Genomic DNA, 112,515 nt, shown 5'->3' with positions numbered 1-112,515 from the left:
TGGCCATTACCGAAACCTGGGACAACGGCAAGCCGATCCGCGAAACCCTCAATGCCGACATTCCGCTGGCGGTCGACCACTTCCGCTACTTCGCTGGCTGCATCCGCGCCCAGGAAGGCGGCGCCGCGGAAATCAACGAAGGCACCGTGGCCTACCACATCCATGAGCCACTGGGCGTGGTCGGGCAGATCATCCCGTGGAACTTCCCGATCCTGATGGCCGCCTGGAAGCTCGCCCCGGCACTGGCCGCCGGCAACTGCGTGGTGCTCAAGCCGGCCGAACAGACCCCGCTGGGCATCACCGTGCTGCTGGAAGTGATCGGTGACCTGCTGCCAAAAGGCGTGCTCAACGTGGTGCAAGGCTTTGGCCGCGAAGCCGGTGAAGCACTGGCCACCAGCAAGCGCATCGCCAAGATCGCCTTCACCGGCTCGACCCCGGTCGGCTCGCACATCATGAAATGTGCCGCCGAGAACATCATCCCGTCCACCGTCGAACTGGGCGGCAAGTCGCCGAACGTGTATTTCGAAGACATCATGCAAGCCGAGCCAAGCTTCATCGAGAAGGCGGCCGAAGGCATGGTGCTGGCGTTCTTCAACCAGGGCGAGGTATGCACCTGCCCGTCACGGGCACTGGTACAGGAGTCGATCTACCCGCAGTTCATGGAAGTGGTGATGAAGAAGGTGCTGCAGATCAAGCGCGGCGACCCGCTGGACACCGACACCATGGTCGGCGCCCAGGCCTCGCAACAGCAGTTCGAGAAGATCCTGTCGTACCTCGACATCGCCCAGAAGGAAGGCGCCGAGTTGCTGACCGGCGGCAAGGTCGAGAAACTGGAAGGCTCGCTGGCCACCGGTTACTACATCCAGCCGACCCTGCTCAAGGGCAACAACAAGATGCGCGTGTTCCAGGAAGAAATCTTCGGCCCGGTGGTCAGCGTCACCACCTTCAAGGACGAAGCCGAAGCCCTGGCGATCGCCAACGACACCGAGTTCGGCCTGGGTGCCGGCGTGTGGACCCGCGACATCAACCGTGCCTACCGCATGGGCCGTGGGATCAAGGCTGGCCGCGTGTGGACCAACTGCTACCACCTGTACCCGGCGCATGCCGCGTTCGGTGGCTACAAGAAGTCGGGGGTCGGGCGTGAGACCCACAAGATGATGCTCGACCACTATCAGCAGACCAAGAACCTGCTGGTGAGCTACGACATCAATCCGTTGGGCTTCTTCTAAACCGGCGCATTTGGGGCTGCTGCGCAGCCCATCGCGACACAAGGCCGCTCCTACAGAAACCGCGTCCTCTTGTAGGAGCGGCCTTGTGTCGCGATGGGCCGCAAAGCGGCCCTAAAGCCTCTGGCTCGCTTCCTGCAGTACCCATCACCATCGGCCCGGAACCCGTCCGGCCACCAAGAAAAACAACAGGTGAATCTATGCCAAGCGATCATTCCGCCGGCTCGCCGGCAGGCTCTTCCGTCGACTTCGAAAAAGTCGGCTCGGACTATTTCCAGCAACGTGAACTGAAAAAAGGCGCCGCCGGCTGGGTCCTGCTGGTCGGCCTGGGCGTGGCCTACGTCATCTCCGGCGACTATGCCGGCTGGAACTTCGGCCTGGCCCAGGGCGGCTGGGGCGGCATGTTCCTCGCCACCCTGCTGATGGCCACCATGTACCTGTGCATGTGCTTCTCGCTGGCCGAACTGTCGTCGATGATTCCCACCGCAGGCGGCGGCTACGGCTTTGCCCGCAGTGCCTTCGGCCCCTGGGGCGGCTTCCTCACCGGGACGGCGATCCTCATCGAGTACGCCATCGCCCCCGCCGCCATCGCGGTGTTCATCGGCGCCTACTGCCAGTCACTGTTCGGCATCGGCGGCTGGATGATCTACCTGGCGTTCTACATCGTGTTCATCGGCATCCACATCTTTGGCGTGGGTGAGGCGTTGAAGCTGATGTTCATCATCACCGCCATCGCCGCCATCGCCCTGGCCGTGTTCCTGGTGAGCATGGTGCCCCATTTTGATGCAGCCAACCTGTTCGACATCGCCAAAACGGACGCCGTGGGCGCCAGCAGCTTCCTGCCGTTCGGCTATGTCGGCGTGTGGGCGGCCATCCCCTATGCCATCTGGTTCTTCCTCGCCGTAGAGGGCGTGCCGCTGGCTGCCGAAGAAACCAAGAACCCCAAGCGTGACCTGCCACGCGGCCTGATCGGCGCCATGCTGGTGCTGCTGGCCTTCGCCCTGCTGATCCTGGTGGTCGGCCCCGGCGGCGCAGGCTCCGAAGCACTGAAAGCGTCCGGCAACCCGCTGGTAGAAGCCTTGTCCAAAGCCTACGGCGGCAGCACCTGGATGGGCGGCTTCGTAAACCTGGTCGGCCTGGCCGGGCTGATCGCCAGCTTCTTCTCGATCATCTACGCCTACTCCCGGCAGATCTTCGCCCTGTCCCGCGCCGGCTACCTGCCGCGCAAACTGTCGGAAACCAACAAGAGCAAGGCCCCGGTACTGGCCTTGATCATCCCCGGGATCATCGGCTTTGCCCTGTCGCTGACCGGCCAGGGTGACCTGCTGATCCTGGTGGCGGTGTTCGGCGCTACCCTGTCGTACGTGCTGATGATGGCCGCGCACATCACCCTGCGCATCCGCCGGCCGAAGATGGAGCGCCCATACCGCACCCCCGGTGGCATCTTCACCTCGGGCCTGGCACTGGTACTGGCCTGCATCGCCGTGGTCGCCGGTTTCCTGGTCGACCCACGGGTGGTGATTGGCGCCGCAGTGATCTATGCGGTATTAATTGCCTACTTTGCTTTCTACAGCCGCCACCACCTGGTCGCGGGTACACCGGAAGAGGAATTCGCCGCGATCCAGAAGGCCGAAGAGGCCTTGCACTGATCGCCGCCACCCGCCGCGGGGCAACCCGCGGCTCTGGAGAGTCTGTATGGCAAGTTTCGTACACACGGTCGGCCACCTGGTCTACCGCTTCGACAGCCTCAAGGAAGTGATGGCCAAGGCCAGCCCCGCCCGCTCGGGGGACTACCTGGCGGGCGTCGCGGCCAGCAACGACGGCGAACGGGTCGCCGCGCAGATGGCCCTGGCCAATATCCCGCTGACCCATTTCCTCAACGAAGCGCTGATCCCTTACGAAGATGATGAGGTAACACGCCTGATCATCGACACCCACGATGCCCAAGCCTTTGCCCCGGTCAGCCACCTGACCGTGGGTGGCCTGCGCGACTGGCTGCTGAGCGAAGAGGCCAACGAGGACAGCCTGCGCAACCTGGCACCCGGGCTGACGCCGGAAATGGCCGCCGCGGTGTCGAAGATCATGCGCGTGCAGGACCTGGTGCTGGTGGCACAGAAGATCCGCGTGGTCACCCGGTTCCGTGGCACCATGGGCCTGCGCGGGCGCCTGTCGACCCGGCTGCAGCCCAACCACCCCACCGACGAGCCGGCCGGCATCGCCGCCAGCATTCTCGACGGCCTGCTGTACGGTAACGGCGACGCCATGATCGGCATCAACCCGGCCACCGACAGCATCGCCTCGATCTGCGCCCTGCTGGAAATGCTCGACGCCATCATCCAGCGCTACGACATCCCCACCCAGGCCTGCGTGCTGACCCACGTCACCACCTCGATCGAGGCGATCAACCGTGGCGTGCCACTGGACCTGGTGTTCCAGTCCATCGCCGGCACCGAGGCGGCCAACGCCGGGTTCGGCATCAACCTGAACGTGCTGCAGGAAGGCTACGAAGCGGGCCTTTCGCTGAAACGCGGCACCCTCGGGCAGAACCTGATGTACTTCGAAACCGGCCAGGGCAGCGCGCTGTCGGCCAACGCCCACCACGGCGTCGACCAGCAGACCTGTGAAACCCGCGCCTATGCCGTGGCCCGCCACTTCAAGCCGTTCCTGGTCAACACCGTGGTCGGCTTCATCGGCCCGGAGTACCTGTACAACGGCAAGCAGATCATCCGCGCCGGCCTCGAAGACCACTTCTGCGGCAAGCTGCTGGGAGTGCCGATGGGTTGCGACATCTGCTACACCAACCACGCCGAAGCCGACCAGGACGACATGGACACCCTGCTGACCCTGCTGGGCGTGGCCGGGATCAACTTCATCATGGGCATCCCCGGCTCCGACGACATCATGCTCAACTACCAGACCACCTCGTTCCACGACGCGCTGTACGCGCGCCAGACCCTGGGCCTGAAGCCCGGGCCGGAGTTCGAGGCATGGCTGGCCCGCACCGGCATCTTCACCCAGGCCGATGGCCGGGTGCGCTTTGGTGACAACCTGCCGCCGGCCTTCCGCCAGGCCTTGGCACAGCTTGCATAGGGATGACCATGGACCACCGCACGCCTACCCCCGACAACCCTTGGCTGGCCCTGCGCAACCTGACCCCGGCGCGCATAGCCCTGGGCCGCACCGGCACCAGCCTGCCGACCGGTGCGCAGCTGGACTTCCAGTTTGCCCACGCCCAGGCCCGCGATGCCGTGCACCTGGCCTTCGACCATGCCGGCCTGGCTACCCAGCTGAGTGACCGCGGGCGCGAAAGCCTGGTGCTGCACAGCGCCGCCAGCGACCGTAACCAGTACCTGCAACGCCCGGACCTGGGGCGACGGCTGAACGAAGATTCGGTTGCCGCGCTGCGCCAGCACGCCCAGGCCAACCCCGGCGGGGTCGACCTGGCCATCGTCGTCGCTGACGGCCTGTCGGCACTGGCCGTGCACCGCCACACCCTGCCGTTCCTGGCGCGCTTCGAGGAACAGGCCGCCGCCGACGGCTGGACCAGCGCCCCGGTGGTGCTGGTGCAGCAGGGCCGCGTGGCAGTGGCCGACGAGGTTGGTGAGCTGCTGGGCGCACGGATGACGGTGATGCTGATCGGCGAACGCCCGGGGCTCAGCTCGCCCGACAGCCTTGGCTTGTACTTCACCTATGCACCGAAGGTCGGCCTGACCGATGCCTACCGCAACTGCATTTCCAACATCCGCCTGGAGGGCCTGAGTTATGGCATGGCGGCGCACCGCTTGCTGTACTTGATGCGCGAAGCCTGCCGGCGCCAGCTTTCCGGGGTGAATCTGAAGGACGAAGCCGAGGTCCATAGCCTGGAGAGTGAACACAGCACCGGCCAGAAAGGTAACTTCCTGCTCGGCAAAGGGTAAAAAACATGTCACGGAAGGCGGATTGCACTTGCACCGCGCATTGGGCAGCATGCCCTTGAAGGCTGATGGCAATCCGCTGTTTCCCCTAATGGACTCTGAGGGCCGCACATGCGCATCATCAAGGCAACCCTGGAACACCTCGACCTGCTCACGCCGATGTTCGTCAAATACCGTGAGTTCTATGGGCAGCTACCCTACCCTGACAGCTCGCGCAGTTTCCTGGAAAAGCGCCTGAAGCGGGATGAGTCGGTGATCTACCTGGCGCTACCCGATGATGACGACGGCAAACTGCTGGGATTCTGCCAGCTGTACCCAAGCTACTCATCGCTGTCGTTGAAGCGGGTATGGATTCTCAACGATATCTATGTGGCCGAGGACTCGCGGCGCATGCTGGTGGCCGACCACCTGATGCGCGAGGCGAAGAAAATGGCCAAGGAAACCAACGCCGTGCGCATGCGGGTGTCGACCAGTGCGGACAATGAGGTAGCGCACAAGACTTACGAATCCATCGGGTTTCGTGAGGATAACGAGTTCAAGAGCTATATCCTGCCGATCAGCCAGGATTGACTGTGCTGGCCTCTTCGCGGGTAAACCCGCTCCCACAGGCATAGCGGCGCATCTGAAGTCGGTGCTGTACCTGTGGGAGCGGGTTTACCCGCGAAGAGGCCGGTACAGGAATACCCCCCTGTCGTAACCCCCCGCTACAAACTCCCCGGGCATGTTCCTGACTTAGCCGTATAATGGCCCACCTGTCATGTGTGAAAATTTACCCATCCCCAGGTAACCGAGCCTACGCCCAAGAACACAGGTGCTGTACATGGATTTCAACCCGCTGGACCTTATCCTGCATCTCGATGCCTACCTCGATCTGCTGGTCACCAACTACGGTCCCTGGATCTACGCCATCCTCTTCACCGTGATCTTCTGTGAAACCGGGCTGGTGGTCATGCCCTTCCTGCCCGGTGATTCGCTGCTGTTCATTGCCGGCGCCGTAGCCGCCGGTGGCGGCATGGACCCGTTGCTGCTGGCCGGCCTGCTGATGGCCGCCGCGATCCTCGGCGACAGCACCAACTACGTGATTGGCCGCACGGCCGGCGAGCGGTTGTTCAACAACCCCAACTCGAAGATCTTCCGTCGCGACTACCTGCAGCGTACCCACGACTTCTATGAACGCCACGGCGGCAAGACCGTGACCATGGCGCGCTTCCTGCCCATCCTGCGCACCTTTGCACCGTTCGTCGCCGGCATCGCCCACATGCACTACCCGCGCTTCCTCGGTTTCAGCGTCGCCGGTTCGCTGCTGTGGGTAGGCGGCCTGGTGACCCTGGGCTACTTCTTCGGCAACGTGCCATTCATCAAGCAGCACCTGTCGCTGATGGTGGTGGGCATCATCATCCTGTCGCTGGTGCCGATGATCCTCGGCCTGCTGCGTGGCCGCCTGGGCCGCACGGCCAAGGCCCACTGAAACCTGCCGATGTGGTCGTTCAGCGCCTGGCGGCGCAAGCGCACCCTGGCGCGCTACCCCATCACCCCCCAGCAATGGCAGGCCGTGCGCGAGCGCCTGCCGATGCTGGATGGCATCACGGACGAAGAAGATCGCTGGCTGCGTGAAGCCTGCATCCTGTTCCTGCTCGACAAGCACCTCACCTGCCTGCCCGGCGTCGAACCGGATGACGAGCAGCGCCTGTTGCTGGCGGCCCAGGCGCAGTTGCCGCTGCTGCACCTGGGCGAGCTGAACTGGTACCAGGGTTTCCACGAAATCATCCTCTACCCCGACGACTTCAAGAGCCCCCAGCGCCACCGCGATGCCAGTGGCGTTGAGCACGTGTGGGACGGCGAGCACAGCGGCGAGGCCTGGCAGCAGGGCCCGATCATCCTCGCCTGGAACGGCGTGCTGGCAAGCGGTGGCTGGGAGGCCTACAACCTGGTCATCCATGAACTGGCGCACAAGCTCGACATGCTCAATGGCGATGCCAACGGCCTGCCGCCGCTGCACAGCGGCATGCCCGTGGATGAATGGGCAACTGCCATGCAACAGGCCTATGACGACCTCAACCGCCAGCTGGACGCCAACCCCGACGCCGAAACCGCCATCGACCCGTATGCCGCGGAGAACCCCGCGGAGTTCTTTGCCGTCACCAGCGAGTACTTCTTTAGTGCTCCCGACCTGCTGCAACAGGCTTATCCACAGGTCTACCGCCAGTTGTCGCTGTTCTACCGCCAGGACCCACTGGCGCGCCTGTGCCGGCTGCAGGCCGAACACCCGGAATACCGCGAAAGCCACGCCTGACGGGGCCGCACATCAGGCCAGGCGTGGCATGCCCATGCAGAATGTGCCTATAATCGCCGCCACTTTTTTGGTCAAACACGGGGGCACTGCCCAATGAGCTACAGCAAGATTCCGGCGGGCAAAGACCTGCCGAACGACATCTACGTCGCCATCGAGATCCCGGCCAACCACGCGCCGATCAAATACGAGATCGACAAGGACAGCGATACCCTGTTCGTCGACCGTTTCATGGCTACCCCGATGTTCTACCCAGCCAACTACGGCTTCATCCCGAACACCCTGGCCGATGACGGTGATCCGCTGGACGTGCTGGTCGTTACCCCTTACCCGGTAGCCCCAGGTTCGGTTATCCGCGCCCGTCCGGTCGGCGTGCTGAACATGACCGACGACGGCGGCGGCGACGCCAAGGTCATCGCTGTTCCTCACGACAAGCTGTCGCAGCTGTACGTCGATGTGAAGGAATACACCGACCTGCCAGCCCTGCTGATCCAGCAGATCGAGCACTTCTTTGCCAACTACAAAGATCTCGAGAAGGGCAAGTGGGTCAAGATCGAAGGCTGGGAAGGCGCTGACGCCGCCCGTGCCGCGATCACCAAATCGGTTGCCGCCTACAAGGGCTGATGCCGGTTGCATGAAGAACCCCGCCTCGGCGGGGTTTTTTTTGCCTGATGGATGGCTGGCCTTCGCCACCCGTTGTGAAGACGGCCTGTGGGTTGGCGGCCTGTGGGAGCGGCCTTGCGTCGCGATGGGGCGCGAAGCGGCCCCCCAATACATCCCGCACGATTTACCTGAAAAACCGCGTTGCCTGATTTGCGGCCGCTGCGCGCCCGATCGCGACGCAAGGCCGCTCCCACAGACCGCACACAGACCATCCCCACAGAAATCGCGCCGCTGCTCGATGCGGTAATAAATCCTACACAGTCCTACTCCAACGCCCTACAAACAGGCGCTTTTCACACAAGCCCCATCAACATCCGGTTCATATCCTTGCTGGCACCCCGCCGCTACACTCGCCGCCATGAACACATCCGGCGACCGACTCAAAGCCCTCCTCCACGAATGTGGCCTGACCTCTTCCGATTTCGCCGCCCAGCGCAGCGTCACCCCCCAGCACGTCAACAACTGGCTCAAGCGCGGCGTGCCTTTGGCCCGGCTGGACGAAATGGCCGACCTGTTCTGCGTGCATCGTCGCTGGTTGCGCACGGGCGAAGGCCCCAAACACCACAACCCGATCCTGCGCAGCTGCCCGCCAGGGCCGGCGCCTGCCAACCCGCGCACGCCGCTGTCGGCGCAAGGCGGCCGGGCACTGAAGGTGCCCTTTTACGAACTGCACAACGGCCTGCTGTCACCCGTGGCGGGCAAGCACCTGTGCCTGCCCGCAAAAGCCCTGAAAGAGTTGGGAGTGCATGCCGACAACGCCATCTGCCTGGCGATGCCCGCCAGCAACATGACACCGCTGATTCCGCTGCAGGCCACCCTGGCCATCGACCTGGGCATGACCCAGGTGTTCGAGGGCGAAACCTATGCCCTGCTGCACAACGGCGTGCTCAGGGTGAACAACCTCAGCCTCGGCCAGCACGGCACCCTGTACCTGCACAGCCATGATCGGCGCAACTATGCGGTCGAACGCTACACCACCGCCCAGCGCCAGACACAAGGGCTGGAGATTCTGGGCTGGGTGTTCCACTGGTCGCATTTCCGCCAGCAACGGCCCGACTGAAACAACCTGTGCCATTTTTTGCTGGGCATCCTGCGCGCGCCCTTGTATGCTACGCCGCACATTCAGCCCCCGACCGGCGCGAGCCGCGGTCCAGAGGGCTCGGCGATATCCCACACGGGCATCTGCCATCTCTTTCAGGCCCTTGATGGCCACACAGTTAAGGCGATTGCGGCTTACCATAAATTAGTCGGAAGCGTCCCCGAGAAGCCGGCCACAAGCCGGCTTTTTAATGCCTGCCATTCTCATCCTCTGAAACCTTCTCCAGCCTCTCCATCGCCGGGGAATCGCCGCTGCGTGAGCGAAAAAAATCTCATTCGCCATTTATCTGACACTACACTAACGCTCATCCGAAAATCGTCGGATAAATGACGTTTCGCGTGGAGCTTTCACCCTCCTGATCTAGGCTCAAGCCATATGGGAGGAGGTGTAGTCCATGCGCAAATTATTGATTGGCTCGTCGATCCTGGCTTGTCTCGTGGTGTTGGGCGGCTGGTTGAGTCGACCGCAGCCGGTGCCGGTCAGGCTGCTGGAAGTTGAGCGGGGGCCGGTGGAGACGGTGGTGGCCAACACGCGCGCGGGTACGCTGAAGTCCTGTCGACGCTCGCACCTGTCCTTCAATGTCGGCGGCCAGGTTGCCGAGTTGCTGGTCAGCGAGGGCCAGCGGGTCCAGCCGGGTCAGGTGCTCATGCGCCTGCGGCAGGACGAGCAACAGGCCAGGCTGCAGGAAGCCGAGGCGCGGCTGGAGGCCCAGCGCAACACCCGCGAACAGCGCTGCCAGCAAGCTCTGCTGGACCGGCGCGACCTTGATCGCCTCGGCCAGTTGGCCGACCGCAAGTTGATTGCCGCCGACCGCCTCGATCAGGCGGCGACCAAGGCCAACCTGGCGAAGCTGATGTGCAGTGCCAGTGCCGTGCTGATCCGCGAGGCCGACGCCAGCCTGCAGCTGCAGCGTTCACTGCTGGAACAGACAACCCTGCGTGCACCATTCGCCGGCATCGTTGCGGAAATCAACGGCGAACTCGGCGAGTTCGTCACCCCTTCGCCGCCAGGTATTCCCACGCCGCCGGCAGTCGACCTGATCGACGACAGCTGCCTGTTTGTAGAGGCACCGATCGATGAGGTGGACGCTGCCCGGGTTCACCCGGGAACCGCCGTACGGATCAGCCTGGATGCCTTCCGTGGTCAGCATTTCACCGGCCGCGTCAGCCGCATCGCGCCCTATGTGCGCGAACTGGAGAAGCAGGCGCGCACCGTCGATGTCGAGGTGCGCTTCGACCAGCCGCCGGCAGACCTGGCCCTGCTCACCGGCTATAGCGCCGATGTCGAGATCCTCCTGGAGCAGCACGCGGGCGCCTTGCGCATCCCCACCGAGACCCTGCTGGAGGGGCAGCGCGTGCTGCGATATGACCCGAGCGCCCGGGTGTTGCGCGAGGTGCAGGTGCAAACCGGGCTGAGCAACTGGCGCTGGACAGAGGTGCTTGCAGGACTGGACGAGGACGCACGCATAGTCGCCAGCCACGAGCAGGAAGGGCTCAAGGATACCGTGGCGGTGATCCCGGTGGATGCCGCGGAGACCGAGAAATGATCCGCCTGCGCGGCGGCAGCCGCAGCTTCCAGTTGGGCGAGCAGCAGGTGATGGGGCTGGATGGCCTGGACCTGGACATCGCCGCCGGTGACTACATGGCGGTGATGGGCCCGTCGGGCTCGGGCAAGTCGACCTTGCTGAACATCCTCGGCCTGCTCGACGCGCCGAGCGCCGGCGAATACTGGCTGCAGGGCGAGGCCACGGCGGCGCTGAGCGAGGCGCGCCGCGCCCAGTTGCGCAGCCGGCTGATAGGTTTCGTGTTCCAGTCCTACCACCTGATCGCACGGCTGACGGTGCTGGAAAACATCGAGCTGCCGATGGTCCTCGCCGGCATTGGTGCGGCACAACGGCGCAAGCGCAGCAGCCAATTGGTGGCACGCCTGGGGCTGGGCGAGCGCATTGCCCACCGCCCGGCCGAGCTGTCCGGTGGCCAGCGCCAGCGCGTGGCGATCGCCCGGGCGATGGTCATGCAACCGGCGCTGCTGTTGGCCGACGAACCCACCGGCAATCTCGATAGCCAGGCCGGCGCAGAGGTCTTCAGCCTGCTGGAGGAGCTCAACGGCGAGGGTCTGACCCTGATAGTGGTGACCCACGATGCCAGCCTGGGCGCCCGTGCACAGCGCCAGCTGCACATGCGTGACGGGCGGATCCACAGTATTGCGCCGCAGTGGGCGCTGGCCTGATGCGCGCTGCCGATGCCCTGGGCTTCTGGCTAGGTGCCTTGCGTGGGCATCGCTCGCGCAGCCTGATGCTACTGCTGGCCATCGCTATCGGGGTGGTCGCGGTCAACCTGCTCACCGGTCTTGGCGCGGGGGCGCGGGCCTTCGTCCTGAACGAGTTCTCGCTGCTCGGGCGCGACATCCTCATCGTTTTCCCGGGGCGCAAGGAAACCACCGGGCGAATGCCGCCGCTCACCGGGCTGACGCCACACGAGTTGACCTTGCAGGATGTCCAGGCCATCACCCGGTTGCCGGGCATCCGCCGGGTCGCGCCGCAGCAGGCCGGGCAGATGGAGGTGATAGTCGGCAACCGCAATCGTGAAGTGCTGACGCTGGGCACCACCCGGGACTTCTTCGCCATTCGCCAACTGGCGGTCGTCCAGGGCCAACCCCTGCCGACGCTGGACCCTGAACAGGCCGAGGCCGTCTGCGTGATCGGCGGCAAACTCCGGCGCGAGCTGTTCGGGGCTCGCCCGGCCTTGGGTGAATGGTTGCGCGCTGGCGACCGGCGCTTCCGGGTGGTCGGCATTCTCGGTGAGCGGGGCGAATCGCTGGGGATGGATTTCGCCGAGATGTTGATCATCCCGGTGGCCAGCGCCCAGGCCTTGTTCAATAGCGAGGGGTTGTCGCGGGTGTTTGTCGAGGTGCATGGTCCGAGCTTTCTCGACCGTAGCAAGCAGCTGATACTCGCCGCGCTCAAGGAGCGCCACGAGGGTGAGGAGGACGTCACCCTGGTCAGCCAGGACAGCCTGCTCAGCGCCTTCGACCAGATACTCGCGGTGCTGACCCTGGCGGTGGCCGGCATTGCCGCGATCAGCCTGCTGGTGGCAGGCATCCTGATCATGAACGTGACCTGGATTGCAGTAAGCCAGCGCAGCGCCGAGATCGGCCTGCTCAAAGCCATAGGCGTGACGGCGGCACAGCTGCGCCTGCTGTTCCTCGGTGAGGCGGCGCTGCTGGCCCTGACAGGGGCACTGGCAGGGCTGCTGCTGGCCGAAACCTTGCTCTGGCTGGGGCGCCTGGCGTTCCATCTGCCGCTCTATGCCCCCTGGTGGGCGCGGGCTGGCGCAGTGCTGCTGGCACTCGGCACGGCGCTGTTGTTCGCCTGGCTGCCGGCCGCTCGGGCCTCGGCGCTGGAGCCGGTGGCGGCGCTACGCCCGCCGGGGGCGCACTGATGCGCTGGCAAGATGGTTTCCGGCTGACCAGCTCGGCGCTGACCTGCCGCCCGCTGCGCAGCCTGCTGACCCTGCTCGGGGTAGCGATCGGCATAGCCGCCGTGGCGCTGCTCACGGCCATAGGCGAAGGCGTGCGCGGCTATGTGCTGGAGAACTTCTCGCAGTTTGGTACGCGGATCATCACCGTACGCCCGGGCAAGACCCAGACCAGCGGCCTCGGCGGCCTGCTTGGCAACGTGCGCCCACTAACCATCAGTGACACCGACGCCCTGCGGCGCTTGCCGCATGTCGAGGCGGCGGTGCCGATCATTCAGGGCAGCGGGAATATCCAGTTCGGTCAACTGAGCCGGCGCAGCGACATTCTCGGTGGCGGCCATCAGATGGCGCAGGCCTGGCGCATGCAACTGAGCCTGGGCGAGTTCCTGCCCCCGGCCCGTGACGGCCGTTCGCCGCCCTATGTGGTGCTCGGCCATCAGCTGCGTACCGAGCTGTTTGGGGCGCGCAACCCGCTGGGTGAGCTGATCCGCGTCGGCGGCGTGCGTTTCCGGGTGATCGGCGTGATGGCGGAGAAAGGCCAGTTGCTCGGTTTCAACCTCGACGATATCGCCTACATCCCGGTGGACTGGGCGGAAAGCCTGTTCAACCGCACCGGGGTGGTCAAAGCCCATGTGGTGTTTGGCGCAGGTACCACTTCCCGGGCATTGAGCCGGCAGATTCGCGAGGTGCTCGGCGAACGACACGGTGCGGAGGACTTCAGCCTGACCACCCAGGACGACATGCTGCGCAGCTTCAACCGCGTTCTCGGCACCCTGAGCCTGGCCATTGGTGCCTTGGGGGGCATTTCGCTGCTGGTCGGCGCCGTCGGCATTCTCACCATCATGACGACCACTGTGGGCGAGCGCACGGCGGAAATCGGCCTGTTGCGGGCGATTGGCGCCAGTCCGCGGCAGGTACTTGGGTTGTTTCTCGCTGAAGCGACGCTGCTGTCCCTGGCCGGTGGCCTGCTTGGCCTGCTGTTGATGGGCATGCTGCTGGGGCTACTGCACCTGGCCATGCCGAGCCTGCCCTTGGCGCTGCAACCGCTGTTTCTGCTGCTGGCGCTGCTGCTGGCGGCGGTGCTCGGCATTCTTGCCGGCCTGGCCCCGGCCGTGCGGGCGGCCCGCTTGCATCCGGTGGCGGCGCTGCGCATCGAGTAGCGGCCAGGCCAAAGAGCCGCTTGATAGGGCTGCTTTGCAGCCCTTCGCGGGCACGCCCGCTCCCACAGAATACATAACCCAAAGATTTCGCAGAGCCTTGTGGGAGCGGGTTTACCCGCGAACACCGGCAAAGCCGGTGCCATACACCGCGTCGCATTCTTCGCGGGTGAACCCGCTCCCACAGAGTACGCGGCGCGCTTACTGAATTTGACCCACCGCAAGCTGACAGAAAAGTAATCTGAAGCTCAGCCAGCTGACAGCGCAGGTCCGCTAGCGTTAGGGAAGATTGTGGGGCTTCTCGCCCCACGGGCTGGGGCGTTCAACCGCCTGAATACCAGCAACTTTTCGACTGACTGGACGCAACGGCATGCAAAGCAAAACCACCAGACGCTCCTTCGTCAAAGGCCTGGCCGCTACCGGACTGCTTGGCGGGCTGGGCATGTGGCGCGCGCCGGTCTGGGCCGTGACCAGCCCCGGCCAACCGAATGTGCTGAGCGGCACCGACTTCGACCTCTACATCGGTGAGCTGCCGGTCAACATTACCGGCACTGCACGTACAGCGATGGCCATCAACGGCTCCATTCCCGGGCCCATCCTGCGCTGGCGCGAAGGCGATACCGTCACGCTGCGTGTGCGCAACCGCTTGCAGCAGGACACCTCCATCCACTGGCACGGCATCATCCTGCCGGCGAACATGGACGGCGTGCCGGGCCTGAGCTTCCATGGCATCGCCCCAGACGGCATGTATGAGTACAAGTTCAAGGTCCAGCAGAACGGCACCTACTGGTACCACAGCCACTCCGGTTTCCAGGAGCAGGTCGGGGTGTATGGTGCCCTGGTCATCGACGCGAAAGAACCTGAGCCGTTCACCTATGACCGGGACTATGTGGTCATGCTCAGCGACTGGACGGATGAAGACCCTGCACGGGTGCTGTCCAAGCTCAAGAAGCAGTCTGACTACTACAACTACCACAAGCGCACGGTGGGCGATTTCGTCAACGATGTGAGCGAAATGGGCTGGTCCGCCGCGGTAGCCGACCGCAAGATGTGGGCCGAGATGAAAATGAGCCCCACCGATCTCGCTGACGTGAGCGGTTACACCTACACCTACCTGATGAACGGCCAGGCCCCGGACGGTAACTGGACGGGCGTGTTCAAGCCGGGCGAGAAAATCCGCCTGCGCTTCATCAATGGCTCGGCCATGACGTATTTCGATGTGCGAATTCCCGGCCTGAAGATGACGGTTGTCGCGGCGGATGGGCAGCATGTCAAACCCGTCGCGGTCGACGAGTTCCGCATCGCCGTTGCCGAAACCTACGATGTCATCGTCGAGCCCGAAAGCGAGCAGGCTTACACCATCTTCGCTCAATCCATGGACCGTACCGGGTATTCCAGGGGCACCCTGGCTGTTCGCGAAGGCTTGCAAGCCGCTGTTCCAGCTGTCGATCCACGGCCGATCATTTCCATGAGCGATATGGGCATGGATCACGGCGACATGGCTGGCATGGATCACGGCAGCATGGCAGGCATGGACCACGGCAACATGGCTGGCATGGACCATGGCTACATGGCTGGTACCAGCGCGCCCATGCAGAGCCACCCAGACTCCGAGAGCAACAACCCGCTGGTCGACATGCAGACCATGACCCCGACACCAAAACTGGGCGATCCGGGCATCGGGCTGCGTGACAACGGCCGCCGCGTGCTGACCTATGCGGACCTGCGCAGCACCTTCCCGGACCCGGACGGCCGCGCGCCTGGTCGCACAATCGAGCTGCACCTTACCGGCCACATGGAAAAGTTCGCCTGGTCCTTCGACGGCATCAAGTTTTCCGATGCCGAGCCACTGCGCCTCAAGTATGGCGAGCGCCTGCGCATCACCCTGGTCAACGACACCATGATGACCCACCCCATCCACCTGCATGGCATGTGGAGCGACCTGGAGGATGAGAACGGCAACTTCATGGTGCGCAAACACACGATCGACATGCCGCCTGGCTCAAAACGAAGCTATCGCGTCACGGCAGATGCCCTGGGGCGTTGGGCCTATCACTGTCACCTGCTGTTCCACATGGAAATGGGCATGTTCCGCGAAGTCCGTGTGGACGAATGAACTGGAGATCCGAGATGAGCAAACCAATGAAACGAAGCGTGTTTTTCCTCTCTGCTGCAATGGCCGGCCTGTTTGCCGTTTATGCCCCGTCGTCGTGGTCCGGCGACAACAATCAGCAGCCTGCCGATGCCGCAAAAGCCAAGGGTGCCCAAGGCATGGACCATGGTTCGATGAAGGGCATGGATCATGGCGCCATGAAGGGCATGGACCACGGTTCGATGAAGGGTATGGACCATGGCTCGATGCAAGGCATGGACCACGGCAAGATGATGGAATCCCATGGCAGCGACAAAGCCAAGGCAGAAAAAGATGCTCAATAGCCTGGCACATCCATCGCTGCTGGCATTGACCGTTTCGCTCGGCGTGCTGGGCGCTGCGCCCAGCTTCGCCGCTGAAGAAATGGACCATTCGATGATGGACCACGGCAAGATGGATCATGGCAGCATGCCGGGCATGGACCACGGCGCCATGGATCATGGAGCCATGAACCATGAAGCGATGGACCATTCGAAAATGAACCACGGCTCGGCGAATACGCCGACGACCAGCCGTACCCCGATCCCGGTGCTGACCGATGCCGACCGCCAGGCAGCCTTCCCCCCATTGGGCGGGCATCAGATGCACGACAGTGCGGTCAACAGCTTTTTCCTGCTGGATCAACTCGAGTACCAGGACGCCGATGAAGGCAGCACGCTGGCCTGGGATGCTTCTGGCTGGGTAGGCGGCGATATCAACCGGCTGTGGATCCGCTCCGAAGGTGAACGTACCAACGGTGTCACCGAGGATGCCGAATTGCAGCTGCTGTACGGCCGCTCGATCAGCCCATGGTGGGATGTGGTTGCCGGGGTGCGCCAGGACTTCAAGCCTGAATCCCCCCAGACCTGGGCGGCGTTCGGTATCCAGGGCATGGCGCTTTACGACTTCGAAGCCGAAGCCACCGCGTTCATTGGCGAGAACGGCCAGACTGCCGCGCGCCTGGAAGGCGACTACGACATTCTGCTGACCAATCGCCTGATCCTGCAGCCGACCGCTGAAGCCAATTTCTATGGCAAGAACGACCCTGTGCGCGGCGTGGGTTCCGGCCTGGCAAATACCGAAGTCGGGCTGCGCCTGCGCTATGAAATTGTCCGCCAGTTCGCCCCCTACATCGGCATCACCTGGAACCGCTCCTACGGCAAAACCGCCGATTTCATCCGCGACGAGGGTGGTGATGTGGATGAAGCGCGTTTCGTGGCCGGTATCCGCATGTGGTTTTGAGAACCAGACATGAAAAGAACAATAACAACGCTTGTTGCAGCAGGCGCGGTGGCCAGCGTGGCCGTGCTGGGTGCTGCGTACTCCGGCCTGGTCAACGTCGGGGCCGATGATCCCCATTTCCCCGCCGTGCATGCCTTTCTGGCCATGGCACGGGACCGCTCGATCGCAGTACGGGCCAGGGACATCCAGGTGCCGGACCTGAAAGATGAAACGCTGATTGGTACCGGCGCCGGTAACTACAATGCCATGTGCATCGGTTGTCACCTTGCCCCTGGCGTCGAGAAGACCGAGCTCAGCCAGGCTCTGTATCCATCGCCCCCCAACCTGACCAAAAGCGGGATTGGTGGCGACCCCGCTGCGGCGTTCTGGATCATCAAGCACGGCATCAAGGCCTCTGGCATGCCGGCCTGGGGCAAGAGCATGGGCGATGAATACATCTGGGGCATCGTCGCCTTCCTGGACCAGTTACCCCAGTTGAACGCCGAGCAATACAAAACGATGGTCGCGGCCAGTGGCGGCCACCAGCATGGTGGTGGCGAAAGTGAAATGCACAACCATGAAGGCCAGCACCGCGGCAACGTGCCTGACCACCATGGTGAGCAGGCCTCGGGCGCAGGCCAGCATGATGAGGGGCATTCAAAGGCCCATACTCATCGCGATGGCAAGCAGCACATGCATAAAGACTGAAGGCAGCTTCGCACTGCCCTCAGTTGTCACGCAGGGTATGCAGCACGCGATCCGCCAATGCCAGGCAACTGGTCAACCCCGGTGACTCGATACCAAACAGGTTCACCAGCCCCGGCACACCATGCTCGGCGGGCGTACTGATGACAAAGTCCGCCGCCGGGTCCTGAGGGCCGCTGATTTTCGGGCGGATGCCGCTGTAGGCCGGTTGCAGGCTGGCGTCGGGCAGGTCGGGCCAATAGCGCCGTACGGCGGCATAGAAGCTGTCGCCGCGCCGGGGGTCTACCGGGTAGTCGATATGTTCCACCCACTCCACATCCGGGCCGAAGCGCGCCTGGCCGCCCAGGTCGAGGGTCATGTGCACGCCCAGGCCGGCGTGTTCCGGTGCGGGGTACACTAGGTGCCGAAATGGCGCACGACCGCTCAGGCTGAAATAGCTGCCTTTGCATAGATAGGCCTGGGGCACATGGGCCGGGTCGAGGCCGGTGATGTGCCCAGCGACTTCAACTGCCGATAACCCGGCGCAGTTGACCAGCCGCTGGCAGGTCAGGCTCATCGGCTCGGCACCGCCCATGTTCAGGCTGAAACCGGCCTCGATCACCCGCGCGGCAAGCAGTGGGGTATGCAGTACCAAGGTGGCGCCCGCAGCCTCGGCGTCACCCAGCAGGGCGAGCATCAAACCGTGGGAGTCGATGATGCCGGTGGACGGCGACCACAGCGCGGCGACACATGACAGCGCCGGCTCCAACTCACGCGCCTGGTCGGCGTCGAGCCATTGCAGGTCATCGACACCATTGCGCCGGCCCTGCTCCAGCAGGCGCTGCAAGCCTTCGACCTGGGCCGCATCGGTGGCGACGATCAGTTTGCCGAGGCGTTGGTATTCAACGCCCCGACTGTCGCAATAGGCATACAGGCGTTGCTTGCCCTCGACACACAGCTGCGCCTTGAGGCTGCCATCGGGGTAATACAGGCCGGCGTGGATCACCTCGGAGTTGCGCGAGCTGACCCCGACGCCAATGCCCTCGCCCGCCTCCACCACCAGCACTTCATGGCCAGCCTGCGCCAAGGCGCGCGCCACCGCCAGGCCGACCACACCGGCCCCGACCACCACACACTCGATATCAACGCTCACCTGCACCTCGCTTGTCGAAAGGCTTGACTGGCCTGTATTACCCCAGGCGCCACTCTAATCAAGCGGGCCAGCAGGTGTATACCGACAGGTTTGCAGCGCCTGTCAGACCGAGCGCCGCGCGGGCGGCGCTCGGTCTCATAGGCGCTGAAATTGCCAAGGCGAACCCCTTGCGGCCTTCACACAACCTGAAGGCAAACACTCACTGCTTCATACCCAACTCAGCATCATCCATCAGCGCCTTGGCCATCGCACTCAGGTAGTGCGCAGCCCAGATCATCATCGGCTTCTCATCCATCAGGCCGGTGATGGTCAGTTCGCGGACATAGCCCATCAACTCCGAAGACTGCTCGCGGGCATCGCGGCAGGGGATGCCGGGCTCGATGCGGAACAGTGGGTGGGTGCCATGTTCGCCTTGGTAGAACGTGGTCTTGCCGACAGTGAATTGGGTGTCTTCTGTGGTCATTTTTGAATCCCCTGAAAATTCTCGACTGCCTGGACGGGCCCTTTCGCGGGTGAACCCGCTCCCACAGGTACTGTGCAAGTCTTGAAGACTGTGGTGATCCTGTGGGAGCGGGTTTACCCGCGAAAGGGCCCGCCCAGACAACACATCACTCAAGCCTCAGTGCAAAGTCCTGGGCCCAGCGGGCATCTGCACCTGAATCAATGCCGACTCCAGCAAAGCCCGCAGCGTCTCCAGTTCATGCATCGACGTCATCATCAAAACCGACGCCGGCGACTTGGGCTGCAGCAGCATGGCCTGATGCACAACGGTCGCAGCGCACAGCGCATAGTCCGTGGCCTGGATCAGGGTGTCTTCAAGGGAATGAATATCGTGGGGTGGATCAGGAACAATCTTAAGCATGGTGACACTCTCTATAGGTTGGCTAGAGCTGCCACTCATTACTTGCAGTGTGATGGGTGGCAGCCACGTACGGGTCTGCAAGACCGGCAGAGAGCAAAATCCGGCAGGTTCGAAAACCTCCCGTACGCAGCCACCATTAAGCGCGCGCAATGGCATGCCATTGGCATCGGTGATCGGCATTTTGCTCTGGACAGGCTTGCAGGCCCGGTCGCTGATTTGGCAACGACTGGGCCACACTAGGCCGCCAGGAGCACCACCGCAATGGCTCAAGGGCGCTAGGAAGCTATTTCAGAAATGGCCTACGCGCAACGGGAAAAATCTGATTATCAGAAGTCATACCGCGCCCCAACCATCATGCTCCGCGACGGCCCGTAGAAGTTGAACGTCGAGGTCGACCCCACCCGCGACAGGTAGTCCCGGTCGAACAGGTTGTTGATGTTGAAGGTGGCCGTCAGCTTCGAGGTAACCGGATAAGACAGCATTGCATCCACAGTCGCATAGCCTGGCGCGTCGATGCGCACACCGCCGTTCTCGGAATAGAAGTTGCTCATCGCCGAAATACCGCCACCAATGGCCAGGCCGTTCAGCGGCCCTTGGCTGATGGTGTACTTGCTCCACAGCGATGCCTGGTTGCGCGGCATGATGAAGAAGGTGGTTTCGGCATCGCCCTTGAGGGTTTCGGTTTCCATCCAGGTGTAGCCGGCCAGCACCTCCCAGTTCGGCGTCAGCTTGCCGCTCACTTCCACTTCGGCGCCTTTCACACGGGTCTTGCCGGATGCAACAGAGTCAGTGGTAGCCACACCGTCGGCGTCATACACGGTGGTCGCGCGGTTCTTGTCCGTCAGGCGGAACACCGAGAAGCGAGTATTCAGGTCGCCGCCGAAGTAGCTGCTCTTGAGACCGAACTCGTACTGCTCGCCCTCACGCGGCTTGAGCACCCGGCCATTGCTGTCGGTGTCGGACTGCGGCTTGAAAACCTGCGAATAGCTGGCGTACAGCGCATGGTTCTCGGTCAGGTCGTAGACCAGGCCGCCATACGGGGTGAAGTGGCCATCCACGCGCTTGCTGTCGTTGGTGGTGGCGCCGCTGCTGAGGGTAGTGGTGTAGAAATCACCGCGGTACCAGCTGAAGCGGCCCCCGGCGATCAGCGCCAGACGCTCGACCGGGCGGAAGGTGACCTTGGAGTACAGGCCGTATTCCTCTTCCTGCATACCGGTCTCGGTGCTGTAGTTGGGCGATGGCTTGGCGAACTGCTTGGGCGAGTATGTATTGACGTTGATGGCGCCCAGGTTGGTTGTGCCGTTGAGGTACTCGGTGTCGTAATTCTTGTAGTCGCTGCCGACCACGAATTCGCTGACCTGGCCGAAGGTTTCGAACGGCTGGCTGTAGCTGGCGTCCAGCGAGTAGGTGTCCTGGGTGAAATCGCGGGCGCTGGCGCGCTCGGAGTTTGCGCCAGTGGTGGCGTTGGTCGCGGTGAAGGCGTACAGGTAATTGGTGTCGCGATGCGAGCCACGGGCTGCGACACGGCCATAGCCGCCGTTGTCGAAGCGGTGGGTCAGCTCGGCGACCAGGTCGGTGGTCTTGCCGTCGAAGTAATTCCAGTCAGCCCCCAGGAACTTCGAATGGCTGAAGTCGGGTACTTCGCCGGACAGCGTTGCCGGATAGCCATTGTGCGGGGTGATGTTCTTCACTTCATGAATCAGGCCGAACGACAGGGTGGTGGCGTCGTCCAGGTCGACGTCCAGCGCACCGTAGTAGCTGTTGCTGGTGTTGGCGTTGTAGTCGACCTCGCCATTGGTGTCGTCACGCGAGGCGATGAAGCGCCCGCGCACCCGGCCGGCATCATCCAGCGGCCCGCTCAGGTCGATTTCTTCGTGGTTGGTGTCCCAGGTGCCATAGCTGCCTTCGACATGCCCCTGGAACTCGGCGGTCGGGCGCTTGCGCACCATGTTGACGATGCCGCCCAGTTCGCTGGTGCTGCTGAACAGCCCGGCCGGGCCACGCATGATCTCGACACGGTCGAATGCCGCCAGTGACGGTACTGTACCGAAGATGCTGGCCATGGGCGCCGGCAGGCCGTCGATATTGAACTCGCTGTACTCGTAGCCACGGGCGTAGATCGACGAACGGCCACTGTCGTTGGTCAGGGTGCGCAGGCCGGCGGTGTACTTGGCCAGGTCATCGAGGTGCACGAACTGGCGGTCCTTGACGTAGTCCTGGGTGTAGACGGTGATCGATTGCGGGATGTCCTTGAGCGCTGCGGGGGTCTTGGTGCCCACGGTGGCGGCATCCACGCTGTAGCCGCCAGTTTCTTCCGACGGCAGCATGTCATACAGGCGGTTGCCTTCGATGGTCAATGCCGGCAGGTCAAGCGCGCTGTCCTCGGCAGACGCCTGGGTCGCTACCGTCTCGGCCAGTGCCGACAACGAAAACGGCGCCAACAGCCCCAGCACCAGCCAGCCCCGAACCCGTCGCGAGTCCCCCAAACTTTTGAAACTGCTCATGACACACCCTTTCCCCAAATGGTAGTAATTCGCAAACGAAACAAGTTGCTTTTTGCGAACGATACCGAAGGGGAATCGGGGGTGCAGCAGGATTAACCTTCTTAACACATCCAGGCGTTGCCCTCGCCCTGCCGGCAATGGGATGATTCGTAACTGATACGAATTCTCATTCAAGGCTCGCTGTGCCCACCTCACTTCTCCTCACCGAAGACGACCCACGCCTGCGCCAGGACCTGGAACGCCATTTCCTCAACCGGGGTTTCCGGGTGCACGCATGCGCCACCGGCGCCCAGGCCCTGAATGCCATACAGCAATCACAGTTCGAGCTGGTGCTGCTGGATATCATGCTGCCAGGCATCGACGGCCTCAGCCTGCTCGACGAGTTGCGCCAGCAGCAGGCGGTGCCGGTCATGCTGATGTCGGCGTTGGGGGCCGAGCAGGATCGCATCAGTGGCTTTACCCGGGGCGCGGACGATTACCTGCCCAAGCCCTTCAGCCTGGCCGAGCTGGACGCCCGGGTCGATGCATTGCTGCGGCGTGTGGCGTTCGATCGTGGTAAGGCGCTGCGTGCCGACGTCGGCGAGGTGATGCTCGACCAGGACCGCCAGGACGTTATCCACAACGGCAAAGCTGCCGGCCTCACCGCGTCCGAATTCCGCTTGCTGGCCACCCTGCGGGCCCACCCCGCCGAAGCCTTGAGCAAACCATTTCTCTACCAGACCGTGCTGCACCGGGCCTACACCCGCCTGGATCGCGGCCTGGATGTGCATGTGTGCAACCTGCGCCGCAAGCTGGCCGACATCGATGCCAAGCACCTGCAGATCCAGGCCGTACGCGGCCAGGGGTACATCCTGGTCGACACGGAACAAGCCTGATGCGCCGTCATCCCTTGCTATGGAAACTGGCCGTACTGCAGGTTGGCTTCTGCCTGTTGCTGACCTGGCTGATCTGGACCTGGGGCCTGTCGGTGGAGCGCAGTACCTACTTCCTGTCCCAAGCCGACCAGGACTACCTGGCGCGCTTTGCACAGCAAGCCGAACAGGCCTGGGAGCAAGGCGGCGCGGAGGGTGCCGAGGCCTGGCGCAGGCAACTGGAACAGGCCGAGGGCACTTGGGTGGCGCTGGTCGGGCCGCACCTGCAGAGCCTTGGCAGCACCCCACTGAGCGCTGAGGAAGCTAGCCACCTGACCTTCATGCGCAAGCTCGACTGGCCGATGAGCCGGCGCCTGCAGGATGAACTGCCCTACGTCAGCATCGAGTTCCCGCAACACCCCGAGCACGGTCGCCTGGTAATGCAACTGCCCGAACACCTGTTGCCTACCGGCCTGACCCCATGGACCCATGTAATCACCCATGGCGTTGCCCCCACGCTACTCGCCCTGCTGCTGGTTCTGGCGCTGTACCGCCACCTTGTGGTGCCACTGAACCGCCTGCGCGACCGCGCCGACGCCCTGCGTGCCGACGACCTCGACAGCCCGGCCCTGCCCCTGCAGGAGCGGCGCGATGAGCTTGGCGAACTGGCGCAGGCCTTCGAGCACATGGCCGGGCGCCTGCGCCAGAGCCTGGAGCAGCAGCGCCTGTTGCTGCGCACGCTGTCTCACGAACTGCGCACGCCGCTGGCGCGGCTGCGCATCGCCCATGACAGCGGCTTGCCGCCGGCCCAGTTGCGCGAGCGCCTGGACCGCGAGGTCGCCGACATGCAGAAGCTTCTGGAGGACACGCTGGACCTCGCCTGGATGGACACCGAACAGCCCAGCTTGCCGACCGAACCGGTGTTGATGGTTTCGGTGTGGGAAGCCTTGTGCCAGGACATCTGCTTCGAAAGCGGCTGGGACCGCGCCCGCCTGCCCTGCTCGCTCGGCCCCGACTGCGTGGTGCAAGCCCACCTGGACAGCCTGGCCCAAGCCCTGGAAAACCTGATGCGCAATGCCATCCGCCACTCGCCGGCCGAGGGCCGGGTCAGCCTGGATGGCTGGTTGGAGGGCGACTGCTGGCACCTGCGCCTGAGTGACCAGGGGCCCGGGGTGCCGCACGCCGAGCTCGAACGCATCTTCAAGCCCTACCAGCGGCTGGCCGACAGCGGCGCGGGCTTCGGCCTGGGCCTGGCCATCGCCCGCCGCGCCATCGAACTGCAAGGCGGTCGCTTGTGGGCCAGCAACGGTCACCCAGGCCTGTGCCTGCACATGACTTTGCCGATGGCCCGGGACTGTTTAGAAAGTTAATGCGCTTTACGCTCAATCAGGACTGATTATCATCTTGGCGTTTCTGCCTTGCGCTCCTTGCAAAGCCCTGATGAGACACCTGATGAGCAAGATGACCCTGACGCTGGCTTTGGCACTGGCCCTTGCGGCCCCTGCTGCCCTGGCGCAGCCCGAGCATCAACAGAGGATGGATACCTCGCTGCTGCAGCGCCAGGACCTGGCCTACCGCTTCAGCCAGCTCGACCTGGACTCGGCCGATGGCCAGCGTCATTACCGCTTGTGGATCGGCAAACCAGACCGCCCGGCGCCAGCGGCAGGTTACCCGGTGCTGTGGATGCTCGATGGCAACGCCGCGCTGGGGGCGCTGGACAGCCTGCTGCTGGGCAAGCTTGCCGCCGGCCAGGCGCCATTGCTGGTGGCCGTGGGGTACCAGACCGATCAGCGGATCGAGCGGGTCGGGCGTACCTATGATTACACCCCGGCATTACCTGGGCCGGCTGCGCAACTGGACCCGTTGACCGGGCAACCGAGCGGTGGCGTGGACGAGTTCCTCGATCTGCTGAGCGAGCGCATGCGGCCGCTGGTGGCGGGTGTGGCACCGATCGACCTGCAGCGGCAGACGTTGTGGGGGCATTCCTACGGTGGGTTGGCCGTGCTGCATGCGCTGTTCACCCGGCCTGGGGCTTTCAGCGACTATGTGGCGGCCAGCCCTTCGCTGTGGTGGCATGACGGTGCGATCGTGCGTGAGGCGCAGGGGCTTGACCAGCGCTTGGGTAGCAGCCGGCCTCGATTGTTGCTGATGCGCGGGAGTGAGGAGCCGGCTAACCCGCGCATGCCGGTGCAAGGGGATGTAGAACGGGCGGCGCGGGAGCTGGTGGCAGACCTGGCCAAGGTGCCGGGGTTGCAGGCACGGTTCGAGCGGATTGACGGGCTGGGGCATGGGCCGATGTTACCGGCTTCGCTGAAGCGGGTAATTGAAGGGATGTCCCGATAACCTGCACTGGCCTCTTCGCGGGTAAACCCGCTCCCACAGAGCCCCCACAGGCTTCACCTTCAGTTGCAACCTGCGCCATCACAGGCTTCATCTTTTCCTGGCAACCTGTGCCCCATAGGTTCACTCGATCCCTGTGGGAGCGGGTTTACCCGCGAAGAGGCCGGCACAGGCAGCCCCCCGGTCAGCCCTTCACACACACCACCTGCCGCAAGGTGTGCACCACCTCCACCAATTCCTGCTGCGCGCGCATCACCGCATCGATGTCCTTGTAGGCCATGGGGATCTCGTCGATCACCTCCTTGTCCTTGCGGCATTCCACATGCGCCGTGGCCCGCCGCTGGTCTTCCACGGTGAAGCGGCTCTTGGCCTTGGTCCGGCTCATCACCCGGCCGGCACCATGGCTGCAGGAACAGAAAGATTCCTCGTTGCCCAGCCCTCGCACGATGAAGCTCTTGGCCCCCATCGAGCCGGGAATGATGCCCAACTGCCCTTTCTGCGCCGACACCGCCCCCTTGCGCGTCACCAGCACCTCTCGGCCAAAATGCTGCTCGCGCTGCACATAGTTGTGGTGGCAGTTCACCGCTTCCAGGCTGGCCTCGAACGGTTTGCCCAGCGCCTTGCGAGCCGCACCGACCACCGCCAGCATCATCAGCTCGCGGTTCTGCCTGGCGTAGTCCTGCGCCCACTCCACCGCTTCGACGTAGTCGGCGAAATGGCGGCTGCCTTCCTCGAAATACGCCAGGTCCTTGTCCGGCAGGTTGGCCAGGTGCTGGCGCATGTCGGCCTGGGCCAGTTCGATGAACAGGTTGCCGATGGCATTGCCCACGCCCCGGGAGCCGCTGTGCAGCATGAACCAGACGCGGTCGGCCTCGTCCAGGCACACCTCGATGAAGTGGTTGCCGCCGCCCAGCGTCCCCAGGTGATGGCGGTTATTGGTCATCTCCAGCCGCGGGTACTTGTCGGTGATGGCCTTGAAGCGCCCGGCCAGCTGCCCCCAGGCCTTGTCCGCCTTGGCTGGCACATCGGCCCAGGCGCCCTGGTCACGTTTGCCGAAGGTCTTGCCATGCGGCACGGCGTGCTCGATGGCATTGCGCAGGCCATGCAGGTTGTCCGGCAGGTCGCGGGCGTGCAGCGACGTGCGCGCGGCGATCATGCCGCAGCCGATATCCACACCCACCGCGGCGGGGATGATCGCGCCAACCGTGGGTATCACACTGCCGATGGTCGAGCCCTTGCCAAGGTGCACGTCCGGCATCACTGCCAGGTGCTTGAAGATGAACGGCATCCTGGCCGTGTTGAGCAGTTGCTTGCGGGCGTCGTCTTCCACCGGTACGCCGTCGGTCCACAACTTGACCGGCTTGCCGCCGGCGACCTGGAGAATGTCCATGGGGTTGTTCCTCGAATGCATAGCCGAATGATACCGCCAAAGGTCGTAGAGCCGTGGGTTGCCAGCGAGGTGGCAATGTGCTGTATGCTTGGCGGGTCTTCAGGGCGGGGTGAAAGTCCCCACCGGCGGTAAATCGAAAGATGAGCCCGCGAGCGCCCCGGCCATGCCGGGGGTCAGCAGATCTGGTGAGACTCCAGAGCCGACGGTCATAGTCCGGATGAAAGAAGGCGTCAGGCAGGGGCCATCCGGGCGCCCCTGCGCGCGCATTTTGTTCGCCCCGAGACGTTCATCGATCATTCACGAGGAGCGTTTCATGTCCACCAGGCACCACCCGCAATTCCCCAATGTCAGCGCCGCCATCGCCGCCTTCCAGGCCGGGCGCCCTGTGCTGCTGCTCGACGACGACGACCGCGAGGACGAAGCGGACATCATCGCCGCCGCCGAGAACATCTCGCTGCAGACCATGGCCATGATGATTCGCGATTGCAGCGGCATCGTCTGCCTGTGCCTGGACGAGGCCACCGTCGACGAACTGCAACTGGCACCCATGGTGCAGAACAACCAGGCCCGCCATGGCACCGGCTTCACCGTCACCATCGAAGCGGCGGAAGGCATCACCACCGGGGTGTCCGCCCAGGACCGCATCACCACCATTGGCGCGGCACTGCGCTCCACCGCGGACCAGCGCCATATCGTCAGCCCGGGGCATGTGTTCCCGCTGCGCGCCCGCAATGGCGGGGTGCTGACCCGCCGTGGCCACACCGAAGGCTCGGTGGATCTGGCACGCCTGGCCGGGTTGCGCCCGGCGGCAGTGCTGTGCGAACTGATGAACCCCGATGGCACGATGGCCCGTGGCGAACAGGTGGCGGTGTATGCGCGGCAATACAATCTGCCGGTGCTGACCATCGAGGAACTGGCGCGGTACCGTGAGGCCATGCTGGAGCTGGAAGCAGAGCCAGCCTGATCCACCGCACGGGGCCGCTTTGCGGCCCATTCGCGGGTAAACCCGCTCCCACAGGGACCGCGCAGACTCGGGACCGGTGCAGTACCTGTGGGAGCGGGTTTACCCGCGAAGAGGCCGGCAAGTCCAACCTCAGGTTGCCGGAAGTTTGCTCCCCCCGCCCCGCTCTGCTAGTGTCGCGCCGTTCTGAATGCCACCGAGACAGTCGCCATGGCCCGCAAAAAAGCCTCCCTCGATTTCGAGCAATCCCTCGCAGACCTGCAAGCACTGGTCGAGCGCCTGGAGAACGGCGAGTTGTCGCTGGAAGAGTCGCTGGCCGCCTTCGAGCAAGGCATCGCCCTGACCCGCGATTGCCAGGGCGCCCTGGCCCAGGCCGAACAGAAGGTGCAGATCCTGCTGGAACGCGATGGCGAACTGGCAGCACAGCCCTTCGACGCGGAGCCGGAAGCATGATCGGCACCTACCAGGCCAGCTGCCAGGCGCGGGTCGACGCCGCCCTCGAACCGTTGTTCGTCGCCCCGACCAAGGAACTCGAACGCCTTTACGCCGCCATGCGCTACAGCGTGATGAACGGTGGCAAACGAGTTCGTCCGCTGCTGGCCTACGCGGCCTGCGAAGCCTTGGGCGCCCCGGCCGAACAGGCCAACGGCGCAGCCTGTGCGGTGGAACTGATCCACGCGTACTCGCTGGTGCATGACGACCTGCCGGCCATGGATGACGACGACCTGCGCCGCGGCCAGCCGACCACCCACAAAGCCTTCGATGAAGCCTGCGCGATCCTCGCCGGCGACGGTTTGCAGAGCCTGGCCTTCAGCGCCCTGCTCGACCCGCGCCTGAGCCCGCAGGCCGACAGCATTCGCCTGGCCATGGTCCAGGCCCTGGCCAAGGCTGCCGGCCCGGCAGGCATGGTCGGTGGCCAGGCCATCGACCTGGGCTCGGTTGGCCTGAAGCTGGACCAGCAGGCCCTGGAGTTCATGCACCGGCACAAGACCGGTGCGCTGATCGAAGCCAGCGTGCGCCTCGGCGCCCTGGCCAGCGCCCGCGCCGAACAGGCGCAACTGGATGCCCTGCAGACCTACGCACAGGCCATCGGCCTGGCGTTCCAGGTGCAGGACGACATCCTCGACGTGGAAAGCGATACCGCCACCCTGGGCAAACGCCAGGGGGCCGATATCGCCCGTGACAAACCGACCTACCCGGCGCTGCTGGGCCTGGAAGCGGCCAAGGCCTATGCGATCGAACTGCGCGACCAGGCGCTGGTCGCACTGAGTGAGTTCGACGACAAGGCCGAGCCGCTGCGAGCGCTGGCACGTTACATCGTCGAACGCCGCAATTAAGCAACGACACCAATCCCCTGTAGGAGCGGGTTTACCCGCGAATGCGATGTTGAGTCTACCGCCGCATTCGCGGGTGAACCCGCTCCCACAGGGGCCGCGTAACCCGTGGTTGAATGGGCAGTATTTCCTACAATGGGGTAAACTGCCGCGTCTTCACACACCTATAACGACTCGCCTGATGCCCACGACGTTTCAAGAGATCCCCCGCGAACGCCCGGTCACGCCGTTGCTCGACCGCGCTGACACGCCTGCCGGCCTGCGCCGGCTGGCCGAAGCCGACCTGGAGACCCTGGCCGACGAACTGCGCCAGGAACTGCTCTACACCGTGGGTCAGACCGGTGGGCATTTTGGTGCCGGCCTGGGTGTCATCGAGCTGACCATCGCCCTGCACTACGTCTTCGACACCCCCGACGACCGGCTGGTGTGGGACGTGGGCCACCAGGCCTACCCGCACAAGATCCTCACCGGGCGCCGTAACCGCATGCTCAGCCTGCGCCAGAAGGACGGCATCGCCGCCTTCCCGCGCCGCAGCGAGAGCGAGTACGACACCTTCGGCGTCGGCCACTCCAGCACCTCGATCAGCGCCGCACTGGGCATGGCCATTGCCGCCCGCCTGCAGAACAGCAACCGCAAGTCGATCGCGGTGATCGGGGACGGCGCGCTGACCGCCGGCATGGCCTTCGAGGCGTTGAACCACGCCCAGGAAGTCAACGCCGACATGCTGGTGATCCTCAACGACAACGACATGTCGATTTCGCGCAATGTCGGCGGCCTGTCCAACTACCTGGCCAAGATCCTCTCCAGCCGCACCTACGCGAGCATGCGCGAAGGCAGCAAGAAAGTGCTGTCGCGCCTGCCGGGCGCCTGGGAAATCGCCCGCCGCACCGAGGAGTACGCCAAAGGCATGCTGGTGCCGGGCACGCTGTTCGAAGAACTGGGCTGGAACTACATCGGCCCGATCGACGGCCACGACCTGCCGACCATGATCGCCACACTGCGCAACATGCGTGACCTCAAGGGCCCGCAGTTCCTGCACGTGGTGACCAAGAAGGGCAAGGGCTTCGCCCCGGCCGAGATCGACCCGATCGGCTACCACGCCATCACCAAGCTGGAGCCGGCCGACAAACCCGCCGCACCGAAGAAAGCCAGCGGCCCGAAATACTCGGCGGTGTTCGGCCAGTGGCTGTGCGACATGGCTGCCGCCGACAACCGCCTGGTGGGCATTACCCCGGCGATGAAGGAAGGCTCCGACCTGGTCGACTTCAGCGAGCGCTACCCGGAGCGTTACTTCGACGTGGCGATCGCCGAGCAGCATGCCGTGACCCTGGCGGCCGGCATGGCCTGCGAGGGCAGCAAGCCGGTGGTGGCGATCTACTCTACCTTCCTGCAGCGCGCCTACGACCAGCTGATCCACGACGTGGCGGTACAGAACCTCGACGTGCTGTTCGCCATCGACCGCGCCGGCCTGGTCGGCGAAGACGGCCCGACCCATGCGGGCAGCTACGACCTGTCGTACCTGCGCTGCATCCCGGGCATGCTGGTGATGACCCCAAGCGACGAGAACGAGCTGCGCAAGATGCTCAGCACCGGCCACCTGTACAACGGCCCGGCGGCTGTGCGCTACCCGCGTGGCACCGGCCCGAACGCGCCGATCAGTGGTGACCTGGAACCGCTGGAAATCGGCAAGGGCGTGGTCCGTCGCCAGGGCGAGAAAGTCGCCTTGCTGGTGTTCGGCGTGCAACTGGCCGAGGCCATGCAGGTGGCTGAGCAGATCAACGCTACCGTGGTCGACATGCGCTTCGTCAAACCGCTGGACGAGGCACTGGTGCTGGAACTGGCCGCAAACCATGAGCTGCTGGTGACCATCGAAGAAAACGCCATCATGGGCGGTGCCGGTGCGGCTGTGGGTGAGTTCCTGGCCAGCCAGGCGATCGTGAAACCGCTGCTGCACCTGGGGTTGCCGGACATCTATGTCGAGCATGCCAAGCCTGCGCAGATGCTGGCTGAGTGTGGGCTTGATGCGGCCGGGATCGGGGCTTCGGTGAAGGCCCGCATGGCCAGGCTCGGGCTTTGATTTTTTGGGGCCGCTTTGCGGCCCATCGCGACACAAGGCCGCTCCTACAGGCACCGCGCAGTTCTTTGTAGGAGCGGCCTTGCGTCGCGATCGAGGGCGCAGCCCTCGCAAAAGCTCACTTGGGCGTTGGCGCGTTAGCCTCGAGCAGCGCACACAAGCGCGCCGTAGCTTCGATCATCTGCCCACTAGGCCGCTCCAGGCCTTTGTCTGGCACCACCAGTAAACGATCATCGGCAACCGCGCGCAGTTGCGGCCAGGCCTTCCAACTCTCCAGCTGCGCCCCATCACCCGCCAGAATGACCTGCGGGTTGCGCAGCAGCACAGACTCCACATTTACCTGCGGCGCCGGCTGGGTGAGATCGGCGAAGACATTACGCGCGCCGCAAACGGCCAGGGCATCGCTGACCACCTGCCGGCCACCGAGCGTATACAGCGGTCGGTCCCAGACCTGGTAGAACACCTGCAGGGGCTCGTCCCGTCGATACTGCTGGCGCAGCTGCCGCAGCCGGTCACGCAGGGCCTGGGCATACCGATGGCCCTGTTCGGCACGGCCGATACGTTCGGCGATGGCTTCGATCTGCTCGATCAGCTGGTCGATGTCATGGGGTTCTGCGCTGTACGTTGCGATACCTAGGCGCTTGAGCTGGCCACGTTGGGCCGGCGACACGCTGCCCGGCCACAGCAGCAACAGGTCGGGGCGAAGGCTGAGCAAGCGTTCGAGGTCCAGTTGCCCCTGGCGCCCCACCGAGGGCAGCTCGCGCAGCGCCGCCGGCCGTTCGCCACCGTCGAGCACACCGACCAGCAGGTCATCGGCCTGCAGTTCGAGCATGATCTCGCTCATCGACGGGGCCAGGCTGACCACCCGCAGGGGTTCGGCGGCCAGTGCGGAGCAGGCGAACAGTGCCAGCAGGCCCGGCAGCAGGCGCATCAGCCGAGCTGGCGTGGAATGCGATAGAGGTACAGCACCACTGCGGTGGACAACGCCAGCAGGATCTGCGGCACCGCCTCGAGGCCGACCAGCACCGACAAGGCGGCGACCCAGGCCGGGAAGCAGGCATACAGCATGGCCAGGCGCCGCACCCGCGCCAGCTCGATCCAGGCGGCAGGCTCTTCGCCAGTGCCGAGCACCTTGGACGTAGCGATGAGGGCGCGCTTGTAGGCACCGAAGCGCGGCAGGCTGAGGAACATGGTCGCCGCGCCGGCAATGAACAGTGGCATGGCCAGCACCGAGGCCAGCGCATCACCGCCACCGAAGGCCCAGGCCATCACTGGCAGCGGCACCAGGCCCACCGCCAGGTACTGCCACCAGGCCAGCGCCAGGCGCCGCTTGACCTCGGCGCGGGTCACGCCTGAGGCACCTCGCCCTGGTGCTCGTTACCCAGCATGTGGCCCAGCTTGCCGGCCTTGGTTGCCAGGTAGTAGCGGTTGTGCGGATTGTGCCCGGTGTGCAGTGGTACGCGCTCGGCGACGACGATGTTCATGTCGGTCAGGGCTTTGACCTTGCGCGGGTTGTTGGTCATCAGGCGCAGCGACTTCACGCCCAGGTGCTCCAGCATCGGCAGGCACATGGCGTAGTCGCGCTGGTCGGCGGCAAAGCCCAGGCGCTCGTTGGCCTCGACGGTATCGGCGCCACCATCTTGCAGCTCGTAGGCGCGAATCTTGTTCAGCAGGCCGATGCCACGGCCTTCCTGACGCAGGTACAGCAGCACGCCACGGCCTTCACGGGCGATGGCCTGCAGCGCGGCTTCCAGCTGCGAGCCGCAGTCGCAGCGCTGGCTGAACAGGGCATCGCCGGTCAGGCACTCGGAGTGCAGGCGCCCCAGCACCGGCTGGCCGTCCGCGATGTCACCCAGGCTGAGCACCACGTGCTCACGGCCAGTGGCTTCGTCGAGGAAGCCATGCATGGTGAAGGTCGCGAAGGGAGTCGGGAGTTTAGAGGCGGCAACAAAGACGACGGGCACGTTGTGCTCCTGGAATAAGTTGAAAATTTCTCGTGGGCCGATTGTATCAGCAGGTTGGGGGATGTGGGCTGGCTGAATACCGTGGCTTAAGATCGAAAAGTTCGATGCTTATTAGGCCATCGATCAACCCTGCCCCCTACGCGGGCTTCTGTGGGAGCGGGTTTACCCGCGAAGAAGGTAACGCGGTGCCTGGCACCGGCTTCGCCGGTGTTCGCGGGTAAACCCGCTCCCACAGGGACCGCACAGGCCTTGGTGCTCTGCGCCTCAATGCGGTTTGCTATTCGGGCTGAACGGATACGGCTGTTGCCAGTGCTCGAAGATCGGCTTCAGCTCGCCACTGCGCACCAGCTCGGCCATGCGCTTGTCGAACAGGTCGCGCAGGGCGTTGGCCTGGTCGTTGCGGGCAAAGGCCAGGTACAGCGGCAGCTCGGCCACATGGGTGCGGCGGAAGCGCTCGGGTTGGGAGGTCTGGCCGAGCACGTAGTCGATCTCGGTCAGCGCATCGATGTAGTAGTCCACGCGGTCATGCTCGAGCATCGGCAAAATACCTTCGCGGCGCTGGACTTCGCGAAAGTCATGCACATTGGGCAGGTAGCTGCCGAAGTCGTAGCCTCGCACCCAGGCCAGGCGGTAATGGCCTATGGTCTGCTGGGTAGGCACAGGCTTGCTGACCAGCCCCAGGGCGTAGATGTGGTCCATGTCGAAGTGCCAGCGCGGGTAAAGATTGTCGTCGTTCTCGTCCTTGTACGAGCCTACCCAGGCGTCAGCCTCGCCACGCTTGACCAGCCCGATCGCACGGCTGTAAGGCGCGCTCTGGGTCACCACCTTGACCCCCGCCGGCTCGAATACCTTGCGCAGCACGTCCCAGGCCACCCCGGTACCGTCGGCGTTGGTGTAGTCGAGCCACTCTTCGCTGACCAGGTGGATCTGCTTCGGCACACTTTCGGCAGCCGCCGCCCACGGGGCAAGGCTCAGCAGCATTGCCAGCAGCACCGTCCTCATGGCCATTCACACGCTCCCTGTATCAGGCAACCGCCCACACCAGAACCTGCATCCCCAGCCAGGCAAACACGCCGGCCAGGATATCGTCGAGCATGATCCCGACACCCCCATGCACATGGCGGTCGACCCAGCGGATCGGCCACGGCTTGAGGATGTCGAAGAAGCGGAACATCAGGAACCCCGCCAGCAGCCACTGCCAGCCTTCCGGCACCAGCCAGAGGGTTATCCACATGCCGACGATCTCGTCCCAGACAATACCTTCATGGTCGTGCACGCGCAGGTCATTGGCGACCTTGCCGCAGAGCCAGAAGCCGAACAGCATGCTCACGCCCAGCAACAGCCAGTAGCCCCAGTCCGGCAGCATCTGCCACAGCGGGATGAACGGTATGGCCACCAGCGAGCCCCAGGTGCCCGGCGCCTTGGGCAAGGTGCCGGAACCGAAACCGAAGGCGATGAAGTGCCACGGGTTGCGCCAGACCGAAGGCGGAACGAACTCCGCAGGCACCTGGTGGGGGTGGTCGGTCACGGTGTCTCCCTAAAGTGTTGATAGCCGCGTTGCCGCGGGGTGATGTCCTGGCCCTGCTGGTCGCGCAGACTGACACCCTGCCCTTCGAGCACTCGCCCGATGACATGGAACGCAGCCAGGCGTTGTGCCTGCAGGGATGAAAGCTCGGCTGGCGGCAAGGTGAACGCCAGCACATAGTCGTCGCCACCGGTCAGCGCCGCCTGCACGGCGGCCTCGGCACCGAGGAACCCCTGCAGAGCGGCTGACACCGGTACCTGCTCCAGGTTCACCTCGAGCGCCACACGGGAGGCCTTGGCGATATGCCCGCAGTCGGCCAGCAAGCCGTCGGAAATATCCAGCGCCGAGGTGGCACGCCCGCGCAGCAGTCGGCCCAGGGCGAACTGTGGCGATGGCGACCAGTAATGGTCGAGCAACGGTTGCGCCAGCGCGGTATCAGCCTGGCGCTGACCCAGCACCAGCGGCAAGGCCCCTGCCGCGTTGCCCAACTCGCCACCAACGCACAGCAGGTCGCCCGGGCGAGCGCCGTCCCGGCGCAACGCCTGCCCCGCCGGAACCCGGCCGAACACGGTCATGGTGATACTCAGGGGGCCACGGGTGGTATCGCCACCGATCAGGCTCAGCTGGCAGTGGCCGGCCATGCGGTTGAGGCCGCTGGCATAGGCCTGCAGCCAGTCGGCGCTGACCTCGGGCAAGGTCAGGGCGAGGGTAAAACCGATGGGGGTGGCGCCCATGGCAGCCAGGTCGCTGGCCGCCACGGCCAGCGAGCGCTGGCCGAGCAACCAGGGGTCGCACACCGCCGGAAAATGCACCCCGGCAACCAGGGTGTCGGTAGACACCGCCAGTTGCTCGCCGGCGGGAAGGCTCAGCAGGGCGCAGTCGTCACCGATGCCCAGGGCCACGCCTTCACCGCCTTGCGCACAGGGCGCGGCGGCGAAGTAATGGCTGATCAGCTCGAACTCACCCATGGTCCGCAAGCGCCAGGATCAGCGCTTGTTCGCCTTGACTTCTGCTTCGCGCAGGGCCGGGGCGAGCTTGTCCAGCACGCCGTTGACGAACTTGTGGCCGTCGGTGGCGCCGAAGACCTTGGCCAGTTCCACGCCTTCGTTGATCACTACGCGGTACGGCACGTCAACGCGCTTGATCAGTTCCCAGGTGGACAGGCGCAGCACGGCCAGCTCGACCGGGTCGAGCTCTTCCAGTGCGATGGTCATGCACGGCACCAACGCTTTGTCGATTTCGCCCTTGATTGCCGGGACCCCATGCAGGATCTCGCGGAAATAGGCACCGTCGACATCGGTGAAATCGTTATCGACCCGGAACTGCGCTTCGATCTCGTTAAGCGAATGCTGCGCCATGTGCCACTGGTACAGTGCCTGGGTCGCGAGCTTGCGGGCTTCGCGGCGCTTGGCGCTCTTCGATGGCTTGCCGGCATCCGCAGGTTTTGGATCGCGCGGGTTGAAACGATCGCTTTCGTCGCTAATCACTTGGCCTCCAACTGCGCCAGCAGGCTGACCATTTCCAGAGCGGACAGGGCAGCTTCAGCACCTTTGTTGCCGGCCTTGGTGCCGGAACGCTCGATGGCCTGTTCGATGGAGTCGACGGTCAGTACGCCGAAGGCCACCGGAACACCGAACTCCATGGACACCTGGGCCAGGCCCTTGGTGCATTCGCCCGCCACGTATTCGAAGTGCGGGGTACCACCACGGATCACGGCGCCCAGGGCGATGATCGCGTCGTAGGCGCCTTGCTGGGCGACCTTCTGTGCCACCAGCGGGATTTCGAATGCACCCGGGGCACGGATGATGGTGATGTCGCTTTCGCTGACACCGTGGCGTACCAGGGCGTCAACGGCACCGCTTACCAGGCTTTCGACGACGAAGCTGTTGAAGCGGCCAACCACCAAAGCATAGCGACCTTTGGGGGCGATGAAGGTACCTTCGATGGTCTTCAGGGTCATTCCGATATTCTCATCTTCAAGAGCGAGGCCGCATGCTGGCGGCCTCGACAGGGGTATGGACTCGAGCTGGAGGGCGTCACTGCCGCCTCAAGTCACTCGGAGGGCACGTATTCTACAACTTCCAGATCGAATCCGGATATCGCGTTGAACTTCATCGGCGAACTCATCAGGCGCATCTTGCGCACACCGAGGTCACGCAGGATCTGCGAACCGGCACCCACGGTGCTGTAGGTGGTCGGTGCCTTGGCGGGTGCATCGCCCGCGCTTTCGCGGATGTGCGCCAGCAGCACGTCGCCGTCCAGCGGGTGGCCCAGCAGCAATACCACGCCGCTGCCGGCCTCGGCCACGGCGGCCATGGCGGCGCGCAGGCTCCAGCGGCCCGGTTGCTTGACCAGCAGCAGGTCGCGCAGCGGGTCCATGTTGTGCACGCGCACCAGGGTCGGCTCTTCGGCGCAGATCTTGCCCAGGGTCAGGGCCATGTGCACGTCGCCTTCCACCGCGTCGCGGTAGGTGACCAGGTTGAACTCGCCCAGCTCGCTCTCCACCGGTTGCTCGGAGACGCGCTGCACGGTGCGCTCGTGGATCATGCGGTAGTGGATCAGGTCGGCGATGGTGCCGATCTTCAGGCCGTGCTCGGCGGCGAACACTTCCAGTTCGGCGCGGCGCGACATGGTGCCGTCGTCGTTCATCACTTCGCAGATCACGCCGCTCGGCTCGAAACCGGCCATGCGCGCCAGGTCGCACGCGGCCTCGGTGTGGCCGGCACGGGCCAGGGTACCGCCAGGCTGGGCCATCAGCGGGAAGATGTGGCCAGGGCTGACGATGTCTTCGGCCTTGGCGTCCTTGGCAGCGGCCGCCTGCACGGTGCGTGCACGGTCAGCGGCGGAGATGCCGGTGGTGACACCTTCGGCGGCTTCGATCGACACGGTGAACTTGGTGCCGAAGCCCGAGCCGTTGCGCGGCGCCATCAGCGGCAGCTTCAGCGTTTCGCAACGCTCGCGGGTCATCGGCATGCAGATCAGGCCACGGGCGTGCTTGGCCATGAAGTTGATGTGCTCGGGCAGGCAGCACTCGGCTGCCATGATGATGTCGCCCTCGTTTTCGCGGTCTTCGTCATCCATGAGGATGACCATTTTGCCCTGGCGGATGTCTTCGACCAGTTCTTCGATGCTGTTGAGCGCCACGCGGCACCCCCTTCTCAATCAGGATTTCAAGAAGCCGTTGGCGGCCAGGAAGCTTTCGGTAATGCCACTGCCCTTGCTCGGTTCGGCGGCCTTGTCACCCAGCAGCAGACGCTCCAGGTAACGGGCCAGCAGGTCGACCTCAAGGTTTACCCGACGCCCTGCACGGTAGTCGGCCATGATGGTTTCGGACAGGGTGTGCGGGACAATGGTCAGCTCGAACTCGGCGCCATTGACCTCGTTGACCGTCAGGCTGGTGCCGTCGACGGTGATCGAACCCTTGTGGGCGATGTACTTGGCCAGTTCCTTCGGTGCACGCACGCGGAACTGGATGGCGCGGGCGTTATCGCTGCGCGAGATGATTTCGCCGACCCCGTCGACGTGGCCGCTGACCAGGTGCCCGCCCAGCCGGGTGGTGGGGGTCAGGGCTTTTTCCAGGTTGACCTTGCTGCCGCTCTTGAGGTCGATGAAGGCGGTGCGCTTGAGGGTTTCGACGCTGACGTCGGCCCAGAAGCCGTCACCCGGCAGTTCGACGGCGGTCAGGCACACGCCGTTGACGGCGATGCTGTCGCCGAGCTTGACGTCACCCAGGTCGAGCTTGCCGGTTTCGACGTAGACGCGCACGTCGCCACCCTTGGGGGTCAGGCTGCGGATGGTGCCGATGGATTCGATGATGCCGGTGAACATGGGGTCTTCCTCAAAAACGGTTTGCGCGGGGCAAGCCTGGCATTATACGCCGGGCGCCGGCAGGGGGATGGCCGTGACCCGCCAGTCATCGCCCACTGCGCGCATTTCGGTAATTTTCAGCCGCGGCGCTTCGCTCATCTTGTCCAGTGGCCAGTCCAGCAGCGGGCGGGCCTGGGAACCGAGGAAAGTGCCGGCGACGAACAACTGATACTCGTCGATCAGGCCTTGCCGGGCGAAGGCGCCGACCAGGCCGGCACCGGCTTCCAGCAGGATTTCGTTGACGCCACGGGTTGCCAGGGCCTGCAGCAGCGCCGGCAGGCCTACCTGGCCATTGTCTCCCGGCAGGCTGAGCAGTTCGTGGCCGGCAGCGGCATAGCGCGGGTCATCTGCGACAGCGGTCACCACCAGTGCCGGACCAGCCTGGAAGAACGGTGCATCCAGCGGCAGGCGCAGGCGGCCATCGACCAGCACGCGCAGCGGTGTGCGGCTGAGTGCCAGGGCGGTGGTTTCGGCATCCAGGCCCAGCTCGGCGCCGCGCACGGTCATCCGCGCGTTATCGGCCAACACGCTGGCGGCGCTGGTCAGCACCACGCTGGAGCGGGCGCGCAGGCGCTGCACCGCCGAGCGGGCGGCCGGGCCGGTGATCCACTGGCTTTCGCCACTGGCCATGGCGGTGCGGCCATCCAGGCTCATGGCCAGCTTGGCGCGAACGAACGGCAGGCCGTGCTCCATGCGTTTGAGGAAACCGGGGTTGAGTGCGCGGGCCTCGGCCTCGAGCACGCCGCTGGCCACTTCGATACCGGCCTCGGCCAGGCGCCGCAGGCCCTGCCCCGCCACTTGCGGGTTGGGGTCCTGCATGGCGGCTACCACCCGTGCTACCCCGGCCTTGACCAGCGCTTCGGCGCACGGCGGCGTGCGGCCATGGTGGCTGCACGGCTCGAGGGTGACATAGGCACAGGCGCCACGGGCACGCTCACCGGCCTGGCGCAGGGCATGCACTTCGGCATGCGGCTCGCCGGCGCGCACATGCCAACCTTCGCCAACCACCTCGCCATCGCGCACGATCACGCAGCCTACGCGCGGGTTCGGGTGGGTGGTGTACAGGCCCTTGCGCGCCAACTCCAGCGCGCGGGCCATGTAGTGGGCGTCGAGGATGGCAGCTTGGCTGGGCATGGTCACTCTTTAGCCGGCTCGCGAGCCAGGCGGTCGATTTCTTCGCGGAACTCGTCGAGGTCCTGGAAGCGGCGGTAAACCGAGGCAAAACGGATATAGGCCACTTCGTCGAGCTTGCGCAGCTCGGCCATGACCATCTCACCCACCACCAGCGATTTGACTTCACGCTCGCCGGTGGCACGCAGGCGGCTCTTGATATGCGCCAGCGCAGCTTCCAGGCGCTCGACGCTGACCGGGCGCTTTTCCAGAGCCCGCTGCATGCCAGCGCGCAGTTTTTCTTCGTCGAAGGGTTGGCGCGTGCCGTCCTGCTTGATCAGCCGGGGCAGCACCAGCTCGGCGGTTTCGAAGGTAGTGAAGCGCTCGCCGCAGGCGACGCATTCACGGCGGCGGCGCACCTGCTCGCCCTCGGCGACGAGGCGAGAGTCGATGACCTTGGTGTCGTTGGCACCGCAAAAGGGACAGTGCATGGTGGCAGGCAACAAAAAAAGGGAGGGCCATGGTAGCGCATCCCACTGGCAAGACAAGCCAAAGGGGTTAACATCCATGGGAAATCTGCCCGTGAAGGACTACCCCATGCACTACCGAGCGCTCGTCGTGCTGTGCTGCGCCGCCCTGCTCGCCGCCTGCGGCAGCGACAGGCCGAAGCCCGACACCCCTCCGGCACCCACGCCAGCCCGCACGGCCAAGCCGGCCGCAGTGCTGGGCCCGCTGCCGGCCTACCAGCGCGAGCTGAGCGGCACCTTGCTGGCAATCCCGGCCGGTGCCGACGTGGAGCTGGCCTTGCTGGTCATCGACGAACGCGACCGCCCACAACGCCTGCTGGCCAGCAGCAACCTGACTGGCACCGGCCAGGCCCTGCCCTACCAACTGCGCTTCAACCCCGAGGCCTTCCCCGCCGGTGCCCGGGTCGAGCTGCGCGGCCGCGCCAGCAGCTCTGGCCAGCTGATCCTGCACCTGCCGCCGGTGCGCATTACCCAGGCCCAGACCCAGGCCATCGGCCCGCTGCGTTTCGAGAAGGCGCCGTAAGTGGCGCCAGTCTCCCTACACCAGCCCCTGCAACAGGCCCTCAGCGGCCTGATCGGCGAAGCGCGTCTTGTGGTCAGCGAACTGCCCGGCTGCGACCTCAAACTGTGGCTGATCGACGACCAGAACATGGACCGCGCCTTCAGCAGCGAAGAGACCCGGCGCATTCTTGAAGAACCGCCCTACTGGAGCTTCTGCTGGGCCAGCGGCCTGGCCATGGCCCGTTACCTGGCCGAGCACCCGGAATGGGTAGCCGGCAAGCGCGTGCTGGACTTTGGCGCCGGCTCCGGTATCGCCGGTATTGCCGCCGCCCGCGCCGGTGCGCTGGAAGTGGTGGCCTGCGACCTCGACCCGCTGGCACTCGATGCCTGCCGCGCGAATGCCGCGCTGAACGGGGTGGAACTGGGTTACAGCAGCGATTTCTTCGCCGAAGACGACCGCTTCGATCTGATCCTGGTTGCCGACGTGCTGTACGACCGCGCCAACCTGCCGCTGCTGGATGCCTTCCTCGGCCGCGGCCGCCAGGCGCTGGTGGCCGACTCGCGGGTACGCGACTTCAGCCACCCGCTGTACCAGCAGCTGGGCGTGCTGGAAGCGCTGACCCTGCCGGACCTGGCCGAACCGCACGAATTCCGCCGGGTCAGCCTGTACCACGCCAGCCGCGACACCTTATAGTGGTGTTATCCACGAGTTTGCGAGAGTCGCGATGACCCAAGACACGCCTTACATTTTCGACGCTACCGATGCCACCTTCCAGCAACTGGTTATCGAGAACTCCTTCCACAAACCGGTGCTGGTGGACTTCTGGGCCGAGTGGTGCGCACCGTGCAAGGCACTGATGCCACTGCTGGCGAAGATCGCCGAGGGTTACCAGGGCGAGCTGCTGCTGGCCAAGATCAACTGTGATGTGGAGCAACAGGTGGTTGCCCAGTTCGGCATCCGCAGCCTGCCGACCGTGGTGCTGTTCAAGGACGGCCAGCCGGTGGACGGCTTTGCCGGTGCACAGCCAGAATCGGCGATCCGCGCCATGCTCGAACCACATGTGCAACTGCCCGCCGCACCCAGCGCATCGCCGCTGGAGCAGGCCAAGGGGCTGTTTGCCGAAAGCCGTTTTGCCGAGGCCGAAGCACTGTTGCAGGCACTGCTGGGTGAGGACAACAGCAATGCCGAGGCGCTGATCCTGTATGCCCGTTGCCTGGCCGAGCGCGGGGAGCTGGGTGAAGCCCAGGTGGTGCTGGATGCGGTCAAGACCGACGAGCACAAGGCCGCGCTGGCCGGCGCCAAGGCCCAGCTGACCTTCCTGCGCCAGGCTGCCAACCTGCCGGAAGTGGCCGACCTGAAAAGCCGCCTGGCACAGAACCCTCAGGATGACGAGGCGGCCTATCAGTTGAGCATCCAGCAACTGGCGCGCCAGCAGTATGAAGCGGCGCTGGAAGGGTTGCTGAAGCTGTTCCAGCGTAACCGTGGCTATGAGAACGGGCTGCCGCAGAAGGCGTTGCTGCAGGTGTTCGAGCTGCTGGGCGGTGATCACCCGCTGGTCGGCGTGTATCGTCGCAAGTTGTCGGCGGCGATGTTCTGACCTGTACCGGCCCTATCGCCGGCAAGCCAGCTCCCACCTCGACCGCATTGGTTTCAAGCCATGTGCAGTCCCTGTGGGAGCTGGCTTGCCGGCGATAGGGCCAGCACAGGCAACTTCACCCCACCCAGTGATACACCGGCGCGTCCACGCCACTTTCCACCTTAACTTCACTGCTATGCCGCAAGCGCACCAGCAGCCGTTTACCCGCCGCCGTACTCCCCGCCAGCCCTTCCAGCCGATCCAGCAATTCCGGCCCGCTCATCTGCCCTGCCAGGCGCAACACCTCACGTGCCGCAGTCCATTGCCCGTCATCCTGACGAGTTGTCGCCACGATTTCCGTTGCTGCATTCTGCGGCACCGCGGGCAATTCGATCTGCCGCCCCAGTTGCGCCCACTCTTCAGGCGCCAGCTCGATGGTCAGATCCACAGGCCAGTCACCAATCTGTCCACGAATTCTCATGCTGCATTCCCTGAACCCAAGTCAATGCCACCATCCTACCCCAACATGAAACCTGCGCCACGCAGGCTGGCAGCACGCCGAAAAGTTGTTATAACATAACCCAATCTTCCCGCCCGCTCCGGAGTCGTCCATGCGTCGCCTGTTGCTCGCCCTGCCCTTCGCCCTGCTGCCCCTGGCCGTGGCCCATGCCCACGATGATGACCATGATCACGACCACGCCCACGGCACCCTCGGCGCCCACGAGCATGGCGTGGCCAAGCTCAACGCCGTGCTCGATGGCAACACCCTGGAGCTGGAGCTGGACAGCCCGGCAATGAACCTGGTCGGCTTCGAACACGCCGCCAACAGCGACGCCGACAAGGCCAAGGTCGCGGCGGTGCGCCAGCAGCTGGAGCAGCCACTGAAGCTGTTCGGCCTGCCCGCTGCCGCTGGCTGCAAGGAAGACCAGCAGGAACTCGAAAGCCCGCTGTTCGGTGATGCCCCGAAAGCCGACGACGATGGGGACGAGCACGAGCACCAGCACCAGCACCAGCACCAGCACCAGCACCAGCACCAGCACAGCGACATCGGCGCCCATTACCAACTGACCTGCGCCAACCCCGACAAACTGACGCAGTTGGACCTCGCTCCGCTGTTCAAGGCCTTCCCGGCCACCCAGAAGATCAACGTTCAACTGATCGGCCCCAATGGCCAGAAAGGCGTGGAAACCACACCGGCCAAGGCCGCGGTCGCGTTCTGAATGCGCCAGCCGTTGATCGAACTGCATGACCTGGTGTTCGCCTGGCCCGGCCAGCCGGCGCTGCTGGATATTCCGGCATTCCGCCTGGAGGCTGGCGAGGCCCTGTTTCTCAAGGGCCCCAGCGGCAGTGGCAAGACCACATTGCTGGGCCTGCTGGGCGGGGTGAACGTACCGGGCCAGGGCCGCATCCAGTTGCTCGGCCAGGACCTCGGCCGCCTGGGCCAAGGCGCCCGTGACCGCTTCCGGGTCGACCACACCGGTTATATCTTCCAGCAGTTCAACCTGCTGCCGTTCCTCTCGGTACGCGAAAACGTCGAGCTGCCCTGCCGCTTCTCGCGCAGCCGCAAGGCCCGCGCCGAGCAGCGCCATGGCAGTGTCGACCAGGCAGCCAGCACCTTGCTGGCCCACCTGGGCCTGGACGACCCCGCCCTGCTCGCCCGCCGCGCCGACAGCCTGTCGATCGGCCAGCAGCAACGGGTCGCTGCCGCCCGCGCACTGATCGGCCAACCCGAACTGGTGATCGCCGACGAACCGACCTCGGCGCTGGATGCCGACACCCGCGAAGCGTTCATCCGCCTGTTGTTCGATGAATGCCGCGCCGCCGGTGCCAGCCTGCTGTTCGTCAGCCACGACCAGAGCCTGGCGCCGCTGTTCGACCGCCACCTGTCGCTGGCCGAACTCAACCGTGCCGCCAAGCCCCGGGAGGCCTGATGTACCTGCTCCGCCTTGCCCTGGCCAGCCTGGCCAACCGCCGCTTCACCGCATTCCTCACCGCCTTCGCCATCGCCCTGTCGGTGTGCCTGCTGCTGGCCGTGGAACGGGTCCGTACCGAGGCCCGGGCCAGCTTCGCCAGCACCATCAGCGGTACCGACCTGATTGTCGGCGCCCGCTCCGGCTCGGTGAACCTGCTGCTGTACTCGGTGTTCCGCATCGGCAACGCCACCAACAACATCCGTTGGGACAGTTATGAGCACTACGCCAAGGACCCGCGGGTGAAATGGGCCATCCCCATCTCGCTGGGCGACTCGCACCGTGGTTATCGAGTGATGGGCACTACCGGCGACTACTTCAGCCATTACCAGTACGGCCGCCGCCAGCACCTGGAATTGAGCCAGGGCCGCGCGTTTGCCGATGATCCGTTCGAGGTGGTGCTGGGTGCCGAAGTGGCCGAGGCATTGCACTACAAACTGGGCGACAAGCTGGTGCTTGCCCACGGCGTGGCCGCAATCAGCCTGGTCAAGCACGACGACAAGCCATTCACCGTGGTCGGTGTGCTCAAGCGCACCGGTACGCCGGTCGACCGCACGCTGCATATCAGCCTGGGCGGCATGGAAGCCATCCACATCGACTGGCACAACGGTGTGCCGGCCCGTGGCGCCGGGCGTATCAGCGCCGAGCAGGCACGGACCATGGACCTGCAGCCTGCCGCCATCACTGCGTTCATGCTCGGCCTGAACAGCAAGATCGCGACATTCAGCCTGCAGCGGGAGATCAATGAATACCGCAGCGAGCCGTTGCTGGCGATCCTGCCCGGGGTAGCCCTGCAGGAGCTGTGGAGCCTGATGGGCACCGCGGAGCAGGCGTTGTTCGTGGTGTCGCTGTTCGTGGTGCTGACCGGCCTGATCGGCATGCTTACGGCGATTCTCACAAGCCTCAACGAACGCCGCAGGGAGATGGCGATATTGCGCTCGGTTGGCGCCAGGCCGTGGCATATCGCAGGGCTGCTGGTGCTGGAGGCACTGTCGCTGGCGGCGGTCGGGATCGCTGTCGGGCTTGGCTTGCTGTATGCGGGAATCGCCCTGGCACAGGGGTATGTGCAAGCCAACTATGGTTTGTATTTGCCGCTGGCCATGCCGAGCGCTCATGAATGGACGTTGCTGGCTATCATCCTGGGAGCTGCGCTGTTGATGGGCAGCGTGCCGGCGTGGCGGGCCTATCGGCAGTCGTTGGCCGATGGCTTGTCCATTCACCTCTGAGGGCGTGCAATGATCCAATACCTCACTGCCTTCTTCGCGGGTGAACCCGCTCCCACAAGGTCCACCACAAGCTTCAAAGCCTGTGCAGGACCTGTGGGAGCGGGTTCACCCGCGAAGAGGCCAGTACAGGCAGTACAACTACTCCTGGTCATGCTGCTTTCACTGGCATCGCCCACCTGGGCCTCGGAACCCCGCGAACTTGACTGGCCCGCCCTCATCCCCGAAGGCGCCCCGGTCATCCCGCCCCAACTCGCGCCGCTGCACGACATGTCGCAGCTCAGCAATGCCCTGTCCGCCGAGTCCGCCCCACCGGCGCGCCAGCAGGCACCCGACGCCCCGGTGGTAAAAAGCCTCGACGGCCAGCAGATCAAACTGCCCGGCTACATCGTGCCGCTGGAGGTGAGCGAAGAAGGCCGCACCACCGAATTCCTGCTGGTCCCCTATTACGGCGCGTGCATCCACGTGCCACCACCACCCTCGAACCAGATCGTGCACATTTTCAGCGAAATGGGCGTGCGCGTAGAAGACCTCTACCAGCCCTACTGGATCGAGGGAAAGCTGCAGGTTAGAGCCTCCAGCAGCGAACTGGCCGATGCCGGCTACCAGATGGAAGCCGAGAAAATATACGCTTATGAGCTGAGATGAGAACTGTTTCGAATTCGTGACGACGCTTCTTTGAGCTGGGTCAAACTTTCTGTTTAACGGCATCCGTACCATTGGACTACTCGATTACTCACGTCCTCTGGGAGCTTCCATGAACAAGTCCTTGCTCAGCGCCGCCCTCGCGGCCCTGGCGCTCGCTGCCCCTGTCGCCCACGCCCACCAGGCAGGCGATATCATCGTCCGCGCAGGTGCCATTACCACAGCTCCCAACGAAAGCAGCGGCGACCTGAAATTCGACGGCAACAAAGTCTCGGGCACCAAGGCGACTCTGGACAGCGACACCCAACTGGGCCTGACCTTCGCCTATATGCTCACCGACCACATCGGCCTCGAGCTGCTGGCTGCCACCCCGTTCAAGCACACCGTCGGCGTCAAAGGCCTGGGCGGCGGCCTGGACGGCAAGCTCGCCGACATCAAGCAGCTGCCACCGACCCTGTCGTTGCAGTACTACCCGATGGAACCGACTTCCAAGTTCCAGCCGTATGCCGGCGTCGGCATCAACTACACCCTGTTCTTCGACGAAGACCTCAGTAGTGCACGCAAGCAGCAGGGCTTCAGCAACCTGAAGCTGCAAGACTCGGTCGGCATCGCCGGTCAGCTGGGCATGGACTACATGATCACCGACAACTTGCTGGTCAACGCATCGGTCTGGTACGTCGACATCGACACCAAGGCCAGCGTCAACGGCCCGAGCGCACTGGGCTACAGCAAGACCAAGGTCGACGTCGATGTCGACCCGTGGGTGTACATGGTCGGCCTTGGCTACAAGTTCTGACCTGAACACTGCAGGGCGGCTTCGGCCGCCCTAGCGCGTTGCAGCCATAGCCAGTACCCCAGCGCCACCGCGCTGATGCCCATCCCAAGCCCACACACCGCTGCCCAACCCCAATGGGCATACACCCAGCTCGCCAGCACTGCCCCCACTCCACTGCCAAGCGAATAGCAGCACATGTAGGCGCCGATCAACCGGCTGGCCATTGCACCACGCCCGGCCAGCAGCAGGCTCTGGTTGGTGACATGCACCGCCTGCACGGCAAAGTCCAGCATCAGCACACCCAACCCGAAGACCATCAGTGAATGCCCGACGAAGGCCGTGGGCAGCCATGACAGCACCAGCAGAACCAGCGCCAGACCGGTGGTGCGCTCCCCCAGCCCCTGGTCGGCCAGGCGACCGGCGCGCGCTGCCGCCAATGTGCCGGCAACACCCGCCAGGCCGAACAGACCGACCTCGGTATGGCTCAGCGCCAGTGGCTCGGCACTCAGAGGCATGACCATGGCACTCCAGAGCACGCTGAACGCAGCGAAGATCAACACGCCGAACAGCCCGCGCTGACGCAGCAGCCGGTCGTGCCGGTACAGCCTGAACTGGGCAACGATCAGCGCCCGGTAGCCAGACCGCAGCGACACCGGTTGCCCCGCGGGCAGGCTGCGCCACAGCACCAGGGCCAGCAGCATCAACAGCCCTGCGGCAATCAGGTACACGCTGCGCCAGCCAGCCAGGTCGGCAAGCCCGCCCGAGACCAGCCGTGCCAGCAGAATGCCCAGCACTATGCCGCTGGTGACGGTGCCCACGGCCTGCCCTTGCTGGCCGGGGGCGGCAAGGCTCGCTGCATGCGCCACCATCACCTGCACCATGACCGCCATCAGCCCGGTGATGGCCAGGGCCAGCAGCAATAGCGCCCAGTTGGGTGCCATGCCTACCCCAACCAGCGCCAGGGCCGAGAACAGCAACTGCCCGAGCAACAGGCGCTTGCGGTCGATCAGGTCACCCAGCGGCACGATCAGCAACAACCCCAGTGCATAGCCCGCCTGGGTCGCGCCTACTACCCAACCGATCTGCTGCTGCGCCACGCCCAGGTCAGCGGCCATCGACTCGAGCAGAGGCTGGGCGAAATACACAGTCGCCACGGCCATGGCGCTGGTGATGGCCAGCAGCAGGGTTATCCAGCGTGTCAGTGTCAGTGCAGGGTTCATCGGGCTGGCCTCGTCAATCTGGTTTCGAATTGAAACCACATGCTGGCTATTTAGCAAATGTGGTTTTAATCTGCAACCAGATGATCAAGAAAGGCCCTGTCCATGCTCGATGAAAACAATACGCAATGCCCCGTCGCCAGGGCCCTGGAGGTGCTGGGAGACCGTTGGGCGCTGATGATCCTGCGCGACGCCTTCGATGGCCTGCGGCGCTTCAGTGAATTCCAGAAGAACCTGGGGCTGGCGAAGAACATCCTCGCCTCACGGCTGAAGTGGCTGGTGGAGAGCGGGCTGCTGACGCTGCAGCCGGCGTCGGATGGCAGTGCCTACAAGGAGTATGTGCTGACCGAGAAAGGGCGATCGGTATTCCCGGTGGTGGTTGGCTTGAGGCAGTGGGGGGAGCGATTTCTGTTCGAGGCGGGTGAGGTGCGTTCGGAGTTGGTGGATGGTGATACGGGGCAGGCGCTGGAAACGCTGCAAGTGCGGGCCCGGGACGGGCGGGTGCTGGCGGCAGGGGATTGCCTGCGAAAAGTGGTGCGGCATGAGTGATTCTGGGGCTGCTGCGCAGCCCATCGCGACACAAGGCCGCTCCTACAGCGACCGCGCAACCTCGGCCTGGCGCGATCGCTGTAGGAGCGGCCTTGTGTCGCGATAGGGGCGCAAAGCGCCCCCAAGCAATTCAGCCCTTGCCCAGAAGCCGCGACAAGCCCTCGACCATCGGCGTCGCCTGCGGAAACTCGAACCGCGCCAACAAGCGCTGGTTATCCGCCCGCGAATGGCGAATGTCACCCGAACGTGCCGCCACATAGCTGACCGCCGGCAAGCTACCCACCACCTTCTCAAGCGCTGCCAGCAACTGGTTGAGCGATGTGGCCTGGTTGAGACCGATATTCACCGCCCCCTCCTCGACCTGCGGCTGCTCCAGCGCCTGCACCATCACCTGCACCAGGTCGCCCACGTAGAGAAAGTCCCGGGTCTGCTCGCCATCACCGAACACCGTAATCGGCAAACCCTTCACAGCGCGCTCGGAGAAAATGCTGATCACCCCGGAATACGGCGAGGACGGGTCCTGGCGCGGCCCGAAGATATTGAAGAAGCGGAACACCACCGGCTCCAGGCCATGCTGACGACGGTAGAAGTCCAGGTACTGCTCACTGGCCAGCTTGTCCACGGCATACGGGGTCAGCGGCGCCTTGGGGGTGTCTTCGGCAATCGACTCACCTTCACCATTGTTGCCATACACCGCCGCACTGGAGGCGAACAACACCCGGCGCAGTCCATGCACGCGCATGGCTTCGCACACGTTGAGGGTGCCGATGAAATTGCTCTGGTGGGTCCGCACCGGGTCCTCGACCGAGGCCTGTACCGAGGCCACCGCTGCCAGGTGCACCACGGCACTGCAGCCAGCCGCAACCTGCGTGACCAGACCGGCATCGGCAACATCGCCTTCAACCAGTTCCAGGCGTGGGTGGCCGACCTGCAGGTTGCCCCGCTGGCCTGTGGAAAAGTCGTCGAGAATGCGTACGGCGTAGCCTTTGTCCAACAACGCATCGCACAGGTGGGAGCCAATGAAGCCGGCACCGCCGGTGATCAGGATGGGGGCGTCAGCCATGGCGGTAGAACCGGTCCAGTAGAGGCGGCAGGCCGGCGCGCCAGGCGCGCGGCTTGATGCCGAAGGTATGAAGGATTTTCTTGCAGGCCAGTACCGCGTGCTGCGGCTCTTCGCTGGCATCCGGCCGTGCGGCATGGGCCTGCGGCGTCGGTGCCTGCACGGCCAGCTGGCGGTACTGGCCTGCTTCGGTAAGGATCGCCTGGCCCAGCGCCAGCGGCGTGGTCGCCTCGTTGCCGGCGTAATGGTAGGTGCCCCACAGCGGCGCACTGCAATCGAGTTGCTTGAGCACCGAAAGGATCACCCGGGCGGCGTCGTCGACCGGCGTCGGGTTGCCACGCCGGTCATCGGCCAGCAGCAGTTCCTGTGGTTGCTCGGCGCGGGTCAGGAAGCGCCCCAGCGCCCCGTCGATGCTTTCGTCGAGCAGCCAACCAAAGCGCAACAGCACGTGCTGCGGGCAAGCCGCGCGCACGCTCTGCTCGATGCGCCACAGGGCCTGGCCACGCAGGCCCAGCGGTACCGGCTCGTCCTTTTCGCTGTAGGCCGTGGCCCGCGAACCATCGAACACGCGGTAGCTGGAAGGCTGCACCAAGGTGATCTGGTGGTGCTGGCACAGCTCCGCCAACCGCTCCACAGCCCGCTCCTGCTGGGCCAGGCGCTGCTCACTGACCGACTCGGCCTGGAACCAGTCGAAGTAATAGGCCAGGTTGACCAGGGCATCGGGACGATGATCGTCGAGCAGCTGGGTGAGGCTGGCCGGCGTCCAGCCGTTCTCGGGCGGACGCGGCGCCAGGAATGCGATGTCCTCCTCGGCCCCAAGACGAATCAGCGCTTGCCCGAGGGCATTGCCACCACCCAACAGCATTAGGCGCATACGCATAGAGTCAGCAGATCCGGAGAGGTTGGTTGAAGGAAAGGGGCCATTTTGCGGTTTCCTGCCCGGGAAGTCCAACACCGGACCCGTTCGATGCCACAGGCGGTATTGATTCCAAAGTTCCACAGTTCAATACCACCATAGGCAGAAATCTCCTACGACATACCAGGAACGAGCTGACTTCCATGCCGCAGCACAACCGCATTGAATAGTTGACTCCCCCACTTGCCAGCCGGGGAGCTTCACAAAAACAAGTACAGGGAACGTTCAATGCCTCGTTCGGAAGTTGCATACCTGGATTTCAGCCCGGAGCAAAGCAAGGCCATAACCTTTGCAAGCCAGACCATTGCTGACTTGGGTGGCCCGGAGACCAAAGGAGTAGCACTTCAGGCTCGTGTATTCGCCGATCAACTCGAGCAAGCCTTGAGTGAGGAACAGCGTGCACTGTTACAACGCTTCAGTGAAGGCCAGCTATCTGCCTTGATGTACAGGCAGATGCCTTGTGCCAACGAGCCAATACCAGAGTACCTGCCCGACATTTCCGCCCTGGCGCAAAACCCTCGCTGCCAATACCTTGCCTCCCGCAATCAACTGCTGCTGGAGCTCGTGCGCTACCGCAGTTTCGCCTTCGATATAGACAACGATGGTAAACAGGTTCGCCTGGTCGGCAACTTCAAGGGCGGTGGCCGCATCCCGCGGCTCGACGAAAATCCCTGCCTGGAAGTTGAAACCAGCTCGCATGCGGGCTTGCGCTTGGGGCCGCACACTGAAGCGCCCTACAACTGCTCGACAATTTCCACCAATGCCAACTCCCCTGCTCCCTCTGCACTGATTCTGACTGCACGCTGGAACCCCGCCAATGAACCTACGAATGTCTTCCCGCTCCGGGAAATCATCGAACGCCTGGGTAGTCTGGACACACTTGCGCTGACTTCAACGTCCTTCGACTTTACCCGCAGTGACTGCTTCGCTCACGGACAAGGCAATGCAGGCAAAGCAGTTTCAATGCTGCAATTCGAGCCCAATGGTGGTTTCTCTGTTCGTTACAACAGCTATCGCTTCAGCCTGAATGAACGCGCCTGCAGCGCAGCGGCGCGCGCTTTCGACGCCTTTCAGAAAGCACTGGATAACGCTCGACCACTAGCGTTTGTCCTGCAGCCTGACAGCGCACTGTTGATCAACAACAGCCGAGCCTTGCACGGCCGCGACATGGTCCAGGACAACCGGCGGCTGCTCATCCGTCAATTCGGATACTCCCCCTTCGCAGTACCGTTGGTGCTCGCTGAAGACCCACTGCTCGTGCGTGGCTGATCACAGGAAAACACCCCATGATCGAATTCGACGTAACGCTTGTTCTGACACTCGCACTGGTGGCACTGATGGCCGGCTTTTTCGATGCCATCGCCGGTGGTGGTGGCCTGATCACACTGCCGGTGTTGTTCATTGCCGGTATCGAACCCTTGGCGGCAATTGCCACCAACAAGTTCCAGGCGGCTTCGGCTACGGTTTCGGCTACGTGCGCCTTTGCCCGCAAAGGCATGATCGACTGGAGACGAGGCAGTCCAATGGCTGTCATGTCATTTATCGGAGGGGCGTTGGGTGCCTTGTCGATAACTTACGTGCCCAAAAGCGTTCTGCAGGCGTGCGTCCCACCACTGCTGATTCTGATAGCCGCCTACTTTGCCTTCAGCCCAAAGCCGAATGAACAAGCGCGCAAGGCAAAGGTATCGACCAGCCTGTTCTGCGTGGCGGTTGCACCGATCATTGGCTTTTATGACGGTATCTTCGGCCCTGGTGTCGGCTCGTTCTTCATGCTGGCCTGCGTGATCCTCTTGGGCCAGCACTTGATACAAGCCGTGTGCACCAGCAAGCTTTTGAACGCTGCCTGTAACCTGGGCGCATTGTCCGTCTTTTCACTCAGCGGGGCGATCATCTGGCCACTGGCGCTGGCGATGGCGTTCGCGGCTTTTGTGGGGGCTCAATTGGGCGCACGCTGCGCAGTGCACTTTGGCCCACGGCTGATCAAGCCATTGCTGGTCTGTGTTTGCTGCATCATGGCAATCAAGTTGCTGCTCGACCCAGGCAACCCTGTTGGCGAGTGGTTACATCAACTTGTTCTCTGAAAAAAGCATCACTCTATTTCGAACAGACTGTTACGCAACGGCCCCACGCTGAGGCGCTCACGCACATCGTCATCTATGCGGGGATCATCCGGCTGGTACAGTTTTACCTGCCGGTAGACATTTATGCGATTGATCTCCTCTCCCAGGTAGTCCCACACAACCCGAGTGCAGGCCGGGTTGCGCCGGTCGCCGCTGGATACGCCGGCCTTCAGGCCGTTGAGGCGGGTAATGCGGCTTTTGAAACTGGGGATGAGGATAGTCTGGCTCATCTCGTTGAACGTCAGCGACTCGTAATCGACCAGGAACATCCGGTCCTGCAACTGGAACGCCGCTCCCAGATAGCGACAACGCACCTCGGCATGGGGGTTGGTGGCGCTGGAACGCTCCTGGCGTTCCTGGCGTTCGAAAAGGAACTGCCCGCGCTCCTCCCACAGGTGAACCAATGACACCAGGACCGTGCCCGGAACCGACATGCAGTTGGAATATTCCAGGTAGTAACCGCAATAGCGCGACAGGTTCCCCGCATGGGCGTGCAACGGACGGAACAGATCACTGATCGGGTCGCCAGGCTGCTCGGCCGGGGTCGACACGCGAGCACCGATCAGGCGGCTGAACTGCTCGGGTGGCAAATGCAATTCGTAATCTTCGACCCCGAAGAAATCGCCGATGCGCTTGAGGTTGTAGGCCGTCGGGCGGCTCTGCCCGCTCAGGTACTTGTTGAACTGCGCGCGGTTGATCGACAGCTGGCGGCAAACTTCGGAGATAGAGCGGTAGTGGCTGCAGGCCAGTTTGAGGTTGGTAGCGAAATGATCGCTCATGACTCGGGACTCAGGTGACGCGAATGGCGCAATTGTAGCATCAAGTTGCACCAAATCAGAGCAACCCGCGAAATTGTAACCGCTCTTGTCATAGCCAACCATGCGCCCCACGAATAGCGGTGCGCCTGCCGTCCGCTGATCTTTCCACACGAACAATAAGAATCGAGGTCATTTTCCAATGCTCGAAGTACTCAACGATTTCCTCTCGGGGAAACTTCTCATTGTGCTGATCGTAGGGCTGGGTAGCTACTTCACCATCCGTTCCCGGTTCGTCCAGTTCCGCCATTTTGGCCACATGTTCGGTGTGTTCAAAGAATCGCTGCGTGGCCAGGCAGGCCAGCTGAGCTCCTTCCAGGCCCTGATGCTGAGCCTGGCCGGCCGCGTGGGCGCCGGTAACATCGCCGGTGTCGGCATTGCCGTGACACTGGGTGGACCAGGCGCTGTGTTCTGGATGTGGGTTACCGCACTGGTGGGCATGTCCAGCAGCTTCTTCGAATGCACCCTGGCCCAGGTCTACAAGCGCGCCGATGGCGACGGCCTGTACCGTGGTGGCCCGGCCTACTACATCCAGCACGGCCTCAAGCTGAAAAGCATGGCCATCGTGTTCTCGATCCTGCTGCTGGTCACCTACGGCTTCGCCTTCATCGGCCTGCAGTCGTACACCGTGACCCACTCGCTGCAGAACGCCTTTGCCTTCGACCCCAAGCACACCGGCATCGTCCTCGCCGTGCTGCTGGCCATCACCTTCATTGGCGGCATCAAGCGCATCGCCGCGGTGTCCGACCTGCTGGTACCGGTCAAGACCCTGGCCTACATCGGCGTGACCCTGTACGTGATCGGTACCCAGATCGAGCACGTGCCAGCCATGCTGGAAACCATCTTCAAGAGCGCCTTCGGCCTCGACCCGGCATTCGGCGGCCTGCTCGGCAGCGCCATCGTCATGGGCGTGAAGCGTGGTGTGTTCGCCAACGAAGCGGGCCTGGGCAGTGCGCCGAACGTCGCCGCCGTGGCCGCCGTGAAACACCCTGGTGCCCAGGGCGTCGTCCAGGCCTTCAGCGTGTTCCTCGACACCTTCGTGATCTGCACCTGCACCGCGTTGCTGATCCTGTTGTCGGGCTTCTACACCCCGGGCTTCGAAGGTGACGGCATCGTCCTGACCCAGAACTCGCTGGCCGCCGTGGTCGGTGACTGGGGCCGCGTGTTCGTCAGCGTGGCGCTGTCGCTGTTCGTCTTCACCTGCATCCTCTACAACTACTACCTGGGCGAGAACAGCCTGCAGTTCCTCAGCCGCAACCGCGTGGTACTGATGGTGTTCCGTGGCCTGGTGCTGGCGCTGGTGGTATGGGGTTCGATGCAAGACCTGTCGACCGTGTTCGCCTTCGCCGACATCACCATGACCTGCCTGGCCTTCGTCAACCTGGTGGCCCTGGCCCTGCTGTTCAAGGTCGGCCTGCGGGTGATGCGCGACTACGACGACCAGCGCAAGGCGGGCGTCGACCAGCCAGTGTTCGACTCGGCCAAGTTCACCGACCTGGACCTGGACCGCAATGCCTGGCCTGCCAATCCGCAGGCGGAAACAGCCACTGACAAAGCAGTCGGCCAAGCTCAGACGCAGCGCTGATATCCTCTCCTGCCCAGCCGCCCCGTCCGCGGGCGGCTTTTCTTTCTCCGCTCATCGCTACGGATGCTTTCCATGCGTGCAGTAAAGAATCTTCTCGTTCTCTATACCGGTGGCACCATCGGCATGCTCGAAACACCGGAAGGCCTGGCGCCGGCTGGTGGTTTCGAAGCGCGGATGCGTGAACACTTCGCCCAGCTGGCCGATGCGCCCCAGGTGCAATGGACCCTGCAGGAACTGAACCCGCTGCTCGACAGCGCCAACATGCAACAGCACAACTGGCTGGCGATGCGCGATGCAATCGTCGCAGCGGTAGAGGTGGCTGGCCATGATGGCGTGCTCGTACTGCATGGTACCGACAGCCTGGCCTACAGCGCCGCGGCGTTGTCGTTCCTGCTGCTGGGCCTGCCGGTGCCGGTGCTGCTGACCGGCTCGATGCTGCCGGCGGGTACCGCGGACAGCGACGCCTGGGACAACCTGTGCGGCGCACTGCGCCAGTTCGAACAGGGGCTGGAAGATGGCGTGCAGCTGTACTTCCATGGGCAGCTGCTGCATGGCTGCCGGGCGTCGAAGCTGCGCAGCGAGGCGTTCGATGCATTTGCCGCGCTGCCGCGTCATCGTGACAGTGAGCGCGCAACGGCGATCCCTGCCGAGCTTGGCTACAAGCACCCGCGCCAGCCGGTCAACCTGGCGGTAGTGCCGGTGTTCCCGGGCCTGCAGGCCGGGCATTTGCAGGCACTGCTGGGCAGCGGCGTGCAGGGGTTGCTGCTGGAGTGCTACGGCAGCGGTACAGGGCCGTCGGATGACCAGGCGTTGCTGGATGTGCTGAGCGCGGCACGCCAGCGGGGCGTGATGCTGGCGGCTATCAGCCAGTGCCCTGAGGGGTCGGTGGTGTTCGACACCTATGCGGCGGGTAACCGCTTGCGCGGGGCCGGGCTGGTCAGTGGCGGTGGCATGACCCGGGAGGCGGCGCTGGCCAAGATGGTTGCGTTGCTGGGGGCCGGGCTGGATGCCGACACGGCGGAAAGGTGGTTTGCCCTGGATCTGTGTGGGGAACGGGCCTGAGTGTTGCCTGGTCTGGCCCTATCGCCGGCAAGCCAGCTCCCACAGGGATAACACAAGGCCTGAGGCCTGTGGAGTACCTGTGGGAGCTGGCTTGCCGGCGATAGGGCCCTGACAGGCAAAAGAAAATGGCGGAAGGCAGCGGGAGTCGAACCTGCCCGGGAACGGCTGCCGTCCCCAACCGGGTTTGAAGCCCGGCCGCGCCACCGGGCGCGATTGCCTTCCTTGAACTCAGTGCCTGGCCTGCTGCTGGGCCAGGGCGCTGTCGGCGCGAATGTGACGCTGATCGGCCACCCTCCGGGTCAAGCCGATGCGGTCGAAGTACTCCAGAATCTGCACACTGCGCTTGCGACCGATGCCCAACATATCGCGAAACGCGGCAACCTGCACTATCGGCGTTTCACTGGCCTGCCCCAGCAGCAGCTCTGCCATGCGCTGTAGCGTCGCCTCGGGGTAGAACAGGTCGCGCACCACCTGGTGCACCATGCCCAGCCGGGCCAGCTTGCGCAGCAACAGGCGCACATCGGCTTCGGCACAGTTTTCCTCGCTCGCCAGCGTCCTGACCCAAGGCGGATCGTATTGCCCCGCCAGCAACTTCGGTTGCAGACTCGCCCATAACGCACTGTCGGCTTCGCTCAGCTGTACCTTGTGATCAGGCAGGTGCAGCCAAGGCCCGCTGCTGGCAATGGCGCCGTCCTCGAGCAACTCATCCAGCAGGCTGACAAAAGCGGGCCGCTCCAGCGGCAAGGCCGCAAAGCGGCGCAGGCGGTCGCGGTCCGGGCCGAGCTGGTCGGGCTCCTGTTCATGGAACCGCGCCAGCTGCTCCAGCACCTGGCGCTTGAGCGCCTGCCACCGGGCACTGGCAAACAGCAGTTGGCCCTGCCGCGTGGCCACCACCAGCACGTCTTCCGGCAACTGCCAGGTTTCGCGCAGGCGATTGAACTGCCGCTCCAGACGCTGTGGGTCGATACCCCCTGGTGCGCTGGCGAGCAGTGCCGGCAAGGCCTGCTCCAGGTCCTCGGCATCACGCAGCACCTGCAATTGGCGCAGGCGCTCATCGCTGCGACGCTGACGGCTTGGCGCGAACGGGTCGAGCACCTTGCCGCCCCCCAGGGTGCGCTGGGCACGCTGGTCGCGCAGCACCAGGCGGTCGCCGTGTACCGCCTGCAGCGGCGCGTTGAGCAGCAACTGGGCGAACATGCGCTGGCCCGCCGCCAGGGTTTCACCTTCGAGCAAGGCCACCCGGGCGGTTACGTCCTGGGTGCCGAGGTGCACGTGCACAGCGCTGAAATGTTCGAAGGTACGGGTCTCGCCCGGCAACAGGTTCAGCTCGATATCCACACGCACGCTGGGCGCATGCAGCCACTCGGGCACCAGCCAGTCACCCCGGCGCACCTGCTCCACCGCCAGCCGTTCGGCAGCGATGTTCAGTGCCACCCGCTGGCCCGCCTCGGCCACCAGCGCGGCCTGGTTCTGCGCATGCAGGCCACGCACCCGCACCGGTTTGCCGGCCTTGCCCAGCAACAAGGTGTCGCCGGCACTGACCCGCCCAGCCAGCGCCGTGCCCGTGACCACAACACCCGCACCGGTAACGGCGAAGGCGCGGTCGACGGCCAGACGGAAACCGCCACGCACGCTGCGCTGGCGCACGCGCTGTTGCGCGGCCAGCAAGGCCTGGCGCAGGGCATCGATACCTTCGCCGGTCACACTCGACAACGGAAACTGCCGTGCACCAGCATACGGGCTCGGCGCCAGAAGCTCGCTGACCTGTGCCTGCACTTCGACCAGGCGGGCCGGCTCTACCCGGTCACATTTGCTGATCGCCACCAGGGCCTGAGGGATGCCCAGCAGCTCGATGATCGCCAGGTGCTCTCGGGTTTGTGGCATCACCCCATCGTCGGCCGCCACCACCAACAGCACCAGGTCGATGCCGTGGGCGCCGGCCAGCATGTTGTGGATAAAGCGCTCATGGCCCGGTACATCGATGAAGCCGGTCAGTGCTGCCCCCTCGGTCAACGCCGCATAGCGGTAGCCAAGGTCGATGGTCATGCCACGGGCGCGCTCCTCCTGGCGATGGTCACCGGCCTGGCCGGTCAGGGCCTGGAGCAATGCGGTCTTGCCGTGGTCGATGTGGCCGGCGGTACCAACGATCACTGTACCGGCCCCAATTGCAGGGCGGGCAACTGCGCCAGCCACTGGGCTTCGTCATCCAGCTGGCGCAGGTCCAGCCACAGTGCGTCGTCGGCGATACGGCCGAGCACAGGCACCGGCAAGTCACGCAAGGCCCGCTCCAGCACATGCAGGCTGCGCCCGCGCAGCTTCTTCGACACCTGCGGGCGCAGGCACAACGCCGCGCTCGGCAGGCGGGCCACCGGTTGGCTGCCACTGCCAATCATGCCCAACGCCAGCTCCACACTGACCGCCCATTGTTCGCCGAGGCGGGCCTTGAGGTCTGGCGCCAGGCGCTCGGCCTGGGACTGGATTTCTACCTGGCTGCGGGTCAGCAGGCGCAGACTGGGCAGGCGCTCGGCCAGGCGGTCGGGGTTGCGGTACAGCGCCAGCACCGCTTCGAGTGCGGCCAGGGTGATCTTGTCGACCCGCAGCGCGCGCTTGAGCGGGTTCTTCTTGATCCTGGCGATCAGTTCCTTGCGCCCGACGATGATTCCGGATTGCGGCCCGCCCAGCAGTTTGTCGCCGCTGAAGGTGACGATATCGGCGCCGTCAACCAGGGCCTGGCGCACGGTCGGCTCGGCGGGCAGGCCCCAGCGAGTAAGGTCAAGCAGGCTGCCGCTGCCAAGGTCTTCAAGCAACGGCAAGTCATGTTGGTGGGCGATGCGCGCCAGCTCGGCGGTGGGCACCTGGGTAGTGAAGCCCTGAATGCTGTAGTTGCTGCAATGCACCCGCATCAGCAGGCCGGTACGTGGGCTGATGGCGGCCTCGTAGTCACGGGCGTGGGTACGGTTGGTGGTGCCGACTTCGTGCAGCTTCACGCCGGCGCGAGCCATGATGTCGGGGATGCGGAAGGCACCGCCGATCTCGATCAGTTCACCGCGGGAGATGATCCCCTCCTTGCGCGCGCCCAGGCTGTTGAGCGCCAGCAGCACGGCGGCGGCGTTGTTGTTGACCACGGTGACGGCTTCGGCGCCGGTCAGCTCGCGGATCAGGCCTTCGATCAGGTCGTCACGGTCGCCGCGCTTGCCGGTGGCCAGGTCGAATTCCAGGTTGAGCGGGTAGCGGGCGGCGGTCTGCATGGCCTCGATGGCCTCCTCTGGCAACAAGGCGCGGCCGAGGTTGGTGTGCAACACGGTGCCGGTGAGGTTGAACACACGGCGGACCTGGCTGCGTTGCTGGGTGGCCAGGCGTTCGCCGGTGCGGCCCAGCAGGACTTCAGCGGCCAGTTCGGCGGCACTGAGCTGGCCGGTGCGGGCGGGGTCGCGCAGGTCGTCGAGCAGTTGCCGCAGGGTGGCGAGGACCGCGTCGCGACCGTGGCGGTCGATCAGCGGGAGGCAGGCCGAGTGGCGCAAAAGGGTGTCGATGGAGGGCAGGCGTGGGGTGTCGCTGGCTAGGCTGGAGGACATGCGGTACTACCTTGGACTGATCCGTTGTCTGTACTGGCCTCTTCGCGGGTAAACCCGCTCCTACAGGGGCCGCGCAAGCCTCAGAAGCTGCGCGGGCCCTGTGGGAGCGGGTTTACCCGCGAAGAAGGCGACTCGGTCTTACAGTGTAGACACTCTCCATTACCCGGGTGCGAGCATCAGGTTCGGTGCCAACCGATGGAAGCCCTCCTCGTCCAGGCGAATGTCCAGTGCCAGGCTGGCCAGGTCATCGGCCAGCGGCTCGGCCGCCGCATCGTTTTCCAGGTAGTTCTGCTTCAGGTAGCTCTCGCACTCCGGGCAGCACTCTGCCCGTAGCGGCGCCTTGCCCGGCGCATGGCGGTCATCGTCAAGGCTGGTATAGCGCAGGTCCTTGCTCGACTCGCAGTACACGCATTTGACCCGCACCACATGCCATTCGCAGGCACACAGCGAACAAGCCAGGTAGCGCAGGCCATTGTGCTTGCCGCGGTTGCGCACCACCCCAGCCATCGCCGGCGAACCGCAGGCCGGGCACTGGGCCAGGCTGCCGGCGGGCTTGAGCTCTGGCGCGGGCAGCGCCAGCAACCAGCTGGACCAGGCCGCCTGCAAAGCCGCCCCAATGAACGGCACCAGCGCCGCGGGCACGGCATCGTACTGACCGGCGAGCAAGGCGATGCCCCAACCCTTGCGTTGATGGTCGTCACTGCTGCGCAGGGCTTGCAGCGCCTCCCCCAACGGACCGCTGGTGTCCGCGTCGAGGTGCTCAAGCAAGGCCTGCAACCAGACCAGCCACGACCCTTCCCGCACCAGGCTGTCCGCCGCCAGTGGCGGCAAACCATGACTTATGCACAGGCGCTGACGCTCCTCGGCCACCGGCATGCCAGCGGGCGGGTTATCCACAAGCTGCTGCTGGATACGGCACAAACGAGCCACCAGCTTCAGGTATTCGCCAAGGGCATTGCCTTCGGCCAGCTGCTCAAGGCGCGCGGCGCGCAGTTCGAACAGGTTGGCGGGGGGCAGGTGCAGAAACGGCGGCATCACTGCCGACGCTTCGATCTGCCCGGGTTCGAGTATCGTGCTCAAGCGCTCATCCTTCTTTTCGTCCGTGATTGCCCGGCGTCTTGTCACCGGTCACTTCGCGGTACCACAACTCATGGTGTTTGCGCGCCCAGGCGCGGCTGACCCAGCCATGCAGCATGGCGCCGATCGAGCCCTTGATCCAGATGCCGGCGTAGATGTGCACGATGATGCTGAGGATCAGCACGAACGCCGCCAGGGCGTGGAGCAGAGCGGACAGCCGAATGACCTCGATGCCGAACAAATGGCTGAAGTATGCGCGCCAGATCACCACGCCGCTGACCAGCAGAACCAGCATGCACACCAGCAGGGTCCAGAACAACAGCTTCTGCCCGGCGTTGTACTTGCCGATCGGCGGCACACCCTCCTCCTTGTTGAGCATCACCCGGTCCACGCGGCGCAGCCACAGGCGGTCGTTGGCAGTGATGAAGTTGGCCCGCCAGAAACGCAGCACCAGGCCGAGGAAGAACACGAACATCGCCACCCCGATGAAGGGGTGCAGGATGCGTGTCCACGGCCCACCGCCGAACAGGTTGCTGAGCCAGAACAGCGCCGGATGGAACAGCGCCAGCCCCGACAGGCCAGCCAGGACGAACAGGATCGCGACGACCCAGTGGTTGCTGCGCTCGTTGGCGTTGTAGCGCAGGATGGGTTTGTTGTCGTTCATGGTCGCTGCTCCCCTTGCCCACCGGGCTTGGTCGGATCATAGACATGGACCGACGGGTCCACCTGGTGCACGCTTTCATCCGCAGGTGCCGGGTGCTCGTCCTCCTCCACCCGCTGTGGCCCGACCCGCACATAGTGGAAGAACCCAGCCAGCACCGCCGCGCCCATGGCCAGCAGCGCCAGTGGCTTGGTGAAGCCCTTCCACAACCCCACCAGCGGGCTGATCACCGGCTGGTCCGGCAGGCCGGCGTACAGCTTCGGCGTGTCGGCATGGTGCAGCACATACATCACGTGGGTGCCGCCGACGCCGTCCGGGTCGTACAGCCCGGCCTTGTCGTAACCCCGCGACTGGAGGTCGACGATGCGCTCGGCGGCATGCACCTTCATCTCGTCCTTGGTGCCGAACACGATGGCCCCGGTCGGGCAGGTTTTCACGCAGGCCGGCTCCAGGCCCACGGTCACGCGGTCGGAACACAGGGTGCACTTGTACGCCTTGTGGTCCTTCTGCGAGATGCGCGGGATGTTGAACGGGCAACCGGTGATGCAGTAGCCGCAACCAATGCAGTGGTCCTGGTTGAAGTCGACGATGCCGTTGGCGTGCTTGATGATCGCCCCCGGGCTCGGGCAGGCCTTCAGGCAACCTGGCTCGGCGCAGTGCATGCAGCCGTCCTTGCGAATCAACCACTCCAGGTTGCCGTCGTCGCGCTCGTGCTCGGTGAAGCGCATCAGGGTCCAGGTCTCGGCGGTGAGGTCCTGGGGGTTGTCGTAGGTGCCGTGGTTGTGGCCGACCTCGTCACGCAGTTCGTTCCACTCCGAACACGCCACCTGGCAGGCCTTGCAGCCGATGCACTTGGTGGTGTCGATCAGCTTGGCGACTTCCTGCTGCTGGCGTACCGAAGGCGGTACGGTGGTGGTGGCCGAGCGGGCGATGATGTCTTGGCTGGCCATCAGAGTTTCTCCACTTTGACGAGGAACGACTTGGACTCTGGCGTCTGGGTATTGCCGTCACCTAGGAAAGGCACCAGGGTGTTGGTCAGGTAGCCATGCCGCGTAGCCCCGGTGAAGCCCCAGTGCAGCGGGATGCCGATCTGGTGCACAGTCTGGTTGTTGACCTGGAGCGGGCGAATCCGCTTGGTCACCACTGCCACCGCCTCGATGTGCCCGCGCTTGCTCGACACCCGCACCCGGTCACCGGCCTTGATACCTTTCTCGTTGGCCAGCACCTCGCCGATTTCGACGAACTGCTCGGGCTGGGCAATGGCGTTGAGCCGGCAATGCTTGCTCCAGAAGTGGAAGTGCTCGGTCAGCCGGTACGTGGTCGCCGCGTACGGGAACTCGTCGTGCTTGCCGAGGCTGTCCCACACCGAGTCGAAGACCCGCCCGGCCGGGTTGCTGGTGGCCTTCTTGTTCTGCGGGTGCAGCGGGTTGATGCCAATCGGCGTCTCGAACGGCTCGTAGTGCTCGGGGAACGGGCCTTCGGCCATCTTGTCGATGGCGAAGAAGCGCGCCACGCCTTCGGGGTTCATGATGAACGGGTTCATCCCCGCCTCGGGCGGCGAGTCGACCTTGAAGTCGGGCACGTCGGTGCCGGTCCAGGCCTTGCCGTTCCACCACACCAGGCGCTTCTTCTCCGGGTCCCACGGCTTGCCTTGCGGGTCGCTGGAGGCACGGTTGTAGAGGATGCGGCGGTTGGCCGGCCAGGCCCAGGCCCAGTTCTGCACCTGGTGCATGCCATACGGGTCGCTGTTGTCACGGCGAGCCATCTGGTTACCCTGCTCGGTCCAGCTGCCGGCAAAGATCCAGCAGCCGGACGCGGTGCTGCCGTCGTCCTTGAGCTGGCCAAAGCCCGCCAGTTGCTGGCCGGCCTTGAGCACTGCGCCAGTCGGGTCGGTGACGTCGGCCACCGCCCAGCCGTTCATTTCCTTGGCCAGTTCCTCCGGGGATGGCTCTTCAGGGACCTTGTATGGCCAGTTGATGTTCATCAGCGCATCAGGGTAGGCGCCGCCCTCGGCCTGGTAGCGTTGGCGCAGGCGCAGGAACAGTTCGCTCATGATGTGAACGTCGGTGCGGGTCTCGCCCGGGCCGTCGGCGCCCTTCCAGTGCCACTGCAGCCAGCGGCTGCTGTTGACCAGCGAGCCGTCTTCCTCGGCGAAGCAGGTGGTGGGCAGGCGGATCACTTCGGTCTGGATGTTGGCCGTGTCTACATCATTGAACGGCCCGGCGTTGCGCCAGAACTCCGAGGTCTCGGTGGCCAGCGGGTCCATGATTACCAGCCACTTGAGCTTGCCAAGGGCCGCGGTGACGCGGTTCTTGTCCGGCAGCGCGGCTATCGGGTTGAAGCCCTGGCACATGTAGCCGTTGACCTTGCCCTGGCCCATCATCTCGAACATGCGCAGCACATCGTAGGCCGGCACGTCGAGCTTGGGCAGCCAGTCGTAGCCCCAGTTGTTCTCTGCGGTGGCATTGGCGCCGTACCAGGCTTTCATCAGACTGACGTGGAACTTGCCGTAGTTCTGCCAGTACGACAGTTGCCCCGGGCGCAGCGGCTTGGAGGCACGCTTGTCGATATAGGCGGCATAGTCCTGCTCGGCATCGCCGGCCAGGGTCAGGTAACCCGGCAACGAGTTGGACAGCAGGCCGAGGTCGGTCAGGCCCTGGATGTTGGAGTGGCCGCGCAAGGCGTTGACCCCGCCACCCGGCATGCCGACGTTACCCAGCAGCAACTGCACCATGGCCGCACTGCGGATGATCTGTGCGCCGATCGAGTGCTGCGTCCAGCCAAGCGCATAGAGGATCGTCATGGTCTTGCCCGGTACCGAGCAGGTAGCGATCTCTTCCCAGATCTTCAACATGGCGTCCTGCGGCATGCCACAGGTCATGCTCGCCAGTTCCGGGGTATAGCGGCTGTAGTGCTGCTTCATCAGCTGGAACACGCAGCGCGGATGCTGCAGGGTCGGGTCGACCTTGGCAAAACCGTCCTCACCCAGCTCGTAACCCCAGCCGGACTTGTCGGCATACACGCGCTTGGCCTCGTCGTAGCCGCTGAACAGGCCATCCTCGAAACCATAGTTCTCTTTGACGATGAACGACACGTCGGTGTAGTTGCGCACGTACTCGTGCTGGATCTTGTCGTTGCTCAGCAGGTAATTGATCAGCCCGCCCATGAAGGCGATGTCGGTACCGGTACGGATCGGTGCGTAGTAGTCCGCCACCGAAGCGGTACGGGTAAACCGCGGGTCTACCACGATCAGCCGCGCCTTGTTGTGCGCCTTGGCTTCGGTCACCCACTTGAAGCCGCACGGATGCGCTTCTGCTGCGTTGCCACCCATCACCAGGACCAGATTCGCGTTGGCGATATCGGACCAGTGGTTGGTCATGGCGCCACGGCCGTACGTCGGGGCAAGACTTGCCACCGTCGGGCCATGTCAGACACGAGCTTGGTTATCGAACCCCAGCATGCCTGTTGCGCGGACGACCTTGTGGGTCAGGTAGCCAGCCTCGCTGGAGGCGGCGGAAGCAGCGAGAAAACCGGTGGTGAGCCAGCGGTTGACCGTTTGCCCCTGGGCGTTCTTTTCGATGAAGTTGGCGTCGCGGTCCTGCTTCATCAGGTCGGCGACGCGATCGAGCGCCTCGTCCCAGCTGACCCGCACCCACTCCTTGCTGCCCGGCTTGCGTACCTCGGGGTACTGCAGGCGGCTCGGGCTGTGGATGAAGTCCAGCAGGCCAGCGCCTTTCGGGCAGAGGGTGCCGCGGTTGACCGGGTGGTCGGCGTCACCTTCGATATGGATGATGTTCTGTTTGACGTTCTTGCCCGCATCGCCCTGGCTGTACATGATCAGGCCGCAGCCGACCGAGCAGTAGGGGCATGTATTACGGGTTTCTTTGGTATGCGCCAGCTTGAAGTGACGCACCTGCTCGGCGAATGCTGGTGTCGGGGCCATGCCCAACGCCGCAAGGCTCGAGCCTCCAAGGCCGACGGCGGCGACCTTGAAGAACTGCCGACGGTTCAGGTCCATCGTGCACTCCTGATCAGGTGGTGGACGCACGGAACATGGCCGGCGCCTCTTGGTAGTCACGGTGGCGGCCAATTGATGGCCGCCAACAGTTAAGACTAGCCAAGAATCGAGAAGGTGCGATGACATGGGTCAGCTGAAGGCGCTGTGTTGCCAGATTCGCGGGTAAACCCACAGGTACTGCACATGCCCGAAGCAGAGCGCTATTCCTGTGGGAGCGGGCGTGCCCGCGAACACCGGCAACGCCGGTGCCATCCACCACCGGCCGATCAGCAAGCCGGCAGGTTGCGCACCACGTTCAGCGCCGCACTGCTCTGGGCCACCGGCATGATCTCGATGGTATTGATGTTCACATGCGCCGGCTGCTCGGCAATCCAAGCCACCGTGGCCGCGATGTCCTCGGGCAGGATGGCCTCCACATCCCGATACAACGCCTGCACGGCATCCAGGTCACCGTTCAGGCGCACCACCGAGAAATCGGTCCCCGAGCACAGCCCAGGCTCGATGTTGCTCACTCGCACGCGGGTGCCCGCCAGGTCGGCGCGCAGGTTGAGGCTGAACTGGCGGACAAAGGCCTTGCTGGCGCCATACACGTTACCGCCCGGGTAGGGGTAGGTGCCGGCGATCGAGCCGATGTTGATGATCATGCCGCTGTCGGCTTCCACCATCTGCGGCAGAATCTTGTGGGTGACCATGGCCAGGCCGGTGATGTTGGTGTCGATCATCCGCTGCCAGTTTTCCGCACTGCTGGCCTGGGCACGGTCCACGCCCAGCGCCAGCCCGGCATTGTTGACCAGCAGGTCGATCTGCAGCGAAGCATCACGAATCTGCTCGACCGCCGTCTCGAGCGACACCGGGTCGGTGACGTCCAGTGCCAGCGGAATGAAATTGACGCCCAGCTCGGCCTCCAGCGCTTGCAGCTTGTCCATGCGCCGGGCGCCACCGATCACGCGGTAGCCTTTGCCGATCAAGGTACGGCAGATGGCGCGGCCAAAGCCCGAGGAGGCGCCGGTTACGAATGCGGTTTTCATCAGTTGTCTCCTATGGAAGGGTCAGGCCAGGTACTTCACGCCCAGGCTGGTGAACAGGCAGAGCATCGAGAACACCAGCGCCTTGCGCACCACTTCGTTGCCCTTGCGCAAGGCCAGTGCGCTGCCCAGGTGGTTACCGAGGATGTTGCAGGCCACCAGCGGCAACGCCAGCAGGTAGACGACCTTGCCGGCAATGACGAAGGCCACCAGGGCGCCGATGTTGGACGCGAAGTTGAAGGTTTTGGAGTTGGCCGAGCTGGAGACCAGGTCCATGCGCAGCAGGTAATGGAAAGCAATGATGAACATGCTGCCGGTACCGGGGCCGAAGAAGCCGTCATAGAAACCGATGGCCAGGCAGGTCAGCGGGACCACGGTGAACAGCATGCGCGATGACAGTTCGCGCTCCTCGACCGGGCGGTCCTTGGGGGTGAGGAATATGAGGATGCCGAAGGGGATCAGCGCCAAGATGATCTTGCCCACGGTTTCCTGGGAGATCGACACGATCAGGTGCGCCCCCAGGTAGGCACCGAGCAGCGAGAATGGCACGCCGACCAGCGCCACCTTCCAGACCATCTTGCTGTTGGCCAGGAAGTTGCGGATGGCCGCCAGCGTGCCGAGGGTACTGACGAGTTTTTCCTGACCCAGGGCAACCTGAGGTGGCATGCCAACCAGCAGAAAGCCCGGCACCAGGAACAGCCCACCGCCACCGGCAATGCTGTCGACGAAGCCGGCAACGAAGGCAATCGCCCCGAGCATGAGGATCGCCAGCAACCAGTGTTCCGCCCAGAAAGCGCCTAACAGTTCCATAACAGTACGTCCATAGAGTCAGTGAAAGGGATCAGGAGAGAACTTCGTAGAGGTGATCAGCCCGGGCGAAGTGCACCCGGTTCAGGTCGTTGACCGCGAACAGGCGCAACAGCCAGCGGTCGGCACCATCGTTCTGTGGCTCGAAGCCATCGCGGGCATGCAGCACGCGCTGGTTCTTGAAGATCATGAAATCGCCCGGCAGCAGCAGGTGCGGCTCATCGAAGCGGCGGGTTTCCAGCACACTGCGCAGGCTGCCCAGGGCCTGCTCGGCACGCAGATTCAGGCCGTGGGTGTTTTCACTGTCGAAGCGACACAACCATTCGCCAGCGTGACCACGCGCCAGGACTGGCAGCTCGGCGGTACAACGACGATTGCCGGTGAACGAGTCCGGGCGGCGGATTTCGAACTGCGGCAGGCACAGTTCGCGCACGGTCGATGCAGGTAGCGCTGCAACCACTGCATCGAGGTTTACCAGTGTGGTGCTGATGCGCGGATCACAGCGCATCCCGAAGAACGACAGGTACTCCGGGCAACAGGAAGCGGTGCCAAGCGGCTCGGAAGACAGCGGCAGGTCCGGGTTGTCCACATGATAGGAAAAGCGCAGCCGCGAACCATGGGAGCTCTTGTGGCTGGAAGAACTGCGCGACGGAATGACATGGCGGAACAGGCGGCCATCGTTCTCCCCCTCATAAACCACCGGGTTGATCCCCATCAGGCTCTGCATGGTCAGGCTGACCAGGCAGGCAATGGGTGTGCTGCGCGGACTGAGCACGCCCGAATAGGGCGTGGGCGGGATGTCCCGGTCGCGGGGGCAGTTGCGCACGATCATGCTGGTCAGGTGCGGGTCTTCGACAAAGCCGCGGATCTGCTGGCACAGCGCCTTGCCCAGCACTTCCTGCGCCTGATCCTTGATCTGTGGGTAAAGCTCTTTGCTCGTCTCGAAATCGAGCGGGGTGTTGTTCAGCAGGGTTTGCCAGGCGCTGGAGGTGACCCAGGGCAGGCGGATCTCCAATGAGGTCCGAGGCTCGGCCCCTTGATGCAGTTGTGCGCTTTCCATTTCGAGTGATATTCCATTGAGCTGGCTTGAGGCCGTTCGGTGTCGTGCTAAGCCGGGCAGAGGCGGCAGACGTTGTATTTTTTGAAGCCGTTCACAGCTGTGCGATGCCAGCAATGAAAGCCGCTGGGGCAATCGCACATTGCATCGACTCAATCATTGTAATTACAAAAATAGAGTCGATTCAATTCATTTTCGATCGCATAAAACAGCGGGATTGAATCGATTCAATCAAATCATTGATTTCAAAAGGTTTCCATCTGCCATCACGAGATGCGGAGGACAGACGGCGAAGGGATCGCCTTGTGACAGCGGGCGTTCGATATGAACGCACGACAACCTCAAGCGACTCAATCGAGGTAATTTACCCGTACGAAAACACAATTACTTCCATCAGACCTTTCGTGCTAGGCTTCCGCGTTCTCGCAGATTCTGGTGCCATTTCTATGTGGGTTCCTCACTACAGCGACCTGGCGCAGCCGGTCTATCTGATGATTGCCGACGCCTTGGAGCAAGACATTGGCAGTGGCCGGCTGGTGGCTGGCGAACGCTTGCCGACACTCAAGGACCTGGCCGAGTCCCTGAACGTGACGCCCGGCACCATCGGGCGCGCTTACGACGAAGCTGCCAAGCGCGGCCTGGTGGTAGGCGAAGTCGGCCGCGGCACCTTCGTGCTGCAGCAACGGCAGCTGCAAAGCTCTCCTCCTGCCCCGGTCGCACGGCCGAAGCCCGTGGCCGCCGAACGTGAGAGCGGCCAGATCGACCTGTCGATCATCAAACCCAACGATGCCCACATGACCGACTGGCTGCGCGGAGCCATAAACGAGCTGGCCGCGTCGCCCGACTTGGCGCAGGTACTCGACTACGTCACCGATGGCGGCCATGCGACCCACAAGCAGGCCGGTGCCGCCTGGATCCAACGCTGGCTGCCCGAGGCACGCTGGCAGCAGGTGGTGCTTACCTCAGGGGCCCAGCACGGCCTGCTTGTGGCCATCAGCAGCCTGTCGAAGAGCGACGATGTGGTGCTGTGCGAGTCGTTCTGCTACCCAGGCATCATCTCCCTGGCCCACAGCATGGGCCGCCGCCTGCGCGGCGTGGCCATGGACGAGCACGGCCTGATTCCCGAGGCATTGCGCGCGGCGTGCCTGGAGCACCGCCCTTCCCTGCTGGTGTGCGTCACCACCCACCAGAACCCGACCAACTCGATCATGCCCCACGCACGGCGCCAGGCCATCGCCGAGATCGCCCGCGAGTTCGACCTGTTCATCGTCGATGACGATATCTACGGTTTCCTTGAACCCGCACCGGATTACCAGCCACTGGCGGCGTATGCGCCCGAACGCTCGGTGTACCTCACCAGCCTGTCCAAAAGTGTGCTGCCGGCACTGCGCATCGGTTACCTGTATGCCCCACCGCAAACCCTCTCGCGGCTTTCGTCGATGGTACGCAGCAGCGTCTGGATGCCATCACCGTTGATGGCGCAACTGGCCAGCAACCTGATCAACAGCGGCATGGCCGACCAGCTGGTGCGGGAACAACAGGAGGAGGCGGCCGCGCGCCAGCAAATGGCCCGGGAGATCCTTGGCAAGTACAAGATCCGCAGCCAGCCCAACAGCTTCCACATCTGGCTGGAGTTGCCGGAGCCGTGGACCAGCGACGAATTCGCCAACCTGGCGCGTAACAACGGCGTCACGGTAGTCAGTGGCAGCCAGTTCCTGCCAGAACGCAGCCACGCCAACTGCGGCGTGCGCATCGCCCTGATGGCCCCCAGCCGCCAGGAACTGGGCTTTGCCCTGACCAAGCTGGTCAGCTTGCTGGACTCGCCGGAGCCGCGGTTGTTCTATTGAAGCTGACCGATTGGACCCGCCCTTACATAACGCTGTGAATTAGCAGGAACACTGTGGGAGCGGCTTTAGCCGCGAACACCGGCGCAGCCGGTGCCATCCTTCAGAAGCCCCTCACAGGATGGCTGCCCATAAAAAAAACCCAGGGCAACTGCCCTGGGTTTCTGGTCTTGTCAGACGCCTAACCGTTCGAATCAGAACGGAATATCGTCATCGAAGCTGTCGAAGTCAGCCGCCGGCTGCGGGGCTGGCTGCTGCGGTGCCGGGCGCTGAGGGGCCTGTTGCGGGCGCTGGGCCTGTTGACGTGGCGGGGCCTGGTTGTACTGCTGCTGGCCGCCACCGTAGTTGCCGCCACCCTGGTTGTACGGGTCACCGCCCTGCTGCTGGCCCTGCGGACGACCGCCGAGCAGCTGCATGGTGCCGTTGATGTCGACGATAATCTCGGTGGTGTAACGCTTGATGCCGTCTTTTTCCCACTCGCGAGTCTGCAGCTTGCCTTCGATGTAGCACTGCGAACCCTTGCGCAGGTATTCGCCGGCGATTTCGGCAACCTTGCCGAACAGCGACACACGGTGCCACTCGGTACGCTCGACCTTCTGGCCCGACTGCTTGTCGGTCCACTGCTCGCTGGTAGCCAGGCTCAGGTTGGTCACGGCGTTACCGTTGGGCAGGTAGCGGACTTCGGGATCCTGGCCACAGGTGCCGACCAGAATGACTTTGTTAACCCCACGGGCCATAACGTTCTCCTAGGCTTCGCACGCCGAAGAGGCCGGGTTCACCAGGCGCTCGAGGGTCGTACGGTCCAAAATTTTCGTATCCAGTTTGATATAGATGGCGGCTTCTTCCGCCACCACGACGGCGTCGGTCACACCTGGCACAGCCATCAGGCGCTCGGTCAGGCCGGCTTCCCGGACTGCCTCTGGCGTCAGCGGCATGCGCAGGCTGGTCACATAGGGCGGCTCGTTCATGCGCAAGGCGACGACCAACCAGATGGCACACAGTACCGCACAACCGAGGAACACCATGTTCAGCCCGCCGTGCTGGAACAACCAGCCACCGAGGATTCCTCCCAGGGCAGCGCCGAGGAACTGGCTGGTGGAGTAGACCCCCATTGCCGTCCCCTTGCCACCTGCAGGCGACACCTTGCTCACCAGCGAAGGCAGCGATGCCTCCAGCAGGTTGAATGCAGTAAAGAATACCACGGTGCCGATCACCAGTCCGCGCAAACCGTCAGCCCACTGCCAGAAGAACACCTCCACCAGCAGCAACACACTGACCGCCCCGGCCAGCACGCGTTTCATCTTGCGCTTTTTTTCGCCATAGATGATGAACGGGACCATTGCAAAAAATGAGATGCACAACGCGGTCAGGTACACCCACCAGTGCTGCTCCTTCGGCAGGCCGCCGCGCTCGACAAAGGCCAGCGGCAATGCGACGAAGCTGGCCATGAGGATGGCGTGGAGGATGAAGATGCCCACATCCAGGCGCAGAAGGTCCGGATGGCGCAGGGTCGGGCCGATGGCCTGGCGCGCCACACCCGACTCACGGTGCTGCAGGATGCTGTGGGTATTGGGCACCACAAAGGCGATCAGCAGGATGCCGACCAGGGCAAGTCCTGCCGTGGCGAGGAACAATCCTGACAAGCCAAAGGCACGAGTCAGCAATGGGCCAACGACCATGGCGACAGCAAACGACAGGCCGATGCTCATGCCGATCATGGCCATGGCCTTGGTCCGGTGCTGCTCGCGCGTGAGGTCGGACAGCAGCGCCATGACCGCAGCGGAAATCGCCCCGGCGCCCTGCAGGATACGCCCGGCGATCACTCCCCAGATGGAGTCGGCCTGGGCCGCCAATACACTACCCAGGGCAAAGATGACCAACCCCAGGTAAATCACCGGCCGGCGGCCGATGCGATCGGAAATCATCCCGAACGGGATCTGCAATACGGCCTGCGTCAGGCCATAGGCACCAATGGCCAGGCCGATCAGAGCAGGCGTGGCACCGGCCAGGTCCATCCCGTAGGTGGCCAGCACCGGCAAGACCATGAACATGCCCAGCATACGAAAGGCAAAGACCAGGGCCAGGCCGCCAGCGGCGCGGGTTTCGCTGCCACTCATGCGTTCGTTGTGGGTGTCGTGCATGGATTAATCTCGTGTGAACCGGCGGCGATTCTATCAGTCCGACAGCTTGACGGCATCTACGCGACGCTTTGCCGCGTACTGGCAGCGCGCCGTATACTTCCTTGTTTATGCCCGCCGAGCGAGGCCGCAGTGGACAAGATCCTGATTCGTGGGGCACGTACCCACAACCTGAAGAACATCGACCTGACCCTGCCCCGGGACAAGCTGATCGTGATCACCGGCCTGTCCGGTTCCGGCAAGTCGTCCCTGGCGTTCGACACCCTGTACGCCGAAGGCCAGCGCCGCTATGTGGAATCGCTGTCGGCCTACGCCCGGCAGTTCCTGTCGATGATGGAAAAGCCCGACGTCGATACCATCGAGGGCCTGTCGCCAGCCATTTCCATCGAGCAGAAGTCGACCTCGCACAACCCCCGCTCCACGGTCGGCACCATCACCGAAATCTACGACTATCTGCGCCTGCTGTACGCCCGCGTCGGCACCCCACGCTGCCCGGACCACGATATCCCGCTGGAGGCGCAAACGATCAGCCAGATGGTCGACCTGGTGCTGGAGCGCCCGGAAGGCAGCAAGCTGATGCTGCTGGCGCCGGTGGTGCGCGAGCGCAAGGGCGAGCACCTGGCAGTGTTCGACGAGCTGCGCGCCCAGGGCTTTGTGCGCGCCCGGGTCAACGGCAAGCTCTACGAACTCGACGAACTGCCCAAGCTGGACAAGCAGAAAAAACACAGCATCGATGTGGTGGTGGACCGTTTCAAGGTCCGCGCCGACCTGCAACAGCGCCTGGCCGAGTCGTTCGAGACCGCGCTAAAGCTGGCCGACGGCATCGCCCTGGTGGCACCGATGGATGACGAACAAGGCGAAGAGACGATCTTCTCCGCGCGTTTCGCCTGCCCGGTCTGTGGTCATGCCATCAGCGAGCTGGAACCGAAGCTGTTCTCCTTCAACAACCCCGCCGGCGCCTGCCCGACCTGCGATGGCCTGGGGGTGAAGCAGTTCTTCGACACCAAGCGCCTGGTCAATGCCGAGCTCACCTTGGCCGAAGGCGCGATCCGCGGCTGGGACCGGCGCAACGTGTACTACTTCCAGATGCTCGGCTCGCTGGCCGCGCATTACGGCTTCAGCCTGGAGGAACCATTCGGCCAGCTTTCGGCCGAGCACCAGAAGGTGATCCTTCAGGGCAGCGGCAAGCAGAGCGTCGACTTCAAGTACCTCAACGACCGTGGCGACATCGTCAAGCGCTCGCACCCTTTCGAAGGCATCGTGCCGAACCTGGAGCGCCGCTACCGCGAGACCGAGTCGGCCACCGTGCGCGAAGAACTGGCCAAGTTCCTCGGCACCCAGCCCTGCCCGGATTGCCGCGGCACCCGCCTGCGCCGTGAGGCACGGCACGTGTGGGTGGGCGAAAAAACCCTGCCGGCGGTGACCAACCTGCCTATCGGTGAAGCCAGCAACTATTTCGGCGAGCTGACCCTGACCGGTCGCCGTGGCGAGATTGCGGCAAAGATCCTCAAGGAAATCTGCGAGCGCCTGCAGTTCCTGGTCAACGTCGGTCTCGACTATCTCACCCTGGACCGCAGCGCCGATACCCTGTCCGGTGGCGAAGCGCAGCGTATCCGCCTGGCCAGCCAGATCGGCGCTGGCCTGGTGGGGGTAATGTACATCCTCGATGAGCCGTCCATCGGCCTTCATCAGCGTGACAATGACCGCCTGCTGGCCACCCTCAACCACCTGCGCGACCTGGGCAACACGGTGATCGTGGTGGAACACGACGAGGACGCCATCCGCCTGGCCGACTACGTGGTGGACATCGGCCCGGGGGCCGGCGTGCACGGTGGGCAGATCGTCGCCGAGGGCTCGCCGCAGGAGGTCATGGCCCACCCCGACTCGCTGACCGGCAAGTACCTGTCCGGGCGCAAGAAGATCGTGGTGCCGGCCAAGCGCACGCCGCGCAACAAGAAGCTGCAGCTCAAGCTCAAGGGCGCGCGTGGCAACAACCTGCAAAACGTCGACCTGGAAGTCCCGATCGGCCTGCTGACCTGCGTGACCGGGGTGTCCGGCTCCGGCAAGTCGACGCTGATCAACAACACCCTGTTCCCACTGGCCGCCACCGCCCTGAATGGCGCAAGCAGCCTGGAAGCGGCGCCGCATGCCAGCATGGATGGCCTGCAGCACCTGGACAAGGTGGTGGATATCGACCAGAGCCCGATCGGCCGCACTCCTCGCTCTAACCCGGCGACCTACACCGGCATCTTCACACCGATCCGCGAGCTGTTCTCCGGCGTGCCGGAATCGCGTTCGCGCGGGTATGGTCCGGGGCGTTTCTCGTTCAACGTCAAGGGGGGCCGTTGCGAGGCCTGCCAGGGCGATGGCCTGATCAAGGTGGAGATGCACTTCCTGCCGGACATCTACGTGCCGTGCGACGTGTGCAAGAGCAAGCGCTACAACCGCGAAACCCTGGAGATCAAGTACAAGGGCAAGAACATCCACGAGGTGCTGGAGATGACCATCGAGGATGCCCGCGAGTTCTTCGACGCAGTGCCGGCGCTGGCGCGCAAGCTGCAGACGTTGATGGATGTGGGGCTGTCGTACATCAAGCTGGGGCAGTCGGCGACCACCCTGTCGGGTGGTGAGGCCCAGCGAGTCAAGCTATCGCGCGAACTGTCCAAGCGTGACACCGGCAAGACCCTGTACATCCTCGATGAGCCGACCACGGGCCTGCACTTTGCCGATATCCAGCAGTTGCTGGATGTGCTGCATCGCCTGCGCGACCACGGCAATACCGTGGTGGTGATCGAGCACAACCTGGATGTGATCAAGACCGCGGACTGGCTGGTGGATCTGGGGCCGGAGGGTGGCTCGAAAGGTGGGCAGATCATTGCCTGCGGTACGCCAGAAGAACTGAGTACGATGAAACAGTCGTATACCGGGCACTACCTGAAACCGTTGCTGGAGCGGGATCGGGCGTAAGGCCCTTGGGGGCGCTTTGCGCCCCTTTCGCGACACAAGGCCGCTCCTACAGGCGATCGCGTAATCTCTGGATTGACGCGTTCAAATGTAGGAGCGGCCTTGTGTCGCGATAGGGCTGCAAAGCAGCCCAGGCTTTTACATCTGCGACTGCAGGTAATTCTCCAGGCCAATGGCCTTGATCAGCCCCTGCTGCTTCTCCAGCCAGTAGGTGTGATCTTCTTCGGTATCAGCCAACTGAGCGCGCAGGATGTCGCGGCTGATGTAGTCCTTGTGCAGCTCGCACAGCTCGATGCCTTTGCACAGAGCGCCGCGTACCTTGTACTCGAGCTTGAGGTCAGCCTCGATCATTTCCGGCACGGTGCTACCCACTTCCAGGTCGTCCGCGCGCATGTCAGGGGTGCCTTCGAGCATGAGGATGCGACGCATCAGGGCATCTGCGTGCTGCGTCTCTTCTTCCATTTCGTGGTTGATGCGCTCGTAGAGCTTGGACAGGCCCCAGTCTTCGTACATACGCGAGTGAATGAAGTACTGGTCACGCGCCGCCAGTTCGCCCTTCAGCAGCGTAACGAGGTAGTTGATTACGTCCGGGTGACCTTGCATCGCCCTGCTTCTCCATGTGAAAACGTCTATGCCACATAGTGTGAACCAGCTTTTGCCTGCGGTCACTGAAAACCGCGCAATTAGAAGCAAAAAATCGGTTAAACAGTAGTGATATTCATTGAAAAACCGCCCAAATGAGGGCGGTTCTTCTTATCACTTCGACTTAGGCGAGATTGATGCCCAAGGCCTTGGCAACCCCTTCGCCATAGGCCGGATCGGCCTTGAAGAAGTATTGCAACTGACGCTGGATCACGTCTTCGCTGACGCCTGCCATGGTGCCGGCAATGTTGTTTATCAGCAGGGCTTTCTGCTCATCGTTCATCAGGCGGAACAGCGCGCCGGCGTGGCTGTAGTAGTCGGTGTCTTCGCGGTGGTCGTAACGGTCTGCGGAACCATTCAGGGCCAGCGCAGGCTCGGCGTGGCGTGGCGACTGCTTCGGTGCATCGCTGTAGCTGTTGGGCTCATAGTTCGGCGCGCTGCCGTAACTGCCAGCGGCCATGGAACCATCACGCTGGTAGCTGTTGACCGGGCAGCGTGGTGCGTTCACCGGCAGCTGCTGGTGGTTGGTACCCACCCGGTAGCGATGCGCGTCGGCGTAGGCGAATACCCGCCCTTGCAGCATGCGGTCCGGCGACAGGCCAACACCCGGCACCATGTTGCTCGGGCCAAACGCAGCTTGCTCGACCTCGGCAAAGTAGTTGAGCGGGTTACGGTTGAGCACCAGCACGCCCACTTCAATCAGCGGGTAGTCCTTCTGCGACCAGGTCTTGGTCACGTCGAAGGGGTTTTCGTCGCGGCTGGCAGCCTCGGCTTCGCTCATCACCTGGATGCATACGGACCAGCGTGGGTAATCGCCCCGCTCGATGGCTTCGAACAGGTCGCGCTGGGCGTAGTCCGGGTCAGTACCTGCCAGGCGCGCGGCATCTGCCGGTGCGAGGTTCTTGATGCCTTGCTGGGTCTTGAAGTGCCATTTGACCCAGGTGCGTTCACCCTTGGCATTGATCAGGCTGTAGGTATGGCTACCAAAGCCGTGCATGTGGCGGTAGCCGTCCGGAATGCCGCGATCGGAGAACAGAATGGTGACCTGATGCAGCGCCTCGGGAGAGTGCGACCAGAAGTCCCACATCATCTGAGCGTTCTTCAGGTTGGATTGCGGGTGACGCTTCTGGGTGTGGATAAAGTCGGGGAACTTCAGTGGGTCGCGGATGAAGAACACCGGCGTGTTGTTGCCGACGATGTCCCAGTTGCCTTCCTCGGTGTAGAACTTGACGGCGAAACCACGGGGATCGCGCTCGGTATCAGCGGAGCCACGCTCACCACCAACGGTGGAGAAGCGCAGGAAGGTTTCGGTCTGCTTGCCAACCTGTTCAAACAACTTGGCACTGGTGTATTCGGTGATATCGCGGGTGACGGTAAAGGTGCCGTAGGCGCCCGAGCCTTTTGCGTGTACGCGGCGCTCAGGAATGTTCTCGCGGTTGAAGTGGGCGAGCTTCTCGATCAGGTGGAAGTCGTCGAGCAGCAGCGGGCCGCGCGGGCCGGCGGAACGGGAATTCTGGTTGTCTGCTACAGGTGCACCGCTGGCGGTGGTGAGAATCTTGCTCATGGGCTCTCCTTATCGGTCTTCAAGCGCCGGCTAATCGGCTCTGGAGAGAGTATTGACGAGCAAGGTTACAAGAACAAATGCATTACATGACTTGTATCAATAGAAATAAACAATACATCCTGAAACAAAAAACCGGGCACGGGGCCCGGTTCTTTGTAGCAGACAGAACGTCTTACTCAGCAGCTTCTACAGCACCGCCGACCGGACGATCAACCAGCTCGACGTACGCCATAGGAGCGTTGTCGCCAGCGCGGAAACCGCACTTCAGGATGCGCAGGTAGCCGCCCTGACGGGTGGCGTAACGCTTGCCCAGGTCGTTGAACAGCTTGCCAACAGCGGACTTCGAACGGGTACGATCGAAGGCCAGACGGCGGTTAGCTACGCTGTCTTCCTTGGCCAGGGTGATCAGCGGCTCGGCAACGCGGCGCAGTTCCTTGGCTTTCGGCAGGGTGGTTTTGATCAGCTCGTGCTCGATCAGCGACACTGCCATGTTCTGGAACATAGCCTTGCGGTGAGAGCTGGTACGGCTCAGGTGACGTCCACTTTTACGATGACGCATGATTCATTCCTTACCAAACACTACGTTCGGTGATTACGACGATCAGGCGGTCGCCTTGTCGTCTTTCTTAAGACTTGCAGGCGGCCAGTTGTCGAGGCGCATGCCGAGAGACAGACCACGAGAGGCCAGGACGTCCTTGATTTCAGTCAGGGACTTCTTGCCCAGGTTAGGAGTCTTCAACAGCTCTACTTCGGTACGCTGAATCAGGTCGCCGATGTAGTAGATGTTCTCCGCCTTGAGGCAGTTGGCCGAACGTACAGTCAGTTCCAGGTCGTCAACCGGACGCAGCAGGATCGGATCGATCTCGTCTTCCTGCTCGACTACGACAGGCTCGCTGTCACCTTTGAGGTCGACGAACGCGGCCAGCTGCTGTTGCAGGATGGTCGCAGCGCGGCGGATAGCCTCTTCAGGATCCAGGGTGCCGTTGGTTTCCAGATCAATGACCAGCTTGTCCAGGTTGGTACGCTGTTCAACACGGGCGTTCTCGACCACATAGGCGATACGACGCACCGGGCTGAACGAAGCGTCCAACTGCAGACGGCCAATGCTACGGCTTTCGTCTTCGTCGGTTTGACGGGAGTCGGCCGGCTCGTAACCACGACCACGAGCTACAGTGAGCTTCATGTTCAGGGCGCCGTTCGACGCCAGGTTCGCGATTACGTGATCGGGGTTGACGATCTCGACATCGTGATCCAGCTGAATATCGGCAGCGGTAACCACCCCCGAACCCTTTTTCGACAAGGTCAGCGTAACTTCGTCACGACCGTGCAGTTTGATAGCCAGGCCTTTCAGGTTCAACAGGATTTCAATGACGTCTTCCTGAACACCTTCGATCGCGGAGTACTCGTGGAGTACGCCGTCGATCTCGGCCTCGACTACTGCACAGCCAGGCATGGAGGACAACAGGATGCGGCGCAGCGCGTTGCCCAGGGTATGGCCGAAACCACGCTCGAGAGGCTCGAGCGTAATCTTGGCGCGGGTCGGACTGACTACCTGCACATCAATGTGGCGGGGAGTCAGGAACTCATTTACCGAAATCTGCATGGATGCACCTATTTTCTAGCCCTTACTTGGAGTAGAGCTCGACAATCAGGTTCTCGTTGATGTCGGTAGACAGGTCGCTGCGAGCAGGAACGTTCTTGAAAACGCCCGACTTTTTAGCAGCATCCACGTCAACCCACTCAACGCGGCCACGCTGGGCGCACAGTTCAAGGGCTTGAACAATGCGCAGCTGGTTCAGCGACTTCTCGCGAACCGCGACCACGTCACCCGGACGAACTTGGTAGGATGGAATGTTTACAGTCTTACCGTTGACGCTGATCGCTTTGTGCGAAACCAGCTGACGGGACTCGGAACGAGTCGAGCCGAAGCCCATACGGTAGACGACGTTATCCAGACGGCACTCGAGCAGTTGCAGCAGGTTCTCACCGGTTGCGCCTTTTTTCGAGGCTGCAGCCTGGTAGTAACCGCGGAACTGACGCTCCAGAACACCGTAGATACGACGAACTTTTTGCTTCTCGCGCAGCTGGGTACCGTAGTCGGACTGACGGCCACGGCGCTGGCCGTGGATACCTGGGGCTGCTTCGATGTTGCACTTCGATTCCAGAGCGCGAACGCCGCTCTTCAGGAACAGGTCAGTGCCTTCACGACGAGACAGTTTGCATTTTGGACCAATGTAACGTGCCATTTATCTGTCTCCTGATTACACGCGACGCTTCTTCGGCGGACGGCACCCGTTGTGCGGGATTGGCGTCACGTCGGTGATGCTGGCGATCTTGTAGCCGCAGCTGTTCAGTGCACGAACGGCGGACTCACGACCTGGACCTGGACCCTTGACGTTTACGTCGAGGTTCTTCAGACCGTATTCCAGCGCAGCTTGACCAGCACGCTCAGCAGCGATCTGGGCTGCGAACGGGGTGGATTTGCGCGAACCACGGAAACCCGAACCACCGGAGGTCGCCCAGGACAAAGCGTTGCCCTGACGGTCGGTGATGGTCACGATGGTGTTGTTGAAAGAGGCATGGATGTGGGCGATGCCATCAACCACTGTCTTTTTGACTTTCTTACGAGGACGAGCAGCAGGTTTTGCCATGTCTATATTCCTGGGCGATTACTTGCGGATCGGCTTACGCGGGCCCTTACGGGTGCGTGCGTTGGTCTTGGTGCGCTGACCGCGAACCGGCAGACCTTTACGATGACGCAGGCCGCGGTAGCAACCCAGGTCCATCAAGCGCTTGATCTTCATGTTGATGTCACGACGCAGGTCACCTTCGGTGGTGAACTTCGCGACTTCGCCACGCAGGGTTTCGATTTGCTCGTCGCTCAGATCCTTGATCTTAGCGGCTGGGTTTACACCAGCGTCTGCACAGATCTTCTGTGCAGTAGTGCGACCGACACCATAGATGTAGGTCAGCGAGATAACAGCATGCTTGTTATCTGGAATGTTGACGCCTGCAATACGGGCCATTCAGTGGGACTCCAATTGACAGCTACCTACGCCCCGGAAGCCAAGAAATAGGGCGCGAGATAATATCGCTGTAGAAACGAATAATCAACCCAGCAGCACACTAGCTGCTGGGTTTGAAGCGCAGATCACACTCAGCCTTGGCGCTGTTTGTGACGCGGTTCCGCGCTGCAGATCACTCGTACGACGCCTTCGCGACGGATGATCTTGCAGTTACGGCACAGCTTTTTCACCGATGCACGAACTTTCATTACCGACTCCTCGAACCTTAGGGGCGTATCAGCGCAGCAGACCGCTGCCACCATAGCCTTTCAGGTTGGCTTTCTTCATCAGGGATTCGTACTGGTGCGAAACGAGGTGCGATTGTACTTGGGACATGAAGTCCATCACAACCACTACCACAATCAGCAACGAGGTCCCGCCAAGGTAGAACGGCACATTTGCTGCCACCACCAGGAACTGGGGCAGAAGGCAGACGGCCATCATGTAAAGAGCACCGAACATGGTCAGACGGGTCAGAACGCCATCAATGTAGCGTGCCGACTGCTCACCAGGACGGATACCCGGAATAAAGGCACCGGACTTCTTCAGGTTTTCCGCTACGTCTTTCGGGTTGAACATCAGCGCTGTGTAGAAGAAACAGAAGAAAATGATCCCTGCACTAAACAGCAGAATGTTCAACGGCTGACCAGGAGCGATCGACTGCGAGATGTCCTGCAGCCAGCCCATACCTTCGGACTGACCGAACCAGGCACCCAGCGAAGCCGGGAACAGCAGAATGCTGCTCGCGAAAATGGCCGGGATAACCCCCGCCATGTTCACCTTCAGCGGCAAGTGGCTGGTCTGCGCAGCGAAGACCTTGCGGCCCTGCTGACGCTTGGCGTAGTGAACGGCGATACGACGCTGACCACGCTCAATGAACACCACGAAGCCGATAATCGCTACTGCCAGCAAACCGATAGCGACCAGGGCGAAAATGTTGATATCGCCTGTGCGTGCAGACTCGAAAGACTGCCCGATTGCTCTCGGAAGACCGGCAACGATACCCGCGAAGATCAACATCGAGATACCGTTGCCCACACCGCGCTCGGTGATCTGCTCGCCCAGCCACATCATGAACATCGCGCCCGCCACGAAGGTGGAGACGGCGACGACATGGAAGCCCAGGCCTACAGAAAACGCCACGCCCTGGTTGGCCAGGCCAATGGACATGCCAATGGCTTGAACCAGTGCCAGGATAACGGTGCCGTAGCGGGTGTACTGGCTGATCTTGCGACGGCCAGCTTCACCTTCCTTCTTCAACTGCTCCAGTTGCGGGCTGACCGCCGTCATCAGTTGCATGATGATCGATGCCGAGATGTACGGCATGATCCCCAGTGCAAAGATGCTCATGCGCTCGAGCGCGCCACCGGAAAACATGTTGAACAAGCTAAGAATGGTCCCCTCATTCTGCCGAAACAGATCCGCCAGACGGTCTGGATTGATGCCAGGAACCGGGATATGCGCACCTATCCGATAGACGATGATCGCCATGAACAGAAAGCGCAGACGAGCCCAGAGTTCCGACATCCCGCCCTTACCGAGCGAAGAGAGAGCACCTTGCTTAGCCATTTATTCCTCGAACTTGCCGCCAGCTGCTTCGATAGCCGCACGCGCACCCTTGGTGGCTGCGATACCCTTGATGGTGACTGCGCGAGTGACTTCGCCAGACAGCATGATTTTCACGCGCTGTACGTTCTGGCCGATCACGTTGGCATCCTTCAGGGATTGCACGGAGATCACGTCGCCTTCCACCTTGGCCAGCTCGGACAGACGCACTTCGGCGCGGTCCATGGCTTTCAGGGAAACGAAGCCGAACTTCGGCAGACGACGGTGCAGCGGCTGTTGACCGCCTTCGAAGCCAGGAGCGATCGAACCACCCGAACGGGAAGTCTGACCTTTGTGGCCACGGCCGCCGGTCTTACCCAGACCGCTACCGATACCACGACCTGGACGATGCTTCTCGCGACGGGAACCCGGCGCTGGACTCAGATCATTGAGTTTCATCGATTAACCCTCGACCTTCAGCATGTAGTAAGCCTTGTTGATCATCCCGCGGTTTTCGGGAGTATCCTGGACTTCTACAGTGTGACCGATGCGACGCAGACCCAGGCCCTTAACGCACAGCTTGTGGTTAGGCAGACGGCCCGAGACGCTCTTGATCAGCGTTACTTTTACGGTTGCCATGATCAGAAGATCTCCTCGACGCTCTTGCCGCGCTTGGCAGCAATGGATTCAGGAGATTGCATGGCTTTCAGACCCTTGAAGGTGGCGTAAACCACGTTCACTGGGTTGGTCGAACCGTAGCACTTGGCCAGAACGTTCTGAACACCAGCAACTTCCAGGACAGCACGCATTGCGCCACCGGCGATGATACCGGTACCTTCCGAGGCAGGCTGCATGTAAACCTTCGAGGCGCCGTGGGCAGCCTTGGTGGCGTACTGCAGGGTGGTGCCCTTCAGGTCAACCTGAATCATGTTGCGGCGAGCAGCTTCCATGGCCTTCTGGATCGCGGCAGGTACTTCGCGCGACTTGCCACGGCCGAAGCCAACACGACCTTTACCATCACCTACCACGGTCAGCGCGGTGAAGGTGAAGATACGGCCGCCTTTTACGGTTTTGGCAACGCGGTTAACTTGAACCAGCTTCTCGATGTAGCCTTCGTCGCGCTTTTGATCGTTATTTGCCATAACTTAGAACTCCAGCCCGCCTTCACGAGCAGCATCAGCCAGCGCTTTGACGCGGCCATGGTACTTGAAGCCGGAACGGTCAAAGGCAACTTGAGATACACCGGCGGCTTTCGCACGCTCAGCTACCAGCTTGCCAACCTTAGTGGCCGCGTCGATGTTGCCAGTGGCGCCATCACGCAGTTCTTTGTCCAAGGTCGAGGCGCTTGCCAGAACCTTGCTGCCGTCGGCCGAAATGACCTGGGCGTAGATGTGCTGCGAGGAGCGGAACACGCACAGGCGCACGACTTCGAGTTCGTGCATCTTGAGACGTGCTTTGCGAGCGCGACGCAGTCGAGTAACTTTTTTGTCGGTCATTTGCTAGGCCCTACTTCTTCTTGGCTTCTTTACGACGGACTACTTCGTCCGCGTAACGCACACCCTTGCCTTTGTAAGGCTCTGGCGGACGGAAGTCGCGGATTTCAGCGGCCACCTGACCCACCAGCTGCTTGTCGATACCCTTGATCAGGATGTCGGTCTGGCTTGGGGTTTCAGCGGTGATACCGGCTGGCAGTTCGTAGTCCACTGGGTGCGAGAAGCCCAGGGCCAGGTTCAGGACGGTGCCCTTGGCCTGTGCCTTGTAACCAACACCGACCAGCTGGAGCTTGCGCTCGAAGCCTTGGCTTACGCCCTGGACCATGTTGTTCACCAGAGCGCGGGTGGTACCGGCCATGGCGCGAGCTTGCTGGTCACCGTTGCGAGCGACGAAACGCAGCTCGCCAGACTCTTCGGTAACTTCAACAGACGAGTGAACGTTCAGTTCGAGAGTGCCTTTGGCACCCTTCACCGAAAGCTGCTGGCCGGCGAATTTGACTTCGACGCCTGCTGGCAGCTTAACGGGGTTCTTAGCGACGCGAGACATGCCTATCTCCCCTTAGAACACTGTGCACAGAACTTCGCCGCCGACACCGGCAGCGCGTGCAGCGCGATCAGTCATCACACCTTTGTTGGTGGAGACGATAGACACGCCCAGACCGCCACGTACTTTCGGCAGCTCTGCGACGGACTTGTACTGGCGCAGGCCTGGACGGCTGGAGCGCTTCAGTTCCTCGATGACCGGACGGCCTTCGAAGTACTTCAGTTCGATCGACAGGGAAGGCTTGGCCTCACCAGTTACCTGGTAGCCGGCGATGTAACCTTCGTCTTTCAGAACTTTGGCAACCGCGACCTTCAGGGTGGAGGAAGGCATGCTTACGACGGACTTTTCAGCCATCTGGGCATTACGGATGCGAGTTAGCATGTCCGCTAACGGGTCCTGCATACTCATGGGCTAGATGCTCCTGATACAAGAATTATTAGCCTTGCGGCTATCACAACCACCCGAGCGGACAGGGCAAAAAACCCAGGCTCAGGTGAGCCGGTCATTCTAGACACAAGGTAGAAACGAAACAAGCCCCATATAGGGGCTTGTTTGTTGGCGAGGTCACCGGCGGTCGGAAGATTGCTCCCCTTCCGCCGGGATCCAGCCTGTAGCGATTACCAGGAGGCCTTGACCAGACCTGGTACGTCACCGCGCATTGCAGCTTGACGCAGCATGTTACGGCCCAGGCCGAACTTACGGTATACACCGTGAGGACGACCGGTCAGGCGGCAACGGTTGCGCAGACGCGAAGCGGAGGCATCACGTGGCTGCTTCTGCAGGGCGACAACGGCAGCGAAACGCTCTTCAGGAGAGGCGTTCAGGTTGACGATGGTCGCTTTCAGCTCGGCACGCTTTTTGGCGTACTTGGCTACCGTGAGCTGACGCTTCAGCTCGCGGTTTTTCATGCTCTTCTTGGCCATTTTCCTACTCCAATCAGTTGCGGAACGGGAACTTGAAAGCACGCAGCAGAGCGCGGCCTTCGTCGTCCGAACGAGCAGTGGTGGTCAGGGTGATGTCCAAACCGCGCAGAGCATCGATCTTGTCGTAGTCGATTTCCGGGAAGATGATCTGCTCTTTCACGCCCATGCTGTAGTTGCCACGGCCATCGAAGGACTTGGCATTCAGGCCGCGGAAGTCGCGAACCCGAGGCAGGGAGATCGCCAGCAGGCGGTCCAGGAATTCGTACATCTTGTCGCGACGCAGGGTCACCTTGACACCGATCGGCCAGCCTTCACGGACTTTGAAGCCCGCGATGGATTTACGAGCGAAAGTCACGACCGGCTTTTGACCGGTGATCTTTTCCAGGTCGGCAACAGCGTGCTCGATGACTTTCTTGTCGCCGATCGCTTCGCCCAGACCCATGTTCAGGGTGATCTTGGTAACGCGCGGAACTTCCATCACGTTCGACAGCTTAAGTTCTTCCTTAAGCTTAGGAGCGATTTCGTTCCGGTAAATCTCTTTCAGTCGTGCCATGGTCTTCTACCTAGCAGTGTTCAAGCATCAACCGCTTTTTGGGTCGACTTGAAGACACGAATTTTTTTACCGTCTTCTACTTTGAAACCAACGCGGTCAGCCTTGTTGGTTTCGCCGTTGAAGATGGCAACGTTGGAAGCGTGCAGAGGCGCTTCTTTTTCGACGATACCGCCCTGTACGCCCGCCATCGGGTTAGGCTTGGTATGACGCTTGACCAGGTTCACACCACCAACGACCAGACGGTCATCAGCCAGAACCTTCAGCACCTTACCGCGCTTACCTTTGTCTTTGCCGGCGATCACGATGATCTCGTCGTCACGACGAATCTTTTGCATGTCGGATCTCCTTACAGCACTTCAGGGGCGAGCGAGACGATCTTCATGAACTTCTCAGTACGAAGTTCACGGGTCACTGGCCCGAAGATGCGAGTGCCGATCGGCTCTTGCTTGTTGTTCAGCAGAACAGCAGCGTTGCCGTCGAAACGAATGATGGAACCGTCAGCGCGACGAACACCGTGACGGGTGCGCACGACAACAGCAGTCATCACTTGGCCTTTCTTGACCTTACCGCGCGGAATTGCTTCCTTGACGGTTACCTTGATGATGTCACCGATGCCGGCGTAACGGCGGTGCGAACCGCCGAGCACCTTGATGCACATGACGCGACGAGCGCCGCTGTTATCGGCCACATCGAGCATGGATTGAGTCTGAATCATAAAATTTCTCCGACCCCTAGCCCTTAGACTTCAACAGCGCGTTCGAGGACTTCAACCAGTGCCCAGGACTTGGTCTTGGCCAGCGGACGGGTTTCACGGATGGAAACCTTGTCGCCGATCTTGCACTGGTTGGCTTCGTCGTGCGCGTGCAGCTTAGTCGAACGCTTAACGTATTTACCGTAGATCGGGTGCTTTACGCGACGCTCGATCAGAACGGTGATGGTCTTGTCCATTTTGTCGCTGACGACACGGCCAGTCAGCGTACGGACGGTTTTTTCAGCTTCAGCCATGATCACTTACCTGCCTGCTGGTTGAGCACAGTTTTCACGCGAGCGATGTCACGCTTAACTTGCGAGAGCAGGTGCGACTGCCCCAACTGGCCAGTTGCTTTCTGCATACGCAGATTGAACTGGTCGCGCAGCAAGCCGAGCAGTTGCTCATTCAGTTGCTGTGCCGATTTTTCACGAAGTTCATTCGCTTTCATCACATCACCGTCCGCTTAACAAAGGAGGTGGCGAGAGGCAGCTTTGCAGCAGCCAGGGCGAAAGCTTCGCGCGCCAGCTCTTCAGAAACACCCTCGATTTCATACAGGACTTTGCCTGGCTGAATCTGGGCAACCCAGTATTCCACGGAACCCTTACCTTTACCCATACGAACCTCGAGAGGCTTCTTGGAGATCGGCTTGTCCGGGAACACACGGATCCAGATCTTACCGCCACGTTTTACGTGACGGGTCAGCGCACGACGTGCGGACTCGATCTGGCGAGCGGTGAGGCGACCGCGAGCAACAGCTTTCAGGGCGAATTCGCCGAAGCTGACTTTGCTACCGCGCAGTGCCAGACCACGGTTGTGGCCAGTCATCTGCTTGCGGAATTTTGTACGCTTTGGTTGCAACATTTGGCGTACCCCTTACTTAGCAGCTTTTTTACGAGGCGCTGGTGCTTGTGGTTTCAGTTCTTCTTGGCGACCACCAATAACTTCGCCTTTGAAGATCCAAACCTTCACACCGATCACACCGTAAGTGGTGTGAGCTTCGTAGGTGTTGTAGTCGATATCGGCACGCAGGGTGTGCAGAGGCACACGACCTTCGCGATACCACTCGGTACGAGCAATCTCAGCACCGCCGAGACGACCGCTCACCTGGATCTTGATGCCCTTGGCACCAATACGCATGGCGTTCTGTACGGCGCGCTTCATGGCGCGACGGAACATTACGCGGCGTTCCAGCTGCTGAGCTACGCTCTGCGCAACCAGCATAGCGTCGAGTTCCGGCTTGCGGATCTCTTCGATGTTGATGTGCACAGGCACACCCATCTGCTTGGTCAGGTCCTGACGCAGCTTCTCGACATCTTCACCTTTCTTACCGATAACGATACCGGGACGAGCGGTGTGGATGGTGATGCGTGCAGTTTGAGCCGGACGATGAATATCGATACGGCTTACGGACGCGCTTTTTAGTTTGTCCTGGAGGTACTCACGCGTTTTCAGATCCTTCAACAGGTAATCTGCGTAAGTAGCACCGTCTGCGTACCAGACGGAGGTGTGCTCCTTGACGATTCCCAGGCGAATGCCAGTGGGATGTACTTTCTGACCCATCTGATCGACTCCGTTACTTGTCCGCAACCTTGACAGTGATATGGCAAGACCGCTTGACGATGCGATCAGCACGGCCTTTGGCACGTGGCATGATGCGCTTCAGCGAACGCCCTTCGTTGACGAAGACGGTGGAGACCTTCAGGTCATCAACGTCTGCGCCTTCGTTGTGTTCGGCGTTGGCAACGGCCGACTCGAGGACTTTCTTCATGATTTCAGCGGCTTTTTTGCTGCTGAAGGCCAACAGGTTGAGCGCTTCGCCCACCTTCTTCCCGCGGATCTGGTCGGCGACCAAGCGGGCTTTCTGGGCGGAGATGCGAGCGCCCGACAACTTAGCGGCTACTTCCATTTCCTTACCCCTTAACGCTTGGCTTTCTTGTCAGCCACGTGCCCGCGATAGGTGCGGGTACCGGCGAACTCGCCCAGTTTGTGGCCGACCATGTCTTCGTTCACCAGAACTGGGACATGTTGACGACCGTTGTGTACCGCGATGGTCAGACCGACCATTTGTGGCAGGATCATCGAACGGCGCGACCAGGTTTTAACTGGCTTGCGATCGTTCTTCTCCACCGCCACTTCGACCTTCTTCAGCAGGTGAAGATCGATAAAAGGACCTTTTTTCAGAGAACGTGGCACTGTCGTATCCCTCTAGTTACTTGCGACGACGGACGATCATGTTGTCGGTACGCTTATTACCACGGGTCTTCGCACCCTTGGTTGGGAAGCCCCATGGCGATACCGGATGACGACCACCGGAGGTACGACCTTCACCACCACCATGTGGGTGGTCAACCGGGTTCATGGCAACACCACGAACGGTTGGGCGAACGCCGCGCCAGCGTTTGGCACCAGCTTTACCCAGCGAACGCAGGCTGTGCTCGGAGTTCGAGACTTCGCCCAGGGTCGCACGGCACTCAGCCAGTACTTTACGCATCTCACCGGAACGCAGACGCAGAGTCACGTAGACGCCTTCACGAGCGATCAGCTGAGCCGAAGCACCAGCGGAACGAGCGATCTGAGCACCTTTACCCGGCTTCAGTTCGATGCCGTGGATGGTGCTACCTACTGGGATGTTGCGCAGCTGCAGGGAGTTACCGGCCTTGATTGGGGCCAGGGCACCTGCGATCAGCTGGTCGCCAGCGCTCACGCCTTTAGGGGCGATGATGTAGCGACGCTCACCGTCTGCGTAGCACAGCAGGGCGATGTGAGCAGTACGGTTCGGGTCGTATTCAATACGCTCGACAGTGGCTGGGATGCCATCTTTGTCGTTGCGACGGAAGTCGACCAGACGGTAATGCTGCTTATGACCACCACCAACGTGACGAGTGGTGATGCGGCCATTGTTGTTACGACCACCAGACTTCGATTTCTTCTCGATCAGCGGTGCGTGAGGAGCGCCTTTGTGCAGCTCCTGGTTGACCACCTTGACCACGAAACGGCGGCCAGGGGAAGTCGGTTTGCATTTAACGATTGCCATGATGCACCCCTTCCTTACTCAGCACTGCTGCTGAAATCGAGATCTTGGCCTGGCTGAAGGGAGACGATCGCCTTCTTCCAGTCATTGCGCTTGCCCAGACCACGTGCGGTACGCTTGGTTTTACCCAGAACGTTAACAGTCGACACGTTTTCAACTTTTACGTTGAACAGGCCTTCGACAGCTTTCTTGATTTCCAGCTTGGTTGCATCGGTAGCAACCTTGAATACGAACTGGCCTTTTTTCTCAGCCAGAACGGTAGCCTTCTCGGAAACGTGCGGGCCAAGGAGGACTTTGAATACGCGTTCCTGGTTCATCCCAGCAGCTCCTCGAATTTCTTCACGGCCGAGACAGTGATCAACACTTTCTCGTATGCGATCAGACTGACCGGGTCGGAACCTTGTACGTCACGTACGTCGACGTGCGGCAGGTTGCGAGCAGCCAGGTACAGGTTCTGATCAACAGCGTCGGAAACGATCAGTACGTCGTTCAGACCCATGCCGTTCAGCTTGTTCAGCAGATCTTTGGTTTTCGGTGCTTCAACAGCGAAGTCCTGAACCACGACCAGACGGTCGCTACGCACCAGCTCAGCGAGGATGGAGCGCAGGGCTGCGCGATACATCTTCTTGTTGAGCTTCTGCGAGTGATCTTGAGGGCGAGCTGCGAAGGTTACACCACCGCCACGCCAGATCGGACCACGAGTGGTACCAGCACGAGCACGGCCAGTACCCTTCTGACGCCATGGGCGCTTACCGCCACCAGCCACGTCGGAACGGGTCTTCTGCTGCTTGGTGCCCTGACGGCCGCCGGCCATGTAGGCCACGACTGCTTGGTGTACCAGCGTCTCGTTGAATTCGCCACCGAAAGTCAGTTCGGAAACTTCGATCGCCTGAGCGTCATTTACATTGAGTTGCATGTCAGTTTCCCCTTAACCGCGAGCCTTGACAGCTGGACGTACAACCACGTCGCCGCCAGTAGCGCCTGGAACGGCACCCTTGACCAGCAGCAGGTTGCGCTCAGCGTCTACGCGAACTACTTCCAGGGACTGAACAGTCACGCGCTCGGCGCCCATGTGACCGGACATTTTCTTGCCCTTGAACACACGACCAGGAGTCTGGCACTGGCCGATGGAACCTGGGACACGGTGCGACACGGAGTTACCGTGGGTGTTGTCCTGGCCACGGAAGTTCCAGCGCTTGATGGTACCGGCGAAGCCTTTACCTTTGGACTGACCAGTAACGTCTACCAGCTGGCCTGCAGTGAAGAGTTCAGCTTTGATCAGATCGCCAGCCTGGAAATCGCCTTCTTCAAGACGGAACTCCCAGACACCGCGACCAGCGGCAACGTTGGCCTTGGCGAAGTGACCTGCCTGAGCGGCAGTCACACGCGAAGCACGACGCTCGCCGACAGTGACTTGCACTGCACGGTAGCCATCGGTTTCTTCAGTTTTGAACTGGGTGACACGATTCGGCTCGATCTCGATGACCGTGACCGGAATGGAGACACCTTCTTCGGTGAAAATGCGGGTCATACCGCACTTGCGACCGATTACACCAATAGTCATGTTGTAAACCTCATGAGTGTACGGGGCTTTCACCCGCTATGGCCGCCCATTTCAGAGCGTTACACGACCAGACCGAAGTCTTAGCCGAGGCTGATCTGTACTTCCACACCTGCCGCCAGATCAAGCTTCATCAGCGCGTCAACGGTTTTATCCGTTGGCTGGACGATGTCCAGAACACGCTTATGAGTGCGAATCTCGTACTGGTCACGCGCGTCTTTGTTGACGTGCGGGGAGACCAGAACGGTGAAACGCTCTTTGCGGGTAGGCAGTGGAATTGGACCACGCACTTGTGCACCAGTACGTTTCGCGGTTTCCACGATTTCCTGGGTGGATTGGTCGATCAGGCGATGGTCGAAAGCCTTCAACCTGATACGGATTTGCTGATTTTGCATTGGATTTCAGACTCCAGGCTGTTCCCAACGGACGCACTACGCCCGCTAAAAGGAGGCGTGATTCTATAGACGCCCCAATTTAGTGTCAACCCAATAAAAAAAACCCCCGCTGAGCGGGGGTTTTTTCAATCGGTCGAGTGATTACTCGATGATTTTGGCTACGACGCCGGCGCCGACGGTACGACCGCCTTCACGGATAGCGAAGCGCAGACCGTCTTCCATTGCGATGGTCTTGATCAGGGTAACAGTCATCTGAATGTTGTCACCTGGCATTACCATTTCAACGCCTTCCGGCAGTTCGCAGTTACCGGTCACGTCAGTGGTACGGAAGTAGAACTGAGGACGGTAGCCTTTGAAGAACGGAGTGTGACGACCGCCTTCTTCCTTCGACAGAACGTAGACTTCTGCGGTGAACTTGGTGTGCGGCTTGACCGAACCTGGCTTGACCAGAACCTGGCCACGCTCAACGTCGTCACGCTTGGTACCACGCAGCAGAACGCCGCAGTTCTCGCCAGCACGGCCTTCGTCCAGCAGCTTGCGGAACATCTCAACACCGGTGCAGGTGGTGGTGGTGGTGTCACGCAGACCAACGATTTCCAGCGGATCCTGAACGCGGACGATACCACGCTCGATACGACCGGTAACAACGGTACCACGACCCGAGATCGAGAATACGTCTTCGATCGGCATCAGGAACGGCTGGTCAACGGCACGAACTGGCTCAGGGATGTAGGCATCCAGAGTTTCTACCAGCTTCTTGACAGCGGTAGTACCCATTTCGTTGTCGTCTTTGCCTTCCAGGGCCATACGAGCCGAACCGATGATGATCGGGGTGTCGTCGCCTGGGAAGTCGTAGGTGGACAGCAGGTCGCGAACTTCCATCTCGACCAGTTCCAGCAGCTCGGCGTCGTCTACCAGGTCAGCCTTGTTCAGGAAGACCACGATGTAAGGAACGCCTACCTGACGGGACAGCAGGATGTGCTCACGGGTTTGTGGCATCGGACCATCGGCGGCCGAGCAAACCAGGATCGCGCCGTCCATCTGGGCAGCACCGGTGATCATGTTCTTCACGTAGTCAGCGTGACCTGGGCAGTCAACGTGAGCGTAGTGACGAATGTTCGAGTTGTACTCGACGTGAGCGGTGTTGATGGTGATACCGCGCGCTTTTTCTTCCGGAGCCGAGTCGATCTTGTCGAACTCAACGACTGCCGAACCGAAAACTTCGGAGCAGACGCGAGTCAGAGCTGCGGTCAGAGTGGTCTTACCGTGGTCAACGTGGCCGATGGTGCCGACGTTAACGTGGGGAAGGGAACGATCAAATTTTTCTTTAGCCACGACAGTGAACCTCTTGCCTAAAGGGGATTAGCCTTGTTTTTTAACGAGTGCTTCGACGATGTTCGACGGAGCTTCGGCGTATTTGGAGAATTCCATGGAGTAGCTTGCGCGACCCTGAGACATGGAACGAACGTCGGTTGCGTAACCGAACATTTCTCCGAGCGGAACTTCAGCGCGGACGACACGGCCAGAGACCGACTCATCCATACCCTGGACCAGACCACGACGACGGTTCAGGTCACCCATCACGTCACCCAGGTAGTCTTCCGGGGTTACAACTTCGACCTTCATGATCGGCTCGAGAACCACGCCACCGCCCTTCTGGGCCAGTTGCTTGGTTGCCATCGAAGCAGCGATCTTGAACGCCATTTCGTTGGAGTCGACGTCGTGGTACGAACCGTCGAATACCGCGGCCTTCAGGCCGATCAGAGGATAGCCGGCAACAACGCCGTTCTTCATCTGCTCTTCGATACCCTTCTGGATCGCAGGGATGTATTCCTTAGGAATCACACCACCAACGACTTCGTTGGCAAACACCAGACCTTCGGTGATGTTGCCCTTGTCGTCCTGATCCGGCTCCGAGAAACGGATCCAGCAGTGACCGAACTGACCACGACCGCCCGACTGACGAACGAACTTGCCTTCGATCTCGACGTTGGACTTGGTGATCTTCTCGCGGTACGAAACCTGCGGCTTGCCGATGTTGGCTTCGACGTTGAACTCGCGCTTCATGCGGTCAACGAGGATGTCCAGGTGCAGCTCACCCATACCGGAGATGATGGTCTGACCAGTTTCTTCGTCGGTCTTGACGCGGAACGACGGGTCTTCCTGGGCCAGCTTGCCCAGTGCGATACCCATCTTCTCCTGGTCAGCCTTGGTTTTCGGCTCTACGGAGAGCGAAATCACAGGCTCTGGGAAGTCCATACGCTCGAGGATGATCGGCTTGTCGGCGTTGCACAGGGTGTCACCAGTGGTGACGTCCTTCATGCCGATCAGAGCGGCGATATCGCCCGCACGTACTTCTTTGATCTCTTCACGCTGGTTGGCGTGCATCTGCACCATACGACCAACGCGCTCTTTCTTGCCCTTGACCGAGTTGATGACGGAGTCACCGGAGGTCAGGAAGCCCGAGTAAACGCGAACGAAGGTCAGAGTACCAACGAACGGGTCGGTGGCAATCTTGAACGCCAGAGCCGAGAACGGCTCGTTGTCGTCAGCGTGACGCTCGTCGAACTGCTCTGGCTTGACTTCGTCCTTCGGCACGTCGATCAGGTCAGGGTGGATACCCTTGATCGCCGGGATCTCGGTCGGAGCAGGCAGGAAGTCGATCACGGCGTCGAGAACCAGGGGAACGCCCTTGTTCTTGAACGACGAACCGCAGACAGCCGGAACGATCTCGCTGGCCAGGGTGCGCGCGCGCAGGCCTGCCTTGATTTCCTCGACGGTCAGCTCACCTTCTTCAAGGTACTTGTTCATCAGCTCTTCGTTGGCTTCGGCGGCGGCTTCAACCATGTTGTTGCGCCACTCGTTAGCCAGCTCGACCATATCCGCAGGAATTTCTTCCTCGCGGTAGGTGGTGCCCTTGTCGTCTTCGTTCCAGTAGATGGCTTTCATCTTGATCAGGTCGACCTGACCCTGGAAGTCATCTTCTGCACCGATAGCCAGCTGGACCGGAACCGGGGTGTGACCCAGGCGGTTCTTGATCTGGCCGACAACGCGCAGGAAGTTGGCACCAGCACGGTCCATCTTGTTCACGTAAACAACACGTGGAACGCCGTACTTGTTGGCCTGACGCCATACGGTTTCGGACTGCGGCTCAACGCCGGAGGTACCGCAGAACACAACGACCGCGCCGTCGAGTACACGCAGCGAACGCTCTACTTCAATGGTGAAGTCAACGTGGCCGGGGGTATCGATGACGTTTACGCGGTAGTTGTCGTACTGACCACGGGAACCTTTCCAGAAGGTGGTAACGGCAGCGGAGGTAATGGTGATACCGCGCTCCTGCTCCTGCACCATCCAGTCGGTGGTCGCGGCGCCGTCGTGCACCTCGCCCATCTTGTGGCTCAGACCTGTGTAGAACAGGATCCGCTCGGTAGTGGTAGTCTTGCCCGCGTCAACGTGGGCGCAGATACCGATGTTACGGTAGCGGTTAATTGCTGTAGTACGAGCCATAAAGCCCTCGCAAAATGATTGATGCTTGAATTAGAAGCGGTAGTGCGAGAACGCTTTGTTGGCCTCGGCCATACGGTGCACGTCTTCACGCTTCTTGACTGCAGCACCCTTGCCTTCAGCAGCATCCAGCAGCTCGCCGGCCAGGCGCAGAGCCATCGACTTCTCGCCGCGCTTGCGGGCGTAGTCTACGAGCCAGCGCATTGCCAGAGCGTTACGACGGGATGGACGAACTTCAACCGGAACCTGGTAAGTGGCACCGCCGACACGGCGGGACTTAACTTCGACCAGCGGAGCGATGGCGTCGAGAGCTTTCTCGAAGATTTCCAGGGGGTCGCTGTTCTTGCGAGCTTTGACGGTATCCAGGGCACCGTAAACGATGCGCTCGGCTACGGCCTTCTTGCCGCTTTCCATCACGTGGTTCATGAACTTGGCGAGGATCTGGGATCCGTACTTCGGATCGTCAAGGATCTCACGTTTTGCTGCTACACGACGTCTTGGCATGATAAGCCCTCAAACGGTCTTCAGGTTAGCCCGGGACCAGGTCATTCGACCTACGCCCGACCTTACTCTTATCGACTCAAAAAAATGGATGTCTGCAAACGACCGATTACTTCGGACGCTTGGTACCGTACTTCGAACGACCCTGGTTACGGCCTTTAACGCCCGAAGTATCCAGAGAGCCGCGAACGGTGTGGTAACGAACACCTGGCAAGTCTTTTACACGGCCGCCACGGATCAGGACGACGCTGTGCTCTTGCAGGTTGTGGCCTTCACCACCGATGTACGAGGAAACCTCGAAACCGTTGGTCAGACGCACACGGCATACTTTACGCAGTGCCGAGTTAGGTTTTTTCGGCGTGGTGGTGTACACGCGGGTGCACACGCCACGACGCTGCGGGCAGTTCTGCAGCGCAGGAACGTCGGACTTCTCGACCGAACGCTTACGCGGCTGACGTACCAGCTGGTTGATAGTTGCCATCTACTAGCTCCACTGATTGTCTTGCGACTCTATTGTCTTGCAAGAAAGCCAAAAATTGGCGAGACGGAGCCTCACCAAATTTAAGGGTACAAAAGTCTAAAGAGGATCTTGCACCCAGTCAAGACGAGGCCCCGGCCCTCCCCGCCCGATCATCGGCAACATTTCATGTCGCCACTGATCGCTCGGGGCTTGCCGGGGCCCTGCCCTGTACTTAGTTACCGCTGGAGTTCAGCGCTTCGGTCAGTGCGGCTTCCACCTCACTGGCGCTCACACGCAGCGGCTTGTCGGCATCACGGCGACGCTTGCGCTCGCTGTGGTAGGCCAGACCAGTACCGGCCGGGATCAGACGACCCACGACCACGTTCTCTTTCAGGCCGCGCAGGTAGTCGCGCTTGCCGGTTACCGCCGCTTCGGTCAGTACGCGGGTGGTTTCCTGGAAGGAAGCCGCGGAGATGAACGACTCGGTCGACAGCGACGCCTTGGTGATACCCAGCAGCACGCGGGTGAACTTGGAGATGAACTTGTCCTCGGCGGCGAGACGCTCGTTCTCTACCAGTACCTGGGTCAGTTCCATCTGGTCGCCCTTGATGAAGCTGGAATCGCCCGACTCGGAGATCTCGACCTTGCGCAGCATCTGACGCAGGATGGTCTCGATGTGCTTGTCGTTGATCTTAACGCCTTGCAGACGATAAACGTCCTGGATCTCGTTGACGATGTACTTCGCCAGCGCGCTCACACCCAGCAGACGCAGGATGTCGTGCGGATCGCTCGGGCCGTCGGAGATAACTTCGCCGCGGTTTACCTGTTCGCCTTCGAAGACGTTCAGGTGGCGCCACTTCGGAATCAGCTCTTCGTACGGATCGCTACCGTCGGTCGGGGTGATGACCAGACGACGCTTGCCTTTGGTCTCCTTGCCGAACGCGATGGTGCCGCTGACTTCAGCCAGAATCGAGGCCTCTTTCGGACGGCGCGCTTCGAACAGGTCGGCAACACGCGGCAGACCACCGGTGATGTCACGGGTCTTCGACGTTTCTTGCGGGATACGCGCGATAACGTCACCAACACCGATCTGAGCACCGTCAGCCACGCCGACGAGGGCGTTAGCCGGCAGGAAGTACTGGGCAGGTACGTCAGTACCTGGCAGGTACAGGTCCTTGCCAGCGGCGTCGACCATCTTGATTGCCGGACGGATTTCCTTGCCTGCGGCAGGGCGATCCTTGACGTCCAGTACTTCAATGTTGGTCAAGCCGGTCAGCTCATCGGTCTGACGCTTGATGGTGATGTTTTCTTCCATGCCCACGAAGGTCACGGTACCTTTCAGCTCGGTAACGATCGGGTGGGTGTGCGGGTCCCACTTGGCGACGATGGCGCCAGCTTCGACCTTGTCACCTTCCTTGACCGAAATCACCGCACCGTAAGGCAGCTTGTAACGCTCACGCTCACGGCCAAATTCGTCGGCGATGGCCAACTCACCCGAACGCGATACGGCAACCAGGTTGCCATCGGCACGCTCAACCTGCTTGAGGTTGTGCAGACGCACCATACCGCCGTTCTTCACCTGGACGCTGTCGGCAGCCGAAGTACGGCTTGCAGCACCACCGATGTGGAACGTACGCATGGTCAGCTGGGTACCCGGCTCACCGATCGACTGGGCAGCGATAACGCCGACAGCTTCACCGATGTTCACCTGGTGACCGCGAGCCAGGTCACGGCCGTAGCACTTGGCGCAAATGCCGTAGCGGGTTTCGCAGTTGATCGGCGAACGCACGATCACTTCGTCGATGCTGTTCAGCTCGATGAACTCGACCCACTTCTCGTCGACCAGGGTACCGGCCGGAACGATGACGTCCTCGGTGCCTGGCTTGAACACGTCACGGGCGATAACACGACCCAGTACACGCTCACCCAGCGGCTCTACAACGTCGCCGCCTTCGATGTGCGGAGTCATCAGCAGACCCTGGTCGGTACCGCAGTCGATCTCGGTAACCACCAGATCCTGGGCAACGTCTACCAGACGACGAGTCAGGTAACCGGAGTTCGCAGTCTTCAGTGCGGTATCCGCCAGACCCTTACGAGCACCGTGGGTCGAAATGAAGTACTGCAGAACGCTCAGGCCTTCACGGAAGTTCGCAGTGATCGGCGTCTCGATGATGGAGCCGTCCGGCTTGGCCATCAGGCCACGCATACCGGCCAGCTGACGGATCTGGGCTGCGGAACCCCGCGCACCGGAGTCAGCCATCATGTACATCGAGTTGAAGGACTCTTGCTCGACTTCCTTGCCTTCGCGGTCAATGACCTTCTCTTTCGAGAGGTTGGCCATCATCGCTTTGGACACTTCGTCGTTCGCCTTCGACCACAAGTCGATGACCTTGTTGTACTTCTCGCCCTGGGTTACCAGGCCGGAGGCGTACTGGCTCTCGATTTCCTTCACTTCGTCGGTAGCGGTACCGATGATGCGAGCTTTCTCGTCCGGGATAACGAAGTCGTTAACACCGATCGAAACGCCGGAAATGGTCGAGTAAGCGAAACCGGTGTACATCAGCTGGTCAGCGAAGATAACGGTCTCTTTCAGACCAACCACGCGGTAGCACTGGTTGATCAGCTTGGAGATCGCCTTCTTCTTCATCGGCTGGTTGACCACGTCGTACGGCAGGCCTGCCGGTACAACCTGGAACAGCAGCGCACGGCCGACGGTGGTGTCGACGATGCGGGTGTTCTTGACCACGGAACCGTCACGCTCTTTCACGGTTTCGTTGATACGAACCTTGATTTTCGCGTGCAGGGCGGCCTCGCCGGCGCGGAATACGCGGTCGACTTCCTGCAGGTCGGCGAACACGCGACCTTCGCCCTTGGCGTTGATGGCCTCACGGGTCATGTAGTAAAGACCCAGTACCACGTCCTGCGACGGAACGATGATTGGCTCACCGTTGGCTGGCGACAGGATGTTGTTGGTCGACATCATCAGCGCGCGCGCTTCGAGCTGGGCTTCCAGGGTCAGCGGCACGTGAACGGCCATCTGGTCACCGTCGAAGTCGGCGTTGTACGCGGCACAGACCAGCGGGTGCAGCTGGATAGCCTTACCTTCGATCAGAACCGGTTCAAATGCCTGGATACCCAGACGGTGCAGGGTCGGTGCACGGTTGAGCAGCACGGGGTGTTCGCGGATCACCTCGGCGAGTACGTCCCACACCTCTGGCAGCTCGCGCTCGACCATCTTCTTGGCAGCCTTGATGGTGGTCGCCAGACCACGCATTTCCAGCTTGCCGAAAATGAACGGCTTGAACAGCTCGAGGGCCATCTTCTTCGGCAGACCGCACTGGTGCAGACGCAGGGTCGGGCCTACGGTAATTACCGAACGGCCAGAGTAGTCCACACGCTTACCGAGCAGGTTCTGACGGAAGCGACCTTGCTTACCTTTGATCATGTCGGCCAGGGACTTCAGCGGACGCTTGTTCGAGCCAGTGATGGCGCGACCGCGACGGCCGTTGTCCAGCAGGGCGTCGACCGCTTCCTGCAGCATGCGCTTTTCGTTGCGCACGATGATGTCCGGCGCCGACAGATCCAGCAGGCGCTTCAGACGGTTGTTACGGTTGATCACCCGACGATACAGGTCGTTCAGGTCGGAGGTCGCGAAGCGGCCGCCATCCAGCGGTACCAGCGGACGCAGGTCCGGCGGCAGCACTGGCAGGACGGTCAGGACCATCCACTCAGGCAGGTTGCCCGAACCCTGGAACGCTTCCATCAGCTTCAGGCGCTTGGACAGCTTCTTGATCTTGGTTTCCGAGTTGGTCTGCGGAATCTCTTCGCGCAGGCGACCGATCTCGTGCTCCAGGTCGATAGCGTGCAGCAGCTCGCGGACAGCCTCGGCACCCATGCGGGCGTCGAAGTCATCACCGAACTCTTCCAGCGCTTCGAAGTACTGCTCGTCGTTCAGCAGCTGGCCTTTTTCCAGGGTGGTCATGCCCGGGTCGATAACAACGTAGCTCTCGAAGTAGAGCACGCGCTCGATGTCACGCAGGGTCATGTCCATCAGCAGGCCGATACGGGACGGCAGCGACTTCAGGAACCAGATGTGGGCAACCGGCGAGGCCAGTTCGATGTGCGCCATGCGCTCACGACGAACTTTTGCCAGGGCAACTTCAACGCCGCACTTCTCGCAGATCACGCCGCGGTGCTTGAGGCGCTTGTACTTGCCGCACAGGCACTCGTAGTCCTTGACTGGGCCAAAGATCTTGGCGCAGAACAGGCCGTCACGCTCAGGCTTGAACGTACGGTAGTTGATGGTTTCCGGCTTCTTAACTTCACCGAACGACCACGAACGGATCATTTCAGGCGACGCCAGACCGATGCGGATGGCGTCGAACTCTTCGACTTGACCCTGGTTTTTCAGCAAATTCAGTAGGTCTTTCAAGGCCTTTCCTCCTGGCGGAGCAGGGAGCGGGCATTACCTGCCCCACTCCCCTTCGCGTCACGTGTTATTCGGTTTCCAGATCGATATCGATACCGAGCGAACGGATCTCTTTGATCAACACGTTGAAGGACTCGGGCATGCCCGGCTCCATACGGTGATCGCCATCCACGATGTTCTTGTACATCTTGGTACGGCCGTTCACGTCGTCCGACTTCACTGTGAGCATTTCTTGCAGGGTGTATGCCGCGCCGTATGCTTCCAGCGCCCACACTTCCATCTCCCCGAAACGCTGACCACCGAACTGCGCCTTACCACCCAGCGGCTGCTGGGTAACCAGGCTGTAGGAACCAGTGGAACGCGCGTGCATCTTGTCGTCCACCAAGTGGTTCAGCTTGAGCATGTACATGTAACCAACGGTCACAGGACGCTCGAACTTGTTGCCGGTACGGCCATCGAACAGCACCATCTGGCCGCTCTCTGGCAGGTCGGCCAGCTTCAGCATGGCCTTGATCTCGCGCTCCTTGGCACCGTCGAAGACCGGGGTGGCCATTGGCACGCCCTTCTTCAGGTTGTGGGCCAGGGCCAGGATCTCTTCGTCGGTGAACTCGTCCAGGTTTTCCTGACGACCGCCGATCTCGTTGTAGACCTCGGTCAGGAACACGCGCAGTTCAGCGGCCTTGCGCTGCTCTTCGATCATGCGGTCGATCTTCTCGCCCAGACCCTTGGCCGCCAGGCCCAGGTGGGTTTCGAGGATCTGACCGACGTTCATACGCGAAGGTACACCCAGCGGGTTCAGTACGACATCGACCGGAGTACCGTTGGCGTCGTGCGGCATGTCTTCGACCGGCATGATTACCGAGACGACACCCTTGTTACCGTGACGACCGGCCATCTTGTCACCCGGTTGGATGCGACGACGGATTGCCAGGTAAACCTTGACGATCTTCAGCACGCCCGGTGCCAGGTCATCACCCTGCTGCAGCTTGCGCTTCTTGTCTTCGAACTTGTCGTCCAGCAGACGGCGACGATCGACGATGTACTGCTGAGCCTTTTCCAGCTGCTCGTTCAGTGCATCTTCGGCCATGCGCAGTTTGAACCACTGGCCGTGCTCCAGACCGTCCAGTACTTCGTCAGTGATCACGGTACCTTTCTTCAGGCCCGCGCCACCGTCGACCACCTGGCCGTTCAGGGCAGAACGCAGACGCTCGAAGGTTGCACCTTCGACGATGCGGAACTCTTCGTTGAGGTCCTTGCGGATCTCGTCCAGCTGCATCTTCTCGATGGCCAGGGCGCGGCTGTCGCGCTCGACGCCATCACGGGTGAAGACCTGTACGTCGATGACGGTACCCTTGGTGCCGGTTGGCACGCGCAGGGAGGTGTCCTTAACGTCGCTGGCCTTCTCACCGAAGATTGCGCGCAGCAGTTTTTCTTCCGGAGTCAGCTGGGTTTCGCCTTTTGGCGTTACCTTGCCGACCAGGATGTCGCCAGCGCCGACTTCGGCACCCACGTAGACGATACCGGCTTCGTCCAGCTTGTTCAGTGCGGCTTCACCCACGTTCGGGATGTCCGCAGTGATTTCCTCTGGGCCAAGCTTGGTATCACGCGCCACACAGGTCAGTTCCTGGATGTGGATGGTGGTGAAGCGGTCTTCCTGGACCACACGCTCGGACAGGCAGATGGAGTCTTCGAAGTTGAAGCCGTTCCACGCCATGAACGCGATGCGCATGTTCTGACCCAGTGCCAGTTCACCCATGTCGGTGGACGGGCCGTCGGCCATGATGTCGCCACGCTGAACCTTGTCACCTTTGCTCACCAGCGGACGCTGGTTGATGCAGGTGTTCTGGTTCGAACGGGTGTACTTGGTCAGGTTGTAGATATCCACACCTGCTTCGCCGGTTTCAACTTCGTCGTCAGCAACGCGAACAACGATACGGCTGGCGTCGACCGAGTCGATCACGCCACCGCGGCGAGCAACCACGCAGACACCGGAGTCACGGGCAACGTTGCGCTCCATGCCGGTACCTACCAGCGGCTTGTCGGCGCGCAGGGTCGGTACAGCCTGACGCTGCATGTTCGAACCCATCAATGCACGGTTGGCGTCGTCGTGCTCGAGGAACGGAATGAGCGACGCAGCGACGGAAACAACCTGCTTCGGCGAAACGTCCATCAGGGTGACGTCTTCCGGCGCCTTGACGGTGAATTCGTTCAGGTGACGAACAGCTACCAGCTCATCGATCAGCTGCTTCTTCTCGTTCATCGCGGCCGAAGCCTGGGCGATGACGTGATCCGCCTCTTCAATGGCCGACAGGAACACGATGTCGTCGCTGACCACGCCTTCCTTCACCACGCGGTACGGGCTTTCCAGGAAGCCGTACTGGTTGGTGCGGGCATAGGCAGCCAGGGAGTTGATCAGACCGATGTTCGGACCTTCAGGGGTCTCGATCGGGCACACACGGCCGTAGTGGGTCGGGTGTACGTCACGGACTTCGAAGCCGGCACGCTCACGGGTCAGACCACCTGGGCCGAGTGCGGAGACGCGGCGCTTGTGGGTAATCTCGGAGAGCGGGTTGTTCTGGTCCATGAACTGGGACAGCTGGCTGGAGCCGAAGAACTCTTTCACCGCCGCCGCAACCGGCTTGGCGTTGATCAGGTCTTGCGGCATCAGGCCTTCGCTTTCCGCCATCGACAGGCGTTCCTTGACCGCGCGCTCGACACGCACCAGGCCAACGCGGAACTGGTTCTCGGCCATCTCGCCGACGCAACGTACGCGACGGTTACCCAGGTGGTCGATGTCGTCGACGATGCCTTTGCCGTTACGGATGTCGACCAGGGTCTTCAGAACCTCGACGATATCTTCCTTGCTCAGCACGCCCGAACCTTCGATCTCGGTACGACCGATACGACGGTTGAACTTCATGCGGCCAACGGCGGACAGGTCGTAACGCTCGGCGCTGAAGAACAGGTTGTTGAACAGGGTCTCGGCAGCATCCTTGGTTGGCGGCTCGCCAGGACGCATCATGCGGTAGATCTCGACCAGGGCTTCCAGCTGGTTGCTGGTGGTGTCGATCTTCAGGGTATCGGAGATGAACGGACCGCAATCGATGTCGTTGGTGTACAGGGTCTCGATACGGACAACCTGTGCCTTGGCGACCTTGATCAGCAGTTCGGTGGTCATCTCGGTGTTGCATTCGGCCAGGATCTCGCCGGTAGCCGGATGCACGATGGCCTTGGCGGTAGTGCGGCCCAGGACGTATTCCATAGGAACGTCCAGCTGCTTGACGCCGGCCTTCTCGAGCTGGTTGATGTGGCGCGCGGTAATACGGCGACCCTGCTCGACGATGACTTTGCCGGTTTCGTCATGGATATCCATGACTGCAACCTCACCACGCAGACGCTGCGGTACCAGTTCCAGGCTGAGCTTCTCGCCGGAAATGTGGAACACGTTGGTGGTGTAGAAGGTGTTCAGCACTTCTTCAGTGCTGTAACCCAGGGCACGCAGCAGCACCGAGGCCGGCAGTTTGCGGCGACGGTCGATACGTACGAACACGCAGTCCTTCGGGTCGAACTCGAAGTCCAGCCAGGAGCCACGGTAAGGGATGATGCGAGCGGAGTACAGCAGCTTGCCGGAGCTGTGAGTCTTGCCACGGTCGTGGTCGAAGAACACACCAGGCGAACGGTGCAGCTGGGAAACGATCACACGCTCGGTACCGTTGATAACGAAGGTACCGTTCTCAGTCATCAGGGGGATTTCACCCATGTAGACTTCTTGCTCTTTGATGTCCTTGATCGCTTTGTTCGACGATTCCTTGTCGAAGATGATCAGGCGCACCTTGACCCGCAGTGGGACCGCGAAGGTCACGCCACGCAGGACACATTCCTTCACATCGAAGGCGGGTTCGCCCAGGCGATAGCCTACGTACTCCAGGGCAGCATTGCCGGAGTAGCTGATGATCGGGAATACCGATTTGAAGGCCGCGTGCAGGCCGACGTCGCGGAACTGATCCTTGGATGCTCCCGCTTGCAGGAATTCGCGATACGAATCCAGCTGGATGGCCAGGAGGTAAGGCACATCCATGACGTCCGGCAACTTGCTAAAGTCCTTGCGGATACGTTTTTTCTCAGTGTATGAGTAAGCCATCAGCGTTCCCCAGCTTGGTCACCTGCTTGTTTGGCTTCTCCCGGCGGGAGCAGCCAGAAAATCGTGCAAACCCCTTGGTTTGCGCCACCCACATGGGTGTCTTGCAGCTTGTTATCGGGGCCGGCCTGACCGGCCACCAATAACGGAAAAAGGCCGGTGGCATAAGCCACCAGCCATCAGCCCTTCGCTCAACGCTCGGACTGGAGTCGCAAGGTCGAGATTACTTCAGCTCGACTTTAGCGCCAGCTTCTTCCAGCTTCTTCTTCGCGTCTTCAGCGGCTTCTTTCGAAACGCCTTCAGCGATAACCTGAGGAGCGCCGTCGACTTTCTCTTTGGCTTCTTTCAGGCCCAGACCGGTCAGTTCACGAACGGCCTTGATCACGTTTACTTTCTTGTCGCCAGCTTCGGTCAGAACGACGTTGAACTCGGTCTGTTCTTCAACAGCGGCAGCAGCGCCAGCGGCTGGGCCAGCGGCAACAGCGGCAGCAGCGGTAACGCCGAAGGTTTCTTCCATCGCTTTGATCAGTTCAACAATTTCCAGAACAGTTTTCTGGCCGATTGCTTCGATGATTTGCTCGTTAGTCAGAGACATGACTTCAATCCTGTATTGGGGTGACAGCCTACGCAGCCATCAAATTAAACGTATGATTTTGAAAGAGTTGCGCGTGCCTTAGGCAGCAGCAGCTTCTTTCTGGTCGCGCAGAGCTGCCAGGGTACGAGCCAGCTTGCTGGTTGCACCTTGGATTACGCTCATCAGCTGTGCGATAGCCTCGTCGCGAGTTGGCAGGGTTGCCAGCACGTCGATCTGGTTAGCGGCAAGGAACTTGCCGTCAAACGCAGCTGCCTTGATCTCGAACTTGTCCTGACCCTTGGCGAACTCTTTGAACAGACGAGCAGCAGCGCCCGGGTGTTCGTTGGAGAAAGCAATCAGGGTCGGGCCTTTGAACGCGTCGTTGAGGATCGAGAATTCGGTGCCTTCAACAGCGCGCTTCAGCAGGGTGTTACGTACGACACGTACGTAAACGCCAGCTTCGCGGGCCTCTTTACGGAGTCCGGTCATTGCGCCTACAGTCACACCACGGGCATCAGCCACGACAGCGGACAGAGCGACTTTGGCAGCCTCGTTGACTTCAGCGACGATGGCCTTCTTGTCTTCGAGTTTAATTGCCACGGGTTTACTCCTGGTTTTTACCGTTTCATCTGGCCGGAGCCGGATGTCGTTTTGGTGTCTGATTCGGTAACGAATCGGGAGCACCATCTGCGTGGGCTGGTGTTTTAAGGCTTGCGCCGCCTACGGTCTTGGATAGCCCCCGCCAGGCAGGGACCCCAATTTTTGCTGGTGGCGCGACAGGTCGCGCCACCATGTTCTTACACGTTCAGCGAGCTCTGATCGATGACCAGACCTGGGCCCATGGTGGTGCTCAGGGTAACGCGCTTGACGTAGATACCTTTCGAGGAAGCTGGCTTGATACGCTTCAGATCAGCGATCAGGGCTTCAACGTTTTCCTTCAGCTTGCCGGCTTCGAAGCCGACCTTGCCAACGGAGGTGTGGATGATACCGTTCTTGTCGGTACGGTAGCGAACCTGACCAGCCTTGGCGTTCTTGACGGCGCCGGCTACGTCTGGGGTCACGGTACCAACTTTCGGGTTAGGCATCAGGCCGCGAGGACCCAGAACCTGACCCAGCTGACCTACAACGCGCATGGCATCAGGCGATGCGATAACGACGTCATAGTTCAGGTCGCCGCCTTTCATTTCGGCAGCCAGATCGTCCATACCTACGCGGTCAGCGCCGGCAGCCAGAGCGGCTTCAGCAGCTGGACCCTGGGTGAAGACAGCAACGCGAACGGTCTTGCCAGTGCCGTGCGGCAGCACGGTAGCGCTGCGTACGACCTGGTCGGATTTACGCGGGTCAACACCGAGGTTAACGGCGATGTCGTAGGATTCTACGAACTTGGCAGCCGGCAGCGAAGCCAGCAGAGTGGCCGCTTCTTCGAAGTTGTAGGCCTTGCCTGCTTCGATTTTCTCGGCGATTGCCTTTTGGCGTTTGGTCAGCTTAGCCATTACACACCCTCCACGTTCAGGCCCATGCTGCGGGCAGAGCCAGCGATGGTGCGTACAGCAGCGTCCAGGTCAGCGGCAGTCAGATCAGCCTGTTTAGCTTTGGCGATGTCTTCCAGCTGAGCACGGGTAACGGTACCGACTTTAACGGTGTTCGGGCGAGCCGAACCACTGGTCAGGCCAGCAGCTTTCTTCAGCAGAACCGAGGCAGGGGTGCTCTTGGTCTCGAAGGTGAAGCTACGGTCGCTGTAGACAGTGATGATCACAGGAGTCGGCAGGCCGGCTTCTTGACCCTGGGTACGGGCGTTGAAGGCCTTGCAGAATTCCATGATGTTCACACCGTGTTGACCCAGTGCTGGACCAACGGGTGGGCTTGGGTTGGCCTGGCCGGCCTTAACTTGCAGCTTGATGTAAGCCTGAATCTTCTTAGCCATGAGCTACTCCAAAATCGGGTACGAACGCCTGCTGGCTCCCCGGATGACTTGCGTTTTATCCCAGTGACGACAAAACCCCGCAGCACACAGGGCTGCGGGGTATGGGATGCTTCGTCCGCCTAGACCTTTTCGACCTGGCTGAACTCGAGCTCCACCGGAGTAGAGCGACCGAAAATGAGCACCGCTACCTGCAGGCGACTCTTTTCGTAGTTAACCTCTTCGACACTACCATTGAAGTCAGCGAACGGACCGTCAATGACTCGAACCACTTCACCCGGCTCGAACAGCGTCTTCGGCTTCGGCTTGTCGCTACCGTCGGCAACGCGACGCAGGATAGCCTCTGCTTCTTTATCGGTGATCGGCGCAGGCTTGTCTGCGGTGCCACCAATAAAGCCCATCACACGAGGGGTGTCCTTGACCAAGTGCCAAGTCCCTTCGTTCATCTCCATCTGGACCAGTACATAGCCAGGGAAGAATTTACGCTCACTCTTGCGCTTCTGGCCGTTGCGCATTTCGACGACTTCTTCGGTCGGGACCAGGATCTCGCCGAAACCGTCTTCCATGCCAGCCAGCTTGACGCGCTCGATCAGGGAGCGCATTACATGCTTCTCGTAACCCGAGTAAGCATGCACAACATACCAACGCTTAGCCACGGGACACCTTTAGCCAACGATCAAGGAGACCGCCCAGCCGAGCAGGGAATCAAGACCCCACAGCAGCAGTGCCATAACCAGCACGACAGCCACGACAATCAGCGTGGTCTGGGTGGTTTCCTGGCGGGTCGGCCACACGACTTTACGAATCTCGGTACGAGCTTCCTTCGCCAGCGCAAAGAACGACTTGCCCTTCGCAGTCTGCAGAGCTACAAAGCCCGCGACAGCAGCCAGGACGAGAAGTGCGAGGACGCGATACAGGATCGGGGAGGCGGAGTAATACTGGTTACCCACTACACCGACAACCACCAAAGCCACTACAGCCAGCCACTTGAACAGATCAAAACGCGATTCTTGGGCTTCAGTTTTGGGAGTCATCGAGGAGGATCCTGTGAGAAGAAAGCCATCACACCGAGGTGAAATGGCAGGTCAGGAGGGAATCGAACCCCCAACCTACGGTTTTGGAGACCGTCGCTCTGCCAATTGAGCTACTGACCTGTAACGCTGTATCAGGCCGGCCATTATACCGGCCTGATCATGTAAATCAACTACTTATTCAATAATTTTTGCTACGACGCCGGCGCCGACGGTACGACCGCCTTCACGAATAGCGAAGCGCAGACCGTCTTCCATTGCGATGGTCTTGATCAGGGTGACAGTCATCTGAATGTTGTCACCTGGCATTACCATTTCAACGCCTTCCGGCAGTTCGCAGTTACCGGTCACGTCAGTGGTACGGAAGTAGAACTGAGGACGGTAGCCTTTGAAGAACGGAGTGTGACGACCGCCTTCTTCCTTCGACAGAACGTAGACTTCTGCAGTGAACTTGGTGTGCGGCTTGACCGAACCTGGCTTGACCAGAACCTGGCCACGCTCAACGTCGTCACGCTTGGTACCACGCAGCAGAACGCCGCAGTTCTCGCCAGCACGACCTTCGTCCAGCAGCTTGCGGAACATCTCAACACCGGTGCAGGTAGTGGTGGTGGTGTCACGCAGACCAACGATTTCCAGCGGATCCTGAACGCGGACGATACCACGCTCGATACGACCGGTAACAACGGTACCACGACCCGAGATCGAGAATACGTCTTCGATCGGCATCAGGAACGGCTGGTCAACGGCACGAACTGGCTCAGGGATGTAGGCATCCAGAGTTTCTACCAGCTTCTTGACAGCGGTAGTACCCATTTCGTTGTCGTCTTTGCCTTCCAGGGCCATACGAGCCGAACCGATGATGATCGGGGTGTCGTCGCCTGGGAAGTCGTAGGTGGACAGCAGGTCGCGAACTTCCATCTCGACCAGTTCCAGCAGCTCGGCGTCGTCTACCAGGTCAGCCTTGTTCAGGAAGACCACGATGTAAGGAACGCCTACCTGACGGGACAGCAGGATGTGCTCACGGGTTTGTGGCATCGGACCATCGGCGGCCGAGCAAACCAGGATCGCGCCGTCCATCTGGGCAGCACCGGTGATCATGTTCTTCACGTAGTCAGCGTGACCTGGGCAGTCAACGTGAGCGTAGTGACGAATCTTCGAGTTGTACTCGACGTGAGCGGTGTTGATGGTGATACCGCGCGCTTTTTCTTCCGGAGCCGAGTCGATCTTGTCGAACTCAACGACTGCCGAACCGAAAACTTCGGAGCAGACGCGAGTCAGAGCTGCGGTCAGAGTGGTCTTACCGTGGTCAACGTGGCCGATAGTGCCGACGTTAACGTGGGGAAGGGAACGATCAAACTTTTCCTTAGCCATCGATACAATCCTCCGCAGAAGAAATAGTCTTGCGCTGATAAAACAAAGGCAGATATTTTCATATCTGCCTTGTTTATGTGGAGCTCTTGAGCGGACTTGAACCGCTGACCTCACCCTTACCAAGGGTGTGCTCTACCAACTGAGCTACAAGAGCGAAACACTTTGTGCAAAATCCAGCAAACTTGGAGCGGGTAGCGGGAATCGAACCCGCATCATCAGCTTGGAAGGCTGAGGTTCTACCACTAAACTATACCCGCGGAGCTTGCGGCTCTCGCTAAAACTGGTGGAGGGAGAAGGATTCGAACCTTCGAAGCTCTCGCAACGGATTTACAGTCCGTCCCCTTTGACCGCTCGGGAATCCCTCCAGATGTGGCCGGCATTCTATTTGTCTGCCGTCCTAGTGTCAAGCGTTTTTTCAAATTTTTTCAATCAAATCTGAAACTTAGCTGCTTTGACACCGCTTCCAGTTCTGCCACCTGAGTGGTGTTCCCTGTGAAGCGGGCGCCATTCTATCAAGCTATTCGCCAGTTGCAATACCCTGGCAGAAAATAATTTTGTGTTTTAAGTCTTTGAAATCGTTGGAAAGAGTCGCGAGCACGGTTTGGTCCAGCAAACGCTCGCTTTCCGGGGCAACCTTGAGCCAACGACCATCCGCCCCTGGCAGCTGCCCCACCACCGGCAGCGTGGCAATATCCAGGCTCAATAGGCGCTGACGCAGTGCATCGAGCTGGCCCTGCCCCATCACGCCACCGACCACCAGGCACTCATCCCGGCGCTTGGGTGGCGCCGACACCCCCGTTTCGCGCAACAGGCGGATTTCTTGCTGATTCCCCTTGTACAGCGACAGGGGCGCGACTTCCTTGACCTTCAGCGGGGCTTCCTGCTGGTGCCACACGTAATAGAAGACGTTGAGCACCAGTAACAACAGAAACAACCAACGCATAGGCACCTCAATCCAATGGGCAGGCCATAGCCAGGCCTACGAAAACCAGGTCAGGCACGACACGCGCCTGGGGCACGGCCTCCCTAACCAGCGGCGCATCGCCACCTGTGAGAAACACCGTGAAATCGTCCCCCCACAACGCACGCGCCTGCTCGAGCTGGGTACGCGCAAAACCCTGGAGCATCAATACGCAACCGCGCTCGACCGCCTCGACCGTCGAGCGACCTGGCGCCAGGCTGGCCAATGCACGCTCGGCCGAGGCATCGTCATAACGGATACGCCGGGTGTGAGTACGCAACTGGCTACGCATCAATGGCATACCCGGGCAGATGTAGCCACCCAGGTGCTCACCGTCCGCCGCAACGAAATCCGCTTTGGCAGCGGTGCCCAGGTCAATGACCAGGCAAGCGCCCTTGGCCAGGTGAAATGCTCCCAGCGCCGCCAACCAACGGTCCATGCCCAGGCGCTGGTAGTCGTCATAGCCATTGCTCACACCCGCCATTTCCTGGGCGGGGTGCGCCACGCGCGCTTGCACGGCAAATGCCTGGGCAATCAGCGCGCAAAGCGCATCGGTTTCTTCCTCACTGCGCACACTTACAATGCGGCAGCCGGTCAGACGTACCGAAGCCAGCGCAGCCACTTCGGCCACCAGCGCCTGATCGGAGTCGACGATACCGCCGCTTTCAATCGCTGCATCAGCGACGTGGATTACCCGCCACTTGATGAAGCTGTTACCGCAATCGAGCTCAAGAATCATCACGCAACCTCAAACTGAGCTCACCACCACTGAAGCTCTTTTCCACCCCGTCCACCTCAAGGCGCAAGCCGCCCTGCCCGTCGACGCCAAGAACCACGCCATCAATACGCGTGCTACCGGCAACCAGAGAAACATTGCGCCCCTGCCAGAGGTGCGCCTGCTCCCATTCTTCCTGGAATGCGGCAAACCCGTAGCGACGATGCCGTGCCAATTCGTGCTGCAATTGCTGACTGAGCAACGCTACCAGCCGGTTACGGTCGACTGCCGCCCCTACTTCGCGGCGCATCGAGGTCCACACCTGGTCGACCTGATCGTTGACCTGCATGTTCACATTGATGCCGATACCCAGCACCACATGACAGACATCTGCCGGGTCACCCACCAACTCCAGGAGGATACCGGTGATCTTCTGCCCGCGAACGAGGACATCGTTGGGCCATTTGAGCCCCACATCCTTAACCCCAAACGCCTGCAGGGTACGCATTACCGCCAACCCCACCACCAGGCTCAAGCCCTCGAGCTGGCGCATGCCGCCATCCACACGGAGTACCAGGCTGTAATAGAGGTTTTCGGCAAACGGGCTGACCCACTGCCGACCGCGACGACCACGGCCGGCGCTCTGGCGCTCGGCCAGGACCAGGAATGGAGCGTTCTGCCCTTCCCCGGCGAGCCGCAGGCCTTCGGCATTTGTCGAGTCGATGGTTTCGTGGATGAAAACGGGCCACTGCTCGCCTTCGGCAAACCCGGCAATCGCTTGTGCATCGAGCAAAGCCAGTGGCGCCGCCAACTGATAGCCGCGACCACGAACCTTGTGAATGGTGAGGTTCAGTTCGCTCTCCAGGTGCTGCAGCTGCTTCCAAACGGCGCTGCGACTTACCCCGAGGGCCGACCCCAGAGCTTCTCCGGAATGGAACCGACCATCCTTGAGGAGATTCAACAACTTCAGCATGCCAGTCTCGACTTGGAATAAGGCAGGCATGATAGCTATGGGCTGTTGGCTTGCATAGGAAAAGGGCTGCCGGCGGGGTGAAGGCCACTTCCACAGCATACCCTGGACCCGCGCCATACCCGTGGGAGCGGCTTTAGCCGCGAAGCGGGCGACGCGGTGGATGGCACCGGCTTTGCCGGTGTTCGCGGGTGAACCCGCTCCCACAGAGGAGGGTTGTGCAGGCCTGTTTTTTTTGCCAGAAAGACAAAACCCCTACCTGCATGCGCAGATAGGGGTTTTGCGAAATGAATCTTGACGATGACCTACTCTCACATGGGGAAACCCCACACTACCATCGGCGATGCATCGTTTCACTGCTGAGTT

General features: G+C 62.0%; 118 protein-coding genes, 5 tRNA genes and 1 riboswitch (1 of these 124 only partly in view). Of the genes, 39 read left to right on the top strand and 84 right to left on the bottom strand.

The genetic code is table 11. The features are described 5' to 3' along the window. The 17 genes from CAG46_RS22720 to CAG46_RS22640 all read left to right on the top strand — a co-directional run. Positions 1-1,229, top strand: the 3' portion of a protein-coding gene (locus CAG46_RS22720) for an aldehyde dehydrogenase family protein (protein ID WP_025337551.1). It extends 292 nt beyond the left edge of the window; the window shows 1,229 of its 1,521 coding nt (coding positions 293-1,521); its start codon lies beyond the left edge, outside the window; it ends in the stop codon at positions 1,227-1,229. A gap of 197 nt (positions 1,230-1,426) precedes the next feature. Continuing rightward, positions 1,427-2,875, top strand: coding sequence for an ethanolamine permease (eat, locus tag CAG46_RS22715; protein WP_013970695.1), 1,449 nt, complete (start codon positions 1,427-1,429; stop codon positions 2,873-2,875). Positions 2,876-2,921: 46 nt separating this feature from the next. Beyond that, the gene (locus CAG46_RS22710; RefSeq protein WP_025337549.1) at positions 2,922-4,316 is read left to right on the top strand and encodes an ethanolamine ammonia-lyase subunit EutB; all 1,395 of its coding nucleotides are present in this window, start codon (positions 2,922-2,924) and stop codon (positions 4,314-4,316) included. An 8-nt stretch (positions 4,317-4,324) separates the two neighbouring features. Then, positions 4,325-5,143, top strand: coding sequence for an ethanolamine ammonia-lyase subunit EutC (eutC, locus tag CAG46_RS22705; RefSeq protein ID WP_025337548.1), 819 nt, complete (start codon positions 4,325-4,327; stop codon positions 5,141-5,143). Positions 5,144-5,251: 108 nt separating this feature from the next. Next, positions 5,252-5,710 (top strand): GNAT family N-acetyltransferase, encoded by a 459-nt coding sequence (locus CAG46_RS22700; protein WP_003257044.1) that lies wholly within the window; start codon positions 5,252-5,254, stop codon positions 5,708-5,710. 250 nt (positions 5,711-5,960) lie between these two features. Continuing rightward, the gene (locus CAG46_RS22695; RefSeq protein ID WP_025337547.1) at positions 5,961-6,608 is read left to right on the top strand and encodes a DedA family protein; all 648 of its coding nucleotides are present in this window, start codon (positions 5,961-5,963) and stop codon (positions 6,606-6,608) included. A 9-nt stretch (positions 6,609-6,617) separates the two neighbouring features. After that, positions 6,618-7,433, top strand: a complete 816-nt coding sequence (locus CAG46_RS22690; RefSeq protein ID WP_025337546.1) for a zinc-dependent peptidase — start codon at positions 6,618-6,620, stop codon at positions 7,431-7,433. Positions 7,434-7,526: 93 nt separating this feature from the next. Beyond that, positions 7,527-8,054 (top strand): inorganic diphosphatase, encoded by a 528-nt coding sequence (gene ppa / locus CAG46_RS22685; protein WP_003255365.1) that lies wholly within the window; start codon positions 7,527-7,529, stop codon positions 8,052-8,054. Positions 8,055-8,451: 397 nt separating this feature from the next. After that, positions 8,452-9,153, top strand: coding sequence for a helix-turn-helix transcriptional regulator (locus CAG46_RS22680; RefSeq protein WP_085617847.1), 702 nt, complete (start codon positions 8,452-8,454; stop codon positions 9,151-9,153). A 433-nt stretch (positions 9,154-9,586) separates the two neighbouring features. Then, positions 9,587-10,738, top strand: a complete 1,152-nt coding sequence (locus tag CAG46_RS22675) for an efflux RND transporter periplasmic adaptor subunit (RefSeq protein ID WP_085617845.1) — start codon at positions 9,587-9,589, stop codon at positions 10,736-10,738. Then, the gene (locus CAG46_RS22670; RefSeq protein WP_025337543.1) at positions 10,735-11,421 is read left to right on the top strand and encodes an ABC transporter ATP-binding protein; all 687 of its coding nucleotides are present in this window, start codon (positions 10,735-10,737) and stop codon (positions 11,419-11,421) included. The genes CAG46_RS22675 and CAG46_RS22670 overlap by 4 nt, the downstream gene beginning before the upstream one ends. Further along, the gene (locus CAG46_RS22665) at positions 11,421-12,632 is read left to right on the top strand and encodes an ABC transporter permease (RefSeq protein WP_085617883.1); all 1,212 of its coding nucleotides are present in this window, start codon (positions 11,421-11,423) and stop codon (positions 12,630-12,632) included. The genes CAG46_RS22670 and CAG46_RS22665 overlap by 1 nt, the downstream gene beginning before the upstream one ends. Then, positions 12,632-13,828 (top strand): ABC transporter permease, encoded by a 1,197-nt coding sequence (locus CAG46_RS22660; RefSeq protein ID WP_085617843.1) that lies wholly within the window; start codon positions 12,632-12,634, stop codon positions 13,826-13,828. The genes CAG46_RS22665 and CAG46_RS22660 overlap by 1 nt, the downstream gene beginning before the upstream one ends. A gap of 367 nt (positions 13,829-14,195) precedes the next feature. Continuing rightward, entirely contained in the window at positions 14,196-15,941 is a 1,746-nt protein-coding gene (locus CAG46_RS22655) for a copper resistance system multicopper oxidase (protein WP_085617841.1), read from the top strand. Next, the gene (locus CAG46_RS22650) at positions 15,938-16,261 is read left to right on the top strand and encodes a hypothetical protein (protein ID WP_085617839.1); all 324 of its coding nucleotides are present in this window, start codon (positions 15,938-15,940) and stop codon (positions 16,259-16,261) included. The genes CAG46_RS22655 and CAG46_RS22650 overlap by 4 nt, the downstream gene beginning before the upstream one ends. Next, a complete protein-coding gene (locus CAG46_RS22645; RefSeq protein ID WP_085617837.1) occupies positions 16,251-17,198 on the top strand; it encodes a copper resistance protein B in 948 nt (315 codons plus the stop codon). Before CAG46_RS22650 ends, CAG46_RS22645 begins: the two co-directional genes overlap by 11 nt. 9 nt (positions 17,199-17,207) lie before the next feature. Continuing rightward, positions 17,208-17,885 (top strand): c-type cytochrome, encoded by a 678-nt coding sequence (locus tag CAG46_RS22640; protein ID WP_085617835.1) that lies wholly within the window; start codon positions 17,208-17,210, stop codon positions 17,883-17,885. Positions 17,886-17,904: 19 nt separating this feature from the next. Here CAG46_RS22640 and CAG46_RS22635 read toward each other — a convergent pair whose 3' ends face one another. From CAG46_RS22635 to CAG46_RS22620, 4 genes are all read right to left on the bottom strand, one after another. After that, positions 17,905-19,014, bottom strand: coding sequence for an NAD(P)/FAD-dependent oxidoreductase (locus tag CAG46_RS22635; protein ID WP_085617833.1), 1,110 nt, complete (start codon positions 19,012-19,014; stop codon positions 17,905-17,907). 199 nt (positions 19,015-19,213) lie between these two features. Continuing rightward, positions 19,214-19,477, bottom strand: a complete 264-nt coding sequence (locus tag CAG46_RS22630; RefSeq protein WP_085617830.1) for a DUF3077 domain-containing protein — start codon at positions 19,475-19,477, stop codon at positions 19,214-19,216. A gap of 156 nt (positions 19,478-19,633) precedes the next feature. After that, a complete protein-coding gene (locus CAG46_RS22625; protein WP_085617828.1) occupies positions 19,634-19,876 on the bottom strand; it encodes a hypothetical protein in 243 nt (80 codons plus the stop codon). Positions 19,877-20,202: 326 nt separating this feature from the next. Beyond that, a complete protein-coding gene (locus CAG46_RS22620; RefSeq protein WP_025337534.1) occupies positions 20,203-22,380 on the bottom strand; it encodes a TonB-dependent siderophore receptor in 2,178 nt (725 codons plus the stop codon). A gap of 182 nt (positions 22,381-22,562) precedes the next feature. Here CAG46_RS22620 and CAG46_RS22615 point away from each other — a divergent pair, with 182 nt between their 5' ends. The 3 genes from CAG46_RS22615 (at position 22,563) to CAG46_RS22605 (ending at position 25,574) form a co-directional block, all read left to right on the top strand. Continuing rightward, positions 22,563-23,255 (top strand): response regulator transcription factor, encoded by a 693-nt coding sequence (locus CAG46_RS22615; protein ID WP_085617826.1) that lies wholly within the window; start codon positions 22,563-22,565, stop codon positions 23,253-23,255. Continuing rightward, entirely contained in the window at positions 23,255-24,601 is a 1,347-nt protein-coding gene (locus CAG46_RS22610) for a sensor histidine kinase (RefSeq protein ID WP_085617824.1), read from the top strand. The genes CAG46_RS22615 and CAG46_RS22610 overlap by 1 nt, the downstream gene beginning before the upstream one ends. Before the next feature lie 82 nt (positions 24,602-24,683). Then, a complete protein-coding gene (locus tag CAG46_RS22605; protein ID WP_085617821.1) occupies positions 24,684-25,574 on the top strand; it encodes an alpha/beta hydrolase in 891 nt (296 codons plus the stop codon). Positions 25,575-25,755: 181 nt separating this feature from the next. On the opposite strand, the gene CAG46_RS22600 is transcribed toward CAG46_RS22605, so the two are convergent. Next, positions 25,756-26,961: an RtcB family protein gene (locus tag CAG46_RS22600; protein WP_085617819.1), complete on the bottom strand. Its 1,206-nt coding sequence runs from the start codon at positions 26,959-26,961 to the stop codon at positions 25,756-25,758. A 91-nt stretch (positions 26,962-27,052) separates the two neighbouring features. Next, positions 27,053-27,194: riboswitch (FMN riboswitch) on the top strand. 80 nt (positions 27,195-27,274) lie between these two features. Here CAG46_RS22600 and ribB point away from each other — a divergent pair. The 4 genes from ribB to dxs all read left to right on the top strand — a co-directional run bounded on the left by ribB (position 27,275) and on the right by dxs (position 31,333). Beyond that, positions 27,275-27,925: a 3,4-dihydroxy-2-butanone-4-phosphate synthase gene (ribB, locus tag CAG46_RS22595; protein ID WP_025337529.1), complete on the top strand. Its 651-nt coding sequence runs from the start codon at positions 27,275-27,277 to the stop codon at positions 27,923-27,925. Positions 27,926-28,132: 207 nt separating this feature from the next. Next, positions 28,133-28,375, top strand: a complete 243-nt coding sequence (locus CAG46_RS22590) for an exodeoxyribonuclease VII small subunit (RefSeq protein WP_003255380.1) — start codon at positions 28,133-28,135, stop codon at positions 28,373-28,375. Next, complete coding sequence (ispA, locus tag CAG46_RS22585; protein ID WP_085617817.1) at positions 28,372-29,259, top strand: (2E,6E)-farnesyl diphosphate synthase; 888 nt, start codon at positions 28,372-28,374, stop codon at positions 29,257-29,259. The genes CAG46_RS22590 and ispA overlap by 4 nt, the downstream gene beginning before the upstream one ends. A gap of 178 nt (positions 29,260-29,437) precedes the next feature. Continuing rightward, positions 29,438-31,333: a 1-deoxy-D-xylulose-5-phosphate synthase gene (gene dxs, locus CAG46_RS22580; protein WP_085617815.1), complete on the top strand. Its 1,896-nt coding sequence runs from the start codon at positions 29,438-29,440 to the stop codon at positions 31,331-31,333. Positions 31,334-31,448: 115 nt separating this feature from the next. On the opposite strand, the gene CAG46_RS22575 is transcribed toward dxs, so the two are convergent. The 12 genes from CAG46_RS22575 to nrdR form a co-directional block, all read right to left on the bottom strand. After that, positions 31,449-32,261, bottom strand: coding sequence for a cobalamin-binding protein (locus CAG46_RS22575; RefSeq protein ID WP_085617812.1), 813 nt, complete (start codon positions 32,259-32,261; stop codon positions 31,449-31,451). After that, positions 32,261-32,680 (bottom strand): MFS transporter, encoded by a 420-nt coding sequence (locus CAG46_RS22570; protein WP_075044459.1) that lies wholly within the window; start codon positions 32,678-32,680, stop codon positions 32,261-32,263. The genes CAG46_RS22575 and CAG46_RS22570 overlap by 1 nt, the downstream gene beginning before the upstream one ends. Then, positions 32,677-33,294, bottom strand: coding sequence for a GTP cyclohydrolase II (gene ribA, locus CAG46_RS22565; protein WP_003260612.1), 618 nt, complete (start codon positions 33,292-33,294; stop codon positions 32,677-32,679). Before ribA ends, CAG46_RS22570 begins: the two co-directional genes overlap by 4 nt. A 264-nt stretch (positions 33,295-33,558) precedes the next feature. Beyond that, on the bottom strand, positions 33,559-34,302 hold the full coding sequence (locus CAG46_RS22560) for an ABC transporter substrate-binding protein (protein WP_085617810.1): 744 nt from the start codon (positions 34,300-34,302) through the stop codon (positions 33,559-33,561). Positions 34,303-34,318: 16 nt separating this feature from the next. Continuing rightward, positions 34,319-34,822: a phosphatidylglycerophosphatase A gene (locus CAG46_RS22555; protein WP_085617808.1), complete on the bottom strand. Its 504-nt coding sequence runs from the start codon at positions 34,820-34,822 to the stop codon at positions 34,319-34,321. Next, positions 34,819-35,787 carry a thiamine-phosphate kinase gene (gene thiL / locus CAG46_RS22550; RefSeq protein ID WP_085617806.1) on the bottom strand — a complete coding sequence of 323 codons (969 nt, stop codon included), beginning with the start codon at positions 35,785-35,787 and terminating at the stop codon, positions 34,819-34,821. The genes CAG46_RS22555 and thiL overlap by 4 nt, the downstream gene beginning before the upstream one ends. Before the next feature lie 18 nt (positions 35,788-35,805). Further along, the gene (nusB, locus tag CAG46_RS22545; protein WP_003255393.1) at positions 35,806-36,306 is read right to left on the bottom strand and encodes a transcription antitermination factor NusB; all 501 of its coding nucleotides are present in this window, start codon (positions 36,304-36,306) and stop codon (positions 35,806-35,808) included. Continuing rightward, positions 36,303-36,779 carry a 6,7-dimethyl-8-ribityllumazine synthase gene (gene ribE, locus CAG46_RS22540; RefSeq protein ID WP_003255395.1) on the bottom strand — a complete coding sequence of 159 codons (477 nt, stop codon included), beginning with the start codon at positions 36,777-36,779 and terminating at the stop codon, positions 36,303-36,305. Before ribE ends, nusB begins: the two co-directional genes overlap by 4 nt. A gap of 92 nt (positions 36,780-36,871) precedes the next feature. Then, positions 36,872-37,963 carry a bifunctional 3,4-dihydroxy-2-butanone-4-phosphate synthase/GTP cyclohydrolase II gene (ribBA, locus tag CAG46_RS22535; protein WP_016484697.1) on the bottom strand — a complete coding sequence of 364 codons (1,092 nt, stop codon included), beginning with the start codon at positions 37,961-37,963 and terminating at the stop codon, positions 36,872-36,874. A gap of 18 nt (positions 37,964-37,981) precedes the next feature. Next, positions 37,982-38,647 (bottom strand): riboflavin synthase, encoded by a 666-nt coding sequence (locus tag CAG46_RS22530; protein ID WP_003255399.1) that lies wholly within the window; start codon positions 38,645-38,647, stop codon positions 37,982-37,984. 42 nt (positions 38,648-38,689) lie between these two features. Further along, on the bottom strand, positions 38,690-39,820 hold the full coding sequence (ribD, locus tag CAG46_RS22525) for a bifunctional diaminohydroxyphosphoribosylaminopyrimidine deaminase/5-amino-6-(5-phosphoribosylamino)uracil reductase RibD (protein WP_085617804.1): 1,131 nt from the start codon (positions 39,818-39,820) through the stop codon (positions 38,690-38,692). Positions 39,821-39,822: 2 nt separating this feature from the next. Beyond that, on the bottom strand, positions 39,823-40,287 hold the full coding sequence (nrdR, locus tag CAG46_RS22520; protein WP_003255402.1) for a transcriptional regulator NrdR: 465 nt from the start codon (positions 40,285-40,287) through the stop codon (positions 39,823-39,825). Positions 40,288-40,393: 106 nt separating this feature from the next. Between nrdR and CAG46_RS22515 the strand changes: the two genes are divergently transcribed. The 3 genes from CAG46_RS22515 to trxA are packed head-to-tail and all read left to right on the top strand — an operon-like array spanning position 40,394 to position 42,422. Next, positions 40,394-40,846 carry a YbaY family lipoprotein gene (locus CAG46_RS22515; protein ID WP_085617802.1) on the top strand — a complete coding sequence of 151 codons (453 nt, stop codon included), beginning with the start codon at positions 40,394-40,396 and terminating at the stop codon, positions 40,844-40,846. After that, positions 40,847-41,518 (top strand): methyltransferase, encoded by a 672-nt coding sequence (locus tag CAG46_RS22510; protein WP_085617800.1) that lies wholly within the window; start codon positions 40,847-40,849, stop codon positions 41,516-41,518. It begins immediately after the preceding gene. A gap of 31 nt (positions 41,519-41,549) precedes the next feature. Further along, entirely contained in the window at positions 41,550-42,422 is an 873-nt protein-coding gene (gene trxA, locus CAG46_RS22505) for a thioredoxin (protein ID WP_085617798.1), read from the top strand. 115 nt (positions 42,423-42,537) lie between these two features. On the opposite strand, the gene CAG46_RS22500 is transcribed toward trxA, so the two are convergent. Continuing rightward, positions 42,538-42,882, bottom strand: coding sequence for a hypothetical protein (locus CAG46_RS22500; protein WP_085617796.1), 345 nt, complete (start codon positions 42,880-42,882; stop codon positions 42,538-42,540). 130 nt (positions 42,883-43,012) lie between these two features. Between CAG46_RS22500 and CAG46_RS22495 the strand changes: the two genes are divergently transcribed. The 5 genes from CAG46_RS22495 to CAG46_RS22475 all read left to right on the top strand — a co-directional run bounded on the left by CAG46_RS22495 (position 43,013) and on the right by CAG46_RS22475 (position 47,035). Then, complete coding sequence (locus tag CAG46_RS22495; protein ID WP_085617794.1) at positions 43,013-43,621, top strand: DUF2796 domain-containing protein; 609 nt, start codon at positions 43,013-43,015, stop codon at positions 43,619-43,621. Further along, a complete protein-coding gene (locus CAG46_RS22490) occupies positions 43,622-44,332 on the top strand; it encodes an ABC transporter ATP-binding protein (protein WP_025337516.1) in 711 nt (236 codons plus the stop codon). Continuing rightward, a complete protein-coding gene (locus tag CAG46_RS22485) occupies positions 44,332-45,597 on the top strand; it encodes an ABC transporter permease (protein ID WP_085617792.1) in 1,266 nt (421 codons plus the stop codon). Before CAG46_RS22490 ends, CAG46_RS22485 begins: the two co-directional genes overlap by 1 nt. A 150-nt stretch (positions 45,598-45,747) precedes the next feature. Continuing rightward, the gene (locus tag CAG46_RS22480; RefSeq protein WP_075044449.1) at positions 45,748-46,242 is read left to right on the top strand and encodes a DUF3299 domain-containing protein; all 495 of its coding nucleotides are present in this window, start codon (positions 45,748-45,750) and stop codon (positions 46,240-46,242) included. A 109-nt stretch (positions 46,243-46,351) separates the two neighbouring features. Continuing rightward, positions 46,352-47,035 (top strand): OmpW family protein, encoded by a 684-nt coding sequence (locus CAG46_RS22475; protein WP_046615944.1) that lies wholly within the window; start codon positions 46,352-46,354, stop codon positions 47,033-47,035. Here the strand turns inward: CAG46_RS22475 and CAG46_RS22470 are convergent. After that, entirely contained in the window at positions 47,023-48,234 is a 1,212-nt protein-coding gene (locus tag CAG46_RS22470; protein WP_085617790.1) for an MFS transporter, read from the bottom strand. The genes CAG46_RS22475 and CAG46_RS22470 overlap by 13 nt on opposite strands. A gap of 102 nt (positions 48,235-48,336) precedes the next feature. On the opposite strand from CAG46_RS22470, the gene CAG46_RS22465 reads away from it, so the two are divergent. Then, positions 48,337-48,780: a helix-turn-helix domain-containing protein gene (locus CAG46_RS22465; RefSeq protein WP_085617788.1), complete on the top strand. Its 444-nt coding sequence runs from the start codon at positions 48,337-48,339 to the stop codon at positions 48,778-48,780. 130 nt (positions 48,781-48,910) lie between these two features. On the opposite strand, the gene CAG46_RS22460 is transcribed toward CAG46_RS22465, so the two are convergent. Beyond that, positions 48,911-49,843 carry an NAD-dependent epimerase/dehydratase family protein gene (locus CAG46_RS22460; protein WP_025337510.1) on the bottom strand — a complete coding sequence of 311 codons (933 nt, stop codon included), beginning with the start codon at positions 49,841-49,843 and terminating at the stop codon, positions 48,911-48,913. Continuing rightward, positions 49,836-50,720: a sugar nucleotide-binding protein gene (locus tag CAG46_RS22455; protein ID WP_038407862.1), complete on the bottom strand. Its 885-nt coding sequence runs from the start codon at positions 50,718-50,720 to the stop codon at positions 49,836-49,838. The genes CAG46_RS22460 and CAG46_RS22455 overlap by 8 nt, the downstream gene beginning before the upstream one ends. Before the next feature lie 264 nt (positions 50,721-50,984). Between CAG46_RS22455 and CAG46_RS22450 the strand changes: the two genes are divergently transcribed. Further along, a complete protein-coding gene (locus tag CAG46_RS22450) occupies positions 50,985-52,025 on the top strand; it encodes a TauD/TfdA family dioxygenase (RefSeq protein WP_085617786.1) in 1,041 nt (346 codons plus the stop codon). A 17-nt stretch (positions 52,026-52,042) separates the two neighbouring features. Further along, entirely contained in the window at positions 52,043-52,837 is a 795-nt protein-coding gene (locus CAG46_RS22445) for a TSUP family transporter (protein WP_085617784.1), read from the top strand. A gap of 8 nt (positions 52,838-52,845) precedes the next feature. Here CAG46_RS22445 and CAG46_RS22440 read toward each other — a convergent pair whose 3' ends face one another. Further along, on the bottom strand, positions 52,846-53,655 hold the full coding sequence (locus tag CAG46_RS22440) for a helix-turn-helix transcriptional regulator (RefSeq protein ID WP_025337507.1): 810 nt from the start codon (positions 53,653-53,655) through the stop codon (positions 52,846-52,848). A 178-nt stretch (positions 53,656-53,833) separates the two neighbouring features. Here CAG46_RS22440 and CAG46_RS22435 point away from each other — a divergent pair, with 178 nt between their 5' ends. Beyond that, the gene (locus CAG46_RS22435; protein WP_025337506.1) at positions 53,834-55,276 is read left to right on the top strand and encodes a sodium:alanine symporter family protein; all 1,443 of its coding nucleotides are present in this window, start codon (positions 53,834-53,836) and stop codon (positions 55,274-55,276) included. A gap of 72 nt (positions 55,277-55,348) precedes the next feature. Next, positions 55,349-56,338: an asparaginase gene (locus CAG46_RS22430; RefSeq protein WP_085617781.1), complete on the top strand. Its 990-nt coding sequence runs from the start codon at positions 55,349-55,351 to the stop codon at positions 56,336-56,338. Between the two features lie 126 nt (positions 56,339-56,464). Here the strand turns inward: CAG46_RS22430 and CAG46_RS22425 are convergent. The 10 genes from CAG46_RS22425 to CAG46_RS22375 form a co-directional block, all read right to left on the bottom strand. Next, a tRNA-Sec gene (locus tag CAG46_RS22425) sits at positions 56,465-56,560 on the bottom strand. A gap of 6 nt (positions 56,561-56,566) precedes the next feature. Next, positions 56,567-58,489 (bottom strand): selenocysteine-specific translation elongation factor, encoded by a 1,923-nt coding sequence (selB, locus tag CAG46_RS22420; protein ID WP_085617779.1) that lies wholly within the window; start codon positions 58,487-58,489, stop codon positions 56,567-56,569. Further along, positions 58,486-59,913: an L-seryl-tRNA(Sec) selenium transferase gene (gene selA / locus CAG46_RS22415; protein WP_085617777.1), complete on the bottom strand. Its 1,428-nt coding sequence runs from the start codon at positions 59,911-59,913 to the stop codon at positions 58,486-58,488. Before selA ends, selB begins: the two co-directional genes overlap by 4 nt. Positions 59,914-60,072: 159 nt before the next feature. Beyond that, positions 60,073-60,993 carry a formate dehydrogenase accessory protein FdhE gene (gene fdhE, locus CAG46_RS22410; protein ID WP_085617774.1) on the bottom strand — a complete coding sequence of 307 codons (921 nt, stop codon included), beginning with the start codon at positions 60,991-60,993 and terminating at the stop codon, positions 60,073-60,075. A 4-nt stretch (positions 60,994-60,997) separates the two neighbouring features. After that, on the bottom strand, positions 60,998-61,654 hold the full coding sequence (locus CAG46_RS22405; RefSeq protein ID WP_075044437.1) for a formate dehydrogenase subunit gamma: 657 nt from the start codon (positions 61,652-61,654) through the stop codon (positions 60,998-61,000). Next, complete coding sequence (gene fdxH, locus CAG46_RS22400; protein WP_085592035.1) at positions 61,651-62,601, bottom strand: formate dehydrogenase subunit beta; 951 nt, start codon at positions 62,599-62,601, stop codon at positions 61,651-61,653. Before fdxH ends, CAG46_RS22405 begins: the two co-directional genes overlap by 4 nt. Continuing rightward, positions 62,601-65,669 carry a formate dehydrogenase-N subunit alpha gene (gene fdnG / locus CAG46_RS22395; RefSeq protein ID WP_137162867.1) on the bottom strand — a complete coding sequence of 1,023 codons (3,069 nt, stop codon included), beginning with the start codon at positions 65,667-65,669 and terminating at the stop codon, positions 62,601-62,603. The genes fdxH and fdnG overlap by 1 nt, the downstream gene beginning before the upstream one ends. A 266-nt stretch (positions 65,670-65,935) precedes the next feature. Further along, positions 65,936-66,697, bottom strand: a complete 762-nt coding sequence (locus CAG46_RS22385) for an SDR family NAD(P)-dependent oxidoreductase (RefSeq protein ID WP_025337497.1) — start codon at positions 66,695-66,697, stop codon at positions 65,936-65,938. A gap of 21 nt (positions 66,698-66,718) precedes the next feature. Beyond that, positions 66,719-67,504: a TSUP family transporter gene (locus CAG46_RS22380; protein WP_046615926.1), complete on the bottom strand. Its 786-nt coding sequence runs from the start codon at positions 67,502-67,504 to the stop codon at positions 66,719-66,721. Positions 67,505-67,535: 31 nt separating this feature from the next. Further along, on the bottom strand, positions 67,536-68,561 hold the full coding sequence (locus tag CAG46_RS22375) for a TauD/TfdA family dioxygenase (RefSeq protein ID WP_075044434.1): 1,026 nt from the start codon (positions 68,559-68,561) through the stop codon (positions 67,536-67,538). A gap of 443 nt (positions 68,562-69,004) precedes the next feature. Between CAG46_RS22375 and CAG46_RS22370 the strand changes: the two genes are divergently transcribed. Continuing rightward, complete coding sequence (locus CAG46_RS22370) at positions 69,005-70,405, top strand: PLP-dependent aminotransferase family protein (protein WP_085617770.1); 1,401 nt, start codon at positions 69,005-69,007, stop codon at positions 70,403-70,405. A gap of 191 nt (positions 70,406-70,596) precedes the next feature. On the opposite strand, the gene CAG46_RS22365 is transcribed toward CAG46_RS22370, so the two are convergent. Together CAG46_RS22365 and CAG46_RS22360 are read right to left on the bottom strand one after the other, a co-directional pair. Continuing rightward, a complete protein-coding gene (locus tag CAG46_RS22365) occupies positions 70,597-71,139 on the bottom strand; it encodes a single-stranded DNA-binding protein (RefSeq protein ID WP_021783897.1) in 543 nt (180 codons plus the stop codon). A gap of 9 nt (positions 71,140-71,148) precedes the next feature. Next, a complete protein-coding gene (locus CAG46_RS22360; protein WP_085617767.1) occupies positions 71,149-72,543 on the bottom strand; it encodes an MFS transporter in 1,395 nt (464 codons plus the stop codon). 129 nt (positions 72,544-72,672) lie between these two features. On the opposite strand from CAG46_RS22360, the gene uvrA reads away from it, so the two are divergent. Next, positions 72,673-75,507 (top strand): excinuclease ABC subunit UvrA, encoded by a 2,835-nt coding sequence (gene uvrA, locus CAG46_RS22355; protein ID WP_075044431.1) that lies wholly within the window; start codon positions 72,673-72,675, stop codon positions 75,505-75,507. Between the two features lie 135 nt (positions 75,508-75,642). Here uvrA and bfr read toward each other — a convergent pair whose 3' ends face one another. The 50 genes from bfr to birA form a co-directional block, all read right to left on the bottom strand. After that, positions 75,643-76,107 carry a bacterioferritin gene (gene bfr / locus CAG46_RS22350; protein ID WP_003257116.1) on the bottom strand — a complete coding sequence of 155 codons (465 nt, stop codon included), beginning with the start codon at positions 76,105-76,107 and terminating at the stop codon, positions 75,643-75,645. A gap of 163 nt (positions 76,108-76,270) precedes the next feature. Continuing rightward, complete coding sequence (locus CAG46_RS22345; RefSeq protein ID WP_085617765.1) at positions 76,271-77,710, bottom strand: catalase; 1,440 nt, start codon at positions 77,708-77,710, stop codon at positions 76,271-76,273. A 172-nt stretch (positions 77,711-77,882) separates the two neighbouring features. After that, a complete protein-coding gene (rplQ, locus tag CAG46_RS22340) occupies positions 77,883-78,269 on the bottom strand; it encodes a 50S ribosomal protein L17 (RefSeq protein ID WP_003255451.1) in 387 nt (128 codons plus the stop codon). 42 nt (positions 78,270-78,311) lie between these two features. Beyond that, entirely contained in the window at positions 78,312-79,313 is a 1,002-nt protein-coding gene (gene rpoA / locus CAG46_RS22335; protein ID WP_003255452.1) for a DNA-directed RNA polymerase subunit alpha, read from the bottom strand. Positions 79,314-79,335: 22 nt separating this feature from the next. Beyond that, complete coding sequence (rpsD, locus tag CAG46_RS22330; protein ID WP_085617763.1) at positions 79,336-79,956, bottom strand: 30S ribosomal protein S4; 621 nt, start codon at positions 79,954-79,956, stop codon at positions 79,336-79,338. Positions 79,957-79,971: 15 nt separating this feature from the next. Further along, the gene (gene rpsK, locus CAG46_RS22325) at positions 79,972-80,361 is read right to left on the bottom strand and encodes a 30S ribosomal protein S11 (protein WP_003255454.1); all 390 of its coding nucleotides are present in this window, start codon (positions 80,359-80,361) and stop codon (positions 79,972-79,974) included. Positions 80,362-80,379: 18 nt separating this feature from the next. After that, a complete protein-coding gene (gene rpsM, locus CAG46_RS22320) occupies positions 80,380-80,736 on the bottom strand; it encodes a 30S ribosomal protein S13 (RefSeq protein WP_003257112.1) in 357 nt (118 codons plus the stop codon). A 131-nt stretch (positions 80,737-80,867) separates the two neighbouring features. Next, positions 80,868-80,984, bottom strand: coding sequence for a 50S ribosomal protein L36 (gene rpmJ, locus CAG46_RS22315; RefSeq protein ID WP_002555468.1), 117 nt, complete (start codon positions 80,982-80,984; stop codon positions 80,868-80,870). 28 nt (positions 80,985-81,012) lie between these two features. Continuing rightward, entirely contained in the window at positions 81,013-82,344 is a 1,332-nt protein-coding gene (gene secY / locus CAG46_RS22310) for a preprotein translocase subunit SecY (protein ID WP_003257108.1), read from the bottom strand. Further along, complete coding sequence (gene rplO / locus CAG46_RS22305; protein WP_003257107.1) at positions 82,345-82,779, bottom strand: 50S ribosomal protein L15; 435 nt, start codon at positions 82,777-82,779, stop codon at positions 82,345-82,347. It lies immediately after the preceding gene. 3 nt (positions 82,780-82,782) lie between these two features. Then, on the bottom strand, positions 82,783-82,959 hold the full coding sequence (gene rpmD, locus CAG46_RS22300; protein ID WP_003255463.1) for a 50S ribosomal protein L30: 177 nt from the start codon (positions 82,957-82,959) through the stop codon (positions 82,783-82,785). Between the two features lie 2 nt (positions 82,960-82,961). Further along, complete coding sequence (gene rpsE, locus CAG46_RS22295) at positions 82,962-83,462, bottom strand: 30S ribosomal protein S5 (RefSeq protein ID WP_003255465.1); 501 nt, start codon at positions 83,460-83,462, stop codon at positions 82,962-82,964. A gap of 3 nt (positions 83,463-83,465) precedes the next feature. Then, complete coding sequence (gene rplR / locus CAG46_RS22290) at positions 83,466-83,816, bottom strand: 50S ribosomal protein L18 (RefSeq protein ID WP_009397496.1); 351 nt, start codon at positions 83,814-83,816, stop codon at positions 83,466-83,468. Positions 83,817-83,826: 10 nt separating this feature from the next. Further along, the gene (rplF, locus tag CAG46_RS22285) at positions 83,827-84,360 is read right to left on the bottom strand and encodes a 50S ribosomal protein L6 (protein ID WP_009681972.1); all 534 of its coding nucleotides are present in this window, start codon (positions 84,358-84,360) and stop codon (positions 83,827-83,829) included. Positions 84,361-84,372: 12 nt separating this feature from the next. Then, positions 84,373-84,765, bottom strand: coding sequence for a 30S ribosomal protein S8 (rpsH, locus tag CAG46_RS22280; protein ID WP_009681971.1), 393 nt, complete (start codon positions 84,763-84,765; stop codon positions 84,373-84,375). Between the two features lie 209 nt (positions 84,766-84,974). After that, on the bottom strand, positions 84,975-85,280 hold the full coding sequence (gene rpsN, locus CAG46_RS22275) for a 30S ribosomal protein S14 (protein WP_013970638.1): 306 nt from the start codon (positions 85,278-85,280) through the stop codon (positions 84,975-84,977). 13 nt (positions 85,281-85,293) lie between these two features. Next, the gene (rplE, locus tag CAG46_RS22270) at positions 85,294-85,833 is read right to left on the bottom strand and encodes a 50S ribosomal protein L5 (protein ID WP_003257095.1); all 540 of its coding nucleotides are present in this window, start codon (positions 85,831-85,833) and stop codon (positions 85,294-85,296) included. A gap of 20 nt (positions 85,834-85,853) precedes the next feature. After that, positions 85,854-86,168, bottom strand: coding sequence for a 50S ribosomal protein L24 (rplX, locus tag CAG46_RS22265; protein ID WP_016715319.1), 315 nt, complete (start codon positions 86,166-86,168; stop codon positions 85,854-85,856). A gap of 11 nt (positions 86,169-86,179) precedes the next feature. Further along, a complete protein-coding gene (rplN, locus tag CAG46_RS22260; RefSeq protein ID WP_002555479.1) occupies positions 86,180-86,548 on the bottom strand; it encodes a 50S ribosomal protein L14 in 369 nt (122 codons plus the stop codon). Between the two features lie 23 nt (positions 86,549-86,571). After that, complete coding sequence (rpsQ, locus tag CAG46_RS22255; RefSeq protein WP_003255478.1) at positions 86,572-86,838, bottom strand: 30S ribosomal protein S17; 267 nt, start codon at positions 86,836-86,838, stop codon at positions 86,572-86,574. A 2-nt stretch (positions 86,839-86,840) separates the two neighbouring features. After that, complete coding sequence (rpmC, locus tag CAG46_RS22250) at positions 86,841-87,032, bottom strand: 50S ribosomal protein L29 (protein ID WP_002555481.1); 192 nt, start codon at positions 87,030-87,032, stop codon at positions 86,841-86,843. Beyond that, on the bottom strand, positions 87,032-87,445 hold the full coding sequence (rplP, locus tag CAG46_RS22245; protein WP_003255479.1) for a 50S ribosomal protein L16: 414 nt from the start codon (positions 87,443-87,445) through the stop codon (positions 87,032-87,034). Before rplP ends, rpmC begins: the two co-directional genes overlap by 1 nt. Before the next feature lie 12 nt (positions 87,446-87,457). After that, positions 87,458-88,144 carry a 30S ribosomal protein S3 gene (gene rpsC / locus CAG46_RS22240; RefSeq protein ID WP_003255481.1) on the bottom strand — a complete coding sequence of 229 codons (687 nt, stop codon included), beginning with the start codon at positions 88,142-88,144 and terminating at the stop codon, positions 87,458-87,460. 13 nt (positions 88,145-88,157) lie between these two features. After that, the gene (gene rplV, locus CAG46_RS22235) at positions 88,158-88,490 is read right to left on the bottom strand and encodes a 50S ribosomal protein L22 (RefSeq protein ID WP_003103908.1); all 333 of its coding nucleotides are present in this window, start codon (positions 88,488-88,490) and stop codon (positions 88,158-88,160) included. A gap of 11 nt (positions 88,491-88,501) precedes the next feature. Further along, entirely contained in the window at positions 88,502-88,777 is a 276-nt protein-coding gene (gene rpsS / locus CAG46_RS22230) for a 30S ribosomal protein S19 (protein ID WP_003255482.1), read from the bottom strand. A gap of 16 nt (positions 88,778-88,793) precedes the next feature. After that, positions 88,794-89,618 carry a 50S ribosomal protein L2 gene (rplB, locus tag CAG46_RS22225; protein ID WP_015268750.1) on the bottom strand — a complete coding sequence of 275 codons (825 nt, stop codon included), beginning with the start codon at positions 89,616-89,618 and terminating at the stop codon, positions 88,794-88,796. A 14-nt stretch (positions 89,619-89,632) separates the two neighbouring features. Further along, complete coding sequence (rplW, locus tag CAG46_RS22220) at positions 89,633-89,932, bottom strand: 50S ribosomal protein L23 (RefSeq protein WP_003255484.1); 300 nt, start codon at positions 89,930-89,932, stop codon at positions 89,633-89,635. Further along, positions 89,929-90,531, bottom strand: coding sequence for a 50S ribosomal protein L4 (gene rplD / locus CAG46_RS22215; protein WP_008089819.1), 603 nt, complete (start codon positions 90,529-90,531; stop codon positions 89,929-89,931). Before rplD ends, rplW begins: the two co-directional genes overlap by 4 nt. A gap of 12 nt (positions 90,532-90,543) precedes the next feature. Then, the gene (rplC, locus tag CAG46_RS22210) at positions 90,544-91,179 is read right to left on the bottom strand and encodes a 50S ribosomal protein L3 (protein ID WP_003257089.1); all 636 of its coding nucleotides are present in this window, start codon (positions 91,177-91,179) and stop codon (positions 90,544-90,546) included. A gap of 80 nt (positions 91,180-91,259) precedes the next feature. Beyond that, the gene (rpsJ, locus tag CAG46_RS22205; protein ID WP_003186070.1) at positions 91,260-91,571 is read right to left on the bottom strand and encodes a 30S ribosomal protein S10; all 312 of its coding nucleotides are present in this window, start codon (positions 91,569-91,571) and stop codon (positions 91,260-91,262) included. A gap of 141 nt (positions 91,572-91,712) precedes the next feature. Continuing rightward, positions 91,713-92,906, bottom strand: coding sequence for an elongation factor Tu (gene tuf / locus CAG46_RS22200; protein ID WP_013970626.1), 1,194 nt, complete (start codon positions 92,904-92,906; stop codon positions 91,713-91,715). A 27-nt stretch (positions 92,907-92,933) separates the two neighbouring features. Next, positions 92,934-95,081, bottom strand: coding sequence for an elongation factor G (fusA, locus tag CAG46_RS22195; protein WP_025337489.1), 2,148 nt, complete (start codon positions 95,079-95,081; stop codon positions 92,934-92,936). Between the two features lie 30 nt (positions 95,082-95,111). Next, the gene (gene rpsG / locus CAG46_RS22190) at positions 95,112-95,582 is read right to left on the bottom strand and encodes a 30S ribosomal protein S7 (protein WP_003246741.1); all 471 of its coding nucleotides are present in this window, start codon (positions 95,580-95,582) and stop codon (positions 95,112-95,114) included. A gap of 106 nt (positions 95,583-95,688) precedes the next feature. Further along, positions 95,689-96,060 (bottom strand): 30S ribosomal protein S12, encoded by a 372-nt coding sequence (gene rpsL, locus CAG46_RS22185; RefSeq protein ID WP_003255492.1) that lies wholly within the window; start codon positions 96,058-96,060, stop codon positions 95,689-95,691. 211 nt (positions 96,061-96,271) lie between these two features. Then, a complete protein-coding gene (rpoC, locus tag CAG46_RS22180) occupies positions 96,272-100,471 on the bottom strand; it encodes a DNA-directed RNA polymerase subunit beta' (RefSeq protein WP_075044428.1) in 4,200 nt (1,399 codons plus the stop codon). 64 nt (positions 100,472-100,535) lie between these two features. Further along, complete coding sequence (gene rpoB, locus CAG46_RS22175; protein ID WP_013970631.1) at positions 100,536-104,609, bottom strand: DNA-directed RNA polymerase subunit beta; 4,074 nt, start codon at positions 104,607-104,609, stop codon at positions 100,536-100,538. A 220-nt stretch (positions 104,610-104,829) separates the two neighbouring features. Continuing rightward, positions 104,830-105,201, bottom strand: coding sequence for a 50S ribosomal protein L7/L12 (gene rplL / locus CAG46_RS22170; protein WP_013970630.1), 372 nt, complete (start codon positions 105,199-105,201; stop codon positions 104,830-104,832). 78 nt (positions 105,202-105,279) lie between these two features. Beyond that, positions 105,280-105,780 (bottom strand): 50S ribosomal protein L10, encoded by a 501-nt coding sequence (rplJ, locus tag CAG46_RS22165; protein WP_003257082.1) that lies wholly within the window; start codon positions 105,778-105,780, stop codon positions 105,280-105,282. Positions 105,781-105,977: 197 nt separating this feature from the next. Beyond that, on the bottom strand, positions 105,978-106,673 hold the full coding sequence (gene rplA, locus CAG46_RS22160; RefSeq protein WP_013970629.1) for a 50S ribosomal protein L1: 696 nt from the start codon (positions 106,671-106,673) through the stop codon (positions 105,978-105,980). Further along, on the bottom strand, positions 106,673-107,104 hold the full coding sequence (rplK, locus tag CAG46_RS22155; protein ID WP_003255500.1) for a 50S ribosomal protein L11: 432 nt from the start codon (positions 107,102-107,104) through the stop codon (positions 106,673-106,675). The genes rplA and rplK overlap by 1 nt, the downstream gene beginning before the upstream one ends. Before the next feature lie 119 nt (positions 107,105-107,223). After that, a complete protein-coding gene (gene nusG / locus CAG46_RS22150) occupies positions 107,224-107,757 on the bottom strand; it encodes a transcription termination/antitermination protein NusG (RefSeq protein ID WP_003255501.1) in 534 nt (177 codons plus the stop codon). Positions 107,758-107,766: 9 nt separating this feature from the next. Continuing rightward, complete coding sequence (secE, locus tag CAG46_RS22145) at positions 107,767-108,135, bottom strand: preprotein translocase subunit SecE (protein WP_003257081.1); 369 nt, start codon at positions 108,133-108,135, stop codon at positions 107,767-107,769. Positions 108,136-108,179: 44 nt separating this feature from the next. Continuing rightward, positions 108,180-108,255, bottom strand: a tRNA-Trp gene (locus CAG46_RS22140). Positions 108,256-108,309: 54 nt separating this feature from the next. Beyond that, a complete protein-coding gene (tuf, locus tag CAG46_RS22135; protein WP_085617761.1) occupies positions 108,310-109,503 on the bottom strand; it encodes an elongation factor Tu in 1,194 nt (397 codons plus the stop codon). A 78-nt stretch (positions 109,504-109,581) separates the two neighbouring features. Continuing rightward, a tRNA-Thr gene (locus CAG46_RS22130) sits at positions 109,582-109,657 on the bottom strand. 29 nt (positions 109,658-109,686) lie between these two features. Continuing rightward, a tRNA-Gly gene (locus tag CAG46_RS22125) sits at positions 109,687-109,760 on the bottom strand. Between the two features lie 24 nt (positions 109,761-109,784). Beyond that, positions 109,785-109,868: transfer RNA gene (locus tag CAG46_RS22120), tRNA-Tyr, on the bottom strand. 152 nt (positions 109,869-110,020) lie between these two features. Next, a complete protein-coding gene (locus CAG46_RS22115; RefSeq protein WP_025337487.1) occupies positions 110,021-110,446 on the bottom strand; it encodes a hypothetical protein in 426 nt (141 codons plus the stop codon). Positions 110,447-110,453: 7 nt separating this feature from the next. Then, on the bottom strand, positions 110,454-111,203 hold the full coding sequence (locus tag CAG46_RS22110) for a pantothenate kinase (RefSeq protein ID WP_085617759.1): 750 nt from the start codon (positions 111,201-111,203) through the stop codon (positions 110,454-110,456). Beyond that, complete coding sequence (gene birA / locus CAG46_RS22105; RefSeq protein ID WP_025337485.1) at positions 111,193-112,152, bottom strand: bifunctional biotin--[acetyl-CoA-carboxylase] ligase/biotin operon repressor BirA; 960 nt, start codon at positions 112,150-112,152, stop codon at positions 111,193-111,195. Before birA ends, CAG46_RS22110 begins: the two co-directional genes overlap by 11 nt. Positions 112,153-112,515: the final 363 nt, after the last annotated feature.

Source organism: Pseudomonas sp. B23(2017) (assembly GCF_002113725.1).
Taxonomy (GTDB): domain Bacteria; phylum Pseudomonadota; class Gammaproteobacteria; order Pseudomonadales; family Pseudomonadaceae; genus Aquipseudomonas; species Aquipseudomonas putida_Z.
Note: the sequence above shows the minus strand (reverse complement) of the source record. Positions and strands in the feature narration are given on the sequence as shown.

Excerpts from the sequence above, each read along its gene's own strand:
- eat (WP_013970695.1), top strand. The coding sequence starts at position 1,427 with ATGCCAAGCGATCATTCCGCCGGCTCGCCGGCAGGCTCTTCCGTCGAC.
- CAG46_RS22710 (WP_025337549.1), top strand. The coding sequence starts at position 2,922 with ATGGCAAGTTTCGTACACACGGTCGGCCACCTGGTCTACCGCTTCGAC.
- eutC (WP_025337548.1), top strand. The coding sequence starts at position 4,325 with ATGGACCACCGCACGCCTACCCCCGACAACCCTTGGCTGGCCCTGCGC.
- CAG46_RS22700 (WP_003257044.1), top strand. The coding sequence starts at position 5,252 with ATGCGCATCATCAAGGCAACCCTGGAACACCTCGACCTGCTCACGCCG.
- CAG46_RS22695 (WP_025337547.1), top strand. The coding sequence starts at position 5,961 with ATGGATTTCAACCCGCTGGACCTTATCCTGCATCTCGATGCCTACCTC.
- CAG46_RS22690 (WP_025337546.1), top strand. The coding sequence starts at position 6,618 with ATGTGGTCGTTCAGCGCCTGGCGGCGCAAGCGCACCCTGGCGCGCTAC.
- ppa (WP_003255365.1), top strand. The coding sequence starts at position 7,527 with ATGAGCTACAGCAAGATTCCGGCGGGCAAAGACCTGCCGAACGACATC.
- CAG46_RS22680 (WP_085617847.1), top strand. The coding sequence starts at position 8,452 with ATGAACACATCCGGCGACCGACTCAAAGCCCTCCTCCACGAATGTGGC.
- CAG46_RS22675 (WP_085617845.1), top strand. The coding sequence starts at position 9,587 with ATGCGCAAATTATTGATTGGCTCGTCGATCCTGGCTTGTCTCGTGGTG.
- CAG46_RS22670 (WP_025337543.1), top strand. The coding sequence starts at position 10,735 with ATGATCCGCCTGCGCGGCGGCAGCCGCAGCTTCCAGTTGGGCGAGCAG.
- CAG46_RS22665 (WP_085617883.1), top strand. The coding sequence starts at position 11,421 with ATGCGCGCTGCCGATGCCCTGGGCTTCTGGCTAGGTGCCTTGCGTGGG.
- CAG46_RS22660 (WP_085617843.1), top strand. The coding sequence starts at position 12,632 with ATGCGCTGGCAAGATGGTTTCCGGCTGACCAGCTCGGCGCTGACCTGC.
- CAG46_RS22655 (WP_085617841.1), top strand. The coding sequence starts at position 14,196 with ATGCAAAGCAAAACCACCAGACGCTCCTTCGTCAAAGGCCTGGCCGCT.
- CAG46_RS22650 (WP_085617839.1), top strand. The coding sequence starts at position 15,938 with ATGAACTGGAGATCCGAGATGAGCAAACCAATGAAACGAAGCGTGTTT.
- CAG46_RS22645 (WP_085617837.1), top strand. The coding sequence starts at position 16,251 with ATGCTCAATAGCCTGGCACATCCATCGCTGCTGGCATTGACCGTTTCG.
- CAG46_RS22640 (WP_085617835.1), top strand. The coding sequence starts at position 17,208 with ATGAAAAGAACAATAACAACGCTTGTTGCAGCAGGCGCGGTGGCCAGC.
- CAG46_RS22630 (WP_085617830.1), bottom strand. The coding sequence starts at position 19,477 with ATGACCACAGAAGACACCCAATTCACTGTCGGCAAGACCACGTTCTAC.
- CAG46_RS22625 (WP_085617828.1), bottom strand. The coding sequence starts at position 19,876 with ATGCTTAAGATTGTTCCTGATCCACCCCACGATATTCATTCCCTTGAA.
- CAG46_RS22620 (WP_025337534.1), bottom strand. The coding sequence starts at position 22,380 with ATGAGCAGTTTCAAAAGTTTGGGGGACTCGCGACGGGTTCGGGGCTGG.
- CAG46_RS22610 (WP_085617824.1), top strand. The coding sequence starts at position 23,255 with ATGCGCCGTCATCCCTTGCTATGGAAACTGGCCGTACTGCAGGTTGGC.
- CAG46_RS22605 (WP_085617821.1), top strand. The coding sequence starts at position 24,684 with ATGAGCAAGATGACCCTGACGCTGGCTTTGGCACTGGCCCTTGCGGCC.
- CAG46_RS22600 (WP_085617819.1), bottom strand. The coding sequence starts at position 26,961 with ATGGACATTCTCCAGGTCGCCGGCGGCAAGCCGGTCAAGTTGTGGACC.
- ribB (WP_025337529.1), top strand. The coding sequence starts at position 27,275 with ATGTCCACCAGGCACCACCCGCAATTCCCCAATGTCAGCGCCGCCATC.
- CAG46_RS22590 (WP_003255380.1), top strand. The coding sequence starts at position 28,133 with ATGGCCCGCAAAAAAGCCTCCCTCGATTTCGAGCAATCCCTCGCAGAC.
- ispA (WP_085617817.1), top strand. The coding sequence starts at position 28,372 with ATGATCGGCACCTACCAGGCCAGCTGCCAGGCGCGGGTCGACGCCGCC.
- dxs (WP_085617815.1), top strand. The coding sequence starts at position 29,438 with ATGCCCACGACGTTTCAAGAGATCCCCCGCGAACGCCCGGTCACGCCG.
- CAG46_RS22575 (WP_085617812.1), bottom strand. The coding sequence starts at position 32,261 with ATGCGCCTGCTGCCGGGCCTGCTGGCACTGTTCGCCTGCTCCGCACTG.
- CAG46_RS22560 (WP_085617810.1), bottom strand. The coding sequence starts at position 34,302 with ATGGCCATGAGGACGGTGCTGCTGGCAATGCTGCTGAGCCTTGCCCCG.
- thiL (WP_085617806.1), bottom strand. The coding sequence starts at position 35,787 with ATGGGTGAGTTCGAGCTGATCAGCCATTACTTCGCCGCCGCGCCCTGT.
- ribE (WP_003255395.1), bottom strand. The coding sequence starts at position 36,779 with ATGACCCTGAAGACCATCGAAGGTACCTTCATCGCCCCCAAAGGTCGC.
- CAG46_RS22530 (WP_003255399.1), bottom strand. The coding sequence starts at position 38,647 with ATGTTCACCGGCATCATCGAATCCATCGGCACCATCCGCAGCCTGACC.
- ribD (WP_085617804.1), bottom strand. The coding sequence starts at position 39,820 with ATGCCCAGCCAAGCTGCCATCCTCGACGCCCACTACATGGCCCGCGCG.
- nrdR (WP_003255402.1), bottom strand. The coding sequence starts at position 40,287 with ATGCACTGTCCCTTTTGCGGTGCCAACGACACCAAGGTCATCGACTCT.
- CAG46_RS22515 (WP_085617802.1), top strand. The coding sequence starts at position 40,394 with ATGCACTACCGAGCGCTCGTCGTGCTGTGCTGCGCCGCCCTGCTCGCC.
- trxA (WP_085617798.1), top strand. The coding sequence starts at position 41,550 with ATGACCCAAGACACGCCTTACATTTTCGACGCTACCGATGCCACCTTC.
- CAG46_RS22500 (WP_085617796.1), bottom strand. The coding sequence starts at position 42,882 with ATGAGAATTCGTGGACAGATTGGTGACTGGCCTGTGGATCTGACCATC.
- CAG46_RS22495 (WP_085617794.1), top strand. The coding sequence starts at position 43,013 with ATGCGTCGCCTGTTGCTCGCCCTGCCCTTCGCCCTGCTGCCCCTGGCC.
- CAG46_RS22490 (WP_025337516.1), top strand. The coding sequence starts at position 43,622 with ATGCGCCAGCCGTTGATCGAACTGCATGACCTGGTGTTCGCCTGGCCC.
- CAG46_RS22485 (WP_085617792.1), top strand. The coding sequence starts at position 44,332 with ATGTACCTGCTCCGCCTTGCCCTGGCCAGCCTGGCCAACCGCCGCTTC.
- CAG46_RS22480 (WP_075044449.1), top strand. The coding sequence starts at position 45,748 with ATGCTGCTTTCACTGGCATCGCCCACCTGGGCCTCGGAACCCCGCGAA.
- CAG46_RS22475 (WP_046615944.1), top strand. The coding sequence starts at position 46,352 with ATGAACAAGTCCTTGCTCAGCGCCGCCCTCGCGGCCCTGGCGCTCGCT.
- CAG46_RS22470 (WP_085617790.1), bottom strand. The coding sequence starts at position 48,234 with ATGAACCCTGCACTGACACTGACACGCTGGATAACCCTGCTGCTGGCC.
- CAG46_RS22465 (WP_085617788.1), top strand. The coding sequence starts at position 48,337 with ATGCTCGATGAAAACAATACGCAATGCCCCGTCGCCAGGGCCCTGGAG.
- CAG46_RS22460 (WP_025337510.1), bottom strand. The coding sequence starts at position 49,843 with ATGGCTGACGCCCCCATCCTGATCACCGGCGGTGCCGGCTTCATTGGC.
- CAG46_RS22455 (WP_038407862.1), bottom strand. The coding sequence starts at position 50,720 with ATGCGTATGCGCCTAATGCTGTTGGGTGGTGGCAATGCCCTCGGGCAA.
- CAG46_RS22450 (WP_085617786.1), top strand. The coding sequence starts at position 50,985 with ATGCCTCGTTCGGAAGTTGCATACCTGGATTTCAGCCCGGAGCAAAGC.
- CAG46_RS22445 (WP_085617784.1), top strand. The coding sequence starts at position 52,043 with ATGATCGAATTCGACGTAACGCTTGTTCTGACACTCGCACTGGTGGCA.
- CAG46_RS22440 (WP_025337507.1), bottom strand. The coding sequence starts at position 53,655 with ATGAGCGATCATTTCGCTACCAACCTCAAACTGGCCTGCAGCCACTAC.
- CAG46_RS22435 (WP_025337506.1), top strand. The coding sequence starts at position 53,834 with ATGCTCGAAGTACTCAACGATTTCCTCTCGGGGAAACTTCTCATTGTG.
- CAG46_RS22430 (WP_085617781.1), top strand. The coding sequence starts at position 55,349 with ATGCGTGCAGTAAAGAATCTTCTCGTTCTCTATACCGGTGGCACCATC.
- selA (WP_085617777.1), bottom strand. The coding sequence starts at position 59,913 with ATGTCCTCCAGCCTAGCCAGCGACACCCCACGCCTGCCCTCCATCGAC.
- CAG46_RS22405 (WP_075044437.1), bottom strand. The coding sequence starts at position 61,654 with ATGAACGACAACAAACCCATCCTGCGCTACAACGCCAACGAGCGCAGC.
- fdxH (WP_085592035.1), bottom strand. The coding sequence starts at position 62,601 with ATGGCCAGCCAAGACATCATCGCCCGCTCGGCCACCACCACCGTACCG.
- CAG46_RS22385 (WP_025337497.1), bottom strand. The coding sequence starts at position 66,697 with ATGAAAACCGCATTCGTAACCGGCGCCTCCTCGGGCTTTGGCCGCGCC.
- CAG46_RS22380 (WP_046615926.1), bottom strand. The coding sequence starts at position 67,504 with ATGGAACTGTTAGGCGCTTTCTGGGCGGAACACTGGTTGCTGGCGATC.
- CAG46_RS22375 (WP_075044434.1), bottom strand. The coding sequence starts at position 68,561 with ATGGAAAGCGCACAACTGCATCAAGGGGCCGAGCCTCGGACCTCATTG.
- CAG46_RS22370 (WP_085617770.1), top strand. The coding sequence starts at position 69,005 with ATGTGGGTTCCTCACTACAGCGACCTGGCGCAGCCGGTCTATCTGATG.
- CAG46_RS22365 (WP_021783897.1), bottom strand. The coding sequence starts at position 71,139 with ATGGCCCGTGGGGTTAACAAAGTCATTCTGGTCGGCACCTGTGGCCAG.
- CAG46_RS22360 (WP_085617767.1), bottom strand. The coding sequence starts at position 72,543 with ATGCACGACACCCACAACGAACGCATGAGTGGCAGCGAAACCCGCGCC.
- bfr (WP_003257116.1), bottom strand. The coding sequence starts at position 76,107 with ATGCAAGGTCACCCGGACGTAATCAACTACCTCGTTACGCTGCTGAAG.
- CAG46_RS22345 (WP_085617765.1), bottom strand. The coding sequence starts at position 77,710 with ATGAGCAAGATTCTCACCACCGCCAGCGGTGCACCTGTAGCAGACAAC.
- rplQ (WP_003255451.1), bottom strand. The coding sequence starts at position 78,269 with ATGCGTCATCGTAAAAGTGGACGTCACCTGAGCCGTACCAGCTCTCAC.
- rpoA (WP_003255452.1), bottom strand. The coding sequence starts at position 79,313 with ATGCAGATTTCGGTAAATGAGTTCCTGACTCCCCGCCACATTGATGTG.
- rpsD (WP_085617763.1), bottom strand. The coding sequence starts at position 79,956 with ATGGCACGTTACATTGGTCCAAAATGCAAACTGTCTCGTCGTGAAGGC.
- rpsK (WP_003255454.1), bottom strand. The coding sequence starts at position 80,361 with ATGGCAAAACCTGCTGCTCGTCCTCGTAAGAAAGTCAAAAAGACAGTG.
- rpsM (WP_003257112.1), bottom strand. The coding sequence starts at position 80,736 with ATGGCCCGTATTGCAGGCGTCAACATTCCAGATAACAAGCATGCTGTT.
- rpmJ (WP_002555468.1), bottom strand. The coding sequence starts at position 80,984 with ATGAAAGTTCGTGCATCGGTGAAAAAGCTGTGCCGTAACTGCAAGATC.
- secY (WP_003257108.1), bottom strand. The coding sequence starts at position 82,344 with ATGGCTAAGCAAGGTGCTCTCTCTTCGCTCGGTAAGGGCGGGATGTCG.
- rplO (WP_003257107.1), bottom strand. The coding sequence starts at position 82,779 with ATGAAACTCAATGATCTGAGTCCAGCGCCGGGTTCCCGTCGCGAGAAG.
- rpmD (WP_003255463.1), bottom strand. The coding sequence starts at position 82,959 with ATGGCAACCGTAAAAGTAACGCTGATCAAGAGCGTCTCGGGCCGTCTG.
- rpsE (WP_003255465.1), bottom strand. The coding sequence starts at position 83,462 with ATGGCAAATAACGATCAAAAGCGCGACGAAGGCTACATCGAGAAGCTG.
- rplR (WP_009397496.1), bottom strand. The coding sequence starts at position 83,816 with ATGACCGACAAAAAAGTTACTCGACTGCGTCGCGCTCGCAAAGCACGT.
- rplF (WP_009681972.1), bottom strand. The coding sequence starts at position 84,360 with ATGTCTCGCGTCGCTAAGAACCCCGTTAAGCTGCCAGCAGGCGTCGAA.
- rpsH (WP_009681971.1), bottom strand. The coding sequence starts at position 84,765 with ATGAGTATGCAGGACCCGTTAGCGGACATGCTAACTCGCATCCGTAAT.
- rpsN (WP_013970638.1), bottom strand. The coding sequence starts at position 85,280 with ATGGCCAAGAAGAGCATGAAAAACCGCGAGCTGAAGCGTCAGCTCACG.
- rplE (WP_003257095.1), bottom strand. The coding sequence starts at position 85,833 with ATGGCACGACTGAAAGAGATTTACCGGAACGAAATCGCTCCTAAGCTT.
- rplX (WP_016715319.1), bottom strand. The coding sequence starts at position 86,168 with ATGCAAAAGATTCGTCGTGACGACGAGATCATCGTGATCGCCGGCAAA.
- rplN (WP_002555479.1), bottom strand. The coding sequence starts at position 86,548 with ATGATTCAGACTCAATCCATGCTCGATGTGGCCGATAACAGCGGCGCT.
- rpsQ (WP_003255478.1), bottom strand. The coding sequence starts at position 86,838 with ATGGCTGAAGCTGAAAAAACCGTCCGTACGCTGACTGGCCGTGTCGTC.
- rpmC (WP_002555481.1), bottom strand. The coding sequence starts at position 87,032 with ATGAAAGCGAATGAACTTCGTGAAAAATCGGCACAGCAACTGAATGAG.
- rplP (WP_003255479.1), bottom strand. The coding sequence starts at position 87,445 with ATGTTGCAACCAAAGCGTACAAAATTCCGCAAGCAGATGACTGGCCAC.
- rpsC (WP_003255481.1), bottom strand. The coding sequence starts at position 88,144 with ATGGGTCAGAAAGTACATCCCACTGGCATTCGCCTGGGAATCGTCAAG.
- rplV (WP_003103908.1), bottom strand. The coding sequence starts at position 88,490 with ATGGAAGTAGCCGCTAAGTTGTCGGGCGCTCGCATCTCCGCCCAGAAA.
- rplB (WP_015268750.1), bottom strand. The coding sequence starts at position 89,618 with ATGGCAATCGTTAAATGCAAACCGACTTCCCCTGGCCGCCGTTTCGTG.
- rplW (WP_003255484.1), bottom strand. The coding sequence starts at position 89,932 with ATGAACCAGGAACGCGTATTCAAAGTCCTCCTTGGCCCGCACGTTTCC.
- rplD (WP_008089819.1), bottom strand. The coding sequence starts at position 90,531 with ATGCAACTCAATGTAAATGACGCTCAGGCGATCGAAGTTTCCGAACTG.
- rplC (WP_003257089.1), bottom strand. The coding sequence starts at position 91,179 with ATGACTATTGGTGTAATCGGTCGCAAGTGCGGTATGACCCGCATTTTC.
- rpsJ (WP_003186070.1), bottom strand. The coding sequence starts at position 91,571 with ATGCAAAATCAGCAAATCCGTATCAGGTTGAAGGCTTTCGACCATCGC.
- fusA (WP_025337489.1), bottom strand. The coding sequence starts at position 95,081 with ATGGCTCGTACTACAGCAATTAACCGCTACCGTAACATCGGTATCTGC.
- rpsG (WP_003246741.1), bottom strand. The coding sequence starts at position 95,582 with ATGCCAAGACGTCGTGTAGCAGCAAAACGTGAGATCCTTGACGATCCG.
- rpsL (WP_003255492.1), bottom strand. The coding sequence starts at position 96,060 with ATGGCAACTATCAACCAGCTGGTACGTCAGCCGCGTAAGCGTTCGGTC.
- rpoB (WP_013970631.1), bottom strand. The coding sequence starts at position 104,609 with ATGGCTTACTCATACACTGAGAAAAAACGTATCCGCAAGGACTTTAGC.
- rplL (WP_013970630.1), bottom strand. The coding sequence starts at position 105,201 with ATGTCTCTGACTAACGAGCAAATCATCGAAGCAATCGGCCAGAAAACT.
- rplA (WP_013970629.1), bottom strand. The coding sequence starts at position 106,673 with ATGGCTAAGCTGACCAAACGCCAAAAGGCAATCGCCGAGAAAATCGAA.
- rplK (WP_003255500.1), bottom strand. The coding sequence starts at position 107,104 with ATGGCTAAGAAGATTCAGGCTTACATCAAGCTGCAAGTTAAGGCCGGC.
- secE (WP_003257081.1), bottom strand. The coding sequence starts at position 108,135 with ATGACTCCCAAAACTGAAGCCCAAGAATCGCGTTTTGATCTGTTCAAG.
- tuf (WP_085617761.1), bottom strand. The coding sequence starts at position 109,503 with ATGGCTAAGGAAAAGTTTGATCGTTCCCTTCCCCACGTTAACGTCGGC.
- CAG46_RS22115 (WP_025337487.1), bottom strand. The coding sequence starts at position 110,446 with ATGCGTTGGTTGTTTCTGTTGTTACTGGTGCTCAACGTCTTCTATTAC.
- CAG46_RS22110 (WP_085617759.1), bottom strand. The coding sequence starts at position 111,203 with ATGATTCTTGAGCTCGATTGCGGTAACAGCTTCATCAAGTGGCGGGTA.
- birA (WP_025337485.1), bottom strand. The coding sequence starts at position 112,152 with ATGCTGAAGTTGTTGAATCTCCTCAAGGATGGTCGGTTCCATTCCGGA.